General features: G+C 46.1%; 113 protein-coding genes and 6 tRNA genes (2 of these 119 cut by a window edge). 36 read left to right on the top strand and 83 right to left on the bottom strand.

From position 1 onward, the window contains the following. The 15 genes from nuoH to CL55_RS03830 all read right to left on the bottom strand — a co-directional run. Positions 1 to 298, bottom strand: partial view of an NADH-quinone oxidoreductase subunit NuoH gene (gene nuoH / locus CL55_RS03900; protein ID WP_046329949.1) — the start only. Its footprint begins 776 nt before the window's first position; 298 of the gene's 1,074 nt are visible here — the first part of the coding sequence; it begins with the start codon at positions 296 to 298; the stop codon falls past the left edge of the window. Positions 299 to 306: 8 nt separating this feature from the next. Then, the gene (gene nuoG, locus CL55_RS03895; RefSeq protein ID WP_046329948.1) at positions 307 to 2,622 is read right to left on the bottom strand and encodes an NADH-quinone oxidoreductase subunit NuoG; all 2,316 of its coding nucleotides are present in this window, start codon (positions 2,620 to 2,622) and stop codon (positions 307 to 309) included. Between the two features lie 31 nt (positions 2,623 to 2,653). Further along, a complete protein-coding gene (gene nuoF / locus CL55_RS03890; RefSeq protein ID WP_046329947.1) occupies positions 2,654 to 3,952 on the bottom strand; it encodes an NADH-quinone oxidoreductase subunit NuoF in 1,299 nt (432 codons plus the stop codon). Next, the gene (gene nuoE, locus CL55_RS03885) at positions 3,949 to 4,455 is read right to left on the bottom strand and encodes an NADH-quinone oxidoreductase subunit NuoE (RefSeq protein ID WP_046329946.1); all 507 of its coding nucleotides are present in this window, start codon (positions 4,453 to 4,455) and stop codon (positions 3,949 to 3,951) included. Before nuoE ends, nuoF begins: the two co-directional genes overlap by 4 nt. Before the next feature lie 23 nt (positions 4,456 to 4,478). Continuing rightward, complete coding sequence (locus CL55_RS03880) at positions 4,479 to 5,732, bottom strand: NADH-quinone oxidoreductase subunit D (RefSeq protein WP_046329945.1); 1,254 nt, start codon at positions 5,730 to 5,732, stop codon at positions 4,479 to 4,481. A gap of 3 nt (positions 5,733 to 5,735) precedes the next feature. Next, entirely contained in the window at positions 5,736 to 6,335 is a 600-nt protein-coding gene (locus tag CL55_RS03875; protein WP_046329944.1) for an NADH-quinone oxidoreductase subunit C, read from the bottom strand. 3 nt (positions 6,336 to 6,338) lie between these two features. Further along, the gene (locus CL55_RS03870) at positions 6,339 to 6,821 is read right to left on the bottom strand and encodes a NuoB/complex I 20 kDa subunit family protein (RefSeq protein ID WP_011902891.1); all 483 of its coding nucleotides are present in this window, start codon (positions 6,819 to 6,821) and stop codon (positions 6,339 to 6,341) included. A gap of 5 nt (positions 6,822 to 6,826) precedes the next feature. Continuing rightward, positions 6,827 to 7,186 (bottom strand): NADH-quinone oxidoreductase subunit A, encoded by a 360-nt coding sequence (locus CL55_RS03865; RefSeq protein WP_011902892.1) that lies wholly within the window; start codon positions 7,184 to 7,186, stop codon positions 6,827 to 6,829. A gap of 110 nt (positions 7,187 to 7,296) precedes the next feature. Then, positions 7,297 to 7,381: transfer RNA gene (locus CL55_RS03860), tRNA-Leu, on the bottom strand. 85 nt (positions 7,382 to 7,466) lie between these two features. Beyond that, positions 7,467 to 7,814, bottom strand: a complete 348-nt coding sequence (gene secG / locus CL55_RS03855) for a preprotein translocase subunit SecG (RefSeq protein WP_046329943.1) — start codon at positions 7,812 to 7,814, stop codon at positions 7,467 to 7,469. A 22-nt stretch (positions 7,815 to 7,836) separates the two neighbouring features. Next, positions 7,837 to 8,595 carry a triose-phosphate isomerase gene (gene tpiA, locus CL55_RS03850; protein WP_046329942.1) on the bottom strand — a complete coding sequence of 253 codons (759 nt, stop codon included), beginning with the start codon at positions 8,593 to 8,595 and terminating at the stop codon, positions 7,837 to 7,839. Positions 8,596 to 8,612: 17 nt separating this feature from the next. Continuing rightward, positions 8,613 to 9,611 carry an NAD(P)H-quinone oxidoreductase gene (locus CL55_RS03845; protein WP_046329941.1) on the bottom strand — a complete coding sequence of 333 codons (999 nt, stop codon included), beginning with the start codon at positions 9,609 to 9,611 and terminating at the stop codon, positions 8,613 to 8,615. Between the two features lie 27 nt (positions 9,612 to 9,638). Next, a complete protein-coding gene (pnp, locus tag CL55_RS03840) occupies positions 9,639 to 11,804 on the bottom strand; it encodes a polyribonucleotide nucleotidyltransferase (RefSeq protein WP_046329940.1) in 2,166 nt (721 codons plus the stop codon). A gap of 271 nt (positions 11,805 to 12,075) precedes the next feature. Further along, positions 12,076 to 12,345, bottom strand: coding sequence for a 30S ribosomal protein S15 (rpsO, locus tag CL55_RS03835; RefSeq protein WP_046329939.1), 270 nt, complete (start codon positions 12,343 to 12,345; stop codon positions 12,076 to 12,078). 225 nt (positions 12,346 to 12,570) lie between these two features. Further along, entirely contained in the window at positions 12,571 to 13,776 is a 1,206-nt protein-coding gene (locus CL55_RS03830) for a patatin-like phospholipase family protein (protein WP_046329938.1), read from the bottom strand. Between the two features lie 85 nt (positions 13,777 to 13,861). On the opposite strand from CL55_RS03830, the gene CL55_RS03825 reads away from it, so the two are divergent. After that, entirely contained in the window at positions 13,862 to 14,455 is a 594-nt protein-coding gene (locus tag CL55_RS03825; RefSeq protein WP_046329937.1) for a lipid-binding SYLF domain-containing protein, read from the top strand. 39 nt (positions 14,456 to 14,494) lie between these two features. Here the strand turns inward: CL55_RS03825 and CL55_RS03820 are convergent, their stop codons facing one another. From CL55_RS03820 to CL55_RS03795, 6 genes are all read right to left on the bottom strand, one after another. Next, on the bottom strand, positions 14,495 to 16,042 hold the full coding sequence (locus CL55_RS03820; RefSeq protein ID WP_046329936.1) for a 2-isopropylmalate synthase: 1,548 nt from the start codon (positions 16,040 to 16,042) through the stop codon (positions 14,495 to 14,497). Between the two features lie 257 nt (positions 16,043 to 16,299). Then, a complete protein-coding gene (gene pssA / locus CL55_RS03815; RefSeq protein WP_046329935.1) occupies positions 16,300 to 17,163 on the bottom strand; it encodes a CDP-diacylglycerol--serine O-phosphatidyltransferase in 864 nt (287 codons plus the stop codon). A 27-nt stretch (positions 17,164 to 17,190) separates the two neighbouring features. After that, the gene (locus CL55_RS03810) at positions 17,191 to 17,838 is read right to left on the bottom strand and encodes a phosphatidylserine decarboxylase (protein WP_046329934.1); all 648 of its coding nucleotides are present in this window, start codon (positions 17,836 to 17,838) and stop codon (positions 17,191 to 17,193) included. Between the two features lie 52 nt (positions 17,839 to 17,890). Further along, positions 17,891 to 18,907, bottom strand: a complete 1,017-nt coding sequence (gene ilvC, locus CL55_RS03805; protein WP_046329933.1) for a ketol-acid reductoisomerase — start codon at positions 18,905 to 18,907, stop codon at positions 17,891 to 17,893. A 49-nt stretch (positions 18,908 to 18,956) separates the two neighbouring features. Then, positions 18,957 to 19,448 (bottom strand): acetolactate synthase small subunit, encoded by a 492-nt coding sequence (gene ilvN, locus CL55_RS03800; protein ID WP_046329932.1) that lies wholly within the window; start codon positions 19,446 to 19,448, stop codon positions 18,957 to 18,959. Beyond that, on the bottom strand, positions 19,448 to 21,235 hold the full coding sequence (locus CL55_RS03795; protein WP_046329931.1) for an acetolactate synthase 3 catalytic subunit: 1,788 nt from the start codon (positions 21,233 to 21,235) through the stop codon (positions 19,448 to 19,450). The genes ilvN and CL55_RS03795 overlap by 1 nt, the downstream gene beginning before the upstream one ends. 192 nt (positions 21,236 to 21,427) lie before the next feature. Between CL55_RS03795 and CL55_RS03790 the strand changes: the two genes are divergently transcribed. From CL55_RS03790 to CL55_RS03775, 4 genes are read left to right on the top strand one after another with little or no spacing between them, the layout of a single operon-like run. Beyond that, entirely contained in the window at positions 21,428 to 21,997 is a 570-nt protein-coding gene (locus CL55_RS03790) for an RNA polymerase sigma factor (RefSeq protein WP_046329930.1), read from the top strand. Next, a complete protein-coding gene (locus CL55_RS03785) occupies positions 21,994 to 22,458 on the top strand; it encodes a DUF3619 family protein (RefSeq protein WP_046329929.1) in 465 nt (154 codons plus the stop codon). Before CL55_RS03790 ends, CL55_RS03785 begins: the two co-directional genes overlap by 4 nt. Positions 22,459 to 22,483: 25 nt before the next feature. Beyond that, positions 22,484 to 23,116 carry a DUF3106 domain-containing protein gene (locus CL55_RS03780; protein WP_046329928.1) on the top strand — a complete coding sequence of 211 codons (633 nt, stop codon included), beginning with the start codon at positions 22,484 to 22,486 and terminating at the stop codon, positions 23,114 to 23,116. 3 nt (positions 23,117 to 23,119) lie between these two features. After that, positions 23,120 to 23,659: an RDD family protein gene (locus CL55_RS03775; protein WP_237150532.1), complete on the top strand. Its 540-nt coding sequence runs from the start codon at positions 23,120 to 23,122 to the stop codon at positions 23,657 to 23,659. Between the two features lie 23 nt (positions 23,660 to 23,682). Here CL55_RS03775 and CL55_RS03770 read toward each other — a convergent pair whose 3' ends face one another. The 7 genes from CL55_RS03770 to CL55_RS03740 form a co-directional block, all read right to left on the bottom strand. Next, positions 23,683 to 26,160, bottom strand: a complete 2,478-nt coding sequence (locus CL55_RS03770) for an ABC transporter permease (RefSeq protein WP_156156262.1) — start codon at positions 26,158 to 26,160, stop codon at positions 23,683 to 23,685. A 4-nt stretch (positions 26,161 to 26,164) separates the two neighbouring features. Beyond that, positions 26,165 to 26,950, bottom strand: coding sequence for an SDR family oxidoreductase (locus tag CL55_RS03765; protein ID WP_046329926.1), 786 nt, complete (start codon positions 26,948 to 26,950; stop codon positions 26,165 to 26,167). A 42-nt stretch (positions 26,951 to 26,992) separates the two neighbouring features. Beyond that, positions 26,993 to 27,649 (bottom strand): PqiC family protein, encoded by a 657-nt coding sequence (locus CL55_RS03760; RefSeq protein WP_046329925.1) that lies wholly within the window; start codon positions 27,647 to 27,649, stop codon positions 26,993 to 26,995. Beyond that, positions 27,646 to 28,560: an MlaD family protein gene (locus CL55_RS03755; RefSeq protein WP_046329924.1), complete on the bottom strand. Its 915-nt coding sequence runs from the start codon at positions 28,558 to 28,560 to the stop codon at positions 27,646 to 27,648. The genes CL55_RS03760 and CL55_RS03755 overlap by 4 nt, the downstream gene beginning before the upstream one ends. Next, positions 28,557 to 29,324, bottom strand: a complete 768-nt coding sequence (locus CL55_RS03750) for an ABC transporter ATP-binding protein (protein WP_046329923.1) — start codon at positions 29,322 to 29,324, stop codon at positions 28,557 to 28,559. The genes CL55_RS03755 and CL55_RS03750 overlap by 4 nt, the downstream gene beginning before the upstream one ends. After that, the gene (locus tag CL55_RS03745; protein ID WP_052728746.1) at positions 29,324 to 30,496 is read right to left on the bottom strand and encodes an MlaE family ABC transporter permease; all 1,173 of its coding nucleotides are present in this window, start codon (positions 30,494 to 30,496) and stop codon (positions 29,324 to 29,326) included. The genes CL55_RS03750 and CL55_RS03745 overlap by 1 nt, the downstream gene beginning before the upstream one ends. A gap of 89 nt (positions 30,497 to 30,585) precedes the next feature. Then, positions 30,586 to 30,662, bottom strand: a tRNA-Arg gene (locus CL55_RS03740). A gap of 18 nt (positions 30,663 to 30,680) precedes the next feature. Between CL55_RS03740 and greB the strand changes: the two genes are divergently transcribed. Beyond that, positions 30,681 to 31,181 carry a transcription elongation factor GreB gene (gene greB / locus CL55_RS03735; RefSeq protein WP_052728838.1) on the top strand — a complete coding sequence of 167 codons (501 nt, stop codon included), beginning with the start codon at positions 30,681 to 30,683 and terminating at the stop codon, positions 31,179 to 31,181. A gap of 14 nt (positions 31,182 to 31,195) precedes the next feature. Here the strand turns inward: greB and CL55_RS03730 are convergent, their stop codons facing one another. The 4 genes from CL55_RS03730 to CL55_RS03715 all read right to left on the bottom strand — a co-directional run bounded on the left by CL55_RS03730 (position 31,196) and on the right by CL55_RS03715 (position 35,432). After that, the gene (locus CL55_RS03730) at positions 31,196 to 33,493 is read right to left on the bottom strand and encodes a RelA/SpoT family protein (protein WP_237150554.1); all 2,298 of its coding nucleotides are present in this window, start codon (positions 33,491 to 33,493) and stop codon (positions 31,196 to 31,198) included. Between the two features lie 63 nt (positions 33,494 to 33,556). Further along, complete coding sequence (gene rpoZ / locus CL55_RS03725) at positions 33,557 to 33,760, bottom strand: DNA-directed RNA polymerase subunit omega (RefSeq protein WP_011902918.1); 204 nt, start codon at positions 33,758 to 33,760, stop codon at positions 33,557 to 33,559. Between the two features lie 45 nt (positions 33,761 to 33,805). Further along, positions 33,806 to 34,456: a guanylate kinase gene (gene gmk, locus CL55_RS03720; RefSeq protein WP_046329920.1), complete on the bottom strand. Its 651-nt coding sequence runs from the start codon at positions 34,454 to 34,456 to the stop codon at positions 33,806 to 33,808. Positions 34,457 to 34,490: 34 nt separating this feature from the next. After that, positions 34,491 to 35,432 carry a YicC/YloC family endoribonuclease gene (locus tag CL55_RS03715; RefSeq protein ID WP_046329919.1) on the bottom strand — a complete coding sequence of 314 codons (942 nt, stop codon included), beginning with the start codon at positions 35,430 to 35,432 and terminating at the stop codon, positions 34,491 to 34,493. A 32-nt stretch (positions 35,433 to 35,464) separates the two neighbouring features. Here CL55_RS03715 and rph point away from each other — a divergent pair, with 32 nt between their 5' ends. From rph to hemW, 3 genes are read left to right on the top strand one after another with little or no spacing between them, the layout of a single operon-like run. Continuing rightward, entirely contained in the window at positions 35,465 to 36,196 is a 732-nt protein-coding gene (gene rph / locus CL55_RS03710) for a ribonuclease PH (protein ID WP_046329918.1), read from the top strand. Between the two features lie 17 nt (positions 36,197 to 36,213). Next, entirely contained in the window at positions 36,214 to 36,813 is a 600-nt protein-coding gene (rdgB, locus tag CL55_RS03705; protein ID WP_205621334.1) for an RdgB/HAM1 family non-canonical purine NTP pyrophosphatase, read from the top strand. Beyond that, positions 36,797 to 37,987 carry a radical SAM family heme chaperone HemW gene (gene hemW / locus CL55_RS03700; protein ID WP_046329916.1) on the top strand — a complete coding sequence of 397 codons (1,191 nt, stop codon included), beginning with the start codon at positions 36,797 to 36,799 and terminating at the stop codon, positions 37,985 to 37,987. Before rdgB ends, hemW begins: the two co-directional genes overlap by 17 nt. Positions 37,988 to 38,013: 26 nt before the next feature. Here the strand turns inward: hemW and CL55_RS03695 are convergent, their stop codons facing one another. Together CL55_RS03695 and CL55_RS03690 are read right to left on the bottom strand one after the other, a co-directional pair. Beyond that, a complete protein-coding gene (locus tag CL55_RS03695) occupies positions 38,014 to 38,817 on the bottom strand; it encodes an enoyl-CoA hydratase/isomerase family protein (RefSeq protein ID WP_046329915.1) in 804 nt (267 codons plus the stop codon). 93 nt (positions 38,818 to 38,910) lie between these two features. Beyond that, positions 38,911 to 39,909, bottom strand: coding sequence for a Bug family tripartite tricarboxylate transporter substrate binding protein (locus tag CL55_RS03690; protein ID WP_046329914.1), 999 nt, complete (start codon positions 39,907 to 39,909; stop codon positions 38,911 to 38,913). Positions 39,910 to 39,989: 80 nt separating this feature from the next. Here CL55_RS03690 and CL55_RS03685 point away from each other — a divergent pair, with 80 nt between their 5' ends. Continuing rightward, positions 39,990 to 41,204, top strand: coding sequence for a CaiB/BaiF CoA transferase family protein (locus CL55_RS03685; protein ID WP_046329913.1), 1,215 nt, complete (start codon positions 39,990 to 39,992; stop codon positions 41,202 to 41,204). Positions 41,205 to 41,284: 80 nt separating this feature from the next. Here CL55_RS03685 and CL55_RS03680 read toward each other — a convergent pair whose 3' ends face one another. The 4 genes from CL55_RS03680 to CL55_RS03665 all read right to left on the bottom strand — a co-directional run bounded on the left by CL55_RS03680 (position 41,285) and on the right by CL55_RS03665 (position 45,074). Further along, complete coding sequence (locus CL55_RS03680; RefSeq protein ID WP_046331131.1) at positions 41,285 to 43,387, bottom strand: alkyl/aryl-sulfatase; 2,103 nt, start codon at positions 43,385 to 43,387, stop codon at positions 41,285 to 41,287. Positions 43,388 to 43,546: 159 nt separating this feature from the next. After that, positions 43,547 to 44,221, bottom strand: coding sequence for a cytochrome b/b6 domain-containing protein (locus tag CL55_RS03675; RefSeq protein ID WP_046329912.1), 675 nt, complete (start codon positions 44,219 to 44,221; stop codon positions 43,547 to 43,549). Beyond that, complete coding sequence (locus tag CL55_RS03670) at positions 44,218 to 44,694, bottom strand: diheme cytochrome c (protein ID WP_066024294.1); 477 nt, start codon at positions 44,692 to 44,694, stop codon at positions 44,218 to 44,220. Before CL55_RS03670 ends, CL55_RS03675 begins: the two co-directional genes overlap by 4 nt. Then, complete coding sequence (locus CL55_RS03665) at positions 44,691 to 45,074, bottom strand: DUF1924 domain-containing protein (protein WP_052728745.1); 384 nt, start codon at positions 45,072 to 45,074, stop codon at positions 44,691 to 44,693. Before CL55_RS03665 ends, CL55_RS03670 begins: the two co-directional genes overlap by 4 nt. 237 nt (positions 45,075 to 45,311) lie before the next feature. On the opposite strand from CL55_RS03665, the gene CL55_RS03660 reads away from it, so the two are divergent. After that, positions 45,312 to 45,893, top strand: a complete 582-nt coding sequence (locus tag CL55_RS03660) for a hypothetical protein (protein WP_046329911.1) — start codon at positions 45,312 to 45,314, stop codon at positions 45,891 to 45,893. Positions 45,894 to 46,043: 150 nt separating this feature from the next. Here CL55_RS03660 and CL55_RS03655 read toward each other — a convergent pair whose 3' ends face one another. The 3 genes from CL55_RS03655 to CL55_RS03645 all read right to left on the bottom strand — a co-directional run bounded on the left by CL55_RS03655 (position 46,044) and on the right by CL55_RS03645 (position 48,926). Continuing rightward, on the bottom strand, positions 46,044 to 47,276 hold the full coding sequence (locus tag CL55_RS03655) for a sensor histidine kinase (protein WP_205621291.1): 1,233 nt from the start codon (positions 47,274 to 47,276) through the stop codon (positions 46,044 to 46,046). 403 nt (positions 47,277 to 47,679) lie between these two features. Next, positions 47,680 to 47,769, bottom strand: a tRNA-Ser gene (locus tag CL55_RS03650). Positions 47,770 to 47,789: 20 nt separating this feature from the next. Further along, positions 47,790 to 48,926 carry an NAD(P)/FAD-dependent oxidoreductase gene (locus CL55_RS03645; RefSeq protein ID WP_046329910.1) on the bottom strand — a complete coding sequence of 379 codons (1,137 nt, stop codon included), beginning with the start codon at positions 48,924 to 48,926 and terminating at the stop codon, positions 47,790 to 47,792. A 139-nt stretch (positions 48,927 to 49,065) separates the two neighbouring features. Between CL55_RS03645 and pgi the strand changes: the two genes are divergently transcribed. The 4 genes from pgi to nadC are packed head-to-tail and all read left to right on the top strand — an operon-like array spanning position 49,066 to position 54,052. Then, positions 49,066 to 50,562 (top strand): glucose-6-phosphate isomerase, encoded by a 1,497-nt coding sequence (pgi, locus tag CL55_RS03640; protein ID WP_046329909.1) that lies wholly within the window; start codon positions 49,066 to 49,068, stop codon positions 50,560 to 50,562. 45 nt (positions 50,563 to 50,607) lie between these two features. Then, positions 50,608 to 51,993 (top strand): phosphomannomutase/phosphoglucomutase, encoded by a 1,386-nt coding sequence (locus tag CL55_RS03635; RefSeq protein ID WP_046329908.1) that lies wholly within the window; start codon positions 50,608 to 50,610, stop codon positions 51,991 to 51,993. Positions 51,994 to 52,043: 50 nt separating this feature from the next. Beyond that, complete coding sequence (nadA, locus tag CL55_RS03630) at positions 52,044 to 53,171, top strand: quinolinate synthase NadA (RefSeq protein ID WP_046329907.1); 1,128 nt, start codon at positions 52,044 to 52,046, stop codon at positions 53,169 to 53,171. 23 nt (positions 53,172 to 53,194) lie between these two features. Beyond that, on the top strand, positions 53,195 to 54,052 hold the full coding sequence (gene nadC / locus CL55_RS03625) for a carboxylating nicotinate-nucleotide diphosphorylase (protein WP_046329906.1): 858 nt from the start codon (positions 53,195 to 53,197) through the stop codon (positions 54,050 to 54,052). Positions 54,053 to 54,062: 10 nt separating this feature from the next. Here the strand turns inward: nadC and nadB are convergent, their stop codons facing one another. The 6 genes from nadB to CL55_RS03595 all read right to left on the bottom strand — a co-directional run bounded on the left by nadB (position 54,063) and on the right by CL55_RS03595 (position 61,974). Next, the gene (gene nadB, locus CL55_RS03620; RefSeq protein ID WP_046329905.1) at positions 54,063 to 55,724 is read right to left on the bottom strand and encodes an L-aspartate oxidase; all 1,662 of its coding nucleotides are present in this window, start codon (positions 55,722 to 55,724) and stop codon (positions 54,063 to 54,065) included. Between the two features lie 95 nt (positions 55,725 to 55,819). Continuing rightward, positions 55,820 to 58,714: a formate dehydrogenase subunit alpha gene (gene fdhF / locus CL55_RS03615; RefSeq protein WP_046329904.1), complete on the bottom strand. Its 2,895-nt coding sequence runs from the start codon at positions 58,712 to 58,714 to the stop codon at positions 55,820 to 55,822. A gap of 38 nt (positions 58,715 to 58,752) precedes the next feature. Beyond that, on the bottom strand, positions 58,753 to 60,555 hold the full coding sequence (locus CL55_RS03610; protein ID WP_046329903.1) for an NADH-ubiquinone oxidoreductase-F iron-sulfur binding region domain-containing protein: 1,803 nt from the start codon (positions 60,553 to 60,555) through the stop codon (positions 58,753 to 58,755). A gap of 200 nt (positions 60,556 to 60,755) precedes the next feature. Beyond that, the gene (locus tag CL55_RS03605; RefSeq protein WP_046329902.1) at positions 60,756 to 60,980 is read right to left on the bottom strand and encodes a hypothetical protein; all 225 of its coding nucleotides are present in this window, start codon (positions 60,978 to 60,980) and stop codon (positions 60,756 to 60,758) included. Between the two features lie 17 nt (positions 60,981 to 60,997). Continuing rightward, the gene (locus CL55_RS03600) at positions 60,998 to 61,303 is read right to left on the bottom strand and encodes a YciI family protein (RefSeq protein WP_046329901.1); all 306 of its coding nucleotides are present in this window, start codon (positions 61,301 to 61,303) and stop codon (positions 60,998 to 61,000) included. Between the two features lie 98 nt (positions 61,304 to 61,401). Next, positions 61,402 to 61,974: a phasin family protein gene (locus CL55_RS03595; RefSeq protein WP_046329900.1), complete on the bottom strand. Its 573-nt coding sequence runs from the start codon at positions 61,972 to 61,974 to the stop codon at positions 61,402 to 61,404. Between the two features lie 449 nt (positions 61,975 to 62,423). On the opposite strand from CL55_RS03595, the gene CL55_RS03590 reads away from it, so the two are divergent. Next, positions 62,424 to 63,257, top strand: coding sequence for an FkbM family methyltransferase (locus tag CL55_RS03590; RefSeq protein WP_046329899.1), 834 nt, complete (start codon positions 62,424 to 62,426; stop codon positions 63,255 to 63,257). Between the two features lie 239 nt (positions 63,258 to 63,496). Here the strand turns inward: CL55_RS03590 and CL55_RS03585 are convergent. After that, positions 63,497 to 63,587: transfer RNA gene (locus CL55_RS03585), tRNA-Ser, on the bottom strand. A 60-nt stretch (positions 63,588 to 63,647) separates the two neighbouring features. After that, the gene (gene acs / locus CL55_RS03580) at positions 63,648 to 65,621 is read right to left on the bottom strand and encodes an acetate--CoA ligase (protein WP_046329898.1); all 1,974 of its coding nucleotides are present in this window, start codon (positions 65,619 to 65,621) and stop codon (positions 63,648 to 63,650) included. A gap of 167 nt (positions 65,622 to 65,788) precedes the next feature. On the opposite strand from acs, the gene CL55_RS03575 reads away from it, so the two are divergent. Genes CL55_RS03575 through CL55_RS03555 form a run of 5 tightly spaced genes read left to right on the top strand, consistent with a single transcriptional unit; the run spans position 65,789 to position 69,962 of the window. Next, positions 65,789 to 67,312 (top strand): fumarate hydratase, encoded by a 1,524-nt coding sequence (locus CL55_RS03575; protein WP_046329897.1) that lies wholly within the window; start codon positions 65,789 to 65,791, stop codon positions 67,310 to 67,312. Beyond that, positions 67,270 to 68,160 (top strand): glutamate racemase, encoded by an 891-nt coding sequence (murI, locus tag CL55_RS03570; RefSeq protein WP_237150531.1) that lies wholly within the window; start codon positions 67,270 to 67,272, stop codon positions 68,158 to 68,160. The genes CL55_RS03575 and murI overlap by 43 nt, the downstream gene beginning before the upstream one ends. Next, entirely contained in the window at positions 68,157 to 68,849 is a 693-nt protein-coding gene (locus CL55_RS03565) for an energy transducer TonB (RefSeq protein ID WP_046329895.1), read from the top strand. Before murI ends, CL55_RS03565 begins: the two co-directional genes overlap by 4 nt. A 4-nt stretch (positions 68,850 to 68,853) precedes the next feature. Continuing rightward, the gene (locus tag CL55_RS03560; RefSeq protein ID WP_046329894.1) at positions 68,854 to 69,546 is read left to right on the top strand and encodes a MotA/TolQ/ExbB proton channel family protein; all 693 of its coding nucleotides are present in this window, start codon (positions 68,854 to 68,856) and stop codon (positions 69,544 to 69,546) included. Between the two features lie 2 nt (positions 69,547 to 69,548). Beyond that, entirely contained in the window at positions 69,549 to 69,962 is a 414-nt protein-coding gene (locus CL55_RS03555) for an ExbD/TolR family protein (RefSeq protein ID WP_046329893.1), read from the top strand. Here CL55_RS03555 and CL55_RS03550 read toward each other — a convergent pair. Continuing rightward, entirely contained in the window at positions 69,959 to 70,405 is a 447-nt protein-coding gene (locus CL55_RS03550) for a hypothetical protein (protein WP_205621290.1), read from the bottom strand. The genes CL55_RS03555 and CL55_RS03550 overlap by 4 nt on opposite strands. Before the next feature lie 608 nt (positions 70,406 to 71,013). Here CL55_RS03550 and CL55_RS03545 point away from each other — a divergent pair. Next, positions 71,014 to 72,462 carry a tetratricopeptide repeat protein gene (locus CL55_RS03545; protein WP_052728743.1) on the top strand — a complete coding sequence of 483 codons (1,449 nt, stop codon included), beginning with the start codon at positions 71,014 to 71,016 and terminating at the stop codon, positions 72,460 to 72,462. A gap of 103 nt (positions 72,463 to 72,565) precedes the next feature. On the opposite strand, the gene CL55_RS03540 is transcribed toward CL55_RS03545, so the two are convergent. Continuing rightward, positions 72,566 to 72,654, bottom strand: a tRNA-Leu gene (locus CL55_RS03540). Between the two features lie 133 nt (positions 72,655 to 72,787). Here CL55_RS03540 and CL55_RS03535 point away from each other — a divergent pair. From CL55_RS03535 to purU, 4 genes are all read left to right on the top strand, one after another. Further along, positions 72,788 to 75,253, top strand: coding sequence for a penicillin acylase family protein (locus CL55_RS03535; protein ID WP_046329892.1), 2,466 nt, complete (start codon positions 72,788 to 72,790; stop codon positions 75,251 to 75,253). 78 nt (positions 75,254 to 75,331) lie between these two features. Then, on the top strand, positions 75,332 to 75,742 hold the full coding sequence (locus CL55_RS03530) for a surface-adhesin E family protein (protein WP_237150530.1): 411 nt from the start codon (positions 75,332 to 75,334) through the stop codon (positions 75,740 to 75,742). Then, a complete protein-coding gene (locus CL55_RS03525; RefSeq protein ID WP_046329891.1) occupies positions 75,723 to 76,130 on the top strand; it encodes a hypothetical protein in 408 nt (135 codons plus the stop codon). The genes CL55_RS03530 and CL55_RS03525 overlap by 20 nt, the downstream gene beginning before the upstream one ends. Before the next feature lie 47 nt (positions 76,131 to 76,177). Continuing rightward, positions 76,178 to 77,032 carry a formyltetrahydrofolate deformylase gene (gene purU, locus CL55_RS03520; protein WP_046329890.1) on the top strand — a complete coding sequence of 285 codons (855 nt, stop codon included), beginning with the start codon at positions 76,178 to 76,180 and terminating at the stop codon, positions 77,030 to 77,032. 7 nt (positions 77,033 to 77,039) lie between these two features. Here the strand turns inward: purU and soxA are convergent, their stop codons facing one another. The 6 genes from soxA to CL55_RS03490 are packed head-to-tail and all read right to left on the bottom strand — an operon-like array spanning position 77,040 to position 81,821. Continuing rightward, positions 77,040 to 77,825, bottom strand: a complete 786-nt coding sequence (soxA, locus tag CL55_RS03515; RefSeq protein ID WP_237150529.1) for a sulfur oxidation c-type cytochrome SoxA — start codon at positions 77,823 to 77,825, stop codon at positions 77,040 to 77,042. Next, positions 77,822 to 78,151 (bottom strand): thiosulfate oxidation carrier complex protein SoxZ, encoded by a 330-nt coding sequence (locus tag CL55_RS03510; RefSeq protein WP_046329888.1) that lies wholly within the window; start codon positions 78,149 to 78,151, stop codon positions 77,822 to 77,824. The genes soxA and CL55_RS03510 overlap by 4 nt, the downstream gene beginning before the upstream one ends. Continuing rightward, positions 78,148 to 78,633, bottom strand: a complete 486-nt coding sequence (locus tag CL55_RS03505) for a SoxY-related AACIE arm protein (protein WP_205621289.1) — start codon at positions 78,631 to 78,633, stop codon at positions 78,148 to 78,150. Before CL55_RS03505 ends, CL55_RS03510 begins: the two co-directional genes overlap by 4 nt. Positions 78,634 to 78,649: 16 nt before the next feature. Beyond that, positions 78,650 to 79,099, bottom strand: a complete 450-nt coding sequence (gene soxX / locus CL55_RS03500) for a sulfur oxidation c-type cytochrome SoxX (protein WP_052728742.1) — start codon at positions 79,097 to 79,099, stop codon at positions 78,650 to 78,652. Positions 79,100 to 79,130: 31 nt separating this feature from the next. Further along, positions 79,131 to 81,362, bottom strand: coding sequence for a xanthine dehydrogenase family protein molybdopterin-binding subunit (locus CL55_RS03495; RefSeq protein WP_046329887.1), 2,232 nt, complete (start codon positions 81,360 to 81,362; stop codon positions 79,131 to 79,133). A gap of 9 nt (positions 81,363 to 81,371) precedes the next feature. Next, complete coding sequence (locus tag CL55_RS03490; RefSeq protein WP_046329886.1) at positions 81,372 to 81,821, bottom strand: (2Fe-2S)-binding protein; 450 nt, start codon at positions 81,819 to 81,821, stop codon at positions 81,372 to 81,374. A gap of 133 nt (positions 81,822 to 81,954) precedes the next feature. Between CL55_RS03490 and CL55_RS03485 the strand changes: the two genes are divergently transcribed. Continuing rightward, a complete protein-coding gene (locus CL55_RS03485) occupies positions 81,955 to 82,308 on the top strand; it encodes a CidA/LrgA family protein (RefSeq protein WP_046329885.1) in 354 nt (117 codons plus the stop codon). After that, a complete protein-coding gene (locus CL55_RS03480; protein WP_046329884.1) occupies positions 82,305 to 83,030 on the top strand; it encodes an LrgB family protein in 726 nt (241 codons plus the stop codon). The genes CL55_RS03485 and CL55_RS03480 overlap by 4 nt, the downstream gene beginning before the upstream one ends. A 24-nt stretch (positions 83,031 to 83,054) precedes the next feature. Here the strand turns inward: CL55_RS03480 and aptA are convergent, their stop codons facing one another. Beyond that, a complete protein-coding gene (aptA, locus tag CL55_RS03475; RefSeq protein ID WP_046329883.1) occupies positions 83,055 to 84,404 on the bottom strand; it encodes an omega-aminotransferase AptA in 1,350 nt (449 codons plus the stop codon). A 97-nt stretch (positions 84,405 to 84,501) separates the two neighbouring features. Between aptA and CL55_RS03470 the strand changes: the two genes are divergently transcribed. The 4 genes from CL55_RS03470 to CL55_RS03450 all read left to right on the top strand — a co-directional run bounded on the left by CL55_RS03470 (position 84,502) and on the right by CL55_RS03450 (position 88,182). Beyond that, positions 84,502 to 85,491: a Bug family tripartite tricarboxylate transporter substrate binding protein gene (locus tag CL55_RS03470; RefSeq protein ID WP_046329882.1), complete on the top strand. Its 990-nt coding sequence runs from the start codon at positions 84,502 to 84,504 to the stop codon at positions 85,489 to 85,491. A 49-nt stretch (positions 85,492 to 85,540) separates the two neighbouring features. After that, positions 85,541 to 87,130, top strand: coding sequence for a gamma-glutamyltransferase family protein (locus tag CL55_RS03465; RefSeq protein ID WP_046329881.1), 1,590 nt, complete (start codon positions 85,541 to 85,543; stop codon positions 87,128 to 87,130). A 358-nt stretch (positions 87,131 to 87,488) separates the two neighbouring features. Further along, positions 87,489 to 87,782: a hypothetical protein gene (locus tag CL55_RS03455; protein ID WP_046329879.1), complete on the top strand. Its 294-nt coding sequence runs from the start codon at positions 87,489 to 87,491 to the stop codon at positions 87,780 to 87,782. A 55-nt stretch (positions 87,783 to 87,837) separates the two neighbouring features. After that, complete coding sequence (locus CL55_RS03450; RefSeq protein ID WP_046329878.1) at positions 87,838 to 88,182, top strand: hypothetical protein; 345 nt, start codon at positions 87,838 to 87,840, stop codon at positions 88,180 to 88,182. Here CL55_RS03450 and CL55_RS10850 read toward each other — a convergent pair. From CL55_RS10850 to CL55_RS10860, 6 genes are all read right to left on the bottom strand, one after another. Next, on the bottom strand, positions 88,179 to 89,504 hold the full coding sequence (locus CL55_RS10850) for an ATP-dependent DNA helicase (protein WP_046329877.1): 1,326 nt from the start codon (positions 89,502 to 89,504) through the stop codon (positions 88,179 to 88,181). The two genes, CL55_RS03450 and CL55_RS10850, sit on opposite strands and share 4 nt — an antisense overlap. A gap of 3 nt (positions 89,505 to 89,507) precedes the next feature. Further along, on the bottom strand, positions 89,508 to 90,293 hold the full coding sequence (locus CL55_RS03440; protein WP_052728835.1) for a formylglycine-generating enzyme family protein: 786 nt from the start codon (positions 90,291 to 90,293) through the stop codon (positions 89,508 to 89,510). Between the two features lie 61 nt (positions 90,294 to 90,354). Then, positions 90,355 to 90,430 (bottom strand) — tRNA-His (locus CL55_RS03435). Between the two features lie 64 nt (positions 90,431 to 90,494). After that, positions 90,495 to 91,577 carry a tRNA dihydrouridine(20/20a) synthase DusA gene (gene dusA / locus CL55_RS03430; RefSeq protein ID WP_046329876.1) on the bottom strand — a complete coding sequence of 361 codons (1,083 nt, stop codon included), beginning with the start codon at positions 91,575 to 91,577 and terminating at the stop codon, positions 90,495 to 90,497. Between the two features lie 7 nt (positions 91,578 to 91,584). After that, the gene (locus CL55_RS10865) at positions 91,585 to 92,085 is read right to left on the bottom strand and encodes a pseudouridine synthase (RefSeq protein ID WP_335337483.1); all 501 of its coding nucleotides are present in this window, start codon (positions 92,083 to 92,085) and stop codon (positions 91,585 to 91,587) included. A 5-nt stretch (positions 92,086 to 92,090) separates the two neighbouring features. Next, complete coding sequence (locus tag CL55_RS10860; protein WP_335337481.1) at positions 92,091 to 92,477, bottom strand: pseudouridine synthase family protein; 387 nt, start codon at positions 92,475 to 92,477, stop codon at positions 92,091 to 92,093. 116 nt (positions 92,478 to 92,593) lie between these two features. Between CL55_RS10860 and CL55_RS03420 the strand changes: the two genes are divergently transcribed. From CL55_RS03420 to CL55_RS03410, 3 genes are all read left to right on the top strand, one after another. Further along, on the top strand, positions 92,594 to 93,367 hold the full coding sequence (locus CL55_RS03420; RefSeq protein WP_046329875.1) for a sulfite exporter TauE/SafE family protein: 774 nt from the start codon (positions 92,594 to 92,596) through the stop codon (positions 93,365 to 93,367). A 128-nt stretch (positions 93,368 to 93,495) separates the two neighbouring features. Next, the gene (locus CL55_RS03415; RefSeq protein WP_046329874.1) at positions 93,496 to 93,921 is read left to right on the top strand and encodes a universal stress protein; all 426 of its coding nucleotides are present in this window, start codon (positions 93,496 to 93,498) and stop codon (positions 93,919 to 93,921) included. 71 nt (positions 93,922 to 93,992) lie between these two features. Next, positions 93,993 to 94,229 carry a hypothetical protein gene (locus tag CL55_RS03410; protein WP_046329873.1) on the top strand — a complete coding sequence of 79 codons (237 nt, stop codon included), beginning with the start codon at positions 93,993 to 93,995 and terminating at the stop codon, positions 94,227 to 94,229. 12 nt (positions 94,230 to 94,241) lie between these two features. Here the strand turns inward: CL55_RS03410 and arsH are convergent, their stop codons facing one another. The 16 genes from arsH to scpB form a co-directional block, all read right to left on the bottom strand. After that, the gene (gene arsH, locus CL55_RS03405) at positions 94,242 to 94,961 is read right to left on the bottom strand and encodes an arsenical resistance protein ArsH (protein ID WP_046329872.1); all 720 of its coding nucleotides are present in this window, start codon (positions 94,959 to 94,961) and stop codon (positions 94,242 to 94,244) included. Continuing rightward, positions 94,962 to 96,014, bottom strand: a complete 1,053-nt coding sequence (arsB, locus tag CL55_RS03400) for an ACR3 family arsenite efflux transporter (protein ID WP_046329871.1) — start codon at positions 96,012 to 96,014, stop codon at positions 94,962 to 94,964. It abuts the gene before it with no gap. After that, on the bottom strand, positions 96,011 to 96,490 hold the full coding sequence (locus CL55_RS03395; RefSeq protein WP_046329870.1) for an arsenate reductase ArsC: 480 nt from the start codon (positions 96,488 to 96,490) through the stop codon (positions 96,011 to 96,013). The genes arsB and CL55_RS03395 overlap by 4 nt, the downstream gene beginning before the upstream one ends. Further along, a complete protein-coding gene (locus CL55_RS03390; RefSeq protein WP_046329869.1) occupies positions 96,487 to 96,816 on the bottom strand; it encodes an ArsR/SmtB family transcription factor in 330 nt (109 codons plus the stop codon). The genes CL55_RS03395 and CL55_RS03390 overlap by 4 nt, the downstream gene beginning before the upstream one ends. A gap of 37 nt (positions 96,817 to 96,853) precedes the next feature. Continuing rightward, a complete protein-coding gene (gene modA / locus CL55_RS03385; RefSeq protein WP_046329868.1) occupies positions 96,854 to 97,612 on the bottom strand; it encodes a molybdate ABC transporter substrate-binding protein in 759 nt (252 codons plus the stop codon). A gap of 90 nt (positions 97,613 to 97,702) precedes the next feature. Further along, complete coding sequence (locus CL55_RS03380) at positions 97,703 to 98,119, bottom strand: type II toxin-antitoxin system VapC family toxin (RefSeq protein WP_046329867.1); 417 nt, start codon at positions 98,117 to 98,119, stop codon at positions 97,703 to 97,705. Then, complete coding sequence (locus tag CL55_RS03375) at positions 98,119 to 98,373, bottom strand: type II toxin-antitoxin system Phd/YefM family antitoxin (RefSeq protein WP_046329866.1); 255 nt, start codon at positions 98,371 to 98,373, stop codon at positions 98,119 to 98,121. The genes CL55_RS03380 and CL55_RS03375 overlap by 1 nt, the downstream gene beginning before the upstream one ends. 80 nt (positions 98,374 to 98,453) lie before the next feature. Then, positions 98,454 to 100,817, bottom strand: coding sequence for a Tex family protein (locus tag CL55_RS03370; protein ID WP_046329865.1), 2,364 nt, complete (start codon positions 100,815 to 100,817; stop codon positions 98,454 to 98,456). A 127-nt stretch (positions 100,818 to 100,944) separates the two neighbouring features. Continuing rightward, positions 100,945 to 102,762: a translational GTPase TypA gene (typA, locus tag CL55_RS03365; protein WP_046329864.1), complete on the bottom strand. Its 1,818-nt coding sequence runs from the start codon at positions 102,760 to 102,762 to the stop codon at positions 100,945 to 100,947. Positions 102,763 to 102,825: 63 nt separating this feature from the next. Next, positions 102,826 to 103,737 (bottom strand): tRNA pseudouridine(55) synthase TruB, encoded by a 912-nt coding sequence (truB, locus tag CL55_RS03360; RefSeq protein WP_046329863.1) that lies wholly within the window; start codon positions 103,735 to 103,737, stop codon positions 102,826 to 102,828. A 6-nt stretch (positions 103,738 to 103,743) separates the two neighbouring features. Continuing rightward, positions 103,744 to 104,112 carry a 30S ribosome-binding factor RbfA gene (gene rbfA / locus CL55_RS03355; protein ID WP_046329862.1) on the bottom strand — a complete coding sequence of 123 codons (369 nt, stop codon included), beginning with the start codon at positions 104,110 to 104,112 and terminating at the stop codon, positions 103,744 to 103,746. 14 nt (positions 104,113 to 104,126) lie between these two features. Beyond that, positions 104,127 to 106,904: a translation initiation factor IF-2 gene (gene infB / locus CL55_RS03350; protein ID WP_046329861.1), complete on the bottom strand. Its 2,778-nt coding sequence runs from the start codon at positions 106,902 to 106,904 to the stop codon at positions 104,127 to 104,129. A gap of 13 nt (positions 106,905 to 106,917) precedes the next feature. Next, positions 106,918 to 108,399: a transcription termination factor NusA gene (nusA, locus tag CL55_RS03345; protein WP_046329860.1), complete on the bottom strand. Its 1,482-nt coding sequence runs from the start codon at positions 108,397 to 108,399 to the stop codon at positions 106,918 to 106,920. After that, a complete protein-coding gene (gene rimP, locus CL55_RS03340) occupies positions 108,396 to 108,887 on the bottom strand; it encodes a ribosome maturation factor RimP (RefSeq protein ID WP_046329859.1) in 492 nt (163 codons plus the stop codon). The genes nusA and rimP overlap by 4 nt, the downstream gene beginning before the upstream one ends. 173 nt (positions 108,888 to 109,060) lie before the next feature. Then, entirely contained in the window at positions 109,061 to 110,812 is a 1,752-nt protein-coding gene (gene rluB / locus CL55_RS03335) for a 23S rRNA pseudouridine(2605) synthase RluB (protein WP_046329858.1), read from the bottom strand. Between the two features lie 6 nt (positions 110,813 to 110,818). After that, on the bottom strand, positions 110,819 to 111,544 hold the full coding sequence (gene scpB / locus CL55_RS03330; protein WP_046329857.1) for an SMC-Scp complex subunit ScpB: 726 nt from the start codon (positions 111,542 to 111,544) through the stop codon (positions 110,819 to 110,821). Positions 111,545 to 111,744: 200 nt separating this feature from the next. Between scpB and CL55_RS03325 the strand changes: the two genes are divergently transcribed. Further along, complete coding sequence (locus CL55_RS03325; protein ID WP_046329856.1) at positions 111,745 to 112,659, top strand: patatin-like phospholipase family protein; 915 nt, start codon at positions 111,745 to 111,747, stop codon at positions 112,657 to 112,659. A 19-nt stretch (positions 112,660 to 112,678) separates the two neighbouring features. Here CL55_RS03325 and CL55_RS03320 read toward each other — a convergent pair whose 3' ends face one another. The 3 genes from CL55_RS03320 to CL55_RS03310 form a co-directional block, all read right to left on the bottom strand. Then, positions 112,679 to 113,362, bottom strand: a complete 684-nt coding sequence (locus CL55_RS03320) for a C40 family peptidase (protein WP_046329855.1) — start codon at positions 113,360 to 113,362, stop codon at positions 112,679 to 112,681. Positions 113,363 to 113,488: 126 nt separating this feature from the next. Further along, on the bottom strand, positions 113,489 to 115,156 hold the full coding sequence (locus CL55_RS03315; protein WP_046329854.1) for an ABC transporter ATP-binding protein: 1,668 nt from the start codon (positions 115,154 to 115,156) through the stop codon (positions 113,489 to 113,491). Further along, positions 115,153 to 115,343, bottom strand: partial view of an ABC transporter permease gene (locus CL55_RS03310; protein ID WP_046329853.1) — the final stretch only. 835 nt of this gene lie beyond the right edge of the window; only the last 191 of its 1,026 coding nucleotides appear in the window; its start codon lies off the right edge, out of view; its stop codon occupies positions 115,153 to 115,155. Before CL55_RS03310 ends, CL55_RS03315 begins: the two co-directional genes overlap by 4 nt.

Genomic DNA, 115,343 nt, shown 5'->3' with positions numbered 1-115,343 from the left:
TCACTGGTGCAATGAAATATAGGACTTTACTTGCTTGTGTTGGAGAAATAATCTCCTTCATCAAGAGCTTCAAGGCATCGGCAATCGGCTGCAGTAATCCCAAAGGACCAACGCGGTTTGGTCCAAGGCGGATATGCATCCAGCCAATTAACTTACGCTCCCACAGAGTCATGTAAGCAACGGCAGCAAACATCGGCAACACAATGATCACAATACGTACCAAAGCCCAAACGAGCGGCCAAAGAGAGCCAAAGATTGCCTCACCTTGGGTGGTAACGAGGTTCAAGAAATTATCCATCTCGCCCCTTATGCCTTGCCAACAGTAACAGGACCAAACATCGATCCCAATTGAGAACTAGCCATCGTGCCTGCAGAAATTCTGACGGCGCCCTTGGCTAGGTTCGTTTCCAATGTGGCAGGCAAATCTACGGATTGGCTACCTTGAGTCACTCGTACAGCATCACCCTCTTTCAAGCCCAACTCATTAAAGAGCACTTGACCCAAACCAACTTGATTGCCATGCTTAGCATCACGCGTTAACTGTAATGCGGATGAACGACGTACGATTTGATCACCAGCGTAAATACCGACATCAGATAAACGCTCTAATCCTGCTGATGGAGTTACATTGCCATTAGACAAGCTAGTGGCTGTAGATTGATTACTGAGCTTAGTGCAGTAGTTTTCACCAAGCGCTTCACCCAATATCTCTTCAGGCATGTTGTAGAGGAAGCCATCTAAATTCAATAATCCGCCAAGAACACGGAGGACCTTCCATGCTGGACGGGAATCGCCCAATGGTTTAACAGCCGGCTGAATCGTTTGCGTGCGAGCCTCTGCATTAACAAAAGTAGACACTGTTTCTGTAAATGTGGAGATCGGCAGAATGACATCGGCCACCTCTAAAAGATCAGCACTCTTGTAGGCACTGAGGGCAATCACCGTATTAGCTTTAGACAATGCAGCGCGAGCTTGCGTAGGATTTGGTAAATCCGCATCGGGCTCGATATTCATCAAGATCACAGCACGACGATCACCAGAGAGGATTGATTCAACACCGACACCATTGGCATTGATCAAGCTAGCACCAACAGCATTGCCGCCTACCGGCAAGAAACCTAAAGTTGCAGCAGTTTGCTCGGCAATAAATTGCGCCAACAGATGTAAATCAGATGCCTGTGGATGTGCGATTGCGGCAGAGCCTAGCAATACCGAAGTAGATGTACCAGAAAGCAAGCTGTCTGCGATCTTTTGCGCAGTAGGAGACACTGGTAAGTTAGGTGTACCAGCTGGAGCGGTAACAGATTTAGCTTTGGCTACAGCCAATGCAACCTCACTTAATGTACTGATCCATGCGCTTGGAGTAGCAGCAATACTAGTGACAGGAATCAACCAATCATCACCACCGGCATCAATACGTGAAACATGTAATCCACGTTTAGCAGCAGTACGTAGACGTGCAGCAATCAAAGGCTGCTCCTTACGCAAGAAGCTACCGATCACTAAAACACGATCTAATTCAGATAATTTGCTAATCGGCATACCCAACCATGGGGCAGAGGCAGAACCCTTAACGTCAGTTTGACGTAAGCGAGTCTCGACTTGATTGGAACCTAAACCACGAATCATCTTCTGGAGAAGGTACAACTCTTCAATACTAGAGATTGGATGCGCTAAAGCAGCAACTGCTTGTGGACCACTCTCAGAGGAAATGGTCTTGAGAGAGTGAGCGACGTAATCCATTGCAGATTGCCAATCAGTCTCAAGCCACTGGCCACCCTGCTTCACCATGGGCGTTGTTACACGATCTGTACTATTTAAGCCTTCATAAGCAAAGCGATCACGATCGCTAATCCAGCATTCGTTAATTGCCTCGTTCTCTAGAGCAACAACACGCATAACCTTGTTAGATTTTGTTTGAATAGTAGTGTTAGTGCCAAGGCTGTCATGTGGACTTACTGAACGCTTACGACCTAATTCCCAAGTACGCGCTGCATAGCGGAATGGCTTACTTGTTAAAGCACCGACTGGGCAAATATCAATCATATTTCCAGATAACTCTGAATCAATGGTTTGACCTGTGAAGGTAGTGATTTCAGAATGCTCACCGCGATTGACCATACCCAATTCCATGACGCCAGCCACTTCTTGGCCGAAGCGAACGCAGCGGGTACAGTGAATACAACGGGTCATCTCTTGCATGGAAATGAGTGGACCTACATTCTTATGAAATACAACACGCTTCTCTTCTTCGTAACGTGAATTCGATTTACCGTAACCCACTGCTAAATCTTGTAACTGACACTCACCACCTTGGTCGCAAATTGGGCAATCCAATGGATGGTTAATGAGAAGGAACTCCATCACTGAGCGCTGCGCTTCAACTGCTTTAGCAGAATGCGTGAATACCTTCATGCCTTGCGTCACTGGTGTTGCGCAAGCTGGCAACGCTTTTGGTGCCTTCTCTACTTCTACCAAGCACATACGGCAGTTAGCAGCAATAGATAATTTCTTGTGATAACAAAAGTGCGGAATATACGTATCAAGCTTATTCGCGGCGTGCATCACCATCGAACCTTGCGGAACCTCTACTAACTTACCATCTAATTCGATTTCAACCATGCTCACTTTAAGATGTCCCGTGCTCAATGTCTTATAAAGGTTTAACAGAATCTAAGCAGCGCTTATGTTCTACGTGATACACAAATTCGTCCATGTAATGCTTCAACATGCCACGAACTGGCATAGCAGCTGCGTCACCCAAGGCGCAAATCGTACGGCCTTGAATATTGGCTGCTACATCATTTAATAAATCTAAGTCTTCTGGACGACCCTCGCCGTGCTCAATACGACTGACGATGCGCCATAACCAACCAGTACCTTCACGACATGGGGTGCACTGACCACAAGATTCTTCATGATAGAAATAGGACAAGCGCTCTAAAGCACGAACCATGCAACGTGTTTCATTCATGACGATGACAGCACCAGACCCCAACATGGAACCCGCTTTTGCAATGCTGTCGTAATCCATCGTGAGCGTCATCATCTCTGCACCGGGGATCACTGGAGCAGATGATCCTCCAGGAATAACAGCCTTCAGTGGAATGCCATCACGCATGCCACCAGCAAGCTTGAGCAACTCAGCAAATGGTGTGCCTAATGGAATTTCGTAGTTACCTGGATAAGTCACGTCACCAGAGATAGAGAAAATCTTCGTACCACCATTATTCGGCTTGCCCAACTCTAAATACGCTGGACCACCGATTGCCATGATGAATGGCACAGCAGCAAATGTTTCGGTGTTATTAATCGTAGTTGGCTTGCCATACAAACCAAAACTGGCAGGGAAAGGTGGCTTAAAGCGTGGCTGACCCTTCTTGCCTTCAAGTGACTCCAAGAGTGCAGTTTCTTCACCGCAGATATAAGCACCCCAACCAGGAGATGCATGTAGCAGGAAGTTGAAATCACTTCCCATGATTTTGTCACCTAGATATCCGGCAGCACGGGCCTCTTCAAGCGCCTCTTCGAAGCGAGAATAGACTTCCCAAATTTCACCATGGATATAGTTGTAGCCTACAGAGATGCCCATAGTGTAGGCACCAATAATCATGCCCTCAATCAACGCATGCGGGTTGTAACGCATGATGTCGCGGTCTTTAAATGTACCCGGCTCACCTTCGTCACTATTACAAACTAAATACTTTTGGCCAGGAAATTGGCGGGGCATAAAGCTCCACTTTAATCCAGTTGGAAAGCCTGCGCCTCCACGACCACGTAATGATGACGCTTTTAATTCAGCGATGATGGCGTCTGGTGTAATCTTGTCATTGATGATGCGACGCAGCTGTTGATAACCGCCACGACTTTCGTAATCTTTTAAACGCCAGTTCTCACCATTCAATCCTGCCAGGATCAAAGGCTTAATGTGTCTATCGTGCAAGCTGGTCATGCTGACTTCCCTTCTGCACGGAGTTCGCTTAATAGCGCATCAATTTTTTCTTTACTCATAAAACTACACATGCGCTTATTGTTCACCAATAACACTGGAGAATCACCGCAAGCGCCCATACACTCGCCCTCTTTCAAGGTGAAATTGCCACAAGGCGTTGTCTCGTTGTAACCAATGCCGAGCGTTTCTTTTAAATAGCTTGCTGCAGTCTCGCCATGCATCAGTTGGCAAGGTAGATTTGTACAAATCACCAACTTGTACTTACCAATTTTTTTGGTGTCATACATGTTATAGAAAGTAGCTACTTCATCTACTGCAATGGTTGGCATTTCTAAAATTTGGGCAACTGTTTCAATCACCTCTGGTGAAACCCAACCCACTTCAGTTTGAGCGGCAATTAAAGATGCCATCACAGCAGATTGTTTTTGCTCTGGAGGGTACTTCGCAACGTTACGTGCGATATCTGCCAGCGTTTTATCAGATAGTTGAAGAGTTGTTGTCATGAATTCATCCTTGGCGCGCTGTATTAGCGGTCAATCTCCCCGAACACGATATCTTGGGTTCCAATAATAGTTACAGCATCAGCCAACATATGGCCACGAGACATCTCATCCATTGCAGAAAGATGTACAAAACCTGGCGCACGAATCTTCATGCGATAGGGCTTATTAGCACCATCAGAAATTAAGTAAATTCCGAACTCACCTTTTGGATGCTCAACAGCAGAATAAGCCTCACCATCAGGAACGTGCATACCCTCAGTAAAGAGTTTGAAATGGTGAATCAACTCTTCCATATTAGTTTTCATATCCACACGCTTTGGCGGAGATACCTTATGGTTGTCACTCATGACAGGGCCATCGTTTGCCTTGAGCCAAGCTACGCACTGTTTAATGATGCGGTTCGATTGACGCATCTCTTCCATGCGAACTAAATAGCGGTCATAAGAGTCGCCATTGACGCCAACAGGAATATCAAAGTCAAGCTTGTCGTAAGTTTCATACGGCTGCTTCTTACGTAAATCCCACTCAATGCCAGAACCACGCAACATAGGGCCAGTAAAGCCGAGTTGCAGAGCGCGCTCAGGGGTTACAACACCAATACCTACCAAGCGCTGCTTCCAAATACGGTTATCGGTTAAGAGGTTGCAATACTCATCTACGTTGGCATCAAAACCATTGGAGAATTGCTCAATGAAATCAAGCAATGTACCGCTGCGGTTTTCATTTAAACGCTTAATGGCAGAGGTGCTACGAATCTTAGACTTAGAGTACTGCGCCATCTCCGTTGGCAAATCACGATAGACGCCGCCTGGTCGATAGTAGGCAGCATGCATACGCGCACCAGATACAGCCTCGTACATGTCGAAAATATCTTCACGATCACGGAAGGCATACAAAAATACGGCCATAGCACCAACGTCTAGACCGTGACAGCCAATCCACAAGAGGTGATTTAGCAAACGGGTTAACTCGTCATACATCACCCGGATGTACTGCGCACGCAAAGGCACATCTACTTGCAGCAACTTCTCAATCGCCATCACATATGCATGCTCGTTTGCCATCATGGACACATAGTCCAGACGATCCATGTACGGAACGTTCTGAATCCAAGTACGTGTCTCTGCTAATTTTTCTGTAGCACGATGCAATAAACCAATATGCGGATCAGCACGCTGGATCACCTCTCCATCGAGCTCTAACACGAGACGAAGGACGCCGTGCGCAGCCGGATGCTGAGGACCAAAGTTGAGGGTGTAGTTCTTAATTTGTGCCATGACTTAAACCGAGCCTCCGTACTGCTCTTCGCGCACGATACGTGGCGTGATTTCACGGGCTTCGATCGTAACCGGCTGATACACCACACGCTTTAACTCTGGGTCATAACGCATTTCTACGTTGCCAGAAATTGGGAAATCTTTTCTAAATGGATGACCAATGAAACCGTAATCAGTCAAAATGCGACGCAAGTCTTCGTGACCATCAAACAAGATACCGTAAAGGTCAAATGCCTCACGCTCAAACCAATTTGCTGAGGCCCATACCGGTGTTAGAGAAGCAACTACTGGGTAAGCATCTTCTGCTGCAAATACGCGCACGCGCAAACGCCAGTTATGAGCCACAGACAAAAGATGTGTCACTACGCCAAAACGCTGACCGCCCCACTGCCCGTCCCGGTAGTCTTGGTAATCCACGCCGCATAAATCAATTAATTGCTCAAAGGCTAATGAGGGTTCATCACGCAATAAAACGGCAGATTCATAGTAAGTTTCTGAATTAATAACTACTGTTACTTCACCCAAAGCAACTTCAATTGACTGAGCGCGCTTCCCTAGAACTTTTTCTAAATTGGCAGCAAGTTGAACTAAACGATCTGACATGGTTTAAGCCTTCCGCGCAATCGTGCTGGTTCGAGCGATCTTAGATTGCAACTGAATAATTCCGTAGATCAAGGCTTCTGCAGTAGGAGGGCAACCAGGAACATAAATATCGACTGGCACGATGCGGTCACAGCCGCGAACTACTGAATACGAGTTATGGTAGTAACCACCACCATTGGCACAAGAGCCCATCGAGATAACCCAGCGTGGCTCAGGCATTTGATCGTAGACCTTGCGAAGGGCCGGAGCCATCTTGTTGCACAAAGTGCCAGCCACAATCATTAAATCTGACTGACGCGGAGATGGGCGGAATACCACACCAAAACGATCCAAGTCATAACGGGATGCGCCTGCATGCATCATTTCTACAGCGCAGCAAGCAAGGCCGAATGTCATTGGCCATAGAGAACCATTACGAGTCCAGTTAATTAACTGGTCCGCAGTAGTGGTAACAAATCCTTCTTTGAGAACGCCTTCTAATGCCATATCGATCACTCCCAGTCGAGAGCGCCCTTTTTCCAGATATATACAAAGCCCACGATGAATTCCAATAGGAAAATCACCATAGAGGCATAACCAAACCAACCAATATCACGCAGAGCCACACCCCATGGGAATAGGAATGCAGTTTCCAAGTCAAATAGAATAAATAGGATGGCGATGAGGTAATAGCGCACGTCGAATTTCATACGCGCATCTTCGAAGGCCTCAAAACCGCACTCGTAAGGCGACAGTTTTTCAGCATCCGGCTTCGAAGGAGCCAAAATTTTTCCGAGGAACATGGGCACTAAACCAACCCCAATACCTACGAGGATAAAAAGCAGAACGGGAAAGTAATTAGCGAGATTCAAAATGGCCCTGAGTCGTTCGTCTGGTAAATCCTATGAAGCTACAAAATTATCAATTACTCCACTACAAAAAACCTTGATTTAGGGCATAAAACCCTATAATTTTTACAATTTGGTGCCGACGGCGAGACTCGAACTCGCACAGCCTAAGCCACTACCCCCTCAAGATAGCGTGTCTACCAATTTCACCACGTCGGCATCTTGTAAAACCTGTCAATTCTACTGCATTGCACCACTCATTTGCCTCAAAAATAGCGCTAGAAACTACTTAAAACCCTATTTTTTACTTAGGAACTGCCGGCTTGATCGGATCTTGAACTGGGGCTACTGGTTCGGCAACAGGAGCTGCAGCGGGAGCAACGGTACCAGACAAAATTCCGGGGCTGACTTCCTTTTTATTCCCGATCCAAGTAATCCCTAAAGTGCAAATAAAAAACATTGCCGCAAAGATAGCAGTTGCATGAGAGAGGAAGTTAGCCGAGCCGCTGGCGCCAAAAAGACTGCCGGAAGATCCAGAACCAAAAGCAGCTCCCATATCGGCACCTTTGCCCTGCTGAAGCAAGACCAGCAATATCACAGCCAAAGCTGAAATAACTTGTAATACGATCAATAAAGTCTTAAACCATTCCATGGCTTATCTCCAAATAAAAAATCTAGGCCTGACAAATAGCTAAAAAATCTTGAGGATTCAATGAAGCACCCCCAATCAATCCGCCATCAATATCCGGCATTGCAAATAGTTCAACAGCATTATCAGGCTTGACGCTGCCGCCATACAAAATTCCCACATGGGAAGCTACATCCTCATTAAACTCTGCCAGCTGTAATCGAATCGCTCTGTGCATATCCTGAGCTATTTCAGCGCTGGCCACCTTACCTGTGCCAATAGCCCAAACAGGCTCATAGGCAATGAGACAATCCGCCAAGCGATCTTGCAAAATGGCAACTTGCTTTGAAATCTGCCCTCTTACAACCTCAACTTCACGACCTGAGTTGCGTTCATCTGCAGATTCACCAACACAGATCACAGGAATCATCCCATTGTCCAAGACCTGCAGTGCTTTCTCTGCCACCTGCTCATCAACCTCCTGATGGTACTGGCGTCGCTCCGAATGCCCCACAATGACATAAGCACAATCTAATTCTTTCAGCATGGAGGCCGCAATATCACCGGTATAAGCTCCTGCTGAATAAGCTGATACATCTTGAGCACCTAAACTTAAAAAAGCTAAAGAACAGTCACGAATTAAACCACCACACTGTGACAAATAAGGCGCTGGAGCACACACTACATACTTACGACCTGCAGGCATTCCCTGCTCCATGCCACGGCAAACAGTCTTAACCCAGTCTGCATTACTTGCAAAGCTGCCGTTCATTTTCCAATTACCGATAACAGTGAGTGGGCGCATTAAATCTAGCTCAATACTTAAACGGTCAATACAATCTTGCCAACGTGCTCAGAAGACTCCATCAAACGATGAGCATCGGCCGCTTGGTCTAAGGCGAATGTTTTATAAATCACTGGCTTTAACTTGCCTGCATCTAGTAAAGGCCAGATGCGCGCATGCAATTGCTGGGTAATCTGCTTCTTAAATGACACTGGACGTGGACGCAAGGTAGAACCAGTAATAGTTAAACGGCGACGCAAAATTTGCCCCGTATTCACTTCTGCTTTTGAGCCACCCATGATTGCAATAATCACAATACGACCATCGTCAGCTAGGCAATCAATTTCTTTTTGTACGTAAGCACCCGTAACCATATCGAGTATCACATTGACACCTTTGCCGTCAGTTGCTTTTTTTACCTCTTCAGCAAAGTCTTGCATCTTATAGTTGATTGCTAAGTCAGCACCTAAAGCCACGCAAGCAGAGCACTTCTCATCTGTACCAGCAGTAACAAATACTTTATGACCTAAAGCTTTTGCAATCAAAATGGCAGTGACACCAATACCACTAGAGCCACCTTGCACTAGCAAAGTTTCACCTTCAGATAACTCACCACGCATGAAGACATTGCTCCATACGGTGTAAAAAGTTTCAGGTAAAGATGCCGCTTCTTGATCAGTAAATCCTTTGGGGTAAGGCAAGCATTGTGCAATAGGAGCTGTACACAATTCTGCGTAACCACCACCTTGCACAAGCGCACAAACCTTATCGCCAACTTTAAGGCCAAACAGATTGTCAGCGTGAGCTAAGTCACCACCAACAATCTCGCCTGCTACCTCGAGACCCGGAATATCAGATGCGCCTGCTGGGACTGGGTAATGGCCTTTACGTTGTAAAACGTCTGGACGATTAATTCCAGCTGCAATTACCTTAATCAAGATCTCGCCAGTTCCAGCGGCCGGAGCCACTGGATCAGGTCGATTGGCAGCCACCAGCATTTCTGGTGCGCCAAATTCTTTGATCTCCATTACGCGCATATGAATTCCGCTTGCTAACTAAATTACTTAAGCGTTTTCGCCAGATGCAGGGGCTGCATCAGAGGCTTCAGTAGCGCCAGCTAAAGGAGCAATCGTGCCGCCCTCATCAGCCATCGCGGCCTTAAGAGATAAACGCAAACGACCGCGCTCATCCGCAGCTAACAACTTCACGCGCACTAATTGGCCTTCTGCTAAATAGTCTTTAACTTCTTTTACACGCTCATTAGAAATTTCTGAGATATGTAAAAGACCGTCTTTGCCTGGAAGAATATTTACTAAAGCACCGAACTCGAGCAACTTCACAACTGGGCCTTCGTAAATCTTACCTACCTCGGCTTCAGCAGTAATACCTTCGATACGTGCTTTTGCTTCAGCCATGCCTTCAGCAGAAGTAGAGGCGATTGTTACGGTGCCATCATCTTTAATGTCGATGCTACAACCAGTCTCTTTGGTCAAGGCTTGAATTGTTGCGCCGCCCTTACCGATCACTTCACGAATCTTATCTGGATGAATCTTGAAAGAAACCATACGTGGAGCATGTGCAGACAATTCAGTGCGAACTGAACCCATTGCTTCTTGCATCTTGCTCAAAATGTGCAAACGACCTTCTTTAGCTTGAGCCAATGCAACTTGCATAATTTCTTTAGTAATACCCTGAACTTTAATGTCCATTTGCAAAGCAGTAATGCCGTTAGCAGTACCTGCTACTTTAAAGTCCATATCGCCCAAGTGATCTTCATCACCCAAGATATCGGTCAACACAGCAAAACGGTTGCCATCCAAAATCAAGCCCATTGCAACACCAGCAACGTGAGCTTTCACTGGAACACCAGCGTCCATCATTGCCAAACAGCCGCCACAAACAGAAGCCATGGATGAAGAGCCATTGGACTCAGTGATTTCTGAAACTACACGAATGCTATAGGCAAAATCTTCTGCGCTTGGCAATACTGGAATCAATGCACGTTTAGCTAAACGACCGTGACCAATTTCACGACGCTTAGGGCTACCTACACGACCTGTTTCGCCAGTAGCGAACGGAGGCATGTTGTAGTGGAACATGAAGCGATCACGGTACTCGCCTTCGAGCGCGTCGATAATTTGCTCATCACGTGCAGTACCTAAAGTAGCCACTACGAGAGCCTGTGTTTCACCACGGGTAAACAATGCAGATCCGTGTGTGCGCGGTAATACACCATTACGAATTTCGATCGGACGAACGGTACGTGTATCACGACCATCAATACGTGGCTCGCCATTCAAGATTTGGCTACGCACAATCTTGGCTTCAATTTCAAACAAGATGTCGTTAACGGCAACAGCGTCAACATCACCTTCCTCTTGTAACTTAGCTACCACTGTTTTAGTAATTTCTTTAAGCTTGTCTGAACGAGCGCCCTTTTGACGAATCTGATAAGCCTCGCGCAATGGCGCTTCAGCCAATGCAGTGACCTTAGCAATGAATGGCTCATCTTTAGGAGCGGCAGTCCAATCCCACTCTGGCTTGCCAGCTTCGGTTACCAATTCGTTAATTGCATTGATCGCAGTTTGCATTTGGTCGTGACCATATACAACTGCACCCAACATGATCTCTTCAGACAACTGATTAGCCTCTGACTCCACCATCAATACAGCTGCTTGTGTACCAGCAACAATCAAATCCATTTCGCTAGTAGCTTGCTCTGTACGAGTCGGGTTCAAGAGGTATTGACCGTTAGCGTAACCAACACGTGCCGCGCCAACTGGGCCAGCAAATGGGATACCTGAAACAGCTAATGCTGCAGAAGCAGCAATCAATGCAGGGATATCAGCAGGAACGTCTGGGTTGATAGACAACACATGAACCACTACTTGGACTTCGTTCAAGAAGCCTTCTGGGAACAGCGGACGCAATGGACGATCGATCAAGCGGGAGATCAATGTCTCGCCTTCTGATGGACGACCTTCACGACGGAAGAAACCGCCAGGAATTTTTCCTGCTGCGTAAGTTTTCTCGAGGTAATCAACAGTCAATGGGAAAAATGATTGGCCTGGCTTAGCAGATTTAGAGGCAACTACGGTACCCATTACTACTGTGTCATCCACGTTAACGATGACAGCACCACCAGCTTGACGAGCAATCTCGCCTGTTTCCATTGTTACTTGATGGTTACCCCATTGAAACGTCTTTACTGCTTTTTTAAACATAGTCATTCTGATCTTCTCCAAATTGTTCACGCAAAAGCCACATGGATTTCACGCTTGTCGTGGGATAAAGCAGTGTCACGACAACACTGGAGCGTTTGAAGATTACAAGGGATGCCATTCCAGGGAGGCACTGGATTCTTGAACCCAGAAACTCATTGGAATGACACGATCCCCTACACAAATAATCTTGAAGCGCCCAAAAAACATGCCATCTGCTTAAGATTGATTCGGTGAAGAAACAACCCTAAGATAGATGGCATTGCAATACCGATAAGAATTACTTACGGAGACCTAATTTCTCGATCAATGCGCGATAGCGACCCAAATCCTTGCCCTTAAGGTAATCCAAAAGGCGGCGACGGCGTGAAACCATCATCAACAAACCACGACGGCTGTGATGATCTTTAGCGTTAGCTTTGAAATGGGGGGTTAATTCATTGATGCGGGCTGTTAGCAATGAAACTTGAACTTCAGGGCTACCCGTATCGTTTGCGCTACGCGCGTTGTCTTTGACGATTTCCGCCGTTTTAATATCAGCAACTGCCATTTTCATACTCCTAACTTGCGAACACCTGAGCTTTCACCCAATTTGTGTCGTGCATTTATTAATTAAATATAACAAAAAAGCTTTAAAAATCAAAGCCCTCGAATTGTAGCAGATCCACCTTAAACCCCTTACCCAGGGCTAGGCAATCAAATTAGGTTTGAGCAGTGGAGGTCTGTTCAAGCTATTGATTTATATGAGAATAATCGAGAAATCGACTAGAAATGCCTATTTTTTAGGCATTTCTCCATCAAATCCCCTTTTGTAGCCTGGCGGGTACTTTTGCCACTCTTTACCGCCCAGCCCTTGCTTGTAACCATAATCAAACAGGGCTTGCATATAGGCAGTGTCGAACTCGGTCTTGTGAGGGAACTTAAAGTCTGGCCCGATAAAAGCCAAGTTGAAACTGACTCCATCAAGCTGGGTGGTGTGATAGATGCGGTAGAGATCCCCAATGCCTTGAGTCTGAATCATACTAGAAATCGCCCTCTGAATGATGCTCAGGGTGCCCCGTTCTGTCTCGCGCCACTCAGGATCCAAGCGGGCATTACGAATAAGATAGGCATTGCGTTGCTTTTGTAGCTTCAGTTTTAAATCTTGAGCGCGCTGGGATAAGGCGCTTGGATAGAGGAATACCTGAGTAATGGCACCGCCATCGACATGCATCTCCTGAAAACTCTGGCCAGAAACCTCAAAATCAAACATCACTGGAGGAAAGGCCCCAGGAATCGATGCAGAAGCCAGCATGACTTTTCTAAAAAGCTCTAAGGCCTCTGGAGTACCGATACTGGCAATCTTGCCCATATTCCAGACCACAGGCACACCTGCATCTAAATTGGTTGTCCCAATCAAAAGCCAGCGATTTTTGGTGATGTACTCAGTTGCCACCTTCTTCAGAAAATCTTCATCAATATATTTTGAGATCAGTTGAAACAAGGGGGTAGTGTCAGATAAGCCATCACTCAAAATACCGGAGATTAATCCCCGTTCTGTGAAGATGTCTTGAGGGCCATATTTTGTATAAACATCACGTAAAACAGGATCATATTCTTTCCCCATAAAAGCAAATGGGGCAATTAATGCACCAGTGCTGATACCGGTGACCAAGTTAAATTGCGGGCGATCGCCGCGGTCCGCCCACCCTATTAATAATCCAGCACCATAGGCGCCATCATCACCACCACCAGAGAGGGATAAATAATTTGCCGGTGCATTTAAGGTTTTTTCATCCCTCACCTTAAACCCTGCCTGAATATCCATGGCCATCTGATCTACGCTCGATTGACTGGCCACCATATAGCGCGCACTAGTGAGACCGGCAATTTGCGCTTGACCCATCTGCTGCGATGGCACTGCCGCTTTGCGCTGCAAACTGCTGCAGCCTACCAATGAAAGCATGAGGAAAGTAAAGATACAGCGAGTTAATAGAGTCATATTGGTTTGTTATTAGACAAGTAGACTTGTTGGAGTATAAAGATGGAATTCATTCATTGCGAAAATACAGTAAAGGAAAAAATCGGTGCAAACTAAATTCATCCAAGTATTAGCCTATGGTCTATTAACTCTATTTCCTACATTCAGTTTTGCACAATTTTCAAACCCATTTGCCGCCGAAAAAACAATTGCCCAGCAACGCCAAGACATCCTCAAAAAGAGAGATGAGACTCTGAAGGCGCTTTACCAAGCTCAACCCAAAGCAAAAGCGGTCATTGATAAATCTGTCGGTTACGCCACCTTTAGTAACTTTGGAATGAAAATTCTGATTGCTGGCGGCGGCACTGGTAGCGGTGTTGTCATTTTAAAGGATGGCGCCAAACCGATTTACATGAATATGGCTGAAGTACAAGCTGGACTGGGTATTGGAATTAAATCCTTCCAAAACATTTTCGTATTTCAAACCCAAGCCGCACTGAATGACTTTGTTAATTCCGGCTGGACATTTGGCGGTCAAGTTACTGCTGCCGCTAAATATGGGTCTGATGGTAGTGCATACCAAGATGCTGCTACCGTGGCACCCGGCGTATTAATGTATCAACTGACAGACTCGGGTCTGGCCGCTGAAATCACCGGCAAAGGCACTAAGTATTATAAAAACACAGATCTAAATAAATAAGACATCAGCACAGGACCTGCAGATGTCGCCGAAAACTTCTTAAGGCGTCATCTGGGCATTGAGCTTTGCTTGGCTAGGATCGTGCAATTTATTCAGCGCAGATAAATAGGCTTTCGCTGAAGCGGCAATGATATCCGGATCGGTTCCAACACCATTCACGATACGTCCGCCCTTTGCAAGTCTGACAGTAACCTCGCCCTGAGATTGAGTGCCTGAGGTGATTGCATTTACGGAGTAAAGCAATTGCTCTGCCCCGCTTTTCACGATCCGCTCAATAGCATTCAAGCTCGCGTCGACTGGACCATTACCCTCGGCCTCGGAGCTGGCCTCTTTGTCACCAACCCGGAAGATCACTTTAGACTTTGGTCGCTCACCTGTTTCAGAATGCTGACTTAAGGAAATGAATTTATAAAATTCACCTTCTTCAGCTGCAGCAGAGTCCGACATGATGGCAATAATATCTTCATCAAAAATTTCTGATTTTTGATCAGCCAATGACTTGAAGCGAGTAAAAGCTTCGTTCAAATCTGCTTCGGCTTCAAGCGTAATACCTAATTCCTGTAAGCGCTGCTTGAAAGCATTTCGGCCAGACAATTTACCCAAGACAATCTTATTGGTAGCCCAACCCACATCTTCTGCACGCATGATCTCGTAGGTATTGCGATTCTTTAGGATGCCATCTTGATGAATTCCTGAGGTATGCGCAAACGCGTTGGCACCAACCACTGCCTTGTTCGGCTGAACAACAAAGCCGGTAATTTGCGAAACCAACTTCGATGCAGGCACAATTTGAGTAGCATCGATACCGCAAACCATATCGAAATAATCTTTGCGGGTACGCAAGGCCATAACAATTTCTTCTAGTGCTGTATTGCCAGCACGCTCACCCAAGCCATTCACGGTGCATTCAATTTGACGTGCGCCACCAATTTTGACGCCCGCTAAGGAGTTGGCGACAGCCATACCTAAGTCATTGTGGCAGTGCACTGACCACACTGCTTTGTCCGAGTTGGGGACTCGAGTACGTAAAGTCTTCATGAACTCACCATACAACTCTGGAGTAGCGTAGCCTACGGTATCCGGAATATTGATGGTAGTAGCACCCTCGTTAATCACTCCTTCCACCACTCTGCACAAGAAATCCATTTCTGAGCGATAGCCGTCTTCTGCTGAGAACTCCACATCCTCAGCCAGATTTCTAGCGAAACGAATAGAGCGTTTTGCCTGCTCCAAAACTTCTTCTGGAGACATGCGTAATTTCACTGCCATATGTAATGGGCTAGTTGCCAAAAACGCATGGATTCGTTTTGCGTTAGCGGCCTTTAATGCATCAGCAGCCCGAGTAATGTCTTTGTCATTAGCACGTGCGAGTGAGCAGACAATCGAATCCTTCACGGCTGCCGCCACTGCAGATATTGCCTGAAAATCACCTTCGGAGCTCGCAGCAAATCCCGCTTCGATCACATCCACTTTGAGGCGCTCTAACTGGCGAGCAATACGAACCTTCTCATCCTTGGTCATGGAAGCGCCAGGTGATTGTTCACCATCACGTAAGGTGGTGTCAAAAATGATTACTTTGTCGCTCATCACTACTCTCCGGTTCAATATTGCTTAATTATGCTTACTGCTAATTTATATTTACTAATTACTGGTTACTAGTTACAACCCCTAAAAACAAAAACCCCAGCAATTTGCTGGGGCTGGTATGTGGCGGCTAATGAATTACTTTGATCTCATTAACTCAGGCCTTACCTGCCCCAAGCTGTAGGCTTAGTGCTAGTAGAAGGAGGCTAAGAGGTGAGAAATTCATCAACATGGATTAAATATAACCTAAATATTCCAAATTAGCTAAAACGACGGCCACTCAGATGTTCCCAAGCCCAAATCACATAGCCAGAAATGGAATACACCACAAAGAGACCGAACAGAGTTAAAGGTGGGTTGGAGGAAATCAGAACAAAGGTCAGAATCATCAGAACCATGACGCCAAAAGGCACGCGATAGCGCACATCTAAAGCCTTGCCACTATAAAAGCGGGCATTGGATACCATGGTCAAGCCAGCATAAACCGCTAAGAAGAAAGTAATCCAAGGGATAGCGCTGTCGCGCACCGGGATCTTGTTGTCGTCAGCCAGCCAAATAAAGCCAGCAATTAAGGAGCCAGCGGCTGGACTAGGCAAACCCTGGAAGAACTTCTTATCTACCACGCCAGTATTGACGTTGAAGCGCGCTAAACGTAAGGCTGCCCCTGCACAATAAGTAAAGGCAGCCAACCAACCCCACTTACCCAGGTCTTTTAAGGCCCACTCGTAAGCAACCAATGCTGGCGCCACACCAAAAGACACCATGTCAGCCAAAGAGTCGTACTGTTCACCAAAAGCACTTTGGGTATTAGTCATACGAGCAACGCGACCATCCATGCCATCTAAAACTAAAGATGCAAAGATGGCGATGGCAGCAATCTCAAACTGGTGGTTCATCGCATTGACGATAGCAAAGAAACCGCAGAATAAGGCTGCGGTAGTAAATGCATTAGGAAGTAGATAAATGCCTTTGCTACGTTTACGTGGCTTATCTACGTGCAACTCTTCCACTTCAAAATCAATCCCATCACCCAAGTCTTCTGCCCACTCATCTTGAGTGCGATCAGTGCGAGAGTTGGCTAAGCGACTGCGATCGATACGGCCACGACGGCGAAATGTAGGCAAAGAGTATTCCCAGTTAAAACGACTTAATTAATCTAAGCCGGGTACGCGAGCTAACGCAGTATTCGTAGCAAAAACTTTATCGCCAACACTAACTAAAGGTTCAGCTGTTAAAGGCAAATATACATCGACACGAGAGCCAAAGCGGATAAAGCCATAACGCTCACCCGCTTTAAGTCTGTCGCCAACATGGATATAGCAAAGAATACGGCGGGCAATGAGGCCGGCAACCTGAACCAGAGTCACGATTTGACCGTTGGCGTCAATCACAACGGCATTACGCTCGTTCTCAGTGGACGCTTTATCCAAATCCGCATTAACAAACTTGCCAGGAAAATACTGAATCTCTTTGACAGAACCATTAACTGCACTGCGATTGGAGTGAACATTAAATACGTTCATAAAAACACTAATCTTTAAAGCTTCACGGCCCGCATAAGGATCGTTCGCCTTTTCTACCACGACGATACGACCATCAGCGGGAGATAACACGAGATCACGGCCTAGGGCAGCAATACGCTGCGGATCTCGGAAGAACTGCAGAACAAAGATAAAGATGATCCACAAAGGCCATGACCATGCAATGCCACCAAGATAGTGGACTAGCAAAGTAACAGCCCCCACTAATGCCAAATACGGCCAACCTTCTTTCGCAATAATGGGGTGCGGATACATCATCTTTGTTCTGAGCCTTTTTAGTTACTACTATTAGTTTCTTGCTACTGTTTACTTAGTTCTTGGTCTGATCAACCAACTTATTCTTGGCAATCCAAGGCATCATGGCGCGCAACTTCGCACCAACTACCTCGATGTCATGCTCAGCATTCAAACGACGACGTGAAATCAAAGTAGGCGCACCTGCTTTGTTTTCCAAGATGAAGCTCTTCGCGTACTCACCAGTCTGAATATCTTTCAAGCACTGACGCATTGCGTTCTTAGTATCTTCTGTTACAACACGTGGACCAGTAACGTACTCACCATACTCAGCATTGTTAGAGATGGAGTAGTTCATGTTGGCGATACCACCTTCGTAAATCAAGTCCACAATCAACTTGAGCTCATGCAAGCACTCGAAGTAAGCCATCTCAGGAGCGTAACCAGCTTCAACCAAAGTTTCAAAACCAGCTTTAATCAACTCTACTGCGCCACCGCATAGAACAGCCTGCTCACCGAACAAGTCAGTTTCAGTTTCTTCACGGAAGTTAGTTTCGATAATGCCAGCACGACCGCCGCCGTTTGCTGTTGCGTATGACAAAGCAACATCACGAGCAGAGCCAGATTTATCTTGGTAAACAGCTATCAAATGGGGAACACCGCCACCTTGAGCGTAAGTACCGCGGACAGTGTGGCCAGGTGCTTTAGGGGCAATCATGATCACATCTAAGTCAGCACGTGGCTGAACTTGGCCGTAGTGAACGTTAAAGCCATGAGCAAATGCCAGTGCGGCGCCCTGCTTGATATTGCCGTGAACTTCTTTGCTGTACACATCAGCAATTTGCTCATCAGGTAAAAGCATCATGACTACGTCAGCATCTTTAACTGCTTCGCCAACTTCTTTCACGGTCAAGCCAGCATTTGCAGCCTTGCTCCAAGAAGCGCCATCCTTACGCAAACCAACAGTCACATTACAACCTGAATCTTTGAGGTTTAATGCGTGTGCGTGACCCTGAGAACCGTAACCAATGATGGTTACTTTTTTGCCTTTAATGAGGGACAAATCGGCGTCTTTATCGTAAAAAACTTTCATGCTCTTTCCTTGTTTTGAAAATGTAGTTAATGCAGTAATTAATTAAAAATTAAACCTTCAGAATGCGTTCACCGCGCCCAATACCAGAACCGCCCGAGCGGACTGTTTCCAAAATGGATGCACGATCAATCGAATCAATAAAGGCATCCAATTTGGCGCCATCACCAGTTAATTCAATGGTGTAACTCTTATCAGTCACATCAATGATGCGACCACGGAAGATGTCCGTTGTACGTTTCAATTCTTCACGCTCCTTACCTACTGCGCGAACTTTGATCATCATGAGCTCACGCTCGATATGAGGACCTTCAGTCAAATCAAAAACCTTAACCACTTCAACTAAGCGATTTAAGTGTTTAGTGATTTGTTCAATGACATCCTCAGAGCCAAGTGTGACAATCGTCATGCGCGACAAGGATGGATCTTCGGTTGGTGCAACACTCAAGGCTTCAATGTTGTAACCACGTGCTGAGAACAAGCCCACAACTCGTGACAATGCTCCCGGCTCGTTCTCTATCAATACAGAAATAATATGTCGCATTAGAGGTCCTCACTACCCAAAAGCATTTCAGTAATACCCTTGCCTGCTTGAACCATCGGCCATACGTTTTCTTCTGGGTCTGTCTGGAAATCCATAAATACGGTGCGATCTTTTAAACGGATTGCTTCTTTGAGAGCACCTTCAACATCAGACTTCTTCTCGATACGCATTCCGACATGCCCAAAAGCTTCTGCCAGCTTCACGAAGTCTGGCAATGAATCCATGTATGAACTGGAATAACGCTTGTTATAAGTTAGTTCCTGCCATTGACGGACCATTCCGAGGTAACGGTTGTTCAATGACACAATCTTCACAGGCGTGTTGTACTGCTTGCAAGTGGATAGCTCTTGAATACACATCTGGATAGAGCCTTCACCAGTAATGGCAAATACATCTGTATCCGGGAATGCTTTCTTGATACCCATGGCATATGGCAAGCCAACACCCATGGTGCCAAGACCGCCGGAATTAATCCAACGACGCGGCTTATCAAACTTGTAGAACTGTGCAGCCCACATTTGATGCTGACCAACGTCAGATGTAATAAATGCATCGCCGCCAGTAAGTTCCCATAACTTTTGAACCACATATTGTGGCTTGACGATTTGGGATGATTCGTCGTACTTCAAACAATCTTTTTTACGCCACTCGTTAATCTGCGCCCACCATGCCGCTAGCTTAGCGTCATTCTTACGCGGGCCAGCACTCTTAAGCTGAGCTGTCATCTCCTGCAATACTTCCTTGAGATTGCCCACAATAGGTACATCCACTTTCACCCGCTTCGAAATCACGGAAGGATCGATGTCAATATGAATAATCTTGCGTGGATGACTTGCGAAGTGAGCAGTATTGCCAATCACACGATCGTCAAAACGTGCACCAATGGCAATCAACACATCGCTGTGTTGCATCGCCATATTGGCTTCATACGTACCGTGCATACCAAGCATGCCCACGAACTGAGGGCTAGTGCCTGGGAAACCACCAAGACCCATTAAGGTATTGGTAACGGGATAACCCAACAAGTCAGCAAACTCTTTTAACTCTGGAGCGGCATCAGCCAAGATCACACCACCACCGGTGTAGATAAATGGGCGCTCAGCTTCTTGCAGCAAAGAAACCGCCTTACGAATTTGTCCACTATGACCCTTAACCACTGGGTTGTATGAACGCATCTCCAATGTTTCTGGGTAGATGAATAGTCCTTTAGCAGCAGATACATCCTTAGGGATATCAATCAATACCGGGCCTGGACGACCTGTCTGCGCAATATGGAAAGCCTTCTTAATTACTAGAGGGAGGTCTTTCACATCTTTTACCAAGAAGTTGTGCTTCACCACTGGGCGAGTAATGCCCACGGTGTCAGCCTCTTGGAAAGCATCTTCACCAATCGCATATGTTGGTACGTTGCCGCTGATGACCACCATCGGGATCGAATCAGTGTAAGCAGTAGCAATTCCGGTAACCGCATTGGTTACTCCAGGGCCTGAAGTGACTAGGGCTACTCCAACCTTACCGGTTGCACGCGCATAACCATCAGCCGCATGCACTGCTGCTTGCTCATGGCGAACAAGAATATGTTCAAATTTGTCCTGCTTAAAAATTTCGTCGTAGATAAAGAGAACAGAACCGCCTGGGTAACCCCAAACGTATTCAACACCCTCTTTGTGCAAAGCCTTCACTAGCATCTCAGCACCAATCATTTCTGGTGGAGTTGCTGCGGGATTTGTATTTGTTGTGTCTTGATTAGCTTTAGAAGCTAAAAATTCGGCGCTGCTTGTATTCATTTTCTTTCGTCCTTTGCAATTTTCGGCAAAAAATTGTTTGGTCTGTTCTGTCTCTTGCTTGTGGCCTGAGTTCGAACGGCGCTGCTACCGGAAAAACCACTTCTTGAATGAGATTCTAGGTAGTAAGCCCTATATTCTATAGCAATCCCCTAAAATAGATGAATTCTTTCTGATTCAGGTCTAATCTACTGAATGGCTTCACCCCAAGAACTTTCTAACTTTCTGAGTAGTGTTGAGCAGCGCGCTTTCAAGCAAGCGGTCTATGCTGTGCGAGATGACGATGCGGCCTTAGATATTGTTCAAGATGCCATGATTAAGTTAGCCGAAAAATATGGTGATCGGCCTGCTGCAGAATTGCCCCTGGTTTTCACGAGAATTCTGCAAAACCGCATTCACGACTGGTTTAGACGTCAAAAAGTTCGCAATACCTGGGTCACCCTATTCTCGAATATGGGCAAGAAATCGGATGAAAATGATGATTTTGACCCCCTGGAGTCCCTTTCAGCTCCAGACGATAGTGAAATTCACCAAGATGGTGCATTTAAGCTTGAACGAAGTCAGCTATTACAGGCTCTAGAGTCAGAAATATCAAAATTGCCTGCCCGTCAACGAGAAGCCTTCCTGATGCGTTATTGGGATGAGCTGAGTATTACTGAAACTGCCCTTGCGATGAGTTGTAGCGAGGGAAGCGTCAAAACCCACTGCTCAAGAGCCACTCAGGCTCTAGCTAAAGCATTGAAATTAAAAGGAATTACCCTGTGAACCGCAACGAAGACACCCTCAGCACAACAGAAGCAGATCAATTTGGTCTGACCGCTGCCGCCCTGCTCCGCCAAGGAACTCAATCCTTGCCAGCGGGAATCAAAGATCGTCTGTATGCGGCACGCCTCAAAGCCCTTTCTGTGAAAAAACCAGAAAAAGTGCGCATTGAGCAGCATATTTTGGCTAGCTCTAGCGGAAACTGGTCTTCTGGCTCACGCTCATTCTGGGATAACCTCGGTTGGGCTGCCCCACTAGTCGTGTTAGTGTTTGGTCTTATTGGCATCGCCCAATGGCAGCAAGATTCCCGTATCAACGATATTGCTGAACTTGATATTGCCCTCTTAACTGACGATGTCCCGCCTGATGCTTACGCTGACAGCGGATTTTTGGGTTTCCTCAAAAACGGTCCCTTAGCGGAGTCTGATAAAGATAGTCTTAGTTCAGTTAAAACTCCATCCTAAGTGACATAAGAAGCTCGGTTAGCGCATGCTAAAAAATCGATGGTCCTTGAGCACCTCACTCAGCATCAGCATGATGTTGGTGATTGGCGCCCTAGGAACGGTGCAAAGTTCCGACCTATTTGCCCAAACATCGGCAACTGCCCCTGGAAAAACCAGCGCCACCCCAGAGAAAAAACCGGATGGCACTTGGGAGAGTCTTAAGCCTGGACAGCAAAAAATCCTAGCCCCGCTGGAAGATGACTGGGACTACATGCTCCCAGACAGTCGTAAAAAATGGATTCAAGTCGCGAATCTCTATCCCAAGATGAGTGAGGCTGATCAACAACGACTGCAGTCCCGTATGACGGGCTGGTCTAAGCTCTCTCAAAAAGACCGCCGCCTCGCTCGTGAAAACTATTTAAGCAGTCTTAAGTTCCCAGCCGAGAAAAAAGCTGAGGCTTGGAGTGCGTATCAAAAGCTGAGTGATGAGCAAAAGAAGAAACTAGCCCAAGCAGAGGTGAATAAGAAAAAGCCGACGGCTATGAATGCGCCTACCTTGCAACAGCATCCGATTAAACAACAATCGAACTTAGCACCGCCTCCAGCAACTGCTAGTATTCCTGCTGCAGAGTCTCCTGTAACAAACAGCAGCCCCGATAGCGGCTCAAGCAACCCCTAGTCCGTGATCAGTCCCGCTGAATTAGACCTACTCCCTGCCCCGCAGTTTTGGCGACGGGTCTCTTGCATTCTGTATGAGCAATTGGTTTTATTAGGCGTCATCGCTCTTACCTTCCTACTTCCCAATTTGGGATTGGGCGTTCTGTTTGGTGTATCTCTACCAAGTTGGCTCACCTTTCTCTATCTCTACGCCGTCCTAGGCGTTTACTTTATTTGGTATTGGACCAAGTCGGGACAGACCTTAGCAATGCAAACTTGGCGAGTACGCATGATTGGTCCAGGCGGACACAATCTGACTCGCAGACAAGCGATTTGGCGTTATTTTTATGGATCCTTGTGGCTACTACCTTGCGTGATTTTGCAGTGGCTGTTTGAACTCCAGAGATGGCAGATTATTGAGATGCTATTTGCGGTCGCTTTATTTCTGTGGCCACTGAGCATTTACTTGGATCGCGTTAATCCTTTGCTACGTCAAAGCCTGCCAGACCGTTTCAGTAGAACGCGTTTAGTAGAGTTACCGAAGAACTTAGTTACGCTAAATTAAGCGCATCTAGACTCGCAGTCGAGTCAGACCTCACGCAAACATTCCATTGCAGTAGCGGTTTGAATTCTTCTCTGAAAGCGATAACCTGCTAGCAAGCAAGCGGTTACCCCAAAGCCGATACCCATTGCTAAAGACTGCGCAAATGCATTGAACTCAATCTCCAATACAAATCGACCCAGTGCCCATGCTGCAATTGCGGCAGCGAGTCCAGCAAGAGCTCCTGAAAGTGCTCCAATAATCAAGAGTTCGGCTAATGCAATCTTCCCTAGTAAATGACGCGACGCACCTACCGCTTTTAACAAGGCTGCACTTCTGAAACGCTCATCTTGTGTTGCTGCTATCGCAGCCACTAAAACCAAAATCGCTGCCGCAATTGTGAAAGCGAATAAGAGACCTAATACAGAAGCTAGTCGATCCAGTACATCCTGAATTTGTTTTAGCGATGTCCCCACATCCACGATGGTGAGATTGGGATAGGCCTGTGCAAGCTGAAAATCTAAACCTTCAATTGCATTGCTTTGATAATACGAGGTAATCCAAGACTGGGGCATCTCTGCGAGCATTGCAGGTGGCATGATGACAAAGAAATTTACCTTCATCGAACTCCAATCCAATTTACGCAAAGAGGTAATTGGCGTAGTGACTTTTTCACCGGCAAGCTCAAAGGTCATTTGATCGCCAAGCTTTAACTTCAAAGTCTTCGCAATCCCCGCTTCTAAAGAAACTTGCGGGGTGCTACCTTCAAGCCACTTTCCAGAAGTAATTCGATTGCCCTCAGGCAACTGCTCGGTGTATGAGAGATTAAATTCTCGATCAACTAAGCGGCGTGCATTTTCATCGATATAGTCATTGGGTCCAATAGTCTTTCCATTAACTTCAACTAAGCGTGCACGAACCATGGGGCTAAAGCTCGGCTTTGCTACGCCCGCATCCAGTAGTGAGCGAGTGATACTAGACTTTTGATCATCCTGAACATTGATCATGAAGCGATTGGGTGCATCGACTGGAATATTGCCCTGCCAGGTAGCCAATAAATCCTGTCGGAGCAACAGGATGAGTAATAAAGCCATCAAAGCAATCCCCAGCGCCGTAATTTGCATCACTGCAAAACCAGAGCGCCGTGCTTGTGCCGTTAGTGCAAAGCGAAGTGCGAAGTGATGATTGCTCAACCTTGAAAAAAGGAGCTTCAGTAAACCTAGGCACGCCCAAGAAATTACAGCAAAAAGCACAACGGCCAAACCAAAGCTTGCGGCAACCCAAGACGCCAGCTTCCAATCTTGAGCTGCCAGCGCAATCAAAACTAGGCAAGTACTTAACCCAAAGAGTGCGACCCACAAAACTTTGATGTTCACTGAACCCAACTCTTTGCGAATCAGTCGCACCGGTGAAATCATGACCAAACTAAATAAGGGCGGCCCTGCAAAACCGATCAATAGGCAGGAAGAAAACAAAATACTCCAGACCAAGGGCCAAAGTGAGAGCGCGGGTAAATTGGCAAATATCAAATTACCCAAGATCCCAATCAATATCTCTTGAACACCATAAGCAATCGCAGCACCCATCACAGCAGCCGATATACACAGTGCACCCAGTATCTTGATTTGGTTTAATAGAATCGTCTTTTGGCTCGCGCCAAGGCATTTCATGACAGCACAAACATCAGCCTGCTTTAAGACATAACGACGCGCTGACAAAGCAATCGCTACTGCAGCTACCATTGCTGTCAGCAAGGCAACTAAGGCTAAAAAGCGTTCTGCCCGCTCGAGAGTTTTGCGCATGACAGGCTGGGCATTTTCCAGGGTCTCAATACGCAATCCCCTGAGACTTTCGGATGCAATCGATCGTGTTGCCCACTGCTCATAATCAGTAATAGCTGAATCATTACCGGATAGAAGTAGTCGATAAGTCACGCGACTACCCAGACCAATGAGGCCGGTGGCGGGTAAATCGTCAAGTGACATCATGACGCGTGGTGCGAAGTTCATAAAGCCGGCACCTCGATCGAGCTCGCGCTCCAAAATACCGCTAATGAGGAAGGTCTTGTCACCCAATAGCATCTTATCGCCAACTTTTGCCTTTAGCGTACTGAGCATTGCGGGATCCACCCAAACTGAACCCACTGGTGGTGTTGTACTCGCCGAAGGAGGTGATGCTTGCAAGTTACCGCGCAAGGGATAGGTAGAGCTCACAGCCTTAAGGGAAGCTAACTTACTTTGCGCCCCTACCGTAGCCATACTCGGAAAGATAATCGTTTGCGCTGTACTCAACAGTCGACCCCGAGCCTCCTGAATGAAGCGCTCAGGCAGGGGTTGATCAGAAACAAGCAGTAAATCGGCAGCAAGAAGCTGGCGTGCATCAAACTGAAAAGCTCGCTGCATGCGGTCGGCTAAAAAACTCACGCTGGATAAAGCAGCTACAGAGAGCGTCAGCGCGACCAATAGCGCTACTAACTCACTAGATCGAAGATCTCGCTGAATAGCCCGTAAAAAAGTTGTTAGCACTGATTTAGATTGCCTGAATCTGGCCGCCATCCACACGAATCACTGAGCCAGTAATATAGGAAGCATTGCGACTAGCCAGAAATGCCGCAGCATCTCCATACTCTTGAGGATCACCATAACGACCCATCGGGATCTGACTTTGACTAGCTTTGACCACGGATTCGTAACTCATATTTTCACGTTGGGCACGTGCTTCATCTAGCTGACGCAAACGATCTGTTGCCACACGACCCGGCATGATCACATTTACGGTAATGCCATCGGCCGCTACTTCTGCTGCCAAAGTTTTAGACCAAGCCAGCAATGCCGCACGCAAGGTGTTGGAGATTGCAAGATTTTTAATGGGGGCAATCGCACCTGAAGTGGTGCTCGTAATAATGCGACCCCATTGACGTTGACGCATTCCTGGTAGAACTCGATCGGTGATGCTGATGAGTGACAGAACCATGTCATTAAAACTCTTTTGCCATAAAGCGGGATCTTGCCCTAGTGCTAATGTCGGAGGAGGTCCGCCAGTATTGTTTATCAAGATATCAATCGGACCCAGCTCTTTTTCCACCTTACTAACCAAGCTATCGATCAAAGACGAATCAGAAAGATCCCAGCTCAGAGCTAAAGCTGTTCCACCGGCGGCTTCAATCATTTCAACTGATTTTTTTAATCCCTCGGGATTGCGGCCAGTCACGGCTACCTTGACGCCCTCACGTGCCAAGGAAACAGCCATCGCCTGACCTAAACCTCGGCTTGATGCCATCACTAAAGCAACTTTACCTTTGAGTCCTAAATCCATGTTTTCTCCAATATTGTTATTTACACTGTAATTCTAGAATGCCTACTGCCCTAAAGGTGGAGGCAGATTGCCTGCATACTTATAAAGTACCACTTCGTACTCTTTCAAAATTTGCGCCAAAGCTTCCTGCTGGCCCTGCACCAATGCCTGAGGAGTGTTGTCTTTGAGTGCAACTCTCTTGGTATAGCGGTTTTTTCCAATCACTGGATTCCGCTTTTGAGGATCGGTTGCAGTAAGGAAAAATTCTATCGTTATAACAGCCTCTGGACGAACTCGGTAATCACCGTAAAACTCTTCTATAGATGTCTGCAAGATGTAGTACGGAAAGAAGCTATTACCCTGACCTACGGTCATAGAGAAGATCTGTGCATTATTCAACCACTGACGTGTCGCATTACCGATCATCTCATTTGGTAAGGCGGAGTACGTATTATAAAAATCCTTTTCATAGCGCTGATCGCCTAAGCGATAAACCAAAGACTTGCCATCAAAAGGTGGCGTTGTTGATGCTGAACCCATCTTGAGCCATAAATCACTGCGCGGCTTGTAAGGGGTGCCAGTACGCTCTGGTGCAACCATCCAAGTGCCGGCCTCTAATGCCGGTCTTTTTGGTAATGAACATGCGCTTAATACAGTCACTATAAATACCAAGGCGACAAACTGAATGAAACGAAAGTTATTGGTCATCTGAATTTTCATTTTTGAACTCCATTCATTGGAGGCGTAATACGTGCAGGTGGCTCACCCCAAATCAGAGTAGCTGGAGATTGACTTACGACACGGGTAAATTCATTTAACTGTTCGCTGGCCTGACGAAGATTCTCTAAGGTTACAGTGGTATCACCCTGCACACTAGTGACGGTTTGACGCAAAGAAACCATGGTGGCAACTAATTCACGCATCAGAATATTGAGCTGATCTTTATCGGTGACTTTAGCAATTCGATCCAACAACACATTGAGATCTTGAACCGAATTGATCAGGCCCGAATTATTTTTACCGTCTCCAGCCATCAATTTATTGAGATTGCCCAGCAAGGCATCAAACTTCTTCTGAGTCCCCTCAATGTCTAGACCGTTTAGAGAACTAATCATCTTTTGAATACCTGAGATGATTTCATCTGCCTGGTTGGGCATAGATGGCACAACTGCATACTCCGGTGTCCAGGGATAAGACAACTGAGAGTATTGAGCAGCACCTGAATAGAAATCTAACTCAACATAATTAACGCCAGTAATACCCATCGATCGTATACGCGCACGTAAGTTATCTTTAATAAATGTTTCTAGGTGATTTTTCTCAATAGCATCACCATAGATTTGCATTCTCACAACAACATACTCTTGCTTCTGAGCCATCGGGACCTCTTTCTCATACAAGTCACCCGATAAAGCAATCAATGTCACCTGCCCAATCTTGACACCTCGAAAGCGTACCGCAGCTCCAGCATCCAAACCGGTCACTGATTGCTTGACATAAGTTTCCACCATGAATGATTTTTTAAAAAATTGTCCTGAGCCAAAGATCAAGATGATGGTGAGTAATGCACCGATTGCCGCAAGAACAAAAATTCCCAAACGGAAGTAATTCGGGTTGGAGTGATTACTCATGCTGCGTCCTTGCTCATGATGCGATTAAAAAATTGATGTACTCGAGGGTCTTTACTGCTGTCCCTTAATACCTTTGGATCACCCTCGGCAATAATGCCTTTGGCATCCTTATCCAACATGATGACTTTGTCGGCAATAGAATAAATACTTGCCAGCTCATGAGAGACGATCACAAAAGTAAATCCTAAGTTTTTTGAGAGATCTAGTATGGTGCTATCAAGATCAGCCGACGTAATCGGATCAAGGCCCGCTGAAGGCTCATCTAAAAAAAGTATTTTAGGATCTAAAGCCATCGCACGCGCAATCGCAGCCCGCTTTTGCATGCCACCGCTAATCTCGCTAGGCATATACGCTTCATATGGAAGTAAGCCTACCAAATCCAGCTTGCACCTCGCCAATAAGTTCATCTGATCTCTAGTGAGCTGGGTGTACTCCTCCATAAAGAGTGTCACGTTATCCAGCAAGTTCATGGAACCGAATAAAGCGCCCTGCTGATACATCACCCCAAAGCTCGTCATAATTTTTTGGCGCTCAGCACCTTGAGCGCTAGTGATATTTTGACCCTCTACCAGCACATCTCCAGCAAGCGGTTGATATAGTCCGAATAAATTCTTTAAGAGGCTCGATTTACCGCAACCTGATCCACCTAAAATTACAAAGATCTCACCGCTCTCAACGGAGAAATTCAGGTTCTGTAACAGCACTTTTGAGCCATAACCCACAGTGAGGTTTTGCACATCAATTGCTTTGCCTGGTGCATCCATCAGAAACCCGTCCTGTAAGAGATGTAAGCAAAGATGCCGTCTACCAATACAATCATGACAATACTGCTGACCACTGCTCGAGTTGCGGAGATGCCTACAGCTGCCGCACCGGTACCAGTTTGCATACCCCGTAAACAACCCATTGCAGAAATAACTACACCGAAGAGAGTGGCCTTAACAAGGCCAGAGAGTACATCCTCAACATCGACAGCAGCTAACATACCGTTGTAGAAATTAATAAAGGGAATGCCATAAATTTGCATTGTCAGCATGGAAGAAAAAATGCTGACGATATCGGCAAACAGGGTCAATATTGGCGCTACTAATATTCCAGCTAGCACTCTTGGTACCACTAGAAAGCGAATCGGACTTAAGCCGCCAGTGACCAGTGCATCAACTTCACTGTTCACGGTCATCGTACCAATCTCGGCTGCAAATGCTGCCGATGAGCGGCCGGCAAGCAAGATCGCAGTAATCAGTGGCCCCATCTCCCTCACAATACCTAGCGCAGCGAGTGGTCCAACGAATGAGACAGCGCCAAATTGCTGCATACCAATCGCAGCCTGAAAGGACAGAATGACGCCAATCAAAAATGCAACTAGACCAACAATAGGTAATGCGGAGATGCCCGCCTCTACAGCAGCGTTCACAAAGTCACCCCAGCGAACTTGCCTAATATTTCGGATTGACCATACTAAATCTGCTGATAGATGACCCGTAAATGTTATTAAGCTGCGCGCATCATCTATCAAATTCTGCGCAGCCATACCAGTACTGATGACAAAACTTCTTTTTTGTTTTGTATCAGTTACTGGGAATAAGTTATTAATCGGATCGAATTCACGTAAAAGCGGCTGATATTTAGGATCTAAACCTTGAATATCAAACTGTCCCCCTGCTTTGTTCTGCGCCTCTTGCACATCAATCAAAAATGCAAACGCCGATCCATCCAGAGAGCTGACTTTCGATGCGTCAAAAATCAGTGAGTGCGCCTTTGCACTGCCTTGGTCTAACCACTGATTTTGCTTTTTCCGAACATCACTCCACACTCCAGCCAAGGAATACACATTGACTGCACCACTCAATCTGACCTCAGCATGAGCTACATCCACTTGCGACCAAACTGCCACTGGAGTGAGTGAATTTAAAGAGTTAGGGTCCGAAATGCTCATAGGCAAACTATAAGGGATCTATATGTAATCACTCTGAAATGCTTAAAAAAGAAAAAGGGCCCAGTTTTTCAACTAGGCCCTGTAAGGCTTGGTGCGGCTGGCAGGAATTGAACCCACGACCCCTTGGTTCGTAGCCAAGTACTCTATCCAGCTGAGCTACAGCCGCAACAGCCATAATTATGCCATGGAAGAGAAGAACTACATCACACCTGCTGGTCACGAACGTATCAAGAGTGAGCTTTTACAGCTCCTAAACCTTGATCGGCCAGAGGTTGTCAGGGTTGTTCACTGGGCTGCCTCCAATGGCGACCGCTCCGAGAATGGCGACTACATTTATGGAAAAAAACGACTTCGGGAGATAGATCGCCGGATTCGCTTTCTCAATCAGCGACTTGAACTTGCTGTAGTTGTCGATAACCAGGCCCGAAAATCGGGTGAAGCAGATGCCGATCAGGTCTTTTTTGGGGCTACTGTGACTTATGAGAACTTGGAAGGCATCGATGCTGGCAAAAAAACAAGCATTACGATTGTCGGCGTCGATGAAGTGAATTTAGATCTAGGTCACGTCAGCTGGGTATCACCCATAGCCAAAGCCTTAATCAAGTCGCGACTGGGTGATTGCGTCAAAATTCAGACGCCAACTGGTCCAACTGAGATTGAAATCCTGGACATTCAGTATCGATAATGAATTTAAAGAGTCTAGCTCACCCGAACGCGGATCACGCGCATCACATCATGGTTTGCACGCAAACTACGCATGACTTTAGAGAGGTGCAGACGGTCTGATACTTGAATAGTGAAACGAATAGTGACGGCATCTTCTTTGTAGCGATCATCCATCGATACATTCATGATGTTGGAGTCTGCAGCAGTCACACTGCTTGCCACTCTAGCTAAAACGCCTTTGCCCTGACGTGTATCAATTGCTAAGTCAACCTCAAACTCCCGATTGACCTCTTTACCCCACTCGACCTCAACCCACTTATCACTATCCTTGGAGAGCATTCTGAGTGCTATTTGACAATCATTGGTATGCACCTGCAAACCCTCGCCTTTGCCAAGATAGCCAATAATGTTATCTCCAGGAATTGGGTGACAACAGGTTTGAAAGTGAATCGAATTTCCTTCGCGACCATCCACTAAAATGGCCTGACGCTGATGGTGGTGTGAAGCTATCTCTTGTTGAGGTGATACCCAATCTGCCGCGCCCAAGCGCATTTGATCAGAGCCACCTTCATCATCAATCAAAATATTTAAGCGAATTGCCAACTCTTGAGAAGATCTGCGGCCCAAAGCAATATTGACGCAAGCTTCTTCTCGCGTTTTATCGCCAGTCCAATGCAGTAACTTTTCCCAAAGCTCTGGTGATAGCAGTCCAGCATCCACTCCCTGCTGACGTAATGCGCTCGCCAAAAGACGTTCACCTAACTGCAAAGACTCTGCATAGTGCTTGGTCTTGAGTGAATGCCGAATCGAGGCGCGGGCCTTACCCGTTCTCACAAATGCTAGCCAACCTGGATTAGGCTGAGAGTTAGCAGAAGTCACCACCTCAACAATGTCGCTGTTCTTTAACTCGCTACGTAAAGGTAACTGCATGCCGTTTATCTTGACTGCTACGCAGGTGTTACCCACATCACTATGAATAGAGTAAGCAAAATCGAGAGCAGTAGCGCCACGTGGCAAGGCCCTAATTTGCCCTTTCGGGGTAAAGACATAAACTGCGTCTGGGAACAAGTCAATTTTGACGTGCTCTAAGAACTCTTGAGAATCGCCGCTGCTATCTTGAATATCAATTAAGGATTGAAGCCATTGATGTGCGCGGTTTTGCACCTCACTCATATCAGGACCACCATCTTTATAGGCCCAGTGCGCAGCAACCCCAGCTTCCGCAACCGCATGCATATCTCCAGTACGTATCTGAAACTCTACTGGCACCCCTGATGGTCCCAATAGGGTTGTATGCAAAGACTGATATCCATTGAGTTTAGGAATGGCAATGTAATCCTTAAACTTTCCAGGCATCGGCTTATAGAGTGCGTGCAAAAGTCCGAGCGCACGATAGCACTCGTCAATTGAATGGACTGTCACTCTAAAGGCATATACATCGAGTACCTGAGAGAAGCTCAAATGCTTGCTACGCATTTTGCTGTAGATGCTAAACAGGGTTTTTTCCCGGCCCTGCAGATCCACCTCGAGATTAGCTTTTGCAAATGCCATACGGGCATTCTGCAAAATCTTTTCCACCATCTCTTTACGATTACCACGCGCCCGCTTTACAGCTCCTTCAATTACCCTAAAGCGCATTGGCATGGAGTAACGGAAACTCAAGTCCTGCAGGTCGCGATAAATAATATTCAGACCAAGACGGTGTGCAATCGGAGCATAAATCTCAATCGTTTCAGCGGCTACCCGGCGACGCTTTTCCATTGGGACGGCATCGAGTGTTCGCATATTGTGCGTACGATCAGCGAGCTTCACCAAAATCACTCGGACATCACGCGCCATTGCCATAAACATCTTACGAAAGCTTTCGGCTTGCGCTTCTGCATGGCTTTGAAACTCCAACTTATCGAGCTTAGTTAAACCCTCTACGAGTTCAGCCACTTTGCTGCCAAACTTACCCACTAGGTCTGCTTGAGTACAACCTGTATCCTCAATCACATCATGCATTAAAGCTGCCATGATGGAAGACGCGTCTAAGCGCCAAGTAGCGCAAAGCTCAGCAACTGCTACCGGGTGGGTAATGTAAGGTTCGCCACTGTGGCGGTATTGCCCAAGGTGGGCCGCATCAGCAAAATGAAAGGCTTGCTTGATGAGAGCAACTTCATCGGGCTTGAGATAGCCCAATTTAGAAATCAGGCCATCAATTGAAACAACCTGGTGCTTTAAGGGTAATGCTGGCGCAGAGGTTGGGCCAAATAGGTGCCGACTCGACTGAGCCAGCAAAGTTGCGATGATGGAAGACTTATCGCTATTAGCGATCTCTCTAGGCGAGATCTGGCCTTTGAGTTCCGATGTGTTTGGGTCGCCTAAGGGGAGCTCCACAACGGAACTCCGTAATTACAAAGGTACTTTGGTCAACATGTCACGGTCGGTTACACCAGCAGCAACTTCGCGCAACGCAACTACAGTTGCTTTATCTCTGGACTCAACACGTGGGGAGTGACCTTGAACCAATTGACGTGCGCGATAAGTCGCAGCCAATACGAGCTCAAAACGATTGGGGATGGTTTTTAGACAATCTTCTACAGTAATACGGGCCATGCTGGACTCACTTAGATTTAGCTTTAATACCCATAGGATAACTGATTAGACTCCGAGGCGCTTTAAAAGTGCAGGGTTACGAGCCATAATCGGCCCTGAGCGCAAGCGACTGGCTGCGACCACCTGTCTTAAATCAATCAGTGCACGCTCAAAATCATCATTGATCACAATAAAATCTGCTTCGTGAGCGTGCTGGAGCTCTAAATGCGCTGCAGCCAATCTTCTCTCAATAGTGGCCTCATCGTCCTGGCCTCGCTTGCGCAAGCGCTCCTCTAGAGCCTCAAATGAAGGTGGGAAGATGAAGATCCATTGCACTTCAGGGATGATCTGACGAATCTGCTGTGCCCCCTGCCAGTCGATTTCTAACACCACATCGCGCCCGGTTTTCATCTGAGTCTCAATCCAGGCTTTGGATGTGCCGTAAAAATTACCATGCACTTCAGCATGCTCTAAAAAAAGACCTTGGTCACGCTCTGCAATAAATTCCGCTCTTTTAATAAAGCGATAGTCCTTGCCATCTACCTCACCTGGTCTTGGCGCGCGCGTAGTGGTTGAAAGTGAAAGCTTGAGAGCAGTATCTTCTTGCAATAAGGCATTGACTAAAGAGGACTTGCCGGCGCCTGATGGAGCAACGATCATCAACATACTGCCTTGGTAGGCAGGAGATAAATTTGCTTTAGGTTTAGGGCTGGCCATGGTGATTGAGGTAAGTGATTGAATTAAGTAATCGTTACTCTAAATTTTGCACTTGTTCACGCATTTGCTCAATCAGGAGCTTGAGCTCTAAAGCAGCTTGAGTGCATTCTTCTGAAACCGATTTGGAGCTCAAAGTATTAGCTTCACGGTTTAATTCCTGCATCAAGAAATCCAAACGCTTACCCACTGGGCCCTTACCTGCTAAGGCAGTGTCTACTACTTGAAGATGGGTCTTTAAGCGTGCAAACTCCTCTGCCACATCGATACGTACGGCATAGAGCACAACCTCTTGACGGATACGCTCCATCAACTCGGTACCAGATCCGCCGTTACCCTTTCCTTGCTCTTGAGCAGCTAAAGCCTCAGATAGACGCTCAGTGAGTTTTTCTTGATACTGCGCTACGTAGAGTGGGACCTTTGGCTCGATCACTTTGACAATCTCACGCATTTTGCTAGTGATATCACTTAACACTGTGGTCAAAGACTTGCCTTCGGCATGGCGACTATCCATTAGGGCAGCTAGGGCAGCGCGACCAGCTTCTACGGTAGCAGCAATCCAGCCCTCTTCTTCCCCTCTCGGCTCAGAAACAATCCCAGGCCAACGCAAAATATCGGCGATACGTAAAGCCTCTGAATTCGGAAAGGCTGTCTGGGCATGCTCTTGCAGGGTATAAAGAGCATCTAAACGATCCTTATTCAGGGCGCCTAAAGCATGGGGGTTGGCCTTCGCCACTCCAGCAGCGCCCGAATTAACGCGCCATGCTGCCCGAAACTCGACCTTACCTCGAGAAAGGCTTTGCGTAGCCAGCTCTCGTAAGGCAGGCTCCGCCCCGCGACATTCGTCCGGAAGACGAAAGCCCAAATCCAGAAAGCGGCTATTCACAGCCCGACATTCCACTTGCAGATCAGCTACTACGCCAGCTCCTAGAGAGACTTGACGAGAAGCGCTGCCATAACCAGTCATGCTCGATATCATGTGGGTATTGTAGATCTTTAGGACCACGCCCCATGACTCAGTCCAACATCACCCGCCCTAGTGGCCGCGCCCCAGCCCAGTTACGCCCTGTGAGCATCAGCCGCGCTTTTACCAAGCATGCAGAAGGCTCAGTCCTGATTGCCTTTGGTGACACCAAAGTACTCTGTACAGCCAGCGTGCTGGAAAAGGTGCCGCCCCATAAAAAAGGTTCTGGTGAAGGTTGGGTTACTGCCGAATACGGCATGCTGCCGCGTTCTACTCATACCCGGACCGACCGTGAAGCTGCTCGGGGCAAACAGTCCGGTCGCACACAAGAGATCCAACGTTTAATTGGCCGTGCGATGCGTAGCGTCTTTGATTTAAAAGTCTTAGGCGAAAGAACAATTCATTTAGATTGTGATGTGTTGCAAGCCGATGGTGGAACACGAACTGCATCGATTACCGGCGCATATGTTGCGGCACGTGATGCGATCAACACCCTGCTTGAAAGTGGTGCACTGAAAACTGACCCCATCATCGACAGCGTTGCAGCGATTTCTGTTGGCATCTACCAAGGAGTGCCCGTACTGGACTTAGATTACCCAGAAGACTCATCTTGTGATACGGATATGAATGTGGTCATGACAGGTAAAGGCGGCATGATTGAAGTGCAAGGTACTGCAGAAGGCCCTGCTTTCTCCCGCAATGAGTTGAATGCTTTGCTAGATCTGGCCCAAGAAGGTATTCGTGATTTAACTCAGTTACAAAAAGAAGCCTTCAAATAAAAGATCAAAGGTCGATGGTGCAAAAGCTCGTTCTCGCCTCTAACAATGCTGGCAAAGTCCGTGAATTTCAGGAACTCTTGGCGCCGTTTCACTTTCAAGTCATCCCTCAAGGTGAGTTAGGCATTCCGGCAGTAGAAGAACCGCACCATACCTTTATTGAGAATGCCCTTGCTAAGGCACGTCATGCCAGCGCCATGAGCGGATTACCTGCACTCGCGGACGACTCCGGAATTTGTGCCCACGCCTTAGATGGGGCGCCTGGAGTTTACTCAGCCCGTTATGCAGGACTTGATGGCGATAATGCGGCTAATAATCAAAAACTGATTGCAGCATTACAGGGCAAAGCGAATCGAGGGGCGCACTATGTTTGCGCCCTTGTGATGGTCAACAGCACTAATGATCCAGAGCCGCTGATTGTTCAGGCCCGATGGTACGGCCAGATCGTTGATGAGCCTCAGGGTGATCGTGGTTTTGGTTATGACCCGCACTTTTTTATACCAGAGCTGGGCAAAACCGTCGCCCAATTAGAGCCTGCTGAGAAAAACCAGATCAGCCATCGAGGCCAAGCTTTGCGTGAACTCATTACCCAACTCCAAGTCCGTGCTCAATACGCTTAATTCTGTTTTGGCTACGCAGCCAAAGCTTACTGCCCTACCCCCGCTGTCTTTGTACATTCACTTTCCGTGGTGTGAAAAGAAATGCCCTTACTGTGACTTCAACTCGCATCAAATTAAAGATGGCAAGCAAGGGTTTGATGAAGCGCGTTACATCAAGGCTCTCATTGCCGACCTAGAGACAGAGCTACCTCGCATCTGGGGTCGTCAAGTGCATAGCATCTTTATTGGTGGCGGCACTCCCAGCTTATTATCCGCCAATGGTATGAATGAACTGCTTTCAGCCGTTCGGGCACGGGTGAACCTAGAACCCGATTGTGAAATCACCATGGAAGCTAATCCTGGGTCTGTTGAGACTGAGAAGTTTGCTGGCTTTGCTAAGGCGGGAATCAATCGCGTCTCTTTAGGTATTCAGAGTTTTCAAGATGCACAACTTAAAGCCTTGGGGCGCATACATAATGGTGAAGAAGCCAAATGTGCGATTGCGATTGCTTTGCAACACTTTAAATCCGTTAATCTGGATCTCATGTTCGGCTTACCTAATCAAACTTTAGAAGCCGCAAGATCCGATATTGAAACTGCCCTCTCATTTAAGGCTCCCCATCTATCCTTCTATAACCTGACGCTAGAGCCCAATACCTACTTTGCGAACTTCCCCCCAAAGCTTCCTAGCGAAGATGAGATTGATGCAATCTTTGAGCAGAACTTGAAACTTTTAGAGGCAGCAGACTATCGACGTTATGAAGTGTCTGCGTATGCCAAAAAAGATCAGGAGTGTAAACACAATCTCAATTACTGGCGCTTTGGAGATTACATCGGGATTGGCGCAGGCGCACATGGGAAGATTTCATTCCCTGACAAAATTACGCGTCAGGTGCGAGAACGTCATCCAGAAACCTATATGCAATCGATGGAGACCAAAGGTAATGCTTTGATCGAAGCGAGAGAGATTACGGCTAAAGATCTTCCTTTTGAATTCATGCTCAATACCCTGCGCCTCACTGATGGCGTAGATACGGTTACATTTGGAGAGCGCACTGGCTTGCCACTCAATGTAGTATCCAAAGGATTGGATGAGGCAACTAAAAAAGGGTTGTTAGATTCAGACCCTAATAAACTCAAAGCGACCGAACAAGGTTTGCGCTACCTGAATAACTTACAAGAGATATTCTTATAAATCTCTGATAAGCCTAAGAGCTGAGCTTACTTTCCAGACCAGCTGGGCGGTTTACCATCCAGAAACGATGTAACTCCATTCTTAAAGTCATCGCTGCCGTAGCACTCTTTAATTAAATCATTGCAATCAGGTAAATTATTTTTGATGATTCTTGCAAGAGTTTGCTTGCAAGATTTTTGCGTGATAGGCGCTAAACCCATTAAGCGCTCAGCCAACTGATTGGACTCACTCTCCAGCGCTTGAACAGGATAAGTCGCTAAGAGGTAGCCCTGCTTGAGTAACTCAGATGCTGTCACGAGCTCAGCTAGCAATAACATGCGCTTGACAATATTGATACCCAGATGCGCAACGAGCCAAGCAACATTAGCAGCAGATAAACAATTACCCAGTGTTTTGGCAATAGGCACTCCAAAGCGCGCATCGGGTGTGCAGATTCTGAAATCGCAACAACTAGCAATTGCAAGACCTCCGCCAACCGCCATGCCATCAATAACCGCAATCGTTGGAATAGGCAACATAGCTAAAGGTGCGAGGTAAGCATCAATACCCTCTTCGTAGCGAATGCCATCTTCACCAGAGTTAAATCCAGAGAACTGAGCGATATCACTACCCGAGACAAAGGACTTGCCACCGGCACCTCTCAAAATAGCAACTCTTGCTGAAGAGTTATGAGTCAAATCCTCGCAAATCGATTTCAGGCTTTGGTACATTCCTACTGTCATTGCATTGCGAGCAGCAACATGATCAAAAGTAATGTACGCAATGTTATTGCGAAGCTCTAAGCGAACTTCGGCAATTCGATCTGGGGTGGAGTTTATGGCTGTTGTCATGAAATGAAAAACCCCCCCTCATTCAAGAGAGAGGGTTAACGAATACTATAGCCCAATTAGCTAACCTAGTTGGATAAAAAAATAGAAAACGAATTATTCAGCCTTGATATTCAAGCTCTTTACCAAGCGCTGATACTTCGCTAACTCACCTGCTAGGAACAAATTAAAGGCTGCCGGTGTTGCTGGACCTTCTGGTTGCAAGCCTTGAGCATCCAATGTTTTCTTAATCTCTGGATCATTGGTAGCTGCTTTTACGGCCTGATCAATCCTATTCACAACTGCAGGATCCATCCCTTTAGGTCCCATCACGGAATACCAGTTGGTCACATCAAAGCCAACAATCCCTACCTCATTAAATGTAGGGACGTTCGGTAATAATGCCAAACGCTTCGGAGTGGAGATAGCCAAAGCCTTTAAATTGCCTTGACGAATCTGTTGCAAGTTTGGCGGCAAAGTATCAAAGTTCATTGTGATTTGACCACCCAATAAATCGACAATCGCCTGACCGCTACCTTTGTAAGGAACGTGATTCATTTCTACGCCAGCAATCTTGGAGAACAAGGCGCCAGCTAAATGCTGAGTACTACCGATACCAGAAGAGCCATAAGTCATCTGACCTGGATTTTGCTTCGCCAAGGAAATCAATTGCGCCACTGAGTTCACGGGCAGAGAAGATTTAACTACCAACACGTTTGGGACATAACCTAAATAAGTAATTGGTGTGAAGTCAGTCGCCGGGTTGTAGGGCACATTCTTAAGCACAAATGGAGAAATCGCATTCGAATTGGAATGCCCCATCAGCAAGGTGTAGCCATCCGGATTCGATTTGGCAACTAGGTCTGCGCCAATAGTTCCAGCTGCACCAGATTTATTTTCAATGATGATGCTTTGGCCTAAGATCTCACCCATCTTAGGAGCAATAGCACGAGCCACAATATCCGTGCCTCCACCAGGAGCAAAGCCAACAATTAAGCGAATCGGTTTTGTTGGGAAGGCTTGCTGAGCATTAGCGGTTAATGAAAAAGCGCTGCAGATACCCAGCGCCAAGAAAGCGAATCTGCGCAAAATCTGTTTCGGTGATTGATTGATCATACGGTCTCCATTTTTTGTTTTATATTCAATGCTGTAAATGAACTTTGCAATATAAACATATAAAAACTATTGAGACAATGATGAAAACACCTATCAGCAAGCCTTTGCCCCTGGCTGGCGTTCGAGTTCTTGACGTAAGTCAAGTAATGGCCGGCCCCTACTGCTGCATGTTGTTGGCTGACCTGGGTGCTGATGTCATCAAAATTGAGCCGCCTGGTACTGGAGATCAAACTCGCGGGGCAATGGGATTCAAGATGAAAGGCTCAGATAGCATGGGCTTTTTGAATATGAATCGCAATAAACGTAGCGTGACGCTCAACCTCAAAACCGAAGCCGGAAAAAAAGTATTTTTTGAGCTCGTGAAGACTGCCGATATCTTGGTCGAGAACTATCGCCCCGGCGTCATGAAAAAACTGGGAATCGATTACCCTTCCCTGAAAGACATCAATCCTGGATTGGTCTATGCCAGCATCTCGGGATTCGGACAAACAGGTCCATGGGCAGATCGTCCCGGCTTTGACCTGATGGCACAAGCCATGTCTGGCGTCATGAGTGTTACCGGTTATCCAGATGGTCCTCCTGTGAAAGCGGGTGTTCCGGTGGCAGATATTGGTTGCGCCCTTTTTGCAGTCTATGGAATTTTGTCAGCCTATATTGGTAAGACTAAATCAGGTGAAGGTCAATTTATTGATGCTTCCCTCTTTGATTCTGCTTTAGCCTTTTCCATCTGGGATACAGCGCAATATTGGGGCACTGGTGTTGAGCCTTACAAGTTGGGCACAGCCAATCATATGAGCGCGCCCTATCAGGCCATGAAAGCCTCCGATGGTTATTTTGTAATGGGCGCCACCAATCAAAAGCTCTGGAAACTCCTCTGCGATAAGATTAATCGCCCAGAATTATTTGAAGATTCTCTCTTTAGAACCAATCCACTACGTCTAGCTAATCGCTTAATACTAGCTGCTGAGCTAGAAAAAACTTTCATCACCAAAACTAGTGAAGAATGGGTGGATCTCCTGTTGGCAGCAGGCATTCCGGCTGGACCAATCAATACCTACCCACAAGCATTTGATAGTGAGCATGGACAGCATCGCCAGATGCGCATGGAGATTGACCACCCAATTGAAGGTAAAGTTCCCAATATTGGCTTTGCAGTCAAGATGATGGGCACTCCACAACAGGTTTCTCGTCATCCTCCTTTACTCGGCGAGCACACCAATGAAGTGCTTAAGGAATTAGGTATTGCAGGGCAAGAACTCAAAGCGCTACAAGATGGGGGCGCTTTCGCAGCCTGAGGTATTTACTGTTTCCAAGAAAAAGAAATGGGCTCCTTAGAGCCCATTTTTAATGCTCACTGACTTCTTAACTACCCAACTTAAGCACCATCTGAGTTGGCGATTGGGGGAGCTTCAAACGGATCTTTGCTTGGTTTAGCAGGAGGCGCTTTTTTAGCTTTTGTACCAGGCATCAACTCAAAATCTGGAGTAAATGTAGTCAGCGTGCTTCGCAGTTGCTCGAATGCCTTGCGATCACCCTCAAACTTGGCCTTGCCTTCAGCTTGTAGTTTTTCAAAAGTAGTTTGTCCACCCATGACTTTTTCCAAGTCGCTACGATTGACGGTGATAGTCAAGTTTGGATTTTTATCTTGATAACCCTTGATATTGCTCAGCGCAGAATTACTCATTTCCACGACAAACTTTTCACTATTATCTGGCGTACTCAGGTTGATAGTGAACTTCATGCCAGCAGCTTTTTTACTGTCCATGCTGATGGCTAAGGCATTTAACCAAAGCTCTGTAGTCATTGCCTTAATCATGTCAGGACCATTGGTCTTTGGCGATGCTCCGGAAGGCATGCCATGACGCAACTCATAGGCAGCGCCTAAGAAACTATTGCGTACGCTTGGGCTTTCTTTTTGATAGCCAATTTGCTCAAAAATATCTGCTAGCAAATCTTTACCGGCTGTATTGTTGGGTTCTGCATAAACTAACTTATTCACGATCTCCATCGCTTCGCGGTATTTACCCTGCTTATAGAGTTGCTTACCCTTTGCCATGATCTTGCTTGAGCCACCCATCATTTCTACATAGAGTGGCGCAGAATCTTTTGGTGATAAGGGAATCAAGGTGGCAGGATTAGCATCCCAGTAGCCCAAGTAGCGATTAATGACGGCGCGGCTATTGTGCTCCTCTGAGCCATGGTAGCTGTGAGCAGCCCATTGAGACTTCAGACTCTCTGGTTGCTTGTAGACGTTATGGACTTCATTAATCGTCACACCATTGTTCGCCAAATGCAGGACCTCATTGTTCAGGTGTGCATAGCTATCACGCTGTGTGCGCATCACTTCTTGCACGCGATCATTTCCCCAGCGTGGCCAGGAATGCGAGGCAAACATGACTTGTGCTTCATTGCCATAACGGTACAAAGCATTATTAATATTCTTAGACCATGCCAAAGCATCACGTACTAATGCACCGCGCAAGGTGTAGATATTGTGAATGGTGCCCGTAATGTTTTCAGCAGCCCAGAATGCTTTCATCTGCGGGAAATAGGTGTTCATCTCAGCAGGAGCTTCGGTGCCCGGTGTGTTCTGGAACTCCATCTCCACGCCATCTACCGTCATTTTTTCAAATGGCTCATTAATGAGAATGGTTGGCTCAATTAAACCCAGATTTCCGGCCGCAGTATTTTTACCAATCGACTGGTCAACGTGCCCAAATGGGCTGCGTGGCAATAAAACGCCATACTGGAAATACAAACGGCGCGTCATGGCATTACCAGCGTATACGTTTTCTGCAACCGCATGATCCATAAAACCAGCGGGGGCAATAATCTTCACTTTGCCACTCTTCACATCTACTTCATCCACTACGCCGCGCACACCACCAAAATGGTCAGCATGAGAATGGGAGTACACCACAGCTACTACTGGGCGCTTACCTAACTTCTCATTAACCAATTCTAGAGCTGCTCTAGCAGTTTCTTTTGAGGTCAATGGGTCAAAGACAATCCAGCCGGTATTCGTTTTAACAAAGCTGATATTCGATAAGTCAAAACCGCGCACTTGATAAATCTTTCCCGGGACCACTTCATAGAGGCCGTAGCCCATATTCAGAATCGCTTGACGCTGTAATGATGGGTGAACGCTATCAAAGTCTTTGCCTTGCAAGAGGAAGTCATAACTACCCATATCCCAAGCAACATTACCAGCATCCGCCATGATGGATTTATATTTAGGGGCGGCAATAAATCCCCTCTTAGACTCTTCAAAATCACGCTTATCCTCAAACGGCAAGGTTTTACGTAAGCCATTTTGTAGTTCAACTGTAAATGTAGATGGAGCCTTACCCTTTGAGTCAAAGTGTTTGCCCTGCATCGCGCCAGGATCAGCCACCACGCTACCCCCGCCAGCGGCGATAGCGGGATTACCGGAAATGAGGGCAATAGATAGGGCAAGCAGGGAGAGTTTGGTTTTCATGAAAGCCTTGAAGTAATACATGTATTGGCACAAAAGATATCTTAGGAATGTAAAGATTGCTACATCTATAGGCAATTAGCTATAGAGCTAATGCCCACTCTTAAAAGAGCTTCTTGCTATCTTAGAACGAGCATCAGACCAGACAATTAGTAACCAAACCTATTGAGTGAGGCTAGGCAGGCTACCGCTCATGATCAGATAAAAGAAGTAGATCGCCCCAAAAAAGATCAAGGAGCCAATCAGATATTGCGGATAACGAATCCCTTGCTCTGGCATACCCTGTTTTTTGCCATTGATCATGGATCTCACTAGATTCTGTCTTTCGATCAAACTCATGCCAATTGCGGCAAGGATGTGGAGGATGACTACGCCAAGCACCAAATTTGCCACTACTTCATGAGCTTCCGATGCAAAGTCACCCAAAAACTCTTTAACCGATAGATAACCAGTGAAGCCAATTAACATTATGAGTAACATCAGCACAAACATCACCAAACCACCCGCTGGATTGTGACCCACATCGTGATGGGGATGGCCGCGTAACATTGCCATAAAGTGTCCGATGACAGCTTTGGGACTTTTGAGGAATTGGCTAAATCTGGCGTAACGAGTGCCAATCAAGCCCCATACCAATCTGATCAGAACCAAAAGGCATGCGGTATATCCGAACGCATAGTGAATCAGGGCCCAGCGCTCGCTCTCTGAGCTGAGCCAAGCACCGGCAAAACAAATGACTAACAGCCAATGAAATACCCTGACCGGTATATCCCACACCATAATGGCTTGCCTTACCCTGCCCGTAGCGCCAACTGCATCATTCAGGCGATGGTTCATTTCGCTGGTATCTTGATATTTTTCTCGCTAAAGACGCCATTAGCAGCATCGATATGACAAGCGCCACAATTAGCTGGGCTCTTAATACTTGCTCGCTTCCAAACCTCAGGCCTCACCTCATCATGCTTACGAATAAACCAAGATGTTTTGGTAATACGGTTTTCTGGAGCGGTCTCACTGTACTTTTGTCTAGTGGTCGCATTCTTCACTAACCAGTTAGTCAGCTCAGTCTGGGTCTTAGGATCCACGCTAGCATCAGTACCGAAGTGCTTTGATAGACTAGACATCATATTCTTCCAACTCTGCTGACTTAAAAGTGCTGGCGGATAGGCCATATGACAACTTGCGCACTCAGCTTCATAAGAAGCTGGAGCATCTGTAGGCATGGTCATTTTTCCTGCGAATGTAAATGGAGATGCCAATAAAAAAGTAGTGACAATGAATATAGTGTTTTTCATTTTGATAGAATTCATTTAACGGTCATTAGCCAAGAAAGAACATCTGCTTTTTCTTGAGCGGTGCAGTCCTTACCAAGTACATCATTGCAATTACGTTTAAACCATTTCTCAGCTCTGGCCTCATCAGTAAAACGGGCGGGATTAGCGCTAGGCGCTAGTGGCTTGATTACCTTCCCAGTAACTATATGTTTAGTGTCGTGATTCGGGGGATTGTCATGGCAGGATGCACAGCTCCATTCCTTACCGTGCTTGGCATTGAAGAACTGCTCTCCGCGAACCGATGATGCCTTACCCGATTGAACTTCATAGGATTTCAGCAAATCTTGTGGCGTTACTGCACTGACTGTAAAAGTCAGGCACATGAGGACAATTCCCGAAAATAAGCTCCAAAACATATGTATTCCTGTAGATCGCACTATTTAAGTATGAACCCCTTAAAAAATGGGGAATTGCGATAGATCAATAAATAGTGGGGAATTAAGCTCTTTTTAGCCAAATTTGGCCCAGAAATTCATTCTGATTAATAACTTGAGTAATACAATCTCCATAATTGTTAAAACAACTACATTTATCAATTACCCCACTATCGCCTATTGGTAATGTGATTCAATTTATTAAGGATTAATACTGTTATGAAAAAAATACTCATTGTTGTAGCTCTTGCCGCTATCGCTATCGGCGCCTACTTCGTACTCAATCAACCAAAAGCTCCTGTTGCTGCTGTAACTGCTCAAGAAACCGCCCTCATTTATGACGGTGAAGTTATCAACATTGATGCTGCAACCCGTACCGTTACTCTCAAGAATCAAGATGGTGAATCCACTATCGTTGCTGGTCCTGAAGTAAAGAACTTTGCTGAGATTAAAGTAGGCGATCGTTTTGACGTTGTTTATGAACTCGCTGTTGCTGTTGAATTGGTTAAAGTGAAAAACCCAAGCGTTACTGGCGAGCAAGTTACTACTACTACCGCCACTGCACCACAAGGCGACAAGCCAGGCATGATCACTACTAACACCATTACTGCTACTGCTAATGTTGAAGCAATTGATGCGACTAAAAACATCGTTTCTTTAAAAGGTCCTCAAGGAAATATCTTCAAAGTTAAAGTTCAGAATCCTGACTTAATGAAAGATATCGCTGTAAACGACCAGGTTAAAGTGGTTTACACAGAAGCGATTGCTGCAGTTGTAAGTGCACCAACTGCCAAGAAGTAATGCAATAACGCCTTTCCAGTTACTAGAAAGACAAAACCCCAGCAATCACTTGCTGGGGTTTTTTATTTGGCGGAAGAGTTAAGTGGTGGCCGCACACTCAATAAGTAATAGCTATCCCAGACAGGGCTTGTAGAGCTAAATTGGCTCTTATTAATGTGCTTGTGGCAGCTTAATGACAAATCTAGCCCCACCTCCGACTCCATCCTCATATTGAATCGAGCCTCCATACCTGGTGACGATATGTTTACAAAGCCATAACCCAAGACCCATGCCGGTTTGCTTGGTGGTACTGAGCAATTCAAATAGTTGGGGTTTAAATTGAGCAGGAACGCCTTCGCCATTATCAGAAATGCTTAATTGAACGAACTTGTCAGCCTTTATGGCCTCTATAGCAATGCGGCGCTGGAGTGTTCCTGAATTCGCCAAGGCTTGAATCGCGTTATTGAGCAAATTTAATATGACTTGTTCGATTTCAGAAGAATTTACCTGAACCATTAGGCCCTCATCAACTCGAAGTTGAATTTGGATATTCTTACTCTTGAGTTCTGGCTTCACAATATCTAGAACGCTTGAAATCAAGTTGCCCAATTGAACTTCTTGAGAATTAGATTCACCTTCTGTAAATATTGATCTAAGCGATCTAACGATCGTTGCCGCCCTCTTGTTATCTTGCTCCAGCGAATTCAATATTTCTTTACCCAACTCTGGGTTGAGCACTCCTTTTTCTAACTTCATTTTCAGAAACTGAATATTGAGATTAGATGCACCAAGAGGCTGATTGAGCTCGTGAGCAATCGAAGCCGATAGAGCCCCTGTAGCCGCAGTCTTATTGGCCTTCATTAGGCCGTAGATGAGTCGCTCTTTTTCTTTTAAAAGCTCGGTTATTTTTTCATTTTCTTCTTTAGTGCTCTTTAGAGCATTGGCAATCTGATTATCTTTTCTAATCTGTTTTTCTAAATAAAAACTTCCAAGGGCAACATAGACTAATATCGTGCTGCCATAACCAATCCACAAAAGAGTTAAAGCTAGAGCATCTTGAGCGTAAAGAAAGAAATTGGTTTGGGTGCTTCCAAACAATACCCAAAGGGTTCTACAGACTTCTCCAAGCAGGGTAAAGGCTGATAAAAAAATCAGCCACCTCACCACTATCGTTCGATCTTCCTTGTAATACCTCCTCAGCTCCCATATTTGCCATACTAAAAATAGCTCTTGAGTAATTGTTATTAATGCCACACGATGCTTAAAGCTGTCTGGCAGCACTCTCAGGTAGTCATATAGAAAGAAAATAATGATTGGAATGAGCCACAAAAGCGAAACTTGAATCTTAGTAAATGAGCGCTGATTCCATGATCGATATAAAAATATAAGAAGAAAAACTGACACAATAAATGAGGTGTTTGCTATTGTCAGAAAAAACTTATGTGTCCATAAGGCAATTCCAAAACTAAAAGAAGATAGGGAGAAAAGTCCCACGCTTAAGGGCCAGTAGATGCTAAATCCATCTACCCTATTAGCACGATATTGATGAAGGGCACTTAAAAATAGGCCCAGGCCAATTAATGAAAAAGCAATAAAAAAGATTTGATTAGCTGACTCCATAATCCAGATATTACTAAAGATCATTGACAATGTCGTTTTAAACGACATCGACCAACGCAGGGATGTCTAATTGATTTGTCCTTTTAAAGGACAGTTCTTGAAGGGGATTTTCGAGACCAACTGCGATTAACCTGCCAACTCTGAAATAAAAAAAGCCCAATAAGTGGACTTTATCTATAAACATCATTGGCGGAAGAGGTGAGATTCGAACTCACGGAGGACTTTCATCCTCGCCAGTTTTCAAGACTGGTGCATTCAACCGCTCTGCCACTCTTCCTTTGCGATTTAAGTCCTAGATTATAGAGAACTTTTGATTTGCGCCTCTAAATGCTGGGCAATGGCCAAACAAGAGGTGAGCCCTGGGGACTCAAAGCCATAGAGGTTAAATAAGCCGTTCAGTTGATGCTGTTGGGGTCCTTCAAAGTAAAAGTCTCCAGCTGGGGCGTTTGGCGGGACGATTTTGGCTCTGACGCCTGAGTAATCCGCTTGTAAAGAGCCATCTTTTAGGTCTGGCCAATATTTTCTGACGGCCGCATAAAAGCTATCTCCCCGCCCTTGATCAACTGTGTAATTAATCTGGCTTTCCTCATTAATGTCTAGCCATTCCACGTCTGGACCAAACTTCGCCTGACCTCCCATGTCGAGGGTCAGATGAACACCTAGACCGCCTGGCTCAGGGATGGGATAAATCAAATGACTGAATGGGGATTTACCAGATAAGGAAAAGTAATTGCCTTTTGCAAAGTAGGCTTTGGGTATTCGGTCTTTCGAGAGTCCTTCAATTTTTTGGGCAAGCGCTGGGGCGCTAAGTCCAGCGCAATTAATTAGCAACTTGGTCTGAATAGTCATGCCATCAACGCCACCAATCGTGAGCTCAAAACCACCATCAGCAGCATTACCAATCGGCTTTGCGCTGAGCAAGGGAGATTGATAGGCGACCATACCGCCTGCATCTTCAAACCCACCAAGTAATGACAGCATCAATCCATGACTATCGACTACACCCGTCGAACTTGAGAGCACTGCAGCCTCACACTTCAGTTCCGGCTCTAAGGCTTTAGCTTGAGCCCCTGAAATCATCTTGATATCAGGCACTTGGTTATTTTGGGCTTTATACAAAATAGCTTGTAGATCATCTAGCTGACTTGCATCTGCAGCTACGATTAACTTACCGTAGGCTTGAGTGTTCACTTGATGACTACGGCAGTATTCATACAAGAGGCGATTACCTTTTACACAAAGCTTAGCCTTTAGGGAATCCATTGGGTAATAAATACCTGCATGAATCACTTCACTATTGCGCGCACTACTAATGGTTCCAAAAGAAGCTTCACGCTCGAGTAAAATCGTTTCTCGGCCTTGCAAAGCCATCTCGCGAGCAACTGCTAAACCAACTACTCCAGCGCCTACTACTACGCAATCAACCTGCTCCATCCGCTATTCCTGACCTGATTTCAGATATGCCTCAATTTTGTAATGACTTTTAGCTAAGCTAAAGCACTTATATTGATCAAATCGTAACATTTTCAGCGTTTTAGGGGGATTTTGATGTCCTTATTGATAAAATCCAGTCATGTCTGAGCAAGTCCAATTAGCTAACCAAAGTACCCACTCTGCCCTTAATATGGTGCTCGATACCGCCTATCAAGGAATTGATGCAGTTAACTGGAAAAAGCTCTTTGCTTCTGCTCGCCAAGGTCATCTAGAGCAATTTATTGCAGATATGTTTGCGGGCAAGCACATTAACAATAGTGAAGATCGCCCCGCCCTTCACTCTGCGCTCCGTAACTTAAGTAAAACGCCAGTCATGATCGATGGTAAAGATGTAATGCCCGCCGTTTCTGAGGTTTGGCATCGGATTGATGCGCTCTGCAATAAATGGATTGGCGTTACTGATGTCATTCATATTGGTATTGGTGGATCAGACTTTGGTCCTCGCTTAGCGATTGAAGCTTTAGCCCATGTTCCTGGTATTGAAAGCCGTGGCATGCGAATGCATTTCTTGGCCAATATTGATACTGCTGAGTTGGCGCGCATCTTGGCACGTGCCCAAGCTCACAGTACTCGCGTGATCGTGGTCTCAAAGTCATTCACGACACTTGAAACTTCCATGAATGCTAAAGCCGTTGTTGCCTGGCTTAAAGACAGCGGTTGTTCTGCCAGCCAAGTTACTGATTCTTTGTATGCAGTCACTGCTAACCTCACTGCCGCCAAAGACTTTGGCGTAAACGAAAATAATATATTTCCCTTCTGGGATTGGGTTGGTGGTCGCTACTCAGTATGGTCGGCTGTAGGTATGCCGATTGCCCTGCAATATGACTTTGAAACATTCAAACAGTTTTTAGCTGGTGCCGAAGCCATGGACTTGCATTTTAAGAATGCGCCCCTTGAAGAAAATCTACCAGTCATCATGGCACTCGCTTTGCTGCACCAGCAAGAGAAGCATGACATTAAGGCTTATGCCGCCATCCCCTATGCGGATGCTTTAGATTGGTTTCCGAAGTGGTTGCAACAGCTCGATATGGAAAGCAATGGTAAGAGCGTAGATCGAGATGGCAAGCCAGTGAAGCATTCTTCTCCAGTAGTCTTTGGTAGTGCAGGCAGTAATGCGCAGCACTCTTATTTTCAACTCTTTCACCAAGGTACCGAAATCATTCCGATTGATTTCATTGCCGTGCTTGAACCGATGAGTGATCGACCTGAGGCTGTTGCGCACCATCGCATTCTGCTATCCAATTGCTTGGCGCAGGCGCAAGCACTAGCCAATGGCAAGACTGCTGCAAATCCAAATGATATTTATCCAGGTAAGCGTCCTAGCAACCTCTTATTGCTGCCCAAGCTCAATGCGTTTTATCTTGGCGCCTTACTTGCTTTGTATGAAAATCGCACTGCAACATTAGGTGCCTTGTGGAATATCAATAGCTTTGACCAGCCAGGTGTGGAGTACGGCAAAGTATTAGCAAAGCCGATTGAGAAGGCACTCGCAAGTCATCAGAAGGATATTACCGCTAGTGCAGATATTGATGCCGTGACTGCCGCTCGTATTAATTTATTAAATTCAAATAACTAGTTATCGCCCAAGCAAGTGCTGGGTATCTTTATTGAAAGATCTGCAATGCAATTGTCTCCATCTATTTTTAAAGCCTATGACATCCGCGGCATTATTGATGAGACTTTAGATCCTTCTATCGCCAAACTTATTGGTCAAGCCTTTGGCACTGAAATGCGTGAGCTTGGTGAGACAGATATCGTCATTGGTCGCGATGGCCGCCTATCTGGCCCTAGTTTGATTGAAGCGTTAACAGAAGGCCTACTCTCCACCGGTATTAATGTGATCGATTTAGGTATGGTGGCTACTCCAATGGTGTACTTTGCTGCTAATCACACCATCAATGGCAAAACACCGAAATCCGGGATCATGATTACCGGAAGCCATAATCCCCCGAATTATAACGGCTTCAAAATGGTCTTGGGTACTGCGGCGATTTATGGTGAAAAGATTCAGGACTTACGTAAACGCATTGAAGCTAAGAAATTTATCACCGGTCAAGGGAATCGAAGTAGCTTTGATATTTTCCCGATGTATCTCAACTATATCGTCGGCGATGTGAAGCTGGCTCGCCCCATAAAGATTGCGGTGGATTGTGGCAATGGTGTTGGTGGCGCTTTTGCTGGCAAGCTTTTCAGAGCTTTAGGTTGCGAAGTTCAAGAGTTGTTCTGCGAAGTTGATGGGCATTTTCCCAATCACCATCCAGATCCAGCCCATATTGAGAATCTACAAGATCTCATCAAGAACCTCCAGACTACCGATAATGAACTGGGTCTCGCCTTCGATGGTGATGCCGATCGTTTGGGTGTGGTCACTAAAGATGGTCAGGTGATTTTTCCTGATCGTCAAATGATGCTCTTTGCTAAAGATGTTCTCTCTCGCAATCCTGGCGGTCAAATTATTTACGATGTGAAGTGCACTCGCAATTTAGCCTCTTACGTTAAGGAGCATGGTGGCGAGCCGATCATGTGGAAAACTGGCCACTCTTTGGTAAAAGCTAAGCTCAAAGAAACAGGTGCTCCACTAGCTGGTGAGATGAGCGGTCACATCTTCTTTAAGGATCGTTGGTTTGGATTTGATGATGGACTTTATACCGGCGCTCGCTTACTAGAGATTCTCAGTAAAGAAAAAAATCCTAGCGATACCCTCAATAACTTACCTAATGCCATCTGCACACCAGAATTGCAACTCGCTTGCGCTGAAGGTGAGCCATTCGCACTGCTTGAAACCATTAAAGCCAATGCGAAGTTCCCAAGCTCAGAATCAATCAATACGATTGATGGCGTGCGAGTGGAATACGCCGATGGCTTTGGTCTGGCCCGACCCTCTAATACAACACCAGTTGTGGTGATGCGCTTCGAGGCTGATAGTAAAGAGGCTATCCAGCGTATACAGGCGGAGTTTAAGGCGGTGCTGTTGGCTGTAAAGCCGGAAGCAAAGTTACCGTTTTAAGTAATTGAGGTCGGCTGTCACCAGCTAGCGTAATAGAGATAAAATTACTCATGACTTCAATTGTTAGCACTCCTATAGCCTACGATTACCCTCAGCAGAATGCTGCCGGAGGTACCTGCACCGCTCAAGCTTGGGCCAAAACACCTCCCCAACTTCATGGCACTGAGAAGGCGGCTGTTATTGCTCGCATTAAGCAACTACTAATTGAGAAAGATGCTGCCTTGGTGGCCCACTACTATGTAGATGGAGATATTCAGGATTTAGCGATGGAGACTAGTGGTTACGTAGCCGACTCTCTAGAGATGGCCCGCTTTGGTAAGAATCACTCTGCCAAGAATTTGATTGTTGCTGGCGTGCGCTTTATGGGTGAATCTGCCAAAATTTTGAGCCCAGAAAAGCGCGTCTTCATGCCAGACCTAGAAGCAAGTTGCTCTCTAGACTTGGGCTGTGATGCTGCTGACTTTGCTGCATTTAGAGCCCTGCATCCGGATCGCACAGTGGTTGTCTATGCCAATACAAGTGCTGCCGTAAAAGCACAAGCCGATTGGATGGTAACTAGCTCTTGCGCTTTAGCCATTATTCATCAAATCAAAGTTGAGGGTAAAAAAATCTTGTGGGCACCTGATCGTCACTTAGGTCGCTATATTCAAGAGCAGACTGGCGCAGATATGTTGTTATGGAATGGTGCGTGCATTGTTCATGATGAATTTAAAGCGGTTGAATTAGAAATGTTAATGGCAGCACATCCTAACGCCATGGTTCTAGTTCACCCCGAGTCTCCACAAGCAGTTGTAGATTTAGCAGATGTCGTTGGTTCCACATCTGCCATGATTAAAGCCGTCGTTGAAGGCTCTGCTACTGAATATATCGTGGCCACTGATAATGGTATCTTGCATCGTATGCGCCAATTGGCCCCAAATAAAGTGTTGATCGAGGCCCCTACTGCTGGTGATAGTGCCACCTGCAAGAGTTGCGCTCATTGCCCTTGGATGGCCATGAATGGCTTGCAAGGTATTCTGAATTGCCTTGAGAACGCCTCTGGTGAAATTTTTATCAAAGAAGATGTTCGAATCAAAGCATTGGGCTGCATCGAGCGAATGTTAGATTTCACACAAAATCATCCCGATCTTCTGGCCAAGGCTCAACATGGCTTTGTGAAAAATATTGGCGTCGCTTAATTCAAATTTTTGACTGCATACCTATGTTTGATTACAACGAAACCTTAGAGCAGGCACGCCAACGTAATATCGCTGATGCGCTGATGGAGGATATTGGCAAGTGCGATTGGACAGCGCAACTAGTTCCCAGCAAACCCGTGCATGCACAACTGATCGTTCGTCAAGAAGCTGTTCTGTGTGGGGTAGATTGGTTTGAGGGTACTCTCAAGAAATTAGATCCTGCAGCAAAGGTGACGTGGTACTACCTAGAGGGCGACTTGATGAAGCCCGATACCAAAGTTTGCGATATTGAAGCAAACTCTCGAGCCCTACTCTCTGCTGAGCGTCCCTGTATTAACTTCTTACAAACACTATCGTGGACGGCTAGTATTGCTCGTCAATACGTTGATGCCATCGCAGGCGTCAGCCCAAATCCAAAGGGTTGCGCTGTCCTCGATACACGCAAAACCATTCCGGGCTTACGTCAGGCACAGAAGTATGCAGTACGTGTTGGCGGTGGTCAAAATCAACGTCTTGCACTTTGGCATGGCATCTTAATTAAAGAAAATCATATTGCTGCAGCAGGAGGCGTTGCTGCTGCAGTAAAAGCTGCACAGGCTTTAAATTCTGGGGTGGACATTCAGATTGAAGTGGAAAACTTTACTGAATTGAAAGAGGCATTGGATGCTGGGGCACAAAGCATCTTGATTGATAACTTTACTACCGAGCAAATGAAAGAAGCGGTTACCTTTACCAATGGTCGCGCCTTATTGGAGGCCTCTGGTGGTATCGACTTAGATCAGATGCGTGCCATTGCTGCTACAGGTGTTGATCGCATCTCCCTTGGTAAGCTGACTAAAGATATTAAGGCGGTGGATTTCTCGTTGAGAATATCTACATAGCTAGTAATTTCTAGGTTTCAGAGCCTTCAGAATTACCCTCAGCCTGCGGGGTTAAGATTGTTGGATAAGAAACTGCCCAAGTGCCTGGGTAGTCGCGGCTGTAATGTAGCCCCCTACTCTCTCGGCGCATGAGCGCTGATCTCACAATCAACTCAGCACACTCAAGTAAGTTACGCAGCTCAATTAGATCTCGCGTCACTTTAAAGTTTGCGTAATACTCTTGCACTTCATATCTGAGGAGTTTGATGCGGTGTAATGCACGCTCTAGTCTTCGATTGGTTCTCACAATACCGACGTAATTCCACATCAATGAGCGTAACTCATCCCAGTTATGAGCAATCACCACTTGTTCATCTGCATCCTCAACCTGACTCTCGTCCCATAAAGGTAAATTGGGCATTGCTGGTGTTTTCATAGCGGAGATATCTGCAGCAGCAGATTTACCAATAACGATGCACTCCAATAATGAATTGCTTGCCAAACGATTGGCGCCATGCAAGCCTGTATAAGTAGCTTCGCCTACCGCATATAGACCAGGCAAATCAGTGCGCCCTTTAAGATCAGTAACAACACCACCGCAGGTATAGTGCGCTGCTGGTACTACAGGTATTGACTCTTTAGTAATATCTAGTCCCAAACTCATGCAGCGCGCATAGATCATTGGGAAATGCTCTTGAATAAAAGCTGCACCTAAATGAGTGGCATCGAGATGCACGTAATCGAGACCATGCTTTTTCATTTCAAAGTCGATTGCTCTAGCCACAATATCACGTGGCGCTAGCTCATGACGCTCGTCATGCTCGGGCATAAAGCGAGTGCCATTGGGTAGCTTGAGTAGACCACCTTCACCACGCATCGCCTCAGTAATTAAAAAAGTTCTATCACTGGGGTGATACAGACACGTTGGGTGGAACTGAATAAATTCCATATTACCGACGCGGCAGCCTGCACGCCAAGCCATGGCAATACCATCTCCTGTGGCGGTATCGGGGTTACTGGTGTATTTATATACCTTGCCAACACCACCGGTAGCTAATACAACTGACTTAGCTTCAATCGTTTCGACACGATTATTGTTAATATCAAGGGCATATACCCCATAACAGCGATTCGGCTTAGTGCGTTGTGTCTTCGCATCTAAGTGACGATTGGTAATCAGATCTAAAGCAATCCAGTGCTCTAGTAATTGAATATTTTTATGAGCTCGCGCTTTATCTAACAACACCTCATGAATGGCCTTACCAGTAGCGTCCGCAACGTGTGCGATACGACGCTGACTGTGACCACCTTCACGAGTCAGATGCAAGCCCATAGGGCCAGTCTCATCGGCGGTAAACGGAACGCCCTGCTCAACAAGCCAACGAATCGCTTCAGCACTTTCTTCAGCGATGTATCGAGCAGTGGACTCCACTACGAGTCCTGCGCCAGCATCTAAAGTATCGGCAACATGAGAATCAACACTGTCATGTACTTTATCAACCACTCCAACGATGCCGCCTTGAGCCCAGGCGGTTGCAGCCTCACCCAGACCGCGCTTGGCCATCACAATGACTGGTTGCGTCTCTGCCATATGCAGAGCTACAGTCAGGCCTGCTAAACCCGCTCCAATGATCAGGACAGGCAATTCTGCTTTGGAGTCGGTTGGCGGGGTTTGGGATTTTGAACTAGCCATGATTGATTCTAAAGGGCAATCACTAAAGATATATTTTAAGAGACTGAAAACAACAAAGCCCCTGATAAAAGGGGCTTTGTTGTTTTCAAAATAGCTTAGCAGGTAACTACAGCTTGCTTCCTACTAGGGTCATTCGTTCCATAACCCATCACTGGGGCAGCCTGACCACCTCTAGCAAGTTTGACCGCGCAGTACTTAAACTCAGGAATCTTGCCAAATGGATCTAAGGCTGAGTTGGTAATGAGGTTGGCTGCAGCCTCATAGTATGCAAACGGAATAAAGATCACGCCACGGGGAGTTCCGTCATCTCGTCGAACGTGGATAGCGACCTCCCCACGACGAGACTGAACCGTAATGACATCACCAGCAGATACACCTAACTGGGTCATATCTTCACCGTGCATTGATACGGTAGCCATTGGCTCAATCGCATCTAAGACAGTTGCACGGCGCGTCATGCTACCGGTATGCCAATGCTCTAGCTGACGACCTGTAATCAATACAAATGGATACTCCGCATCTGGGCGCTCATTCGCGGGAATGATATCGGCTGGCACTAACTTCACTCTGCCATCTTTAGTATCAAACTTGTCATCAAACACAATGGGGCGACCCGGATCTTCAGCGGATAAGCATGGGTAAGTCACGCTAGACTCTTTTTCTAAACGCTCCCAAGTGATACCGTTAATGGCTGCATGCATTGCTTGACGCATCTCGTCATACACTTCTGCAACACCGTCGTCAGCACCTTGGTAGTTCCAGTTCAGACCCATGCGTTTAGCAATTTGCTGAATAATCCATAAATCAGGCTTTGCGTCCCCCGGAGGGTTAATGGCTTTCTTGCCCATCTGCACCATACGATCAGTATTGCTAGCAGTACCAACCTTCTCAGGCCATGCACTTGCTGGTAACACCACATCCGCTAGGAGTGCAGTCTCGGTCATAAAAATATCTTGCACGACCAATAGATCCAAAGAAGCTAAAGCATGGCGGGCATGATTCAAGTCGGGATCACTCATCGCAGGATTTTCACCCTCAACATACATGCCACGAATCTTGTCTGGATCACTATCGGGCGCAGTGATCTTGTGCATGATCTCCACTACGGTGTAACCGGGCTTCTTATCTAATGGGGTATCCCAAAATTTCTCAAACCAGGCATGCGCTTCGGGATTGTCTACGCGTTGGTAGTTCGGGAACATCATCGGGATTAATCCAGCATCACTTGCACCCTGCACGTTATTTTGTCCGCGCAGTGGATGCAAACCAGAACCAGGCTTACCAATTTGGCCAGTAATACTAACTAAAGCAATTAAGCAACGGGCGTTATCAGTACCATGAACGTGCTGACTAATACCCATTCCCCACAAAATCATGGCAGATTTAGTAGTAGCAAATTCTCTAGCTACTTCACGCAAGGTTTCTGCTGGAATACCGCAGATGGGTGCCATTGCTTCTGGGCTATAACCCTTAATATTTTCCTTAAGAGCTTCAAAATTATTGGAGCGGTTCTCAACAAAGTCTTTATCAACTAAGCCCTCTTCAATGACTGTGTAGATCATGGCATTGAGCATCGCCACATCCGTATCTGGCTTGAACTGCATCGTACGCCAGGCATGCTTACTGATTTCAGTTGCACGTGGATCACACAAGACAATTTTGGCGCCTCGTTTAGCGGCATTCTTAAACCAGGTAGCAGCAACGGGATGATTTGCTGTTGGATTTGAACCAATTAAGAAAATAAGACTTGAGTGCTCAACATCGTTGACTTGGTTACTAACGGCACCAGAACCAACACCCTCGAGCAACGCAGCTACAGAAGATGCATGGCAAAGGCGTGTGCAATGGTCAACGTTATTACTACCAAAACCGGTGCGTACCAGTTTTTGGAATAAGTAAGCCTCTTCATTGCTGCCTTTTGCAGAGCCAAAGCCTGCAAGCACCTTGTTACCGTATTGATCTTTTAGCTTTTTGAGGCCACCACCAGCAAGTTCCAAAGCCTCTTCCCAAGTAGCTTCACGGAAGATATCGGACCAGTCTTGCTTACCTTCTAATAAAGTTTCATCTTTAGCAACGCCCGCTTTACGAATTAGCGGCTTAGTTAAGCGCTGTGGATTATGGATGTAATCCATACCAAAGCGACCCTTCACGCAAAGACGATTGTGATTGGCCGGGCCATCACGACCTTCTACGCTAACAATCTTTTCATCTTTCACGTTGTAAGTAATTTGGCAACCTACACCGCAGAAAGGACAAACTGAATCTACCTTACGGTCAACCGTTTGCGAGCCAATTAAACCTTTAGGCATTAATGCACCTGTTGGGCATGCTTGTACGCACTCACCACAAGCAACGCATGTGCTATCACCCATGGGGTCATTTAGATCGAACACAATCTCGCTATGAGAACCGCGCATTGCATAGCCGATCACATCATTGACCTGCTCTTCACGACAAGCGCGCACACAACGATTACATTGAATGCAGGCATCTAGATTCACTGCCATGGCTGGGTGAGATACATCATGACTGACTTTTTCACGACGTAATGCTTTGAGCTCTGGGCGAACCGTAACATCTAAGCGTGCTGCCCAAGTGCTCAATTCACCGTGTTGATTTTTTTGCTCTTCTTCTTTACTATCACCAACCCACTTAAATCCCTCATCAGGCATGTCTGATAACAACATCTCGAGCACTAGCTTTTGACTCTTTAGTGCACGCTCGCTATTGGCTTTAACATCCATGCCTGGAGTTGCGCTACGGCAGCAACTGGGCGCCAAAGTACGCTCACCATTAATTTCTACTACGCAAGCACGGCAATTACCATCAGCGCGGTAACCATCTTTAAAACACAAATGAGGAATATCGATCCCGTGGCGCTTAGCAGCCTTGAGAATAGTCTCACCTTCGTAAGAAACGATGGTTTTGCCGTCAAGCTTGAACTCAACGGTTTGCAATTCAAGCTCTTTAGGATTTACTGGTGCGTTCATATTTATCTCGTTTTTCCCTTAGTTTTTTTGATTGCTGATTAAGCAATTTCTTCTGGGAAATATTTTGCAATACAGCGAATTGGATTTGGTGCAGCTTGACCGAGGCCGCAGATAGAAGCGTCAACCATCACAGTGGCTAAGTCTTCTAAAGTATTCTGATCCCAAGATGGTGACTGCATTAACTTGGCAGCTTTGCTGGTGCCTACACGACATGGCGTACATTGACCGCAGCTCTCATGTTCAAAGAAGTGCATTACGTTGAGCGCCATATCGCGCGCCTTGTCTTTATCGCCAAACACCATCACCGCAGCCGAACCAATGAAACAACCATAAGGCTGCAAGGTATCAAAGTCCAATGGAATGTCATTCATGGTTGCTGGCAAGATGCCGCCAGACGCGCCACCCGGTAAATAACCGTAGAACTTGTGGCCATCTTGCATGCCGCCACAATACTCATCAATCAACTCCTGAATCGTAATACCGGCTGGAGCCAGTTTCACACCCGGGTTTTTAACTCGGCCACTAACGCTATAACTGCGTAAGCCTTTGCGATCATGACGACCGAAAGAGCTAAACCACTCAGGGCCACGCTGAACAATATCGCGCACCCAGTAGAGAGTTTCAAAGTTGTGCTCTAGTGTTGGACGACCAAACAAACCAACTTGAGCTATGTAAGGGGGACGCATACGAGGTTCGCCCCGTTTACCCTCGATACTTTCAATCATGGCGGATTCTTCACCGCAAATGTACGCGCCCGCGCCACGTCGTAACTCAATCAATGGTAATTTAAATGGCGGATTTGCTATGAGCTTTGCTAGCTCCAATTCGAGCAGTTCACGGCAACCGTGATACTCGTCGCGCAAATAAATATAGCAAGCATCTATACCGACTACATTAGCGGCAATTAACAAACCCTCTAAAAAACGATGTGGGTCACGCTCCAAATAGGTGCGATCCTTAAATGTACCTGGCTCACCTTCGTCAATGTTCACTGCCATCAATTTTGGAGCGACTTGATCTCTCACAATGCGCCACTTGCGTCCTGCTGGGAAGCCCGCACCACCTAGACCGCGAAGTCCCGAGCTTTCCATGATCTTGACAATGCTCTCGCTGTCTTTTTTACCTTCAACAATTTCTTTTGCTAAAGCGTAACCACCCTGCGCGCGATAGGACTCATAGCCTACATAGTCTGGTGAAACTGCTTGATTGTCACCTTGTGGGGATATGCCCTTTTCAGCTAAAGCCGCAGGATCAAAATTCGCACTGTCCTTAGCCATCGGATGAGTCGTCAAATTATTTTTGACGGCGGCGGCAACCTTATCTGTAGTTGCGAACAATACTGGGTACTGATGCACAACTGCTACTGGAGCCTGTTCACAACGGCCCACACAGGGAGCGGCCTCCACCTTAATTTTTGGATTACCTAAAATTGCTGGTAACTTTGCTAATAGATTTTGTGCGCCAGCCAACTCACAGGCGATACCATCACAAACACGCAGAGTAATATCAGCAACGGGATCATTGCCACGCACCACTTCAAAGTGGTGATAAAAAGTGGCAACCTCATAAACTTCCGCCATCGGCAAATTCATTTCTTTTGCGAGAGCAACCAAATGACGATCATGCAAAGCACGGTATTCATCATTGAGCTTATGTAAATTTTCAATCAGCAAATCACGACGATCAGCTGCAACACCAATTAACTGGCGAACCTCTGCCAAGGACACATCGTCTGCTTGACGCCCTTTGAGCTTGCTCTTGCGACGAATGGTTTCCCTTAAATCATCTGCTGTTGCTACGGCAACAGCCTTGACTTCATCTGAGGGTTTTGGGTGATTCATAGTTTTAATCTCTAATTTCTAGTCGCAATAATGATGCTATTTTTTATATCTAAAACCGGGCTTAAGAAGGTCCGAATTAGCAAGAAATAACTGAGCTCGCTCTATATAGGAAATTCCCAAGATCAAGGATGATTTTGGGTTATTTCTGCACTCAAGTCCTTGACGGCGCTCAAGTGAATTTAACTAGGGTAAACCCTAAATTAAATAACTGACGGGGATGGTTTGCTGCCGGGTGGCGGAGCGTAATCTAGCTTGCGTTCGTAAACACGAGCCTTAAAGCAATCGTTGTAACCTTTGCTGCCGATTTGCCAGCCAATAGAAGTGCAATCATCTTGGGCCGCTGACTCAATAGAGCCGCATCCCGTTAGAGCAATGACGGCAATAGAAACAAGGATAGCTAAAGGGCGCAATGTAGTTGAATTCATACCTCAAGTCTACTTGATTACTTAACTGGTGGAAACCCAACCTGTTGTTGCCAGCTATTGTTAAACACGTGAATCACCGGCTTTTCATAAACCCCCGCTTTGGTAAACGGCTCATCTGCTAACCAAACCTCAACATCCACCTTGCTAGGAAAATCCATGACCAACAAACTACCTACTGTCGTCTTGCCATCTTCTGAGGTCAGTGGGCCGGCAAAAGCCATCTTGTCTGCGAGCTTACCCAAGTAAGCACGATGCTCTGGTCGTACCTGAATACGTAATTCTGCGGTGCCGGGACGATCCATTAAAAGGATTGCAAAGATCATGTGTACTCCTCATTAGCTCTAAAGCATCCATCTTACGACAAGCGAAAAAAGAAAACCGCCCGAAGGCGGTTTCACGTGCAAAGTTTTTAAAAAACTAATTAAGCAGCTTTACGGCTTTTTGCAGCTGGCTTAGCTACTGCGTATTGGCCTTGAAAGTTAGACATTGCAGCGTCAACACTCTTCTCGAAGTTTGCGAAAGCATCAGTTGCTGAAGCGCGAACTTGGTCAAACTGTTGGAGTGAAGTTTCAAATGCAGTTTTGAATGCAGATACAAATGCCTCAGAACCAGCAGGAGCTGTCTTAGTAGCTTCTTTAACAAACTTCACCATATCAGCACGTGCGTCATCAATAGATGCGTCAACTACTTGAGCAACTTCTTTGTTGCTGTTACGCACAACCTTGCTTACTTTAGCTTGGTAAGCAGCAGCGTACTTAGCAGCTTCTTGTGCAGTTTCTGGCTGAGCCAATTTTGCCAACTGTTGTGCATCTTTAATTGCCAACAACTGAGCGCTTGCATCTTGAGCAACTACTAAAGCATCTTTAGCGGCAGCTTGGTTGATTTCAGCTAATTCTTTTGCGCTTTCAACAGCTACTTGAGCCAAGAACTTGGCATTTTCAACAGCTTTAGTTTGAGCTTGTGTCATTTGGTCGTTTAATTGATTCTGGAACATGGTGTTTTCCTAACTTTTATAAAATTGATAAATGTGTTGCTATGCACCATTCTAAAAAGTTTTTTATTGCAGTGCAAGATTTATTTGCGGCAATGCAACAAAAACACTAAAAACCCCTTTTTTCGATTAAAAACAGAGGGTTGAGTATCTAAAATATTCAGGCTGAAGTGGTGACTTAGGGTAGAAATCAAGAAAAAGTAAAGAAAAAACCACCTGAAGGTGGTTTCAAACTACTGGCGGAAGAAGCGTCAAACCACTGCTGTGCAAGATTTAGACGGATATGGATGGAAATATGAGCTGATGGATGCTCGAAACAACTTATTAACTAAAAAAAACTGTCATCACTTATGTGTTGCAAGTGCATATCCATCTCTAAAACCCTACATTGGTCGCTAACCCCATCCAGCCAGAGTAAAGTCATGTTAATTAATATCAATAATGAGTACTAAATGTTTAAAAATATGATTAGGCGTATAGGTCTTTCGTTTGCTCGCTTTCTTTGTAAATATAGAGGCAAAAGTTTTATTGATGCGATTGAATTAAATGTCGATAGTTTTCATAGATTTATGAATAATCTAGATTTTGATATGAATCGCAACGGAGAGAGTAGAGTCTTGAGGATTATGTCGGGTTTAAATATGCATTGCATATTCGATGTGGGGTCAAATGTGGGGGAGTGGGCTGAAATTGCATCTAATTTAAACCCACAAGCTATGATTCACACTTTTGAAATTGTTCCCAGCACTCATAAAGAGCTTTTGAACAATTTAAATCGGCTGAAAAATATCATGCCCAATAATGTTGGCCTCTCAAATATAGCTGGTCCAATTAAAATACACATTGGCGATGCCTCCTCCATGTCTACATCATGTAACTTTGAAGGTAATCCAGCAATAGAAGGCTATTACACAAATAGTATTGAGTGTAAAACTATTAGAGCCTTTGATTACATGACAGATGCAAAAATTAAAGCAGTAGATTTTGTAAAGATAGATGTTGAAGGCATGGACCTCAAGGTTATTCAAGGATTTGGCGAAAAGTTAAAATGCGTACGAGCTTTACAGTTTGAATATGGGATATGGAATATCATCTCTCATGATTTACTAATAGATTTTTGCTCTCTTTTAAAGCAGCATGGATTTGTTATCGGAAAAATATTTCCTAATCAAGTAAAGTTTTTTGAGTATCACTTCAATATGGAAAATTTTCACGGCTCCAACTATCTTGCAGTAAGAGGTGATGAAGCTAATCTTATAGAGAAAATGAAAGCCTTTGGCGGATAACCATCTAAACTGCCACACGCTATTGCAAATACCTAAAAAGCAGCGGCCTAATAACAAACAACTCCAATCCTTAGATATGCAACTCATTCAAATAAAGTCTAACCATTGACTAATTAAAGAAAACACTCTCCTTAGGGAGAAAAATGTCATTAATGCCATTAAAAACAAAGCTTTATGAGGGAACATCTGTGGGAATAAATAGAAAAAGGGGCAATTAAGCCCCTTTTTACTTGACAACTTGGCGGAAGAGGCGGGATTCGAACCCGCGGTAGGCTATTAACCTACGCACGCTTTCCAGGCGTGTGACTTAAACCGCTCATCCACCCTTCCGTACAGCCGTTGATTATACGTTTGCCGGAAGGGCTTACCTCTAAAAGCGTGAATAGCTACTTAAACAGACTCTTTGAGCTGATCCAAGATCGCTGGATTTTCCAGTGTTGAGGTATCTTGAGTTACTTCCTCGCCTTTTGCAATCACGCGCAGCAAGCGACGCATGATCTTGCCAGAACGAGTCTTAGGCAAGTTATCACCAAAGCGGACATCCTTTGGTTTAGCAATCGGACCGATCTCTTTGCCCACCCAGTTCCGCAACTCAGTAGCAATCCTCTTCGCTTCGTCACCTGTTGGGCGTCCGCCCTTCAGGACTACGAATACGCAAATTGCTTCACCAGTCAATTCATCGGGACGACCCACAACTGCCGCTTCAGCAACCAAGGGATTAGCAACCAAGCAAGATTCAATTTCCATCGTGCCCATACGATGACCAGAAACATTCAAGACGTCATCAATACGACCCGTAATCGTGAAATAGCCAGTATCTTTATTGCGGATTGCACCATCACCTGCCAGATACAAAGTACCACCCAACTCTTCTGGGAAGTAAGACTTCACGAAGCGATCGGGATCGCCCCAGATCGTACGAATCATGGAAGGCCATGGACGCTTCACAACCAAAATACCACCGTGACCATTTGGAACGTCTACGCCTGCCTCATCCACAATCGCTGCCTGAATACCTGGCAATGGCAATGTGCATGAACCTGGAATCATCGGAGTTGCACCCGGCAATGGTGAAATCATATGACCACCAGTTTCGGTTTGCCAGAAGGTATCTGCGATTGGGCAACGTGAGCCTCCCACATTTTCGTAGTACCAGATCCACGCTTCTGGATTAATCGGCTCACCGACTGAACCCAAGAGACGCAAGGAAGATAAGTTATAGCTCTTTGGATGCACTGCTTGATCATTACTAGATGCCTTGATCAATGAGCGAATCGCTGTTGGAGCAGTGTAGAAAATCGTTGCCTTGTGTTTTTGAATCATGTCCCAGAAACGGCCCGCATTGGGGTAAGTTGGAACACCCTCAAACACAATCTCCGTCGCGCCCACTGCGAGTGGGCCGTAGGTAATATAGGAGTGACCTGTTACCCAGCCGATATCTGCTGTGCACCAGAAGACGTCAGTCGGCTTAATGTCAAAGGTCCACTTCATTGTGAGAATCGCCCACAAGAGGTAGCCACCTGTAGAGTGCTGCACACCCTTAGGTTTGCCGGTTGAACCCGATGTATAAAGAATAAATAATGGATGTTCAGCGCTGACCCACTCTGGCTCGCAAGTTGTGGATTCATTCGCTACGATTTCTTGCATCCAAACATCTCGGCCAGTTGTCATGGTGACATCACTGCCGGTACGCTTGTTTACGATCACATGTTTTACATTAGGGCATTCGCCAGTAGACAGCGCCTCGTCACAAATGGCCTTTAAAGGCAATGATTTGCCGCCGCGGAACTGTCCGTCTGCCGTAATCACTGCCACGGCACCAACGTCAATAATTCGATCGCGAAGTGCTTGAGCAGAAAATCCACCAAACACAACAGAGTGAATTGCGCCGATACGCGCACAAGCCTGCATCGCAATAACGCCTTCGATAGTCATTGCCATGTAAATGATGACGCGGTCACCAGACTTAATGCCCATTTTTCGAAGTGCATTTGCCATTTTGCAAACACGCTCAAGCAACTCTTGATAACTTATGTTGGTAACGGATCCATCATCTGCTTCAAAAATAATCGCGGTCTTGTTACCAAGGCCATTTTCAACCTGGCGATCTAAACAGTTATAAGAGGCATTGGTTGTGCCATCTTCAAACCACTTGTAGAAAGGTGCTTTGGACTCATCAAGAACTTTAGTAAAGGGCTTTTTCCAAAAGAGATTCTCTTTAGCAAGGCGACTCCAGAAACCGTCATAATCGCTGTTAGCTTCAGCACAGAGCTTGTTGTAAGCATCCATTCCAGGAATAGCGGCGGACTTAATGAAGTCTGCTGGTGGGTTAAATACGCGGTTTTCTTGCATCAATGGTTCCATGCTTCACAGCCCTTCTATTCAATAATTAGTCGTTTTTTTCTGCAAAAATAGCGCAGAGTTAAGGAAACGCATCCCCAAGAGCTAATAAGATAAGTGAAAACACGCTAGATTTGCTCTATGGCAAACCCTTAAAATAGATTAAACCTTACATAATTAAGCTTAAAACCATGACATATATCAAACAAAACGACCTCATTCAAAGCGTGGCAGATGCATTCCAATTCATCTCTTACTACCACCCCAAGGACTTTATCTCCGCTATGGGCAAGGCTTATGAGCTTGAGCAAGGTGTCGCAGCGAAGGATGCAATTGCACAGATTTTGACCAATAGCCGGATGTGTGCAGAAGGTCACCGCCCCATGTGCCAGGACACTGGTATCGCAGTCGTTTTCCTCAAAATTGGTATGAATGTTCAGTGGGGCGATGCCACCATGAGCGTCACCGAGATGGTGAACGAAGGGGTTCGTCGGGCTTATATGAATCCTGATAACCCACTAAGAGCATCTGTTTTGACTGATCCAGCGGGCAAGCGCAAAAACACGGGTGACAACACTCCAGCCGTTATTCATTACGAAATCGTCCCAGGCGATGATGTCGAAGTCATTTGTGCGGCCAAAGGTGGCGGCTCTGAGAATAAAGCCAAGATGGTCATGCTCAACCCTTCTGATTCAATCGTAGACTGGGTAGTCAAAACCGTCCCGACGATGGGTGCGGGCTGGTGCCCTCCCGGCATCTTAGGTATCGGTATTGGTGGCACCCCAGAGAAGGCCATGTTGATGGCTAAAGAGTCTTTAATGGGTCCGGTAGATATTCAAGAATTAATCGCACGCGGTGCGAAGACTCGTGCCGAAGAGCTGCGCTTAGAGATCTACGAGAAGGTCAATAAGCTCGGTATTGGGGCACAAGGTCTCGGTGGCCTAGCCACTGTGCTCGATATCAAAATCATGGAGTATCCAACGCATGCGGCTTCACTGCCAGTAGCGATGATTCCAAACTGTGCCGCAACCCGCCACGTACATTTCCACTTGCATGGCGATGGCCCAGCGATATTAGAAAAACCATCCTTATCTGATTGGCCAGATGTGACTTGGACTCCAGACACCAAAAAATCGAAGCGTGTGAATTTAGATACCTTGACTGCCCAAGAAGTGGCTGGCTGGAAAGAAGGCGAAACACTGCTCCTCAACGGCAAAATTTTGACTGGTCGCGATGCGGCACATAAGCGTATTGCCGATATGCTCGCCAAAGGTGAAGAATTGCCGGTAAGCTTTAAAAACCGCGTGATCTATTACGTTGGCCCAGTAGATCCAGTGGGTAGCGAAGCAGTTGGCCCAGCAGGCCCAACTACTTCAACCCGCATGGATAAGTTCACTGAGATGATGCTGGCTCAAACTGGATTGATATCTATGATTGGTAAAGCAGAACGTGGCCCTGCTGCAATTGAAGCGATCAAAAAACATAAGTCTGCTTACTTGATGGCTGTTGGTGGCGCTGCTTACTTGGTTTCCAAAGCCATTCAGACGGCGAAGGTAGTAGGCTTTGCTGACCTTGGCATGGAAGCGATTTATGAATTCGATGTCAAAGACATGCCAGTGACGGTAGCGGTCAGTTCTGCCGGTATCTCTATGCATGAGACAGGCCCTAAAGAATGGCAAGCAAAGATTGCCGGCATTCCAGTCACGATTGCCTAAGTTGGCTATTAACTCAGCCACTTCTAGTTAAGCGACCTTACTTGGCACTCATCGGAGTTTTTGATTCTGGCGTTGGAGGCTTATCCATTTTGGATGAGGCTTTACGCCAACTTCCTGAACATAACTATATATATCTGGCCGACTCCATTAATGCCCCTTATGGAGAGAGATCTAGCGAATGGATTGCTAACCGCAGTATGGAGCTGTGCCAATACTTAGCAGCGCAAGGTTGTGATGCCATTATGGTTGCCTGTAATACTGCCACCGCCGAGGCCATTGCAAATATTCGTCATGAGCTGAGTAATATTCCAATCATCGGTGTAGAGCCAGGCATCAAGCCTGCAGCAATGCAGTCAAGTAATGGCATTGTTGGCGTGCTTGCAACTGAAGCTACGCTCAAGAGTGATAAATTTAGTGATCTGCTGGCCACCCTACCCAATTGTCAGTTTGTCAAACAAGCGGGTGCTGGCTTGGTTCCCCTGATTGAGGCGGGCCAGGCTAATTCTGAAGAAACTTTAGAGCTACTTGCTCAACATCTAGAACCCATTCAGGAAGCGGGGGCAGATACTCTGGTTCTGGGATGCACACACTACCCTTTCTTACGAAAAGCCATACGTAAATTATTAGGCGATTCCATTAACCTCATTGATACCAGCGAGGCAGTAGTGCGCCAACTCAAACGAAAACTAGAATCGCAGGAAAAGCACTTAGATCACGAGGAATCTGGCTCCATCAAATTCATCAGCAGTAAAGATGCGCAGAAATTACATCACATGGCGCGCGAGCTCATGCAATCAGATCTGGATGAACATAGCATTCAATCTCAGGTAGTGAGCTCATTTACATGAGCGCCTTTTTAAGTCAAATGAATATGCGTCTACCATTCGACAAGACTGAACGCATCATCATTGGCATTGTTGTTGCCTTGCATTTTTTGTTTCTGATTGGCTTTCAAAGCGGTATGAAGCCGGACAACGACAACAATCAAGATGATGCGCGAGTGATGGCCAATTTAGTAAGTCCAGAGGCCGCTAAACAGCCTCAGGCCGCCCCAGCTGCGCCTCCACCAAAACCCAAGCAAGAGCAGAAGAAAACTGTGGATGAAAAATCCACGCAAGCACCAACACCGCCCCAAAGCCAACAACAGGTTCCAACCCCGCCAACACCTCAGCAATCCAAAAGTGAATCACAAGCCCCGAATGCTACGGTTGCACCAGCCACTACCTCTGGATCAAGTGGCACACCCATTCAGACTGACATTGGTAAACTAGTCGTTGTATATCAACCAGATGCAGATGCTTACTACCCTTCTTTTTCCAAAAGATCTGGAGAGCAAGGAGAAGTGGTGGTGAGACTGATTATTGATGAATCAGGTAGTGTTGAGGATGTTGCCTTATTACGTTCCAGCTCATTTCCAAGATTAGACAGAGCAGCAACGGAAATTGGCCGTCGTTATCGCTTTAAACCATTTTTAGTGAATGGTTCGCCCCAAAGAATTTCTACTAACCTTTTAATTAAATTTAATTTAAAGAATTAATATTATGAACACACCATTTGGCTTAGCAAATTTATGGCTCGAGGGCGATGCAGTCACCCGCTTTGTGGCCATTGCACTTCTCATCTGCTCCATTGTGACTTGGGTAATTTTGCTCTCCCGCTTTTGGGATTTGCGCAATCTACGCAAACTCAAACCTGAGCTTGATCTGTTTTGGCGCGCCACTTCCTATGACCAAGGTCTCAATGCATTTACCAACCATGCAAGCAATCCTTACTATCAGATTGCTAAAGCCGCTAGTGGAGCTTCTACCCACCACCAAAGTCAATCTACTAATCATCGCGAACTGTTGCAAACACTTAACTACTCCGAGTGGATGGCGAGAAGTCTTAAGAACAGTATTGATGGTGTTGCCGCCCAACTCCAAAAAGGAATCACCTTCCTTGGCTCGACCGGCGCAACGGCACCGTTTATTGGCTTATTTGGAACAGTATGGGGCATCTACCACGCTTTGATCGCAATTAGCAGCTCGGGTAGCGCGCAGATTGATCAAGTTGCTGGCCCAATTGGCGAAGCACTCATCATGACTGCTTTAGGTTTGGCTGTAGCGATTCCAGCAGTATTAGGCTTTAATGCAATTAATCGCGCCAATAAATTATTAGTTGCCGATCTCAATCGCTTTGGCAATGATCTCCTCGCTTATTTTGTAACCGGTGCCCGCGTAAAGTCCGGGGAATAAATATGTCCTTTAATCTTCAAAACGATCAAGAAGAAAGCGGCATCATGGCCGAAATAAATATGACTCCGATGGTGGATGTCATGTTGGTGCTCCTGATTATCTTCATCATTACCCTACCAGTCATTCAGCAGGCAGTGAAGGTCGAGCTGCCGAAAGCGAATAGCGTGCGCAATGAAGTCAAACCAGAGTCAGTACAGCTCTCGATTGATGCTCAGGGCAAGATATTCTGGAATAGTACGCCGATAGATTTAAAGACTTTTGATGGCTATGCAGAAAAAGCTGCTCAGAAAGAACCGCAACCAGAAATTAATTTACGCGCTGACAAGTCTGTGAAATATGAATATGTTGCTCAGGTATTGGCTGCATCCCGACGCGCTGGGTTAACCAAGCTGGGATTTGTGACCGAGCCCAATTAAGGCTTTGTAAAAGCAGTACATTGTTCTTGATAAATCTTTGTACCCTCGCCTAAGGTTGCGGAGAGAATTCCACCTTTAACCGTCTGCAACTTTCTTAATTGACCCGTTGGTCGATTAATTGCGATTATCGTGCTTACAGAACCAGCACCGTACTGGATGCCATCAAAATTTTCTGGGGGAAATTGTGCTTCCATTGAAATGAGAACTGTATATTCATCAATGAGGACACTCATGACAGCTTGCTGACCCAACTCGCTAACCCGGTCTAAATCTCGGTAATCGACGAAAACCTTGGCCTTCTGATTTTTTGAGGCGGTCATCACTTTGAGTTGATAGGTTTCGGTGTAATTATTTTCCGAACGCTCACAAGTAAAAACCAGGGTATCGGCAGCCAAACTGGGGGCGGCACATATAAGCAAGGAGAGAAAGTAGAGATATTTCAAAGATATCTGAAATCAATCGATTGATAGCCGAGGCCGGAATCGAAGTGGCACGACATTTTTGAGTCGGAAGATTTTAAATGAACCAGCACGCTAGAAAGCTTATAGATATTGGTTGAAAAGAATATTAAGATAGTAATGATACGTTTTGTGCTACGGGTAGGATTGTCTAAAAGCCATCAAATATTTTATTCGATGTCAAACGATTTAAATTCATCTTAACTTTTTTTAATGATCGCTAAAATACGGTTATCTAATAATCCATCAACTGTTTCTTAGTCGTTTTACTTTATAATAAGTTACTGCTAAAGTTAAAAATTTAACATCGAGCCAAGTTAGAGAAAAAATACAGCAATAAGCTTAAACAGTTTTTCTCCAGACTGTACAAAAAGCGCTAGTGTTTTTGGTGCTTGAAGCCAAAGTAATCACAGAACTTTTATTACTTACCCAATAAAAACTGTTGGCCTAAGCTTATTAGATTGTTTGGATAAGTATAGAAGAATTGGTTTAACATAAGCTCAAATTGATGTTATTAAGGATTTGAAATAACAGGCTGTGGAGTTAGTTTAGTAGATATAGAAATTACTATCGAATTGAATTAAGATTTATAAATGCCTCGCCCTCACAATATTCCTCAACGTAAGTTTTCAAAGCTAGTGAAATCAGCACCCCAACATAATCAAGTGACATATTTGATTGCGAATGGTTTAGCTCTACATCAACAGGGAAAATTTCAAGAGGCGCAAGCCATTTATGAGCAGATATTAGCAATCCAAGCGAATAATTTTGATGCCCTACATCTACTAGGCGCATTATTTGCTCAAACTAAGCAATTTACAAAAGCAATCGATTTTTTTTCTAAAGCATTACTTATTAATAATAATCATCCTGCTTGTTACTCTAATCGAGGTAATGCCTTAAGAGAGTTGGGGCGTTTAAATGAGGCGCTAGAGAGTTACGATCAAGCCATAAGTATTAAAGCTGATTACGCAGAAGCCTATTTCAATTATGGTAATGCCTTAAGTGGGCTTGGGCGTTTAGATGAGGCATTAAAGAGATATGATCAAGCGATTAGTATCGAAGTTAATTACTCATCAGCGCATTGGAATTTAGCTTTGTGTCATTTACTGAGTGGTAATTTTAAGGATGGTTGGCAAGGCTATGAATGGCGCTGGAAATTAGTAGAGGTTAGAAACTTTTCACAACCATTATGGCTTGGAGCAGAATCGCTGAAAGATAAAACTATCCTGCTCTATGCGGAGCAAGGCTACGGTGACACAATTCAATTTTGTCGTTATGCCAAATTAGTAGCAGAACTAGGTGCTAAAGTCATTTTAGAAGTTCAGCACCCTTTAGTAAATTTACTAAAGGACTTGGATGGTGTTAGTCAGATTATTGCCATGGGTGATCCGCTGCCTACGTTTGATTACCAATGTCCTCTTATGAGCCTTCCATTAGCTTTTAATACGCTTACTGAGAATATCCCAACAAAAATACCTTATATCAAAGCAATTTCAGTGAAAGAAGAATATTGGAAAATTAAACTTAAAACTACACAAAAACTAAAAGTTGGATTGGTATGGAATGGCGGATTTCGCCCTAATCAACCAGAATTATGGGGTGTTAATGAAAGGCGAAACATCCCTCTCGCACTAATAGCTAAAGTTAATATTTCTAGCGTAGATTTTTACAGCCTTCAAAAAGGCGAGCCCTCAGAGTCTGAACTTGCTAAAAGTGGTGATCAATATTGGCAAAGTTATAATTTTCACAATTATGTGAGCAAACTTGAGGATTTTTCAGATACAGCCGCACTTATTGCTAACTTAGATTTAATTATTAGTGTTGACACCTCTACAGCACATTTAGCCGCAGCTATGGGTAAGCCAGTTTGGCTCTTAAATCGATTTGATACTTGTTGGCGCTGGATGTTAGATAGAGATGACAGCCCTTGGTACCCAACAGTTAAGCTGTATAGACAAGAAAAAATGAACGACTGGGATTGTGTGATAGAAAAGATTAAATCTGATTTAGAGAAGTTAGTCAAAATTGAACAGTTTTAACATCACAGTTATCATACTTTTCACGCTAGATTGTTCTTCAGCAATGATAAGTTATGGCCTTACTGGCCGAATACATAGACTTAGAAAGCTTATGATATAAAACTGGTGCCCGAGGCCGGAATCGAACCGGCACGACTTTTTTGAGTCGGCAGATTTTAAATCTGCTGTGTCTACCGATTTCACCACTCGGGCTCGCACGAGCAATTAAGCCGTACTAAATAAATCAAGACAAGCAAAATTTTAGCATGTGAGCCCTATCTGAGGCAGGAAGCCTGCTTTCATCAAGCCTGGAGTCAAGTTCAGACAAACCCACTAAACTATTCCCATGAAAATATCGACGCCAAGCTCAGGTCTTAAATCTACCTTTAAGGGTATCTTTTGGCTCAGTTTTGCGGCCCTCATTTTGATCACCGCCGCTGGAATAATCTACCTACTCTCGGCTCAAACCAATCCTTCTGGTAAGCGGATCATTAAGTCCTTGGGAGATTCCGTTGCGATCTCCTTTGATGAGAGTGATATTCCCCATATTCAGGCAAAGAGCGCTTCAGATGCGATTTTTGCATTGGGTTACTTACATGCTAGTGAACGCTCTTGGCAAATGGAGATTAATCGCCGACTAGCTAGCGGAAGACTCTCCGAAATTCTCGGTAAAGAGACCCTCGCAATTGACCGCTTTATTCGAACGCTGGGTATTAAGCGTGCTGCAGAAAAACAGTTTGATCGCTACCCTATTGCTACTAAGCGATTACTTCAGTCTTATGCAGATGGAGTTAACGCCGGCAATGCCCACTTAGGCTGGGCCCTTCCAGTTGAATACTTTTTAACTGGATCTAAACCAGGGCACTGGTCACCTACCGATAGCGTAGCGTGGATGCTGATGATGGCACTCGATCTTGGCGGTAACTGGCAAAAAGAATTGCAACGCCTTGAACTCTCTCAGTTTTTAACAACTCAGCAAGTGTGGGAGGTGATGCCAGCGTATACACCTAATGAACCGGTGAGTCATGTTGACTTTGCGAAAATGTATCGAGATATCAATGTCTTTAATCCCAATCCACTTGTCAGAGACCAGAAGTCAAAAAAGTTACCTGCCACTGAATTAGCCATCAACGAAGTCCCGGGTGGCAAGGAAGGCATTGGATCTAACAACTGGGCACTTAATGGAAAACTAACAAGCTCTGGCAAGCCCTTGCTGGCAAACGACCCCCATCTAGGATTATCAGCACCGGCGATATGGTATGTGGCCCACTTAGATGCGCCAGGTCTCAATGTCATTGGTGCGACCCTCCCCGGCATACCGGCGGTGGTACTAGGCAGGACCGATAAGTTTGCTTGGAGCTTTACCAATACCGGCCCTGATGTTCAGGATTTATATATTGAGGAGCTAGATCCAAAAAATCCCGAAGCATATCGAGGTCCAGAGGGACCGCTCCCTTTTAAAGTTCGCCAAGAAATTATCGACATCAAAGGCGAGCCTCCGCTGCGCTTTATAGTCAAAGAGACTCGGCATGGTCCAGTGATTTCGGAATCGTATGCACGGGCCAAGCGGATAATAGATACTGATCGCTTTGTTTTAGCTTTACGCTGGACTGCGCTGGATGTTGAGAATCAATCGGTTGCAGGCTTGTTGGATATGAATCACGCGAAAGATTTAGAGACCTTTAAGCAGGCGCTACGCAAAAACTATGCACCAATGCAAAACGTCGTGATGGCAGATGTAGATGGCAACATTTCTTTTCAGACGGCTGGTATCGCACCCAAACGTACCTTACACCAAGGCTTATATGGAGTGGCGCCAGTATTAGGCTGGGAGAAGCAATATGATTGGACTGGATACGTCCCTTTCGAGCAGCTTCCTAACAGCAGTAATCCTAACTCAAATTGGATTGCTACAGCCAACCAAAAAGTAATTGCTATTAATGATCCGAATCCACTGACTGGCGATTGGGATCTACCAACCCGCTACGACAGAATTGTGGATCTCATTAAAAGCAGACCAACACACGACTTTGCTTCCATGAAAGCAATGCAAGCGGATACCTTATCTTTAGGTGCTACGCCATTATTGGAATTATTTAAATCGGTGCAGTCAACACACCCACTAGCCCAACAAGCAATTGAGCTTAGTAAGAACTTTGATGGAGATATGAAAATCGATAGCGCTGGCGCACTCATATTTAATGCTTGGGCTGACCAACTCACACGCAAACTCTATTCGCGCTTAGGATATTTATTCACCGAGAATTACGGTGCGCGCAGCTTTAGACAATCATTGATATTGCAATTACAAAATCCTAATAGCCCTTGGTGCAATGATCCCAAAACTGAACAGATTGAGAGTTGTGCTGATACTTCAAATGCAGCGTTTGATACAGCACTTGAGCAATTGCACTCCCAATTTGGCAGCAACCCTAAAAATTGGGCATGGGGTAACGCGCACATTGCAGTCTCCGAGCATCGCCCTTTGAGCAAGGTGCCACTGCTTGGCAGTTTCTTTAATTTGACGCAGCCTTTTCCTGGCGATAGCTTTAGCATCAATGTGGGTCGCCTTGAACTTCTGAGAGCTGATAATCCTTTTGAAACTAAGCAGGCACCAAGCCTGCGAACGCTATATGACCTATCGGATTTAGAGCAATCCCTCTTTATTTATCAATCTGGACAGTCTGGTTGGGTGCAGAACAAGCTTTACCGTAACATGAGTGGCCTTTGGGCGCGAAATGAATACCTCCCCCTACAAATGAAACCCCGAAAGGTCGGACGTCAACTAGATCTGGCTATTAAGGATAAATAAGCCGGGGGAGTTTAGAATGGTTACGAAGTGTCCGATCAGGACTGAACTTACTTTAACGACAATGCGACAATGCCAAATATGATGAAAAAAATATACGCACTTACCGTCTTTACTACACTCTCTTTACTACCCTTTTCCAGCAGCTTTGCTGAGTGGAAAGAGTTGGGATCCAATGCGGTGATGGTGGTGTATGTCGATCTGGATACGATTAGCGATTCCGGTGAAAAGGCTCGAATCATGTCGATGCTAGACTTTAAAAAACCAGGTGTTAATCCAAAAACCAAACAACCCGTTAGCTCAATCATCGGCATCAATGAGTACAACTGCCCGACCATCAGTTACCGCCCAATCGAATACAAAGAGTTCGCTGGCAAAAAAGGTAGCGGCAAGGTTGTTTCAGATAACAAAACTCCCGATAGTGAATTTGAGCCTGTAGTAAGTGAGTCTTGGGCAGCTGGAGTTTTCAACGTTGTTTGCCAGCGCAAATAAACATCCCACTTTGAATGCCTGCCAAAGTAAACCAAACCTATCGGGTTGGTCTGTTTTTGGAGGCATCATTCTCTGCCTTAATCTGGGTGCTTGTGCAGCGCCATTAATGGCATTAGGAGGATCTGCTACTACAGCCGCAAGCTCTGCAGGTTCAGTAGTGGTATCAGCAGCAGTGGCCAACCCTTCGACTGCAGTAAGCGCAGTGTCCACTGTAACTACAGGTAAATCCCCCTTAGAACACGCTGCCTCTGCGGCTACCAAACAAGATTGCAATTTTTTAAATGCCTTGGGATCAAAACCGATTTGCTCGGATGTTCGCCTTCCTACAATAAAAGATATGAGTGAGTCCTACCCAGGCCCAGCAGATAACATCGCTACATCTAAATAAGCAGTCTAAAATTACGTTCTACAAGTAATTTCTCCCCTTTTAAAGCCATGATTACAGAAAATTATTACCTTACACTCACCTGTCCAAATCGACCGGGCATTGTTGCTGCTGTTTCAACCTACATCTTTGAATTAGGTGGTGATATTGAGGAAGCTCAGCAATTTGATGACAAGGCCTCGAAACGCTTTTTCATGCGTGTGAGCTTTAGCTGTAGTGCTGATAGCCAATCTCTTAAGGCTGGCTTTGTAGAAATTGCTAAACGCTTTGACCTCACTTGGGACTTGCGTGCAGTTAAAGATTTAAAGCGAGTGCTAATCATGGCTTCCAAGCTAGATCATTGCTTAGTAGATCTTCTCTATCGTTGGCGCATTGGCGAGCTACCAATGATCATCAGTGGAATTGTTTCCAATCATCCGCGTGAGGTTTACTCCAGCATTGATTTTGCGGATATTCCGTTTTATCACCTACCGGTTACGCCGGAGACAAAGTTAACCCAAGAAGCGAAGCTCCTAGAAATCGTTGCTGATTCCAAGGTGGACATGGTTATTTTGGCGCGCTACATGCAAATTCTGTCGGATGATTTATCCACAAAATTATCTGGACGTTGCATCAACGTTCACCACTCCTTCTTGCCAAGCTTTAAAGGTGCCAAGCCTTACCATCAAGCCCATGCTCGCGGTATTAAGTTGATTGGCGCTACCGCACACTTTGTTACTAGCGATTTAGATGAAGGCCCGATCATTGAGCAAGACGTTACTCGTGTTACCCATGGCGATACGCCTGAAGACTTGGTTCGAAAGGGTCGAGATCTAGAACGTACCGTACTCTCGCGCGCCCTGCGTTACTACTTGCATGACCGTGTTTTGATTAATGGTGCAACTTCAGTAGTCTTCTCAGACTAATCTCTGCTTAAGGCCGGACCCCTGGAGTCTCCAGAGGCATGCCTCTCGCTCGCCACATCAGAAACAGCTCTAACTGAGCCATCTCTTGTGAGCCATACTCAAACTGCTGAGCGCGTACCCCACTCATACAATTACGTAAACGTCTTTGTAAAGATCCCATGGTCTGCCATTCAATTCGGTAAATTGGGTAAGCAGTTGGGTGACCCTGAGGAATCAGGCTTCCCCCTAATTTCAAGCCAGCGCGATCTTGATGGCATTGGGCGCAAGACAAGTTGAGCTGCCCCATTCTTTCATTAAAGAATTGACGACCTTGTTGTAGATCTTTTTTATTCTGAGGTGTTTCTTGAACAGCGATTGGTAAACCCTTGGATTGGGTTGCTACAAAGGTCGTTAAAGCTAAGAGTTCTTTACTTTCGTAGTTCAGGGGTGAAGCACCTTGCTGTGAGGTCCGGCATTGATTGATTTGCCCCTCTAAAGTCTGTAGCTTACCTTTAAGCACTTTAGGAAACTGTGTTGCTACACCAGCCATCTTTTTTCCAGAATCGCCATGACAAGATGCACAAGAAACATTCTTATTTCCTGCCTCTTCTTTCCAGAGGCTATGTCCATCCAATACCCAAAACAGGGCAGGGTTTAAATTAGGATCATCTTGCATCGCCTGATTTTCAGCCGTCATGAGCTGATAACTAGATTGGCGCTGATCTTTTCGGATATCACTTGCGAATGCAAGCTGCGCAATCATGAGCGCCAGTAGTATTTGCGCCAAACGATTGCATAGCGGTACGGCTTTCACGAAACAGTAATTTTTACTTGGTTGATCGCTTCATAAGCATTATCCCCAGTCCACTGACACTCAATCGTGCCCGATGCGACAGCAACCGTAGTAAAAATGATGAGGGGATTGGCACCAATTCCAGAATAAAAATCCGCCTTAAAAATTTCTTCTCCGTTATAGCGGCAGGTGAAAAAGCGAATGATATCCCGCGGAATACGTTTACCATCCTCTGTATAGCGAAAGCCAGTTTCCATGTCATGCTGAGCAATCGCCCGGATCTCAATAATCGAGTTCTTCTTGGCATTTGTGGGGGCAGTAATGCCGGTACGAGAGGTCTTACTCATATCATCTCCGTACAAGCGGATAAAGTTACCGAGGTATCAGCATGACCACGCCAATAACTGCCATCATTCATTTGGGCAATCGCCCACACTCTTTGTGAATCAGCCAGCCGCACTCTAGTAGTGAGCTCTGCACGTCCAGAGCGGGGCGTGAAATACGCTATGAAAATATTTGGTGATGGATTTTCCTCAGAAATAATATGAACGGCCTTGACATAATCACTCGCAGTCATTGGGCTCTCAATCGCTACTTTGAGCACAACTAAATTACCGCTCTCCACCAAAGGTGGAATGACTAACTTAACCCGTCCATCCTTCACGGTATTTGAACCCACGATCTTGGTAATGGCTTCCATTGCCTCAGGTTTTTTAGCTGCAGCAGAGAGTGGGGTAATCCAGCTCGACAAACCCAACACTCCCAGCGTAGACAAATACATCCTACGAGAGAGATTAGCGGAGGTGGCTTTTACTTTAAATAAGGTCATCGTAATATTGTATTTCTCATTGAGCGACTACTGCCTTAAGACTAACTAAGAAAGCCAAGACATCTTCAATCTCTTGCCCACTTAATATAGGCTGCCCTTCAAACTTAGGAGCTATTCTATTGAATCCTACTGAACGATAATAAGAAGGCATGATAGTACCGGGATTGAAACGACTGGGATCTACCATTCTGGCTCTCAACTGTGCCTCGCTTAAGCGCCCAACACTAAGCCCAATTTCCGGAGCCAAATTACCTTGGAAACGCTCCTCCGGAAAAGGTCCGCTATGACAGAGCAGACATAAACCGGTTTGGCGGCTCGCCACAATCACACGGCCTTTCACTGCATCTCCTGGAGTAGCAGTGAGAGGATTCACGATGGAATCCCCAGACCAGGTTTGAGCTTGGCAAAGGTTAGCAAAAGACGCCGTCCACACACCCAATAATACTGCTGCTAGTGCGCCTTTCATTGCCCCTTACTAAGCTCCCGAAGTACTCAACTTATACCAGCTTAATACCGCTGTTTTTCAACGGTATCGTGCGATAGCGTTTACCAGTTGCTCGGTAAATCGCATTCAGCACTGCTGGTGCCGCAACTGCAATTGTGGGCTCACCAACACCTCCCCACTCTTTGCCGCCACCCTGAATAATGATGGTCTCTACCGGTGGCATCTGTGACAGACGAATAGAGTTAAAGGTATCAAAGTTCTTCTGTACAACTGCGCCCTTCTCAATCGTGATTTCTTCTTCGAAGAGTGCAGATAAGCCATAAACAAAGGAGCCGGATACCTGACGGGCTATTTGTGCTGGATTGACCGCATAACCTGGATCAGTTGCAGCCACCATGCGGAGAATCTCGACCTCATTGCCGTTAGTCACTGTGACCTCACAGGCCGCAGCCACATAGCTTCCAAATGAGCGCATCTGTGCAAGTCCACGAAATACCCCTGGCTTCGCTGGCTTAGTCCAACCAATTCCATCTGCTACCGCATTGAGAACGGCTACTGCACGCGGAAACTTCTCCATGTGCTTGCGACGGAATTCAACGGCATCCATGCCCGTAGCCTCTGCCATCTCATCCATAAATGTTTCCAAGAAGATCGCATTTTGGTTGACGTTGACGCCACGCCAAAAACCTGGTGGCACATGCGTATTGCGCATAGCGTGGTCAACCATCAAATTCGGAAAGCTGTAAGTAATACCATGCTCGCCCGCAACGTCTAGCCCCTGGAAAACTACAGGATCCTTACCTTTATTAGCAGCCACTACTGCTGGACGTACTGAGGCTAAGATGGATTGACTTGAGATACGCATATCTAAGCCGGTAATGTTCTTCTTATCATCAATTGCAGCAGTCATTTTGCACATCGTCACTGGGTGATAACGGCCTTGAGTCATATCCTCAGAGCGACTCCAAATTAACTTAATCGGTGTACCCGGCATTTGCTTAGCAATGTTGACTGCTTGGGTTGTGTAGTCTTGAAAGGCGCCACGACGACCAAATCCACCACCGAGGTTTACTTTGTAAACGTTGCATTTTTCAGCCGGCAATCCAGAGGCAGCAATCACCGCTGCTAATGAGGCTTCACCATCCTGAGTAGGAACCCAAGCTTCACAAGAATCAGCCGTCCACTTGGCAGTGGCCGTTTGAGGCTCGAGTGTGGCATGGTTTAAGAATGGATAAAAGTAGGTTGCTTCAATCGTTTTAGAAGCTTTAGCAATAGCCTCTTTCGCATCACCATTCGAGTTACCCACAAACGTGTCGTTGGCAGTCAAACCACCTTCAAGCATCTTCTTAATAGAAGCGCTTGAGACGTCACCATTGGCGCCGTTATCCCAGTTCACACTGACAGCATCCATGCCCATTTTTGCCTGCCAATAAGTATCGGCAATGACTGCAATGGAGGAGTCGCTAACTTGAACTACCTTCTTGACACCCTTCATACTGGAGGCCTTAGAGGCATCAAAGGTTTTCACTTTGCCGCCAAAGACGGGGGACTCTTGAATGGTGGCTACCAACATACCAGGTAGCTTCAAATCAATGGCATACACCTGTCGACCAGTAACCTTATCGGCAGTACCATCAATACGATTAACTGACTTACCAATCACAGTCCAATCTTTAGGATCTTTTAAAGGAATATCTTTTGGCACTTCCAACTTGGAGGCTGCTATGGAAACCTTACCGAAAGTCGTTTTACGACCAGATGGGATGTGGGTAATCACGCTATCTTTAGCGACGCATTCAGATACGGGCACACCCCACTGAGTTGCTGCAGCCTGAATCAACATCATGCGAGCTGCGGCACCGCCCTTGCGCACATATTGTTCAGAGGTACGAATACCACGACTACCGCCTGTGGAATAACTACCCCACACTTTATTACGCTTGAGATTCTCAGCAGGCGTTGGATAGTCGTAAGAGACTTTTTTCCAATCGCATTGCAGTTCTTCGGCAACCATTTGTGCCAAACCAGTAATCGTCCCTTGACCCATTTCGGAGCGTACGATACGCACTACGATATCGTCATTTGGCTTGACCTCTACCCATACACCAATCTCGGATGGCGATAAAGGAGTCATGGCAGTGGTACCGGAACCCATTGCCGCATTGGCCGAAGAAATCAATGTAAGATCAAAACCGATTGCTAAGCCGGTTGCAATGGCACTGGTACCAACAATAAAGTGGCGACGTGAAGTATTAGTAGTTGCTGTATGAATAGTTTTAGTCATGATTATTCCTTATGCCTTGCTCACAGCGTGGATAGCCTCACGCACTTGTTGGAAGGTTCCGCAACGGCAGATATTGGTGACTGCTGCATCAATTTGTGCATCAGTAGGCTTAGGGGTATTGCGTAACAGGGCAGTAGTAGCCATCACCAACCCAGATTGACAGTAACCACATTGCGGCACTTGATTGTCAACCCACGCTTTTTGTACTTTAGAAAGCTGGCCATTCTTTTCTAGGCCTTCAATTGTTTCGATTTTTTTACCCGCAGCAGCGCTCACAGGAATTGCACAACTTCGGATGGCCTGACCATCGAACAATACGGTGCAAGCACCACACTGGCCAATACCACAACCATACTTAGTACCAGTTAAGCCGACATGATCACGAATCACCCACAGCAAAGGGGTTGCTGGATCAACATCTACCTTGTACTTTTTACCGTTGACGTTTAAGTCGGCCATGCGTGCTCTCCTGAATTGGTTTATTTTGAAGTCTTACTGATGATCAAAGACCCTGCTTTTGATGTGCATATATATTAACCAAGAAATAATTTATTGCTATGCAATATATATTGCGGGGCAGTAAGATCAATTGATGATTTCTGGTCTTGTTCAAATTCTCCTATTTCAAAGCTTGGGAGAGCTTATTTCCAAGTTTGCTTTGCCTACCCTACCCGGCCCCGTGATTGGCTTGGTGCTACTGATTATTTGGTTGGTGCTCCGCAAGGGGGTTAACCATGAGCTCGCTTTGGTGGCGGACGGCTTTAGCCAATATCTTGGCCTCTTATTTGTTCCGGCGGCCGTTGGGGTGGTGCTTTTTTTGCCCCAGTTGAAGGCCAATGCCCTCGCGATCATCAGCGCCTTGGTCGGTAGCGTCATTCTCACTATTGCCACTAGCGCGCTCGTTGTCCGCTTTTTGAGCGCAAAGCCGAATGAGGCGGGGCAATGAACGAGAAACACTCGATTGTGGAGATTTGGGTATATCTCTCTGGCAGCCCTTTGTTCGCCCTCTTTATTACTTTGGCCGCCTATCAAATTGGCCTCTCGATTTATAAGGCCGCAAAACAGAACCCTTTGGCTAACCCAGTAGCAATTGCCATCATTCTGGTGGCTAGCATTATTCAGTTTGTTGAAATGCCCTATTCCACCTACTTTGAAGGTGCGCAATTTATTCACTTCTTGTTGGGCTCAGCAACCGTCTCTTTAGCCATACCCATCTATAGAGGTTTAAGCAGCTTGAAGGGTCGATCCCTTCCTTTGCTAGCGTCTTTATTTGCAGGTGGCTTGGTATCCATTATTGGCGCTGTAAACATCGCCAAATTGTTTGGTGCTGACTCGAGCATTACTGGTGCCATGCATCCCAAATCGGTAACCGCACCCATTGCCATGGGTATCGCTGAGCGCATCGGCGTATCCCCAACCTTGACAGCCATCTTTGCCGTGACTACCGGAATCCTGGGAGCTATTCTGGCGCCCTTTATTCTGAATGCACTGGGTATGAAGGCGTGGTGGCAGCGTGGTTTTGCTATTGGCATCGGCGCCCATGGCATTGGCACCTCGCGTGCATTTAGTATTCATCCAGAGGCAGGGACTTATGCCAGCCTAGCTATGGGAATGAATGGGGTCATTAGCGCGGTAGCTATCCCCATTCTGTATCACTTATTCAACTAGCGATCTACTGGCCAACTCAAAGCATTAGCTGATCTTCATTGCATCATCAATCGCATCACTCAGAACGCTCACTAAGAACTCCACTTCGGCTGGCGTTGATATGAATGGGGGGCCAACGGCAATCGTGTCGTTTGTAATACGCACTAAGGCACCTCTCTCAATACAGGCCTCTAAGGTCTTCATGGCTCGTAATCCTGGCTTACCAGCAATCGGAACTAAATCAACCGCACCAGAAAGGCCAAAGTTACGAATATCCAGTAAGCCTGTTTTTCCCTTAAGAGCATGCAAGGAATTTTCTAGAACCGGTTCAAGCGCTTTGGCGCGATTGACCAAATCATCAGATTCAAAGATATCTAGTACAGCATGAGCAGCTGCCGTGGGAATTGGATGGCCAGAGTAAGTGTAGCCATGGAAGAATTCAATCGCTTGTTCTTGGCCACCTTGGCCCATGACCGCATCATAAATATCACCGCGCACCAATACACCACCCATCGGAATCACACCATTGGTAATGGCTTTTGCAAAGGTGATCATGTCTGGCGTCACACCAAATCGATCTGCACCAAAGTTCGCTCCTAAGCGCCCGAAGCCCGTAATGACCTCATCGAAGATCAGCAAGATGCCGTGCTTTGTACAAATATCTCGAATCTTCTGCAAATAGCCTTGTGGGGGCACCAGCACCCCTGTCGATCCCTGTACAGGTTCTAAGATCACAGCAGCGATCGTGTTGGCGTCATGCAAAGTGACGATATTTTCTAGCTCATCGGCTAAGTGTGCGCCCCACGTAGGCTGCCCTTTTGAGTAAGCCATTTGCGAAAGATTGAAAGTGTGCGGCAGATGATCTACTCCCGGCATCATCATTCCAGCAAATGCTTTGCGATTGGCCACAATACCACCAACAGAGATGCCACCAATACCAACACCGTGATAAGCACGCTCGCGCCCAATCATCCGAAAGCGTGATGCATTACCCATGCAGCGATGGTAGGCCACTGCCATTTTGAGCGCCGTATCTACGGCTTCAGATCCAGAGTTAGTAAAAAATACTTTATCCAAGCCTGTTGGTGCCATAGCAACAATGCGACTGGCCAAAGTAAAGGTAGCTTCACTTGCCATCTGAAATGCGGGGCAATAGTCCATGGTTTCATACTGCTTTTGAATGGCTGCACCAATTCGTGGATCAGCATGCCCCAAAGGCGAGCACCATAAGCCCGATAATCCATCAAATAATTTTCGACCATGGTCATCGAAGTAGTAAGCTCCCTTAGCTGACTGCATCACTTTTGGATGCTGATGAAAGTAACGATTTGGCGTGTAAGGCAGCCAGTAGGCCGACATGTCAATAGCTGAGGGAGTCTTAAGTACTGCAGTCATAGTTGTCTCAATTTGATTTTTATTATTTGCTTTACACCCCTTGGGTGGTTTCCAATACTATATTACCTAATTACCTATTTACTCACTGGATAAATACATGAACTTCTTGAATCGTCTTTCAAAATCATTTCTCGGACTCGCAATCCTTTCAAGCTTGTTTGGACAGGTGATAGCTGCCCCAGATACGGATTGGCCTAAAAAACCCATCGTCGCAGTTTTGTCATTCCCTGCGGGCGGCTCTACTGACGTATTTGCCCGTGCAGTTTCTGTTCCGCTGGGTGAAGCACTAGGTCAGCCCATCGTTATTGAAAATAAACCGGGTGCTGGCGGCATGATTGGCCTAGGCGCCGCTGCTAAAGCTGCCCCCGATGGCTACACCATCCACATTAGCGCGTTGACTAATCAATCCATTTCACAGGCACTCTTTAAAAATCCTCCAGCAGATCTAACCAAGGATTTTGTGCCCGTTGCTCTGCTAGGCGCCATCCCCCACCTGATTGTGGTGAACCCTTCGGTGCCTGCAAAAAATCTACCGGAACTCATCACCTTTATTAAATCCAAGAAGGGTGACTTTAACTATGCTTCTCAAGGCAATGGCAGCCTCTCTCACCTCGAGTCTGCGCTGTTTATGCAGCGTATTGGGGCTACTGGTACGCACATACCTTACAAAGGTAGTGCATTCGCTTTGCCAGATTTAATTGCTGGCAATACTCTAATGATGTTTGATAGTGTGACAGCATCACTACCGCATATTCAGAGCGGCAAATTACGTCCGATTGCTATTGCTGCCTCTGACCGCTCACCCCTCATGCCGAATGTACCTACCTTGGCTCAAGATGGCATGAAACAATTTGACGTTGAAAACTTTTTTGCTGTTTATGCACCTAAAGGAACGTCACCTGCCATTGTTGCGAAGCTTGAAAGAGAAATTCGGAAGATTTTGACTAATCCTGATTTCAAGGCACGCTTAGCAACTCAAGGAATCCACCCTCAGTTTGCAAACTCTGAACAACTCGCTACGCTTACCCAGAGTGAAAAAGACAAATGGGCCAAAGCCGTTACATCAGCAAATATTAAGATCGATTAATCAATACTGAAATTATTTCCATCTCCCTTTTAAAGAATCGATTCGATCCATGCTGATTTCTCCTCCCTTTGGTGGCGGCCGTGCCCCAGTCCTTGCTAAGAATGCAGTTGCTAGTTCACAGCCATTGGTTACACAAGCGGGCATTGAAGCTTTGCAAAGCGGTGGCAATGCGGTTGATGCAGCCTTAGCTACTGCGATCACACTCACCGTGGTTGAACCCACGATGAATGGTCTTGGTGGTGATGGCTTTGCATTAATTTGGGATGGTAAAAAACTCCACGGTATGAATGCCTCTGGTCGCGCTCCAGCGGCTTGGACGCCAGAATATTTTTCTGGCAAAACGGCAATGGATTTGATTGGCTGGAATACCGTGACCGTGCCTGGCATGGTTTCGGGTTGGATTGAGTTATCGCGTAAGTTTGGCAAGCTGCCTTTTGCGCAACTCTTCAAGCGCGCTATCGACTATGCTGAGAACGGCTTTCCAGTCTCACCAGTAATCGCCCGTCAATGGCGCGAAGCCATTCCCATTCTGAAGAATGAACCTGGTTTTAGTGAATCATTTTTGATTGATGGCAAATCGCCGACTGCCGGTCAACTCTGGCGCTATCCTGCCCAAGCTAATACCTTGCGCGAGATTGCCAACACTGAAGGTGAATCTTTTTATACCGGTAAATTAGCCCAAAGCATGGTCGACTTTGCTCAAAGCACAGGCGGCTGTTTCACCATGGCAGATTTTGCTGCCAATCAAACGGACTGGGTTGAGCCTTTAGCATTTGATTATGGTGATTACACCTTGCATGAGATTCCTCCGAACGGTTCTGGCATTGTGGCGCAGATGGCGCTGGGTATTTTGCAAGCGGCTAATGCAAAACAATATCCAGCTAATTCTGCAAAGCGTATTCACCTGCAAGTCGAAGCCATGCGTATTGCTTTTGCTGACGCCTATGCTCATGTCTCAGATGCCAGCACGATGAAAGTACCAACAAGCGCACTACTGGATAGAAACTATTTAGCTACCCGCGCTGCACTGATTAATCACAACCAAGCAGGCACCTATGGCGCCGGAGACCCACACGCTGGTGGTACCGTTTACCTGTGCGCTGCAGATGAGAGCGGCATGATGATTTCTTATATTCAATCGAACTTCAAAGGCTTTGGTTCTGGTGTAGTTGCCCCGGGTGGCATTGCCTTTCATAACCGCGGCATGAGCTTTAGTTTGGTCGATGGCCATCCGAATCAAGTGGCTCCGGGTAAGCGCCCTTTCCACACGATCATCCCCGCATTCCTCACCAAAGGCAGTCAGCCAGCAATGGCATTTGGTGTGATGGGTGGCAATATGCAGCCACAAGGACATCTTCAGTTTGTGATGCGCTTTGTCGATGAATACCTCAATCCACAGGCTTGCTCAGATGCGCCTCGCTGGAGAATTGATGATGTGGGTAAGCTCACTGTTGAAGCATCCATGCCAACTGTAGTAGTCGATGGACTTAAAGCAATGGGGCATGAAGTGACTGTCATGCCGGCCAACAGCCTAGACTTTGGTAGCGCTCAAGCAATTGCCCTATTAGGCGAACAAACTCAGGATGCTTATATTGCAGGTAGCGATCATCGTCGCGATGGATTGGCGGCGGGGTTCTAAGCAGCTCACCACTCCAGCTCTTGATCCTCTAGATTCGGGACATCACCCAAACGTAAATAGTCGTCGCCGTCCCTGGCGATGACCTTTGAGCTTTCGCTCCAACCTGCTCTAGGCACCACCCCCTCCGAAGGAAGTATCTTTGAAATGAAGAGCCTTGAGTCAGGGAGTTCATCATGGCCGGTAAGATCTTTTTTCATATTAATAAAACAGGGTGAGCAACTCGATAAATTTTAATGGGGTATCACCGCTCAACCCTTCTTGAATAAATCCCACTTTTTTAATCATGGGTTAACTAACCCGACCACTTTTGAACTCATCTTTTTGATAAAATCTGTATATACAATACAGGGAAAAGAGTATGAAAAATCTGGTCATTAGCCCAGCAATCGAAGAAAAGTTAATCTTAAAACACCAGCTTTCTCGTAAAGACGTTGAGCAGTGCTTTATCAATAGAACTCGCTCTTACTTGATAGATGATCGACTTCAGCACCAAACAGAGCCGCCTACAGAGTGGTTTATCTCAGAAAATGATCGAGGAATTCTGATAAAAGTGGTTTTTATATTTGATGATGGGCTAATTTACTTAAAAAGCGCATTTCCTCCAAATTCAACAGAAGTATGTATATACAATACAATATCAGTACCTTACTAAAAATGTCATTTCTATGCAAGTGGCGAAATACTAAAACTTAAGAGCGAGGAAAGCGATGATCGCAAAAGGCAAGAAAATAAAAATAGACAATTCCGCTGAGGCTTGGGAGAGTCGTGAGCTTGGTAGCGAGCTCAAGCATGCAAGAGCAGTCGATAAAAAAATCTGTACTCAAATTGATGAAGCGCTAGGGCTACAAATGATCTCCATCAGACTGGAGCAGGACTTGATTGAGTCTTATAAGCTCTTGGGCGCTAAATACGATATGGGCTATCAACCTCTCATGCGCGAAGCCTTGAAAAGATTCGTTGAAGGTGAATTTAAACTGATTGCCAGTGAAGCACTAGAAAAGCAGCGAGCCGAGAAACAAAAAAGCAGCAAGAAGATGGCGAAAGCAGCTTAACCAGGCAAGCAATTCAGATAGAAACGCTTCACCTCTTGATCACAGCTCACATCTTTGGGCTGTATGGGGCGCTCGAGAGTAATACCCTCGATAGAGGTGCAGCGACTCAAGGCGACATAAACTTGTCCTGATGCAAAAGCTCCTGAAGATAAATCTACTTTGATCTTATCGAGAGTCTTACCCTGACTCTTATGAATAGTGACAGCCCAAGCTAGCATGAGCGGGATCTGCACAAAGGTGCCAATGATGTTTGGTGAAATCTTGCCAGACATCATGTCATGGTCATAGCGATACGATTCCCACTGATGTCCTTTGACTTCCACTGTATTAGAGTAAGGGCCATTCTGTACCATCACCTTCACGGTATTAGGCAGTAGTTCGCGAACGACCCCAATAGTACCGTTTACCCAGCGCTTCGGAAAATTGCTATCAGTTGCGGTAAACATCACCTTGGCACCAACCTTGAGAGTAAGTTGATTAGGTGATGGCAGATTGCGATCATCTACATTGAACTTACCAGTGCTATTGCCCATATACACTTTGGCATCCGTTGTGAGCGCTCGTAATCCTGCACCATTAATTTGATCTGCACGGGCGTTAGTCGTGGTTAGCGTGATGGTTTGCTCATCAGCCTCTTTCTTAGTTTCATAACAAACGGTATTTAGGGTATTGAGTGCTTCATCAATATTTTGATTGATGCGGATCTGATTGAGCAAGCTAGCAAAGTGCGCGTCTTTTTGACGGAAGATCTTGGATAGCTCCACCATCGTGACATCTTTGCGATGCAACGCATTTGCGCAAAAGAAGTAAGGACCTTCGTAACCGCGTTCAGAGAGCACTTGCATATCCGTTTGAGATACCACCGGCGGCAGCTGAAACAAGTCTCCCACAAACATCACCTGGATACCACCGAAGGGCTCACTCTTCTGGGGTCCATTAGCGCGCAGGAATAAATCAATTGCATCTACTACATCCACCCTCACCATCGAGATCTCATCAATGATCAGTAGGCGAATATCTTTATAGAGACGCTTATCTTTTAAAGGCTTGATATCTTCTTCAGGAAAGATTAAGCGCGGCGGCAAGCGAAAGAAGGAATGAATCGTGACGCCCTTCACCTGTAATGCAGCTACGCCAGTTGGTGCCACCACCACTACGTTGCCATGAATGTTCTCACGTAGATAGCCAATTAAAGTGGTCTTACCAGTACCAGCCTTACCGCTCACAAAGATATAAGGGTCGTGGCGCTCGATGGCATCGATTACCTCCTGGTATTCAGGGGTAATCTCAATAGCGGATGGATCAATTACGGGCTCGGTCATTCCTTATTGTTTCACGGCATCAGCCACACACCGAAATCCAATGTAAACGACTCCAATATCTGCTGGCTTAGACTCAACATCAGATTCTTTTTGTCTCTCCGGGCCATACCACCAAGAAGCGCCACGAGTAATGAAACCACCATTGCGCTCAGTAGCCGTCCACTCCCAAACATTACCGCCCATATCTAATAGACCATTAACTCCAGGCTTAGTGGTGCCCGTGGGGACATGACCAGTGCCTCGGTTTAATGCGCCTGCTGGTGCGACACCTTTGTAGTCGCCACAGCCACTTAAGCAATGAGAAACTGCAGGCGTACTACCACCAGGAAATGGATAACGCTCACCCTTAACAAAGCCTGAAGGTGGATTAGCTCGCTGCTCTACAAATGCCGCAGAAATCCACTCAGCCTCAGTAGGCAAACGTTTACCAAAATAACGACAGGTAGATGCCGCTTCAGATTGATTGAGGTGCACTGCGGGCTCAGTATCTTTTGCAGGAACGCCGTAGGGAGTTTTCCAAACCCAGCCCGGCTTTTTGACAAATCCAGATTCGTAATTGAGTCCACCACCGTTTTTCTCAGCCTGACTGACAAATCCAGTAGCAGTCGCAAACGTTTTCATATCGCCAATCGTCATCTCAGTTTGATCCCAAGATACATTGCCAACTTTAACTGCGGGAATAGTTGATGCTGGAGCGCTAGCGGCAGTTGAGGGTCTCAACATGAAATACAACGCAATGACTGATAGCAAAACACCGAATAGGATTGGAAGAATATCGAATTTTTTCATGAATAAACTCTCAGAAAGAAAAGGCTCCACAGTGGGAGCCTTAGGATAATGCCATATTCGGTGGGGCGAACGACGGGGCTCGAACCCGCGACAACCAGAATCACAATCTGGGACTCTACCAACTGAGCTACGTCCGCCACTGAAGACATAGATTATAGCTTTTGGGCCAAAACACTGTCAAAAAAGCCTTATTTATCCGATTTAGGGGCCATCAAACTCAAAAGTAGCCCAATCCCCTAAGGTCAGGCTGGCATCGATAAAGAAACCCAAAATAGCTGCTTTGCTTTGCACTTTAGCTAGAGCATGGTGATCAGAAAGGCGCTGGCGCCAATAACGCGATCCCGCTCTACCGTGGGCTAGACCAAGAATATGCCTTGTAAAAGCCCCGATATAAAACGGTTTGCCTTTGGACTGACACTCATCAAACCAAGCCTGTACCTGCTTTACCAATGCAACCTGTATACGATGCCACTCAGTTTCGCTAAAAAGATATCCAGCAGCCTCACCATCAGTCTTCATCAAGTCATCCCAACCGAGCAACATCGCCGGAAAATGATAAGCCGCTCTACCCACCATAAAGCCATCAAAATCATCCCAATGACCGGCGATTTGCTCATTCGTTTCTAAGCCGCCATTGAGCAGGACTTTGAGATTGGGAAATTGTTTTTGCGCATCAAGGCGGAGCTTTGCGGCCACCTCATAACGCAAAGGTGGTTTACTACGATTCTCTTTTGGGGATAAACCTCTGAGCACCGCATTACGAGCATGGATAGTGACTTGACTAGCACCTGCATCCGCTACCGCAAGAATAAAGTTCAAAGCAAATTGATAATCTTTTTCAGAGCTCGCGGCATCCATCGAATCCAATCCCAAGCGATGCTTTACTGTGATCGGGATATCAACGGCAGCTTTCATGGCTTTGACACAATCGGCAACGAGTTGTGGTTCAGCCATTAAACAAGCACCAAATGCCCCACGTTGCACCCGCTCAGATGGGCAGCCACAATTTAGATCAATCTCATCGTACCCCCACTGCTGAGCTAACTCTGCAGCCTTAGCTAAGTCAGAAGGTTCCGAACCACCCAACTGCAATACAACAGGATGTTGATCTTGCGAATAATCTAAATGGCGTGGCACATCCCCATGAATGAGTGCGCCCGTCGTAACCATCTCGGTATACAGCACAGCTTCTTTAGTTAGGTTGCGATGAAAGGAGCGACAGTGACGATCGGTCCATTCCATCATTGGGGCTACAGCTAATCGCTTGGTGGGTTTAACAGTCATACGGATTTCAAGCTAATACTCTTTGACTCATAAAGGATCTCTCTTGCCCCGTTACCGGATCATCGAAATGAATCTCTTTTGCTAAGAGCTGTAGCGGTTTAGAAAAGTCCAAATCATACTCTTGATAAGGCGTCAGCATTGGATAGATCTGATCATGTCGAATGGGGATTCCTAAACTATTGAGATGACAGCGTAATTGGTGCTTCTTGCCGCTACCGGGAGTTAAACGATATTTAGCCCAGGGCGCATTTACTTCAATCAACTCAATATAGGTATCTGTATTTGCTACGCCATCCACTTCTTCCATTTGCAAGAAATGTTCAGACTCTTTTATATGGCTCGCATAAGTCATTGGCAGCTTTTTGAGCAGATCTTCTGAATACGGCGCTATGGCTTCGTACACTTTTGTGACCTCTCGATCTCTAAACAGATTTTGATATTGCGCCCTCTCCTGAGGGTTGACTGAAAAAATGACTAATCCTGCAGTATCGCGATCAATACGATGAATAGGACTTAAGTCCTGAATACCTGTTTTTTCTTTAAGCGATTGAGTAGCGTTTGATGTAGATAAAGACCGCTTGGGGTCACCGGCAAAAAATGGGGCTTATCCGCAACCAAAATATGCTCATCCTGAAAGAGGATGGTTTCCTCAAATGGAATTTCTGGTTCTCTGGCTAAGCGCCTGAAATACAGTAAGTGGATATTAGGTTGGTAGGCATCATCAGCAGAAAGTGCCTCACCTTCTTGATTAAATACCAAGCCCTCTTCAAAGCGAGACTCCCACTCACCCCTCTCAATATGTGGAAAAGTAGTGATAAAGAAATCCAGCAAAGAGGCATGGCTCTGCCCAGCAGGCAAATACACCCTAGATGAGGAGACTCCTTCGGCATTGACTTTCATTTGTACTAGATTATCCACTCCCACCAAGCTAGGCAACGCAATCTAAGTGCGCCCAAAAAGAAACCCTCTAAAATGGGGCGGTCGTACCCATTAGAACTAGAAAATGAATAGACAGCATGCTTGAACTCTCTGTATTCGACCTTGGCTTATTATTTGCCCTCGCATTATTTGCAGGATTGGTCGACTCCATTATTGGCGGCGGGGGGATGATTCAGGTTCCAGCACTTTTTGCAGCCCTACCAGGCTTTCCACCAGCCACCCTACTCTCAGTCAATAAGTTTGGCTCTATCGTGGGCACAATAGGTTCAGCTATTCAGTACAGTCGAGTGAATAAAAGCCCCTGGGGCTTAGTGATCATCTCTTCTACCTTTGCTTTTTTTGCCTCGGTTGCAGGGGCTTACCTCGTTACTCGCATACCAACTGAGTGGCTCAGAGGCGCCCTGCCATTTTTATTGCTGGCACTACTGATCTTTAATATCAAATCTAATGCTGGTCTAGTTCACGCTCCTAAACACAATCACCATAAACAAAAAGCCATTGCCTCAACTGGCGCCGGCATCATTGGTTTTTATGATGGCTTCCTCGGGCCTGGAGCTGGCGCTTTTTACAAGCTCTTTTACACCCGTGTTTTAGGATTTGATTTTTTGCGGTCAGCAGCGCCTGCCAAGTGCCTCAATATTGCTTCTAATTTGGGTGCGCTATGCGTATTTTTCTATTTAGGTTACTTTGACTGGAAACTTGGCTTACTTATGGCCAGCGCCAATCTGGTGGGCGGTCAAATTGGTACCAAGATTGCGATTAAGCATGGTAACTCCTTTATTCGTAAAGGCTTCTTCATTCTGGTAACAATACTGATTATCAAAACTTTTTATGACGCCTTTTTGAAGTAAATATTTTGCAAAAAAATAGATGTGTAAATTAGTAGGGTATTAGAAATGCTTTGTGGATTTGTGAGGATATAGAGAGTAAATTGAACATATGAAGTTTTAGTTTATTTACTATAAAAAATGAGGGTGTTATGAAAATTCTATTGCCGGTTGATGGCTCCAAATCTGCGCTCAATGCAGCTAAGTATGTTGCAAAGTTAACTAAGCAGTTGAGCAGCAAGTGCACGGTGACATTAATTAGTGTTCATGATGATATTGGCCTTAGTCATGTGAAGCAATTTGTGGCAAATAGCGTCATTGATGATTACCTCCGTGAAGTGAGCGAGAAGGAACTCAAGGGAGCTCAAAAAGTATTAGATACAGCTGGCGTAAAACACAGCATGGTCATTAAGCGTGGCAACATTGCCAACGAGATCATTGCGCTTGCCAACAAAGAAAAGTTTGATCTAATCGTCATGGGCTCAAAAGGTCGCAGTGGTATCCTTGATGCCATAATGGGCTCTGTTGCTCAGAGAGTAGGCAATACTGCTAAGCAAGCTGTCTTACTGATTAAGTAGGCATTAAAGGTTAATCACCGGATTAACTTTAATCGGCCGTCTATGTGACGGCCTTTTTTATGGATTCTGAAATGAGTATTTTGCTGCTCTTATTCGCACCAGGCTTATTTGCCATCTACTGGCTTATTCGCATACAAATATGCCTATCTAGGATTCGTTGCCTAGTGGATACCTACGGAATGGATCGCAAGAAACTACAAAAACTCAAATGCAAAGAAGTAAAAGCGCTCAGAGAGTCAATTGACCAACTCCGGCATGCGAATGATGCCTTTGGTTTGGAGAATCTGCTTAGACCTTACAGAGCCTGATGCACTAGCCAATTAAAGAGAGCGCTGATTTACCCGCTGAGATAGCTCCTCAGCAGATTCTTTTCGCTCGCTGTAGCGATCGGTTAGATGCTCACTAATCCCGCGAGTGAGTAATGTGAACTTATAGAGCTCTTCCATCACGTCCACTACGCGATCATAGAAAGAGGAAGGCTTCATGCGTCCATCCTCCTCAAACTCTGTGAAAGCCTTGGCAACCGAAGATTGATTCGGGATGGTAACCATCCTCATCCAACGACCCAAGATACGCATTTGATTAACAGCATTAAAAGATTGTGACCCGCCACATACCTGCATCACAGCCAAAGTTTTACCTTGCGTTGGCCTGACAGCGCCATCTGCCAATGGAATCCAATCAATCTGCGTTTTTAAGAGGCCTGTCATAGCCCCGTGCCGCTCTGGCGAAGTCCAAACCATGCCCTCCGCCCATAAAGCTAATTGACGTAACTCTTGTACCTTTGGATGAGTATCAGGCACGCTATCGACTAAAGGCAGTCCAGTAGGGTCAAATATTTTTACCTCTCCACCCATGGCCATGAGCAATCTAGCTGCCTCGAAAGTCAGAAGTCGGCTATAGGATCTCTCACGCAGTGAACCATAGAGCATTAAAAATCTTGGCGTATGATCGCCAGATTGGATACTCAATTTTTCAATGTCAGGAATCTGGAAAAGATCCTCAACTAAGGCCGGGAATTGTAGTGGGGATTCAAACACTTAGGCCGCATCCTTTTTAAAGAACTTTGCTTTAAACCACAGGGCTACAGTGACTAAGCCAATCATGATGGGCACCTCAACTAAAGGACCTATGACTGCTGCAAAGGCAGCTCCAGAATTAATTCCGAATACCGCAATCGCTACCGCAATGGCCAGCTCAAAGTTATTACTCGAAGCCGTAAATGAGAGCGTGCAACAACGCTTGTAGTCGATCCCCATCTTGCCAGTGACAAAAAATGTTAGCAAAAACATGATCAGAAAGAAAATCAGCAACGGAACGGCGATGGTGAGGACATCCATCGGGAGTGTCAACATCACCCCGCCTTTGAGGCTAAACATTACAACGATGGTGAAGAGTAAGGCAATCAAGGTAAGCTTACCAATACGAGGTACAAACTGCTCGTGATAATGCTCTTTAGACATGAACTTGAGCATCACCACCCTTGTCAATATTCCGGCGATACAAGGAATGCCTAAGTAGATAAATACACTTTTAGCAATCTGCCCCATACCTACACTGACGTTTGATCCAGCTAAACCAAAGTAAGGTGGCAAAACTGTCAAAAAGAAATAAGCGTAGACACTAAAGAACAGGACCTGGAAAATGGCATTAAATGCTACTAGGCCAGCAGCATATTCAGTAGAACCCTTTGCTAGATCATTCCAAATAATGACCATCGCAACACAAGGTGCGATTCCAATCAAGATGAGGCCAGCCATGTACTCCGGTTGATCTGGAACAAAAGTAATCGCCAAAAAGAACATTAATGTAGGCGCAATAATCCAATTCATCAAAATAGAAATGCCGAAGATACGCTTATCCTTAAATACGTCCGGCAAATCTTCGTAACGCACCTTGGCAAACGGTGGATACATCATCAATATCAAACCAATAGCAATCGGTAGATTAGTTGTGCCGACCTGAAAAGAATTAATAAATCCTTCGATACCTGGAATGAAATGACCTAAGGCGATGCCCAAGGCCATTGCTACAAAAATCCAGATCGTCAGATAACGATCTAGAAAAGATAGTTTTTTAGTGATGGAGCTCATGCCTTGCTATGAATCTCTTTGAGACTCATAGAATCGAGCTTTTCTAATGGCATCGAAGCCAAAATATCCAAACGTCTTTTAAGGCCATTCTTCACCTCATTAAAAGCCGCCTTTTTCTCTAAATCAGTACCTTGCACTTGGGATGGGTCGGGGAAGCCCCAATGTGCCGTTGCAGGCTGACCCGGCCAGAATGGGCAAACCTCGCCAGCAGCGTTATCGCAAACCGTCACAATAAAATCCATCTTTGGAGAGTCTACTAAACCAAACTCATCCCAACTCTTCGACCTTAAAAGAGTGCGGTCCATACCCAATTCTTCTGCAATGTCAGCAGCAATAGGATTCACGCTTGTACCCGGGGTAGAACCAGCTGAATATCCTATAAATTTTCCACTTGGGTGTGTAGATGCTAAAGCCTCACCCAGCACTGATCGAGCAGAGTTGTGGGTGCACAAGAAAAGGATGTTGTACTGTTTCATTGGGCTTTTACCTTTTTGACGGTTTTCGTGGTTTTACATGGCTTACCGCCGCAGCAATTAGCCAGCAGGAATTGACTGAGATCCTCAACCATTCCGGGGTTTGGTCTATAGATCAGATTACGGCCTTGACGCTCGACAGTAATCAGATGCGCTTGATAGAGCTCTTTTAAATGAAAGCTGAGAGTCGCATTGGGAATGCCCAACATTTCATGGATTTGTGATGGCAATAAACCCTGATCGCCCTTTTGAACGATGAGACGATAGACGTTTAAGCGCGATTCTTGCCCTAGGGCAATGAATGCCAGAATAGCTTCGGTATTTTTCATAATTCGATAATAATCGAACTATATTACAAATAGATGACTAGGGAGCGGTAAAACCATACCTACTCATGATTTGCCGGGACTTAGGCTCTTGTAAGTATTGATAAAAATCTTTAGCGCTAGATGAGTTATTTTTGATCAAGGCCATCTTTTGCCTTAAGGGCTTATGCAAGTGATCCGGTATTAAGACATAAGTAGATTGAACTTGTACTTGAGGTGATATTGCTAAGGATAGAGCTGCAATTGCAAAATCTGCTGAGCCCGTTAAGGCAAATACCGTTGCTTGAGAAATATTTTCCCCAAACACCAGCTTAGGATGAGCTAAGTCCCAAACTCCAATAGTAGTGAGATATTCTTTAGCAGCCCTGCCGTAAGGAGCGTGCTCTGGGTTGGCTATAGCAATTTTCTTTGCTTCTGTAATCGCTTTAATCAAACCGTCTTTATCTGTGCCAAGCTTGATTGAACCACCCTTTTTCTGCAAGAGGGCTATTCTGCCGATAGCGTAAAGACTTCCCTTATCCACTGTCAAGCCATTTTTATACAAGTCATCGATATACGCTTCATCTGCAGACATCAGCAAACTAAAGGGCGCTCCGTTTTTGACTTGCTGCCAGAGCACTCCAGATGAACCAAATACGAGCCTCACCTCTTGCCCCTTATCGACCTTATAGTTAGCGGCAATTTCTTCCAGGGCAAACTTGAGGTCTGAGGCTGCTGCTACTGTTGGTGCTGTTTGAGCTAAAGAGGCTGAGGCATATAGAGCGAGCAAAGCCAAAAGAATATGTTTTATTGGGGTCATTTATTTTTTAACTAGGTAAACTCGTCAGCATATCTACTGCACTATAAGGGATGTCTTATCAGGGGCGCCTTGGATTCTCATCAAGACTCACTAAATCCAGGGATCAAAAACCTTTACACCCGATTGACTGAAATCAGATACGTTTCTGGTAACGATAGTCATTCGACTCTCGATAGCAGAAGCTGCAATCATGGCATCTCGCTCTGATTTAGGGTTGGGCACATGAAGGCTAGCACAGCGTTGAGCAACAGCTAGATCAACTGGCAAGACTCTCTCGGAGAATGCTGGCAAGACATTGTGATTTAGCCAGCTTCTGAGTACAGTCCCCTGTTTTTTATCTCGGCGCTCAATTTGTAAAACGCCAATTTCTAATTCCAATACTGTGATCGCAGAAATGAACATGAATTCTGGAAAGATTCCTTCAGCCCAGGACTGAACGCCTTTATTGATTCGACCATCAGCTGACTTCCTCAATTCAGATACAACATTGGTATCTAATAAATACATTACAAAGAATCTCCCATGGGTCTGATGAGGCCTTGTACTTTCGCAGGCTCAAATTGAATTTCACCCGCACCTTTCATCCCCAAAAGATCACACATGTTTTTTCTTTTTCCCAGGATGCGCTGGTAGTCTGAAAAAGTCATCAGCACATGTGCAGGCTTACCTCGATCAGTAATAAAAACAGGGCCTGTTTCAGAGGCTTTTTTAGCCTTGCCAGTATCTTGATTAAATTCTCGGCTAGATAGAGTGGTGATCATTGAAGCCTCCACAAAAATAATTAATGTAGCAATGTTACTACATTATTCTTAGGGGCTCAAGCCCCCACCTGATGAGAGTTTCACCCCTTTAATTTTCGTAAAGCATCTGCCATTGCATTATTGATGGGAAGCGCAGATCTTCTATCTTCTTGAGGTCTTCTAGCTTCTGGAGCTCTTTGGGTGCCAGGTCTATTGGCCCTTTGCTCAGGTTTTGAGCCTATTGATACTTTAGGCGCTTCATCAGAAAGTCGCATTGTTAATGCAATCCGTTTGCGCTTCTCATCCACCTCCACTACTTTGACCTTCACAACCTGTCCCGCTTTAACCACCGTATGCGGGTCTTTTACAAAGGTATTGGCCAATGCGGAGATATGAACTAAGCCATCCTGATGAACGCCAATATCTACGAATGCACCAAAGGCTGCAACGTTGGTGACAACGCCCTCTAAAATCATATCCACTTTCAGGTCACTGATTTTTTCGACACCGTCTTTAAATGTTGCTGTTGTGAACTCAGGGCGTGGATCACGACCGGGCTTTTCTAGTTCTTTAATGATGTCGGTGACTGTAGGAAGACCGAACTTCTCATCGGCATACTTTTCTGGATTGAGTCCTTTGAGTATTGCGATATCACCAATGACCTCTTTGACACCTTTCTTGATGTCTTTCAGAATCTTCTCCACTAAAGGATAAGATTCTGGGTGGACAGCAGAGGCATCCAAAGGATCTTTGCCATTCATAATGCGCAAGAAACCAGCCGCCTGCTCAAAAGTCTTATCTCCTAAGCGCGGTACGCTACGCAAATCTGCCCGCGTCTGAAAAGCACCATGGCTATCTCGATAGGTCACGATACCTTCAGCGACCGTACTACTCAAACCTGAGACTCTTGCCAATAAGGGTGCAGATGCTGTGTTCACATCAACACCGACCGCATTGACGCAATCTTCCACTACTGCCACCAATGACTTGGCTAACTGAGTCTGCATCACATCATGCTGATATTGGCCCACGCCAATGGACTTTGGATCAATCTTCACTAACTCAGCCAGAGGATCTTGCAACCTTCTTGCAATCGATACCGCTCCACGCAGTGACACATCCATACCAGGTAATTCTTTTGAAGCGTACTCGGAGGCAGAATAAACCGATGCTCCTGCTTCAGAAACCACAATCTTGGTTAGCTTAAGTTCAGGTTTAGCTTTGATTAAATCTTGCGCTAACTTATCAGTCTCACGTGAGGCTGTACCGTTGCCGATAGAGATTAAGTTAGCCTGATGTTTCTCAGCTAATTTAGCCAGCGTATGCAGTGAGCCATCCCAATCATTCTTGGGTTGGTGTGGATAAATCACATCGGTATCTACCACTTTGCCTGTCGCATCTACCACGGCAACTTTAACGCCCGTCCTCATGCCGGGATCAAGGCCAATCGTGACCTTTGGTCCTGCAGGTGCAGCTAACAGCAAAGCCTTGAGATTACGTGCAAAGACATTAATTGCCTCAGCCTCTGAGCGCTCACGCAATGCACTCATCAGCTCGGACTCCAAATGCATAGAGCACTTGATACGCCAAGTCCAACGCACAGTCTCTGCGAGCCAATGATCAGCAGGGCGGCCTTCATTTTTAATCTTGAACTGATTGGCAATACGAGACTCGCAAGGATTATGCGGTGCGTCCCATTTAGGCTTTTCTTCTTCGGTATCTAGACGCAAGTTGACCATGAGCATTTGCTCGCGACGACCTCGAAATAATGCCAAAGCACGATGCGACGGAATTGCCGAGATAGGCTCTGAGTAATCGAAGTAGTCCGCAAATTTCTCACCCTCTTGCTCTTTACCAGCAATCACTTTAGATTCCACGACACCGTGCTCTTGCAAATACGTTCTAAGTGATTGCACCAGTCCGGCATCTTCAGCAAAGCGCTCCATCAAAATCTGACGCGCACCTTCAAGAGCGGCCTTGGTATCGACTACACCTGGGTTATCACCTTGATCGGATGTAAATGCCTCTTTGAGGTATTTGGTTGCTTCCGCTTCTGGATCCAGCATGGGGTTAGCCAATAAATCATTAGCCAAAGGCTCTAACCCAGCCTCTAGAGCAATTTGTGCCTTAGTGCGACGCTTGAGTTTATAGGGGAGATAGAGATCCTCTAAGCGGGTCTTATCCTCAGCCAACATAATAGATTTAAGCAACTCTGGCGTCATCTTGCCCTGCTCTTCAATCGAAGTAACGATCGCTTTGCGACGCTCTTCTAATTCTCTCAAATAACTAAGTCGATCTTCTAGTAAACGTAACTGCGTATCGTCCAAACCACCAGTTGCCTCTTTGCGATAACGTGCAATAAAGGGAACGGTTGCACCTTCATCCATTAATGCAATGGCGGCAGCCACTTGTGCAGGTTTAGCAGATAACTCTTGGGCAAGGCGTTGTTCAATAGATGGCAGCATGAAATAATTAATTTACTAAGATTTTAAGAATATTGCTCTGGAGGAAAAATAAGAGCCACCCAAAGGTGACTCTTATTAACTCACTAGATGACTGATTAAAGCGCCTCAGTGTAGCAACTTTGCGAAATTACTCGCGAGAAGCTTTCTTACGGTCATGCTCCTTCAGATAACGCTTGCGGATTCGAACGCTTTTCGGTGTTACTTCTACCAACTCATCATCGCTAATGAATTCAACAGCGTATTCCAAAGTTAAATCAATTGGTGTCACCAAACGAACCGCTTCGTCAGTTCCTGAAGAACGTACGTTCGTTAATTGCTTACCTTTGATCGGGTTCACAACCAAGTCGTTATCGCGACTATGGATACCAATCACCATGCCTTCATAAACAGGGTCACCATGTTTTACAAACATACGACCACGGTCTTGTAGTTTCCAAATAGCATAGGCAACAGCTTCGCCGTCATCTTGGCTAATCAATACACCGTTGTGACGTTCGCCCAAGATGCCATCTTTAGCTGGAGCATATGAATCAAATGTATGACTCATCAAACCGTTACCGCGAGTCATAGTCATAAAGTCGCCTTGGAAGCCAATCAAACCACGCGCAGGAATACGGTACTCAAGACGGGTACGACCTTTTCCGTCACTCACCATATCTTGTAACTCGCCCTTACGCTTACCCAAGTCTTCCATCACAGAACCTTGGGTAGCATCTTCTACGTCAACCGTTAAGTTCTCGTACGGCTCCATCTTGACGCCATTCTCTTCGTGGAAGACAACGCGAGGACGGGAAACTGCCATCTCATAGCCTTCACGACGCATAGTCTCTACCAAGATAGTAAGGTGCAACTCACCGCGACCTGACACTTCAAACACGGTGTCATCATCAGTTTCTTTTACGCGCAACGCCATGTTGGCTTTCAATTCACGATCAAGACGCTCACGAATCTGGCGGCTAGTCACGAACTTGCCTTCACGACCAGCTAATGGGCTGGTGTTCACCATGAAGTTCATGGTTAAAGTAGGCTCATCAATCTTGAGCATTGGTAATGGATCTGGTTTATCGACCGCGCAAACCGTTGTACCTATCGCCAACTCTTCAATACCGTTGATGAGAGCAATATCGCCGGCAAAAGCCTCGTCAACGATTTCACGCTCTAAACCTTTAAATTTCAATACTTGGTTGATACGGCCTTTAAATGGCACGCCATCAGGACCATTCATACAGACTACTTCCATGCCTGACTTCACACGTCCACGGCTAATACGGCCAACACCAATCTTACCGACATAACTGTTGTAGTCGATTGAAGAAATCTGGAATTGCAAAGGACCATCTGGATCATCATCACGCACAGGTACGTATTTCAGAACAGCGTCAAACAATGGACGCATATTACCTTCACGGACATCCTCTGTAGTTCCTGCATAGCCGTTCAAGCCTGATGCATAGATAATTGGGAAATCAAGCTGTTCTTCCGAAGCGCCTAACTTGTCAAACAATTCAAAAGTAGCATTGATTACATAGTCACAACGTGCACCTGGACGGTCAACCTTGTTAATCACAACGATAGGCTTCAAACCAAGGGCTAGAGCTTTCTTGGTTACGAAGCGAGTTTGCGGCATTGGGCCTTCAACCGCATCAACCAAGAGCAAAACACCGTCAACCATGGAGAGCACACGTTCTACTTCACCACCGAAGTCGGCGTGTCCTGGTGTGTCTACGATGTTGATGTGTGTGCCGTCATATTCCACTGCACAGTTCTTGGACAAAATAGTAATGCCACGCTCTTTTTCCAAATCGTTTGAGTCCATGACGCGTTCGGTCATTTTTTCATTTGAGCGGAATGTGCCAGATTGGCGCAAGAGTTGGTCAACCAAAGTAGTTTTACCGTGGTCAACGTGGGCGATGATGGCGATATTACGAAGTGCGCGTTTAGTCATGTGAAGCTTCTGAAGTTAAGAATAGGGTTAATTAAGGTTAATGAACAAATAAGTCAAAATGATTTAATGGGCAGAAGAAATTAAACGCTTGGGATGCAATACCCCAGAGCGCCAATCTCCAGTGCCGATAAAGTTGTGGGGAGCAGCAGTTGCGCGATAGATACGCACTAGAGCTTCTATCGAGGGTAAATTGAGTGGAACTCGTTGACCCATCTCCAAACGTTTTGCCTGCTGCTCATCTACCGTTAGATGCGGCAAGGTTTGCAAGAGTGCATCGACTGGCAAGATATAGCTTGAGCTTTCTTGCAAGCCTTTCTGGATAGATTCGATTGTGAAAGACTGCTCTAAAGTGAGGTGACCTACTTCAGTGCGGCGCAAGCCAACTAAATGCGCACCACAACCCAAAGCTTTACCAATATCTTCTGCCAAGACGCGGATGTAAGTACCTTTACTGCAGCTGACTTCTAAAGTAGCTTCCGGCCAATTGATATTGGTCCAACGAATCGCATGAATCGTAATATTTCGTGGGGCACGCTCCAACTCAACACCAGCACGAGCATATTCATATAAAGGCTTACCATCGCGCTTAAGCGCAGAATACATTGGTGGAACCTGACTGATGGGGCCAGTAAATGCTGGTAATAATGACTCTAGCGCTAACTTCAAGGCAACTTCATCAGCAAATACTGGGGGCGGCAACTCTTCAATGATGAGGCCTTCAGCATCGCCGGTATCAGTACGCTGACCAAATTTCACTTGAGCGATGTAAGTCTTATCTGCTTCCAATAAATCCTGAGAGTATTTCGTTGCCTCACCTAAGCAAATGGGAAGTAAGCCTGTAGCCATTGGATCCAATGTACCTGTATGACCAGCTTTTTCTGCATTAAATGCACGCTTCACCGCTGTGACTGCGCCTTGCGAGCTCATGCCAGCAGGTTTATCAAGCAAGACAACGCCGTCAATACGTACAGACATATCTATTTACGCGTTCTCGTCTTTGCGATCACTATCCACCGCTTGATCAATTAAGCGAGACATTTCGATACCGTGCTCAACAGAACTGTCATAGTGGAAATGCAGGGTTGGCACAGTATGAATATGCAAACGCTTAAACAATAATGAGTGCAAGTAACCCGCTTTATCCTGGAGTGCCTTCAATGCTACCTCGGGCTCAACGCCCAAAACAGTAAAGAAGACTTTTGCGTGCGCCAAATCTGGCGTGAGTTCGATACTTTGTAAGGTAATCAAACCCAGGCTCGGGCTACGCAATTCACGAGGAATCAGCTCGGCCAGATCTCGCTGGATTTGATCGGCGAGACGCTGGTTACGATGAGGGCTAGTTTTATGCATTAACTAGGTAGCTCTTACAGTGTTCTAGCGACTTCAGTGACTTCAAATGCTTCCAGTTGATCGCCTTCTTTGATGTCGTTATAGCCTTTTAATGACAAGCCACACTCAACACCAGCACGAACTTCTTTTGCATCATCTTTAAAGCGCTTGAGAGAATCTAACTCACCGCTCCAGATCACTACGTTTTCACGCAATAAGCGAACGCTAGAGTTACGCTTGACAACACCGTCGAGCACTAAGCAACCTGCAATCGCGCCAACTTTAGATACCAAGAAGACTTGACGGATCTCCACCATACCGGTGATTTCTTCTTTCTTATCTGGTGTCAACATACCGCTCAAGGCTGCCTTCACTTCATCAACTGCGTCATAAATAATGTTGTGATAACGAATATCTACACCATTATTCTCAGCCAACTTACGCGCCGCACCATCCGCGCGAGAGTTAAAGCCAATGATCACTGCCTTAGAAGCCACTGCTAAGTTCACGTCAGTTTCAGTAATACCGCCCACTGCTGCATGAACGATTTGAACTTTCACCTCTGCAGTAGAGAGCTTTTGCAATGACTGTGACAATGCTTCCTGAGAGCCTTGTACGTCTGCCTTAATGATCAGCGGCAATAACTTAGCTTCTATCGCGCCCTCTTCCATATTTTCCATCATGGTTTCGAGTTTGAATGCTTGCTGTTTGGCTAACTTCACATCACGGAATTTACCTTGACGGAACAGTGCGATCTCACGTGCTTTACGCTCGTCAGGGACCACTTGCACTGATTCACCAGCTGCAGGAACTTCAGATAAACCTTGAATCTCTACAGGGATAGATGGGCCAGCTTCATTACATGGCTTGCCGTTTTCATCCAACATCGCACGAACACGACCGTAGGTTGAGCCGGCTAGCAACATGTCACCACGCTTGAGCGTTCCAGATTGAACAAGAACAGTAGCAACTGGACCACGTCCTTTATCTAAGCGGGCTTCAATTACTAGACCTTGAGCTGGAGCTTCTTGCGCCGCTTTGAGCTCTAAAACCTCAGCTTGCAAGAGTACGTTCTCGAGCAATGCATCGATACCGTCGCCTGTTTTGGCAGAAACACCAATGAATGGTACATCCCCACCATATTCCTCAGGCACTACTTGTTCAGCTACTAATTCAGTTTTGACTCGCTCTAGATTAGCCTCAGGCTTATCGATCTTATTGATTGCAACAACAATAGGAACACCCGCTGCTTGGGCATGGTGAATCGCTTCTCTGGTTTGTGGCATCACACCATCATCTGCCGCAACTACCAAGATCACGATATCCGTTGCCTTAGCACCGCGAGCACGCATGGCCGTAAAGGCTTCGTGACCCGGAGTATCGAGGAAGGTAATCATGCCACGTGGAGTTTCAACGTGATAGGCGCCAATATGCTGAGTAATACCACCGGCCTCGCCAGTAGCAACCTTAGCCGCACGAATCTTATCGAGCAAAGATGTTTTACCGTGGTCAACGTGACCCATCACAGTGACTACTGGTGGACGTGGCAATAACTCTGCATCGTGACCAGCTGTACCTAAATCTAAATCAGGATCATCTAACTTGGCAGCATGCGCTGTGTGGCCCATTTCCTCAACAATGATCATTGCCGTATCTTGATCCAAGATCTGGTTGATCGTGACCATCTGACCCATACCCATCAAGAGCTTAATCACCTCAGCGCTCTTCACGGCCATAGCGTGAGCTAATTCAGCAACAGTAATGGTTTCTGGAACATTGACATCACGCACAATAGCTTCAGTAGGTACCTGGAAATTGGTATCGACATTGGCTTCAGCAATTTGACGTTGCTTTCTTCTGCCACCGCCTGAACGCCAACCACCCACGCCACCAGAGCTGTCGCCACGAGTCTTGAGGCCACCCGGTTTCTTGGCGCCCTCTTCTTGCCAAGTAGATGAAGTCTCTGCAGACTTGATTGTCTTACCACCAACCTTAGGAACTGCTTTTTTCTTATCGTCAGCACCTTCAGCCTTGGCAGGTTTATGCAAAGTGCCTTTTTTGGCCTCTTCAGCAGCAAGTTCACTTGGTGCTTTGAGAACACGAGCGGGTGTACTCATCATGTCGCGAATCGCTAGAGCTTCAGCTTCAGCAGCGGCACGACGTTTTGTAATATCCGCTAACTGCGCCTTATTAGCATCAGCGATATCTTTAGCAGCCTTATCAGCTTTCGCTTTCTTTTCAGCAGATTTAACTGCTGCAGCATCTCCATCTGACTTAGCGGATTTTCCGTCTACCGGCTCAGCTGCACTTGCAGCTGCTGCCGCATCAGCCTCTTTTTGGCGAGCATCTACTGCCGCCTTCATTTCAGCTTCTTGACGAGCCAATAATTCAGCTTGACGAGTAGCTTCAGCTGCGCGTTTTTCTAACTCTTCAGCAGAAAGAATGGGTTTAGCAGATGCTGCAGGAGAAACTTCCTTGGCCGCTGGGGCGGGAGTCTCTTGGGGAGCTTTCTCTCCGGCTTTAACGAGCACGCGCTTTTTACGAACCTCAACCTGAACGGTGCGAGTGCGCCCAGCAGAATCTGCCTGACGAATCTCAGAGTTTTCGCGCTTGATTAATGTAATCTTTTTACGACTACCTGTATCAGCACTGCCATGCTCTTTCTGCAAATGCTCAAGCAGGACAGTCTTGTCCTTTTCGGTAATGCTGTCGTCCTCGGAACCTTTTTCGATACCGGCCGCCTTCAATTGCTCCAGAAGATCTGGCGCGGTACGTTTTAATTCTTTAGCGAGTACTTTTACTGTTGTTGCCATGCACTACTTCCTCTCATGAAGTAAACCAATGTTCGCGCGCTTTCATGATGAGCGTTTTCGCGGTTTCTTCGTCAATTTGTGTCGCCTCAACTAGCTCATCAACAGCCAGTTCAGCTAAGTCGTCACGGGTATGAACTTGATTGTCAGCAAGCTTTGCAACCAATTCAGTGGTCATTCCCTCAAGGGAACGTAAATCTTGTGAGACTTCGCCAACACGCTCTTCTTTAGCTAATTCCATAGTTAAGAGAGAGTCGCGCGCACGAGTACGCAATTCGTTTACGGTGTCTTCATCAAAAGAATCAATTTCTAACATTTCAGAAAGGGGTACGTAAGCAACCTCTTCCAATGTGTTGAAACCTTCTTCAATCAAGATATCAGCAACTTCTTGGTCAACGTCCAATTTATCCATGAATAATTGACGTACAGAAGCGGCTTCTTTTTCAGTTTTCTCAGCAGATTCTTCTGGAGTCATGATGTTGATCTGCCAACCAGTCAATTCACTAGCCAAGCGGACGTTCTGTCCGCTACGGCCAATCGCAATTGCCAAGTTCTCTTCATCAACCACTACGTCCATAGCGTGACGCTCTTCGTCAACCACAATAGAAGATACTTGTGCTGGAGCTAAGGCACCAATCACAAACTGCGCTGGATCTTCAGACCACAACACAATATCCACTGCCTCACCAGCTACTTCGTTACGCACTGCAGTAACGCGTGTGCCACGAACGCCAACGCAGGTACCGATTGGATCAATGCGCTTATCATAAGTAATCACAGCAATCTTTGCGCGGATACCAGGATCACGTGCCGCACCCTTAATCTCTAATAAACCTTGTTCCATTTCTGGAACTTCGTTCTCGAATAACTTGATCAAGAAATCTGGGCAAGTACGCGAGAGCTCAATCTGTGGGCCACGGGCTTCACGGTCTACTTTGAGGATATAAGCACGAACACGGTCGCCAGAACGCAGATTCTCTTTTGGAATCATTTGATCGCGACGCAATAGGGCTTCAACGCGACCAGACTCAATAATCAAACCATTTTTGTCGGCACGCTTTACAGTACCGGTCATGACTTTTTCGCCACGCTCAAGGTAGTCGTTCAGAATTTGCTCACGCTCAGCATCCCGAATGCGTTGCAAGATTACTTGCTTAGCAGCTTGTGCGCCAATACGGCCAAAGGCTAAAGACTCAATTTGTTCTTCAATGTATTCGCCAACTTCCATATCCGGAAATTGCTCGAGGGCTTCGAAATGCAGAATTTCTTTATCAGGCTCTTGGAGACCCGCTTCATCAGGAACAACCAACCAACGACGGAAGGTTTCGTATTCACCAGACTCGCGATCAATCGATACACGAATATCCACATCTTCTGTCGGATAACGTTTCTTAGTGGCTGATGCCAACGCCATTTCTAGCGCCTCAAACACAATCGCTTGATCTACGTTCTTTTCACGCGCTAAGGCGTCTGCCAACATGAGAACTTCTCGGCTCATGACTTTCTTCCTTTGAAATCAATAACAGGGACCAACCGAGTCTTATCGACCTCGGCTAAAGAAAACTCCAATTGAGACTCAGCGCCATCGGCGCCTTCAAACAACAAACCAAATTTCGCATCAGGTGAATCCAACTCACCACTCAGCAAACCTTGCAACACACCACGAAACTTCTTGCGATCGCCAGCGGCAACCCGCAATTTCAAGTCCACTTCCATTCCGGAGAAGCGCTCGTAATCAGCCGCTGATTTAACAGGGCGATCTAGACCAGGAGAAGAAATCTCTAGACGCTCAAAGGGAATGTTTTCAACTGGCAAGGTGTAGCTCAGTTGATGACTTACCTTTTCGCAATCCTGGACATTAATCAAGCGCTCGTAATCTGGGTTTTCAATCGTGACGCGCAGTAAACCTCCGGCTTCACGCTCAATATCAACTAGCGTGTACCCTAAGTTTTCTACCTCTGCAGAAATAATCCGCTGATCCTTCACGAATACCCTTCAACCCAAAACGGCAAAAAAAAATGGGCTTCAAAGCCCATATTCTCGAAATTCAGAACAGGCCGACTTACGTTGATCGCAACATCAGTCGGTAACAACTTAAAACAGCAGCGAACTGCTGTAAGACCAAAATTATAGCTGATTTAGAGGAAAACCGATAGAAATCAGAAGCTTTCGCTTGGATTCCGCGGTTTTCTAGGGCCTTTATTGAAGGGTTTGCGCCCTTTTGGTGCCCCCCGTTTAGGTCCATTTCCGGGGCTTTGCGGGCTTGCCGTCACAAAAGCAGACTGTCCATGGTGAACTTTCTTGGCTTTATTGCGGTTTTGACCCTGACCGCCAGCTTGACCACCCTGTGAACCTGCACCCGGACGCCCACCTTGGGTACGACCACGAAATGGACCGCGCCCCTCGCTCGAACCACCGCCGCCAGGTTTGCCACCCCGACCTTGATGAGTCAGAGCACCATGACCACTCGCCTGGGTTAAAGCATCCCGTGAACCCCAATAAGAAACCGAGGTTTGCATTGGGTCTGGCTGAAAATCTCCGCTTGAAGCAGGATTACGGTCTCGTCCGTGAGCTCCAGAACTTGGGCTACGACCCTTATCTTGGGGTTGAGGCATTTTTAAGCCTGCAAACTTCATTAAGTTATAGATACCACCGGCTTCAATCTCTTCCCACTTACCCCGCCTCAAGCGTGGAGGCAATAAGAAAATGCCATAACGAGTACGAATCAAGCGCGAGACGACATGTCCGACTGCTTCAAACATGCGGCGCACCTCACGGTTACGGCCTTCAGTCAAAGCAACGTGGTACCAACGGTTTGCACCCTCCCCGCCACCCATAGAAAGGCGTAAGAATTTGGCTTGACCATCATCTAAGGTGATGCCACTCTTTAATTGAGTCATATTTTCTTGACTCAGATCACCCAAAATACGGACAGCGTACTCGCGCTCAACACCATAACGAGGATGCATCAAGCGATTCGCTAGCTCGCCTGAAGTTGTAAATAGCAATAGACCTTCAGTATTAAAGTCCAGACGCCCAACCGCAATCCAACGTCCTTGACGTGGCTTTGGCAAACGATCAAAAACAGTTGGACGACCCTCTGGATCAGACTGACTCACGATTTCACCGGAAGGCTTGTGATACATGATCACGCGCGGTGGCTTAGTCTGAATCTTGCGGTGCACTGGCTTGCCGTTAATGCGCACTTGATCTGTAGGTCCGATACGCTGGCCAATATGGGCTGGCAATCCATTTACGGATACGCGCCCTTGAATAATCAAGTCTTCCATATCGCGACGTGAACCCATGCCGACATCAGCTAATACCTTGTGCAGCTTGACAGTATCTTCGTCGTCAGCCTCATCATCCAAGCCATCTAAATCTGACCAAACTTCATCACGCAAGCTGAGCGGTAAATCATCGATGTTGGCAAATTGCAAGCTGCTCATCTCATCATCGCTAGGCCCATCTGCATCATCGTCATGACGCACACGTTGTGCGCGACGCTCTGCACCAGTTTGATGAGAAATCTCATTCTCATTCACACCATCTGGATTCTTAACTTCAACTATCTCAGGCGCATCTAATGCAGCATCGAATTCTCCAGAGACTACTGAAGCAAATAAGGCTTCACTCTCTGCTACATTTGGCGCCAGCTTGGCGGCTGAGTGGTTTGCACCCTCACGCACTCCACCACCTTCGCCCTCGCGACGAGGCCGATCCTTGTTAAATGGACGTTTCTTATTAAATGGCTTACCAGCGCCCGCACCCTGACGGCGTGGACGACGTGGACCGCCTTCGCGCCCTTCGCCTTTTGCGCCCTCTGAATGATTGGGCGCAGACTCAGAGCCAGAGGAATTATCCGATGTCGATTTAATCGGAGATGAATCGTTTTCGTTATGACTTGTCATTAATAATTATTTTTGTTCGTCTGGCTTGTCTTCAGACTCTGGAGTAACTTCTTCTACTGCTTCACTTGTCTTTTCACTGATGAATTCTTCGTTTACCAATTCTTCATCTGTTGACTGAATGATGGGCTGCCCATTTTCATCTAGCTCAATGACTGTCTCAACAGTAGCGCTAGCATCAAATTCCATTACCGCCTGACCTAATTGCGCAGCTGCAGCCATCGGCGCAGCATCTTCTAACATTGGTAAGCTTTGTAAATTAGTCAGGCTCAAGTCATCTAAAAATTGCTTAGTAGTGGCATATAAACCAGGACGACCGATAGTCTCTTTATGACCAATCACCTCAACCCAGCCACGATCTTCTAACTGCTTCATCACATTGCTGCTTACTGCAACACCACGAATCTCTTCGATCTCACCGCGGGTCACTGGTTGGCGGTAGGCAATGATCGCCAAGGTTTCCATTACAGCACGAGAATACTTTGGTGGCTTTTCTGGGGTTAAACGATCAAGATATTCACGCATTGCTAAGCGGCTCTGAAAGCGCCAACCTGTTGCAATGTGAACTAACTCCATGCCTTTGTCTTCCCAGGCTTTTTGAAGCTCGATAAGGGCATTATCAATTTCACCAGGGGCAATATCTTCGACAAATAAGCGCGTCATATCGGCAACTGTGAGTGGTTCTTGCGCGCACAAGAGAGCTGTTTCAATTACGCGTTTATTGTGATCATCCATAAAATTCGGGCTATCAGGTAAGGACCTGATGAGACTATAAAAATGTATTTCAGTAATGGGTTGGCAGTGTTCTGGTGGTGCTATTTAGCTACAACGGGCAATTGATCTCCGAAAATCATATTGGAGAACTGCCTGCGCTCAAATAAAGTCTTTTTCGCTCACCTTCAGCCATTATAAGGGAGGCTCAATACAATAGCTATATGCACGAAATTACAGCCATAACCCCTCTTTTATCCCCCGAGGCCGAGACGAGACGTCGTTTCCTTGGTTTAGGCTTAGGTTTAGGGGCCCTCATTGGAGGCTCAAGTCTGACTGGGTGTAGCTTAATGGGCAGTCGCAAACCTGTCATTGGCCTTGCCTTAGGGGCAGGTGCCGCTCGAGGTTTTGCCCATGTGGGTGTTATCAAGGCATTAGAGGCGCAAGGTATTCGGCCCGATATCGTGGTCGGTAGTAGTGCCGGAAGCGTTATTGCGGCACTATTTGCCTCTGGCGCCACCGGAAATGATCTCAATCGGCTAGCCTTAAATCTGGATGAAGCAACCATAGCCGACTGGGGACTCCCCTTTGCTGGAAGGTTTGGCGGCCTGATTAAAGGTGACGCCCTGCAAAACATGGTGAATCGTGAGGTGCAAAATAAGTCTATCGAACAAATGCGCATACCCCTGGGAATTGTGGCAACTGAACTGCAATCAGGCAAAGGTATTTTGTTTCGCTCTGGCAATACAGGTCTAGCGGTACGCGCCTCCTGCAGTGTTCCAGGTGTATTCCAGCCAGCAGTCATCAGCGGCAAAGAATATGTTGATGGTGGCTTAGTTGCTCCAGTACCAGTAAGTTATGCCAGGCAGATGGGTGCAACGCTGGTGATTGCGGTCAACATCTCGTCAGAACCCGTTCATCAAGATGCCAGCGGAACCTTTGGCGTGATGCAACAAACGATATCCATCATGCAGCGAAGTATTAATCAGTATGAACTCAAGAGCGCGGATATTGTGATTACGCCTCACCTCAAGCAAATGAGTAGCGGTGACTTCAAATCCAGGAATGCCGCCATCCTTGCTGGAGAGGTTGCTGCACAGGAGCAAATGGCACTAATTAAAGAGAGATTGAAGGGCTGAAAATATTTCAGCTGGAGGATTAGAGACTACGAGATTTGCGTTTGAGTTTATTCACTTCATTCAACAACTCTTTACGCTCTGCATCACCCAAGTTGTCGCTGCCATCTAAGCGGCGAGCGCCATCAAAGCGCTTATCCCAGTAAAGACTACCGAGGTCGTCTACACGCACACTAGTGCCTTTGGATGGGGAATGAATAAACTTATTGTCGCCAACATAAATGCCGACATGCGAGAAAGTTAAACGCATGGTGTTAAAGAACACTAAATCGCCAGGTTGCAATTCTTCACGGGTAATGGGTTTGCCCACTCGACTCATTTGAGTAGATTTGCGTGGCAATAAAAAACCTAGCTTATCTTTAAAAACGTAGCCAACAAAACTACTACCGTCCAAACCAGATTGGGGCAACTCTGCATCCCAGCGATAACGCACACCAATCACTTCCATAGCGCGGTTAATTAATTCTTCTGACTTGCCGGTAACCGAGTCTGCCAATCGATCTGACACGCGAGCGAAGTAAGACTTGCCTGCCTGAAACATCGTTTCTTTTGGAATCTCTTTGGCCACTTCTGCGGGCACGTCTTTTGCAGCATCAGCAACAGCGTCTGCAGCTTGCGCAGGATTAGCAGCCAATATGATTGCAATCAGCGCAGCAATCGGCAACTGCTTGATCAGCATTGGCAAGAGGTCTTTTTTAAGGGACATCGCCCGATTCTAACAAAGAAGACCCATTTCACCAAGTACTAAGCCTTGGGGTAACTCTTTGTTTTGAATAGTATATTTGTCATTATGGGGCATAAATGCACCACTTTAGCCCCTTGCAGAGCCCATTTAACTCAGCTCAGCAGCTGCAAATAGTTCTTGGGTATACGTCTGCCGAGGGTGCTGAATGAGGGTCTCAGTATCACCAAACTCCACCACCCTACCCCCTTTGAGCACCATCACCTCATGTGACATTGCCCGAATGACCGCCAAATCATGGCTAATCATCAAATAGGCTAAGTTGTATTTTTTCTGGAGCTCAGTCAACAAAGCGAGCACCTGTTTTTGAATCGATACATCTAATGCCGAAGTTGGCTCGTCTAATACCAAGATCTGCGGCTTCAAAATCAAAGCGCGAGCAATCGCAATGCGCTGCCTCTGACCACCAGAGAATTCATGGGGATAACGCGTGAGAGCGGAACGATCAATTCCTACCTCTCGCAAAATATCGAGGACGCGGGACTCACGCTCCGCTGCAGACAAATTCGGAAAGTGCACATCCAAACCCTCTGAAACAATTTGCATTACGTTCATGCGTGGAGAAAGCGAACCAAACGGATCTTGAAAAATCACCTGCAAACTAGAACGCATGGCTCGGCGTTCTATTGGTTTTAACTTTTGCCAATCCTGACCTAATATATCTACTGTGCCAGTGATCTCAGCTGCAGAATCACCTAACAAGCCTAAAACCGCCATGCCTAAAGTAGTCTTGCCTGAACCGGACTCACCAATCACTCCGATAGTCTGCCCCTGCTTCAGCTCAAAGCTGACCTTACGCAGCACTTGATGACGTGGGGGTTTTTTAAACCAAGCGGTGGACTCTGTACCTGGATAAGAAACAGACAAGTTCTCCGTTTTTAATAACACCGGCGCCAAAGGCATTACTGGCGCTAAATCGCGAACAGGCTCACTATTTACCAAGGCTTTTGTATACGCATCATCTGGATGCTCAAAGACTTGCTTTGTAGGTCCCACCTCCATGAGGTTGCCCTGATTGAGAACTGCAACGCGCTGAGCAAAATGTTTAACCAAGTTGAGATCATGTGTGATCAACAAGATTGCCATGCCACCGTGATCTTTAGACTCCTCTTGTAACTCTTTAAGTAAATCCAAAATCTGCAAACGCAAGCTGACGTCTAAAGCGGTAGTTGGCTCATCTGCAATGAGTAATCTGGGTTTACAAGCTAATGCCATCGCAATCATGGCGCGTTGACGCTGTCCACCAGATAATTGGTGAGGATAAGAGTGGAAACGCTTCTCTGGTTCAGGAATGCCGGTTTTCTTAAGCAGCTCAATTGCCGCAGACATCGCATCAGCCTTGGTGATCAATAGTTCATCAATTTGCACTGCCTCAACAATCTGATTGCCGATAGTAAATAAAGGATTGAGCGCAGTCATCGGCTCCTGAAATACCATGGCAATTTCACGTCCACGAATTTCACGAATAGACTGTATGGGCATATCTAGCAAATTCACTGGGGGAGAACTAGTATCTGTACTCTTGCCACTCCACAAAATTCGACCAGATGTTTTTGCACCCTCCGGCTCAAGGCGCAGTGGCGCTAATGCAGTCAGCGTCTTACCTGAGCCAGACTCTCCAACTAGGGCAACTCGCTCGCCCACACCAATCTCTAGATCAAGATGGCTCACGGCAAATTTTTCACGCCGACCCGACCCAAATGAAATTGAAAAATCTTCATAGCGTAGGAGTGGAGCTGCAGTTTTCACGGAACTCATGAACGGCCTCCACTCATCGTGCCCGATTTACGAGAATCAAAGGCATCGCGCAAAGCCTCACCCATAAAAGTGAGCAAGAGTAAGGTAGCTACTAAAACAATAAAGGTCGATAGTGAAATCCACCAAGCATCTAAATTACTTTTTCCCTGAGAGAGCAATTCACCGAGACTCGGCGTTCCTGGTGGCA

The organism is Polynucleobacter duraquae, assembly GCF_000973625.1.
GTDB lineage: Bacteria > Pseudomonadota > Gammaproteobacteria > Burkholderiales > Burkholderiaceae > Polynucleobacter > Polynucleobacter duraquae.
The sequence above is the reverse complement of the archived record's forward strand: the minus strand, read 5'-3'. Positions and strand labels throughout refer to the sequence as shown.

Coding starts and splice junctions, on each gene's coding strand:
- CL55_RS03745 (WP_052728746.1), bottom strand. CDS start 30,496: ATGAGCATTTCGGACCCTAACTCTTTAAATTCACTCACTCCAGTGGCA.
- greB (WP_052728838.1), top strand. CDS start 30,681: ATGGAAGAGAAGAACTACATCACACCTGCTGGTCACGAACGTATCAAG.
- murI (WP_237150531.1), top strand. CDS start 67,270: ATGGCAAGCAAAGATTGCCGGCATTCCAGTCACGATTGCCTAAGTTGG.
- CL55_RS03715 (WP_046329919.1), bottom strand. CDS start 35,432: ATGATATCGAGCATGACTGGTTATGGCAGCGCTTCTCGTCAAGTCTCT.
- CL55_RS03610 (WP_046329903.1), bottom strand. CDS start 60,555: ATGAATCACCCAAAACCCTCAGATGAAGTCAAGGCTGTTGCCGTAGCA.
- CL55_RS03395 (WP_046329870.1), bottom strand. CDS start 96,490: ATGAAACAGTACAACATCCTTTTCTTGTGCACCCACAACTCTGCTCGA.
- truB (WP_046329863.1), bottom strand. CDS start 103,737: ATGTCTGTACGTATTGACGGCGTTGTCTTGCTTGATAAACCTGCTGGC.
- CL55_RS03830 (WP_046329938.1), bottom strand. CDS start 13,776: ATGACTCTATTAACTCGCTGTATCTTTACTTTCCTCATGCTTTCATTG.
- rbfA (WP_046329862.1), bottom strand. CDS start 104,112: ATGCATAAAACTAGCCCTCATCGTAACCAGCGTCTCGCCGATCAAATC.
- nadC (WP_046329906.1), top strand. CDS start 53,195: ATGTTTGATTACAACGAAACCTTAGAGCAGGCACGCCAACGTAATATC.
- CL55_RS03465 (WP_046329881.1), top strand. CDS start 85,541: ATGCTGATTTCTCCTCCCTTTGGTGGCGGCCGTGCCCCAGTCCTTGCT.
- CL55_RS03485 (WP_046329885.1), top strand. CDS start 81,955: ATGATTTCTGGTCTTGTTCAAATTCTCCTATTTCAAAGCTTGGGAGAG.
- infB (WP_046329861.1), bottom strand. CDS start 106,904: ATGGCAACAACAGTAAAAGTACTCGCTAAAGAATTAAAACGTACCGCG.
- rluB (WP_046329858.1), bottom strand. CDS start 110,812: ATGACAAGTCATAACGAAAACGATTCATCTCCGATTAAATCGACATCG.
- purU (WP_046329890.1), top strand. CDS start 76,178: ATGATTACAGAAAATTATTACCTTACACTCACCTGTCCAAATCGACCG.
- CL55_RS03375 (WP_046329866.1), bottom strand. CDS start 98,373: ATGATCACCACTCTATCTAGCCGAGAATTTAATCAAGATACTGGCAAG.
- CL55_RS03680 (WP_046331131.1), bottom strand. CDS start 43,387: ATGAAAACCAAACTCTCCCTGCTTGCCCTATCTATTGCCCTCATTTCC.
- CL55_RS03660 (WP_046329911.1), top strand. CDS start 45,312: ATGAAAAAAATACTCATTGTTGTAGCTCTTGCCGCTATCGCTATCGGC.
- CL55_RS03760 (WP_046329925.1), bottom strand. CDS start 27,649: ATGAAAATTCAGATGACCAATAACTTTCGTTTCATTCAGTTTGTCGCC.
- soxX (WP_052728742.1), bottom strand. CDS start 79,099: ATGAAAGGCGCACTAGCAGCAGTATTATTGGGTGTGTGGACGGCGTCT.
- CL55_RS03870 (WP_011902891.1), bottom strand. CDS start 6,821: ATGGCATTAGAAGGCGTTCTCAAAGAAGGATTTGTTACCACTACTGCG.
- CL55_RS03690 (WP_046329914.1), bottom strand. CDS start 39,909: ATGATCAATCAATCACCGAAACAGATTTTGCGCAGATTCGCTTTCTTG.
- gmk (WP_046329920.1), bottom strand. CDS start 34,456: ATGGCCAGCCCTAAACCTAAAGCAAATTTATCTCCTGCCTACCAAGGC.
- CL55_RS03645 (WP_046329910.1), bottom strand. CDS start 48,926: ATGGAGCAGGTTGATTGCGTAGTAGTAGGCGCTGGAGTAGTTGGTTTA.
- nadB (WP_046329905.1), bottom strand. CDS start 55,724: ATGGCTAGTTCAAAATCCCAAACCCCGCCAACCGACTCCAAAGCAGAA.
- CL55_RS03495 (WP_046329887.1), bottom strand. CDS start 81,362: ATGACTAAAACTATTCATACAGCAACTACTAATACTTCACGTCGCCAC.
- CL55_RS03595 (WP_046329900.1), bottom strand. CDS start 61,974: ATGTTCCAGAATCAATTAAACGACCAAATGACACAAGCTCAAACTAAA.
- CL55_RS03790 (WP_046329930.1), top strand. CDS start 21,428: ATGGCTTCACCCCAAGAACTTTCTAACTTTCTGAGTAGTGTTGAGCAG.
- CL55_RS10860 (WP_335337481.1), bottom strand. CDS start 92,477: ATGAAAGTCAATGCCGAAGGAGTCTCCTCATCTAGGGTGTATTTGCCT.
- modA (WP_046329868.1), bottom strand. CDS start 97,612: ATGACCCCAATAAAACATATTCTTTTGGCTTTGCTCGCTCTATATGCC.
- CL55_RS03315 (WP_046329854.1), bottom strand. CDS start 115,156: ATGAGTTCCGTGAAAACTGCAGCTCCACTCCTACGCTATGAAGATTTT.
- CL55_RS03565 (WP_046329895.1), top strand. CDS start 68,157: ATGAGCGCCTTTTTAAGTCAAATGAATATGCGTCTACCATTCGACAAG.
- CL55_RS03685 (WP_046329913.1), top strand. CDS start 39,990: ATGAAAACACCTATCAGCAAGCCTTTGCCCCTGGCTGGCGTTCGAGTT.
- CL55_RS03440 (WP_052728835.1), bottom strand. CDS start 90,293: ATGAAAAAATTCGATATTCTTCCAATCCTATTCGGTGTTTTGCTATCA.
- CL55_RS10850 (WP_046329877.1), bottom strand. CDS start 89,504: ATGACCGAGCCCGTAATTGATCCATCCGCTATTGAGATTACCCCTGAA.
- CL55_RS03605 (WP_046329902.1), bottom strand. CDS start 60,980: ATGAATTCAACTACATTGCGCCCTTTAGCTATCCTTGTTTCTATTGCC.
- CL55_RS03535 (WP_046329892.1), top strand. CDS start 72,788: ATGAAAATATCGACGCCAAGCTCAGGTCTTAAATCTACCTTTAAGGGT.
- rpsO (WP_046329939.1), bottom strand. CDS start 12,345: ATGGCAGTTGCTGATATTAAAACGGCGGAAATCGTCAAAGACAACGCG.
- nuoG (WP_046329948.1), bottom strand. CDS start 2,622: ATGGTTGAAATCGAATTAGATGGTAAGTTAGTAGAGGTTCCGCAAGGT.
- CL55_RS03480 (WP_046329884.1), top strand. CDS start 82,305: ATGAACGAGAAACACTCGATTGTGGAGATTTGGGTATATCTCTCTGGC.
- pgi (WP_046329909.1), top strand. CDS start 49,066: ATGTCTGAGCAAGTCCAATTAGCTAACCAAAGTACCCACTCTGCCCTT.
- CL55_RS03600 (WP_046329901.1), bottom strand. CDS start 61,303: ATGATCTTTGCAATCCTTTTAATGGATCGTCCCGGCACCGCAGAATTA.
- nadA (WP_046329907.1), top strand. CDS start 52,044: ATGACTTCAATTGTTAGCACTCCTATAGCCTACGATTACCCTCAGCAG.
- rpoZ (WP_011902918.1), bottom strand. CDS start 33,760: ATGGCCCGTATTACTGTAGAAGATTGTCTAAAAACCATCCCCAATCGT.
- CL55_RS03560 (WP_046329894.1), top strand. CDS start 68,854: ATGAACACACCATTTGGCTTAGCAAATTTATGGCTCGAGGGCGATGCA.
- CL55_RS03450 (WP_046329878.1), top strand. CDS start 87,838: ATGATCGCAAAAGGCAAGAAAATAAAAATAGACAATTCCGCTGAGGCT.
- ilvN (WP_046329932.1), bottom strand. CDS start 19,448: ATGCGACATATTATTTCTGTATTGATAGAGAACGAGCCGGGAGCATTG.
- CL55_RS03545 (WP_052728743.1), top strand. CDS start 71,014: ATGCCTCGCCCTCACAATATTCCTCAACGTAAGTTTTCAAAGCTAGTG.
- CL55_RS03765 (WP_046329926.1), bottom strand. CDS start 26,950: ATGGATTTAGGACTCAAAGGTAAAGTTGCTTTAGTGATGGCATCAAGC.
- CL55_RS03420 (WP_046329875.1), top strand. CDS start 92,594: ATGCTTGAACTCTCTGTATTCGACCTTGGCTTATTATTTGCCCTCGCA.
- typA (WP_046329864.1), bottom strand. CDS start 102,762: ATGACTAAACGCGCACTTCGTAATATCGCCATCATCGCCCACGTTGAC.
- CL55_RS03510 (WP_046329888.1), bottom strand. CDS start 78,151: ATGAGTAAGACCTCTCGTACCGGCATTACTGCCCCCACAAATGCCAAG.
- tpiA (WP_046329942.1), bottom strand. CDS start 8,595: ATGCGCCCACTCACTGTTATCGGTAATTGGAAAATGAACGGCAGCTTT.
- CL55_RS03590 (WP_046329899.1), top strand. CDS start 62,424: ATGTTTAAAAATATGATTAGGCGTATAGGTCTTTCGTTTGCTCGCTTT.
- CL55_RS03380 (WP_046329867.1), bottom strand. CDS start 98,119: ATGTATTTATTAGATACCAATGTTGTATCTGAATTGAGGAAGTCAGCT.
- CL55_RS03880 (WP_046329945.1), bottom strand. CDS start 5,732: ATGGCACAAATTAAGAACTACACCCTCAACTTTGGTCCTCAGCATCCG.
- scpB (WP_046329857.1), bottom strand. CDS start 111,544: ATGGATGATCACAATAAACGCGTAATTGAAACAGCTCTCTTGTGCGCG.
- CL55_RS03320 (WP_046329855.1), bottom strand. CDS start 113,362: ATGTCCCTTAAAAAAGACCTCTTGCCAATGCTGATCAAGCAGTTGCCG.
- acs (WP_046329898.1), bottom strand. CDS start 65,621: ATGGAACCATTGATGCAAGAAAACCGCGTATTTAACCCACCAGCAGAC.
- aptA (WP_046329883.1), bottom strand. CDS start 84,404: ATGACTGCAGTACTTAAGACTCCCTCAGCTATTGACATGTCGGCCTAC.
- CL55_RS03455 (WP_046329879.1), top strand. CDS start 87,489: ATGAAAAATCTGGTCATTAGCCCAGCAATCGAAGAAAAGTTAATCTTA.
- CL55_RS03325 (WP_046329856.1), top strand. CDS start 111,745: ATGCACGAAATTACAGCCATAACCCCTCTTTTATCCCCCGAGGCCGAG.
- nuoF (WP_046329947.1), bottom strand. CDS start 3,952: ATGACCAGCTTGCACGATAGACACATTAAGCCTTTGATCCTGGCAGGA.
- CL55_RS03795 (WP_046329931.1), bottom strand. CDS start 21,235: ATGAATACAAGCAGCGCCGAATTTTTAGCTTCTAAAGCTAATCAAGAC.
- CL55_RS03555 (WP_046329893.1), top strand. CDS start 69,549: ATGTCCTTTAATCTTCAAAACGATCAAGAAGAAAGCGGCATCATGGCC.
- CL55_RS03670 (WP_066024294.1), bottom strand. CDS start 44,694: ATGAATTCTATCAAAATGAAAAACACTATATTCATTGTCACTACTTTT.
- CL55_RS03695 (WP_046329915.1), bottom strand. CDS start 38,817: ATGACAACAGCCATAAACTCCACCCCAGATCGAATTGCCGAAGTTCGC.
- arsB (WP_046329871.1), bottom strand. CDS start 96,014: ATGAGCTCCATCACTAAAAAACTATCTTTTCTAGATCGTTATCTGACG.
- CL55_RS03820 (WP_046329936.1), bottom strand. CDS start 16,042: ATGAGCGACAAAGTAATCATTTTTGACACCACCTTACGTGATGGTGAA.
- CL55_RS03470 (WP_046329882.1), top strand. CDS start 84,502: ATGAACTTCTTGAATCGTCTTTCAAAATCATTTCTCGGACTCGCAATC.
- ilvC (WP_046329933.1), bottom strand. CDS start 18,907: ATGAAAGTTTTTTACGATAAAGACGCCGATTTGTCCCTCATTAAAGGC.
- fdhF (WP_046329904.1), bottom strand. CDS start 58,714: ATGAACGCACCAGTAAATCCTAAAGAGCTTGAATTGCAAACCGTTGAG.
- dusA (WP_046329876.1), bottom strand. CDS start 91,577: ATGACTGTTAAACCCACCAAGCGATTAGCTGTAGCCCCAATGATGGAA.
- CL55_RS03635 (WP_046329908.1), top strand. CDS start 50,608: ATGCAATTGTCTCCATCTATTTTTAAAGCCTATGACATCCGCGGCATT.
- rph (WP_046329918.1), top strand. CDS start 35,465: ATGACTCAGTCCAACATCACCCGCCCTAGTGGCCGCGCCCCAGCCCAG.
- CL55_RS03575 (WP_046329897.1), top strand. CDS start 65,789: ATGACATATATCAAACAAAACGACCTCATTCAAAGCGTGGCAGATGCA.
- CL55_RS03490 (WP_046329886.1), bottom strand. CDS start 81,821: ATGGCCGACTTAAACGTCAACGGTAAAAAGTACAAGGTAGATGTTGAT.
- CL55_RS03675 (WP_046329912.1), bottom strand. CDS start 44,221: ATGAACCATCGCCTGAATGATGCAGTTGGCGCTACGGGCAGGGTAAGG.
- CL55_RS03845 (WP_046329941.1), bottom strand. CDS start 9,611: ATGCGCGTAATGGAGATCAAAGAATTTGGCGCACCAGAAATGCTGGTG.
- CL55_RS03410 (WP_046329873.1), top strand. CDS start 93,993: ATGAGTATTTTGCTGCTCTTATTCGCACCAGGCTTATTTGCCATCTAC.
- CL55_RS03755 (WP_046329924.1), bottom strand. CDS start 28,560: ATGAGTAATCACTCCAACCCGAATTACTTCCGTTTGGGAATTTTTGTT.
- secG (WP_046329943.1), bottom strand. CDS start 7,814: ATGGAATGGTTTAAGACTTTATTGATCGTATTACAAGTTATTTCAGCT.
- CL55_RS03750 (WP_046329923.1), bottom strand. CDS start 29,324: ATGGATGCACCAGGCAAAGCAATTGATGTGCAAAACCTCACTGTGGGT.
- CL55_RS03370 (WP_046329865.1), bottom strand. CDS start 100,817: ATGCTGCCATCTATTGAACAACGCCTTGCCCAAGAGTTATCTGCTAAA.
- pnp (WP_046329940.1), bottom strand. CDS start 11,804: ATGACTATGTTTAAAAAAGCAGTAAAGACGTTTCAATGGGGTAACCAT.
- CL55_RS03415 (WP_046329874.1), top strand. CDS start 93,496: ATGAAAATTCTATTGCCGGTTGATGGCTCCAAATCTGCGCTCAATGCA.
- CL55_RS03390 (WP_046329869.1), bottom strand. CDS start 96,816: ATGAAAAATACCGAAGCTATTCTGGCATTCATTGCCCTAGGGCAAGAA.
- nusA (WP_046329860.1), bottom strand. CDS start 108,399: ATGAGCCGAGAAGTTCTCATGTTGGCAGACGCCTTAGCGCGTGAAAAG.
- CL55_RS03530 (WP_237150530.1), top strand. CDS start 75,332: ATGATGAAAAAAATATACGCACTTACCGTCTTTACTACACTCTCTTTA.
- nuoE (WP_046329946.1), bottom strand. CDS start 4,455: ATGACAACAACTCTTCAACTATCTGATAAAACGCTGGCAGATATCGCA.
- CL55_RS03875 (WP_046329944.1), bottom strand. CDS start 6,335: ATGTCAGATCGTTTAGTTCAACTTGCTGCCAATTTAGAAAAAGTTCTA.
- CL55_RS03780 (WP_046329928.1), top strand. CDS start 22,484: ATGCTAAAAAATCGATGGTCCTTGAGCACCTCACTCAGCATCAGCATG.
- CL55_RS03665 (WP_052728745.1), bottom strand. CDS start 45,074: ATGTTTTGGAGCTTATTTTCGGGAATTGTCCTCATGTGCCTGACTTTT.
- CL55_RS03505 (WP_205621289.1), bottom strand. CDS start 78,633: ATGACCTTATTTAAAGTAAAAGCCACCTCCGCTAATCTCTCTCGTAGG.
- CL55_RS03810 (WP_046329934.1), bottom strand. CDS start 17,838: ATGATGTATCCGCACCCCATTATTGCGAAAGAAGGTTGGCCGTATTTG.